The sequence below is a fragment of the Streptomyces sp. AC627_RSS907 genome (assembly GCF_019049165.1).
In genome coordinates, this window is sequence record NZ_JAGMUE010000084.1 from 1 (window position 1) to 91,082 (window position 91,082).

Below are 91,082 nucleotides of genomic sequence, written 5' to 3' on the forward strand. Positions count from 1 at the left end.
GCCCCGAAGTCCGCGCACGACGCGGCCGGCCTCCGCAAGAACCACCGCCCCCCGGCGGAGACGGACAGCCATCGACGCGACACGCCCCCACCGGGGCGCACCCACCCCCGACCGGAAGACCACACGACGCCGCCACGCGACCCGCCCCCACCCCGGCGGACGGCCACCGACACGAGCCGGGCAAGCCGCACGATGGTGCGGGTGGGGACACGAACGGCCGAAAGGGAAGCCGGGCGCACAACCATCACGAACCATCGGCCGTCGTACAGGCCATGCTGCGCGCGTTCCTCCGGACCCCCAGGGCCACGGCCCGTTTCCGGACGTCCCGGTTCGTCCAAGACGACGACGTGCTCCTCGACGCCCCCGACGACCGCCTCGCCCCCGCCCTGGTCGCGGCGGCCCGCGGCGACCACGGTCCCGCCGCCGACCTGCTCGCCCGCACCCGCCAGAACGCCGAGTGGGAGCACCGCGACCGCTACGCGACCCGGCTCGCCGCCTTCGCGCGCTCGCGTGCCGAGTGGCTGGAGGACTGGCGTGCCACCGCCCCGGGCGACCCCGACGGCCTTCTGGTGGCCTTGCGGCTGACCGTGGACCGCCACTGGGACTCCCCCGCCCGCGCCGAACTCCTCCGCCAGGTGAGCCCCTCGGTCGCGGCCGCCGCCGAGTCGGCCGGTCCCGACCCCGTACCGTGGCGCACCGCGCTGGACACCGCGCGCGGTGCCCGCGCCCCGCACGCCGAGTTCGCGCGGCTGTGGGCACAGGCGGTCCGCCGTTCCCCGCACCACTACGGCTGCCATGTCGCCGCCCTGGAGTACCTGGCGGCGGCCTCACCCGGCGCCCACCGCGAGTGCCTGGACTTCGCCGAGAGGGCCGCGCAGGACGCCCCCGAGGACGCGCTCGTACGGGCGCTGCCGGTACGGGCGGCGTTCGCGTGCCTGACCGCTCACGGCGGGGGCGGAGCGGCCGGCGCGTACCGGGCGCGGCTGGACGGCGCGGCCGACCGCGCCATCGCCCTGTCGGCCGCCCTCCCCGCGGCCGACCCGTGGCCGGCGGCGCTGCGCAACGTGCTGGCGTACGTCCTGGTGCGCCTGGGGCGCCTTCAGGACGCGGCGGAACAGCTGCGCCTGACCGGCCCGTACGTCACCTCCTTTCCCTGGGACCGGGACGCGGACGACCCGCTCGGCCGCTTCCTCGAGGTGCGTGCGGACGTGCGCGCGAGGGTGCTCTCCGGGCCCGGGGCGACAGGTTCGGGTCATCCAGGAAGTGGGCACGTCGGTCGCGTCCGCTCCGACGACCATTAGGCTTCTGCGTCGTGACCACCGTCCGGCTCCCCCTCTTCCCCCTGAACTCGGTGCTGTTCCCGGGGCTGGTGCTCCCGCTCAGCATCTTCGAGGAGCGCTATCGCGCCATGATGCGCGAGTTGCTGAAGACCTCCGAGGACGAACCGCGCCGGTTCGCCGTCGTGGCGATCCGCGACGGCTACGAGGTGGCCCCGAGCGCACCCGGCATGCCCGACCCGACGGCAGCGCTGGAGCGAGGGCCCGCGGCCGGGTTCGGGCCCGATCCGCTCAAGGCGTTCCACAAGGTGGGCTGCGTCGCGGACGCGGCGACCGTCCGCGAGCGGGCCGACGGCACCTTCGAGGTGCTGGCGACCGGCACGACCCGGGTGCGGTTGCTGTCGGTCGACGCCTCGGGCCCCTTCCTGACGGCCGAACTGGAGCCCCTGGCCGAGGACCCCGGCGACGAGGCGGGGGCGCTGGCCGAAGGTGTGCTGCGGTCCTTCCGTCAGTACCAGAAGCGGCTGGCGGGAGCCCGCGAGCGGTCACTGGCGACGGGCGCCGACCTGCCGGACGAACCGGGCGTGGTCTCCTACCTGGTCGCCGCCGCGATGATGCTGGACACGCCGACGAAGCAACGCCTGCTCCAGGCCCCGGACACGGCCTCCCGTCTCCGGGACGAGCTGAAACTCCTTCGCTCCGAGACGGCCATCATCCGTACGCTGCCGTCGTTGCCGGCGGCGGAACTGACGCGCGGCCCGATGAGTCTCAACTGAGCAGCCCCAACTCACGAATCTCGTTCACCGATTCCCTCTCATGAGCACCGGCTCATGCGTCACAACCGAGGTACTGGCCGGGATGGCGAAGAAGTCGAAGAAGCAGCAGCAGTCGGGCGGCACCCCCGCGACCGTCGCCCTCACGGCGGCCGGAGTGACGTACACGGTCCACGCCTACGACCACGACCCCGCCCACCCGTCCTACGGGGAGGAGGCGGCCGAGGCGATGGGCGTCTCCCCGGAGCGGGTCTTCAAGACGCTGGTGGCAGACGTCGACGGAGCGCTGACGGTCGCGGTCGTCCCGGTGGCGGGCCAGTTGGACCTGAAGGCGCTGGCCGCCGCGGTGGGCGGCAAGCGGGCGGCGATGGCCGACCCGGCCCTGGCCGAGCGCACCACGGGCTACGTACGGGGCGGCATCTCCCCGCTCGGCCAGCGCAAGCGGCTCCGGACGGTCCTGGACGCGTCGGCCTCCGGTCACTCCACGATCTGCGTCTCGGCGGGCCGCCGCGGGCTGGAGGTCGAGCTCTCCCCCGACGACCTGGCCAGGCTCACGGACGCGGTCCTCGCTCCTGTCGGCCGGGCCTGACGTCACCCGTCCCCGGCGCGGAGGCGGAAGGGCTACGCGGGCTTCTCCCCCTGGGGCGCCTGCGACTGCTGCTGCCCGGACACGGGCCACGGGTCCGGGTCCCGGGGCCCGAACAGCCCCGTCAGGCCGAGGTGGACCGCCAGCGCCGTGAACGGCCACGCCAGCAACGCGCCCTTCGCCCCCAGCTCGAGCGGCGCGGGGAACGTCACCCCCTTGCCCACCTCCTTCGCGTGGGCGAGCACGTCCTGGGTCGGCCCCAGCCACACCCCGACCCGCCAGGCCAGCAGCGACCCGAGCAGCCCTCCGACGCCCAGCGCCACCACCAGCGGCACTCCCCCGCGCCGGCGCAGCAGGAAGACGGCCAGTGCGCTGAGCGCCCCGAGCGCCAGGGCGAGCAGCGTGAAGGTGCCGTCGACGCCGATCGCCTGCTCGCCCTCGGAGTCCTTGAGGTAGACCACCCAGTTGTCGCCGGCCCTGTCCCCGACCAGGGGGACGCTCGGCGCCAGCCGCCACCACAGCAGGCCCAGCAGCACACCGGAGAGCGCCATCGCCACCACGGTGACGGCGGCCTGACGCACTTCGGTCAACATTCCGGGGCCGTCCTGTTCGCCGTGGTGGTCGTGCGTGGCGCCGTAGGCGGTGCCCACCGCGTGCGCACCGACGGGCGGCGGCACCGGGCCGCCCTGGTACGACGAGTGTCCGTTCGGCGGTGGTGGTGGAGTCAGGGGTGCGGTCACACCGCCATCGTGCCAAACCCGCCTGTGCGGCGCGTCACCGGACGGCGGCCCGGCGGTACGCCCAGGTGGCGACGGCCAGCGAGATCACGCCGACCACGCCGCACACCGCGAGGTCGCCGAGGACGAAGGCCCAGTGGGGCCGCGGCTCGAACGTGCGCGCGAAGGCTTCCACGCCGTACGTCGAGGGCAGCAGGTCGCGGGCCAGGCGGATCACCTCCGGCATCCGCTCGGCCGGCAGCACGCCCAGCAGGAGCGCCGCCGACATGCCCAGCTGGCCGAGGAGCGTGGCGAACTCCGGCCGGGGCGCCAGCAGGCCGAGCGCCGCGCCCAGCCCGGCGAGCGCGGCGCCCGCCAGCGGGATCACGGCGGCCAGCACCCACAGGTGCGTCATCGGCAGCCCGAACAGCACGCACCCGAACACCGCCGTCACCAGGGTCCCCGGCACCGTGAAGGACGCGTACGCGCCCGCCGCGCCCAGCACCACCGCGGCCGGCGGCACCGGCAGCGTCGCGTAGTGGTCGAGCCCGCCGCTCGCGCGCAGCTGCCCGAAGTACTGGGCGAGGAGGTTCAGCGCGACGAAGGCCACCACGAGCACCGCCGACCCGGCGACCACGGCCTGCGCCTCGCCGCCGCCGTCCACGACGCCGCGCATCAGGATCATGATGCCGATCGACTGGAAGGTGGCCACGAACAGCAGCGGTATGCGCGCGACCCGCGCCCGGGAGAGCTGCGCCCGGTAGACGGCCGCCAGGGAAGGCCACAGCCGCGCCCTGGGCCCGAGCTCGGCCGCGCCGGCGGCGCCCTGCTCCTCGCCGGCCAGGTCTCCGCCCGGCACGACATCGGCGGGTACGACACTCACGTCGCGCTGCTCCCCTTCGCTAGGGTCGTTCGAAGCGGTCGCCCTGACGGGTACGGATGCGGCGGCCGGCGTGCTCGCCGTTCGGATGGTCAAGCCCTCACCAGCCCCTGCCGCGCGGCGCCGCCCAGCGCCAGGTACACGTCCTCCAGGCTGGGCGTGGCCAGGGTGAAGTCGTCCAGGGCGGCGAAGGCGGCGCCGCCGGTGACGGTGGCGACGACGGCGCGGGCCTCCTCGGGGGCGAGCCGCAGCGTCCAGCGGCGTCCCGACTCGGCGGCACGGTCGCGCAGCGCGGCGACCTCGGGGACGTTCAGCGGTGCCGTCTCCCGCCACACCAGGTCGACGCGGACCTCCCCCGCGACCTTCTCCTTGAGCCCGGAGGGCGTGTCGCAGGCGATCACGCGCCCCCGGTCCAGCACGGCGACCCGGTCCAGCACCGCCTCGGCCTCGATGACGTTGTGGGTGACCAGCAGCACGGTCGTGCCGCGCTCGGCGCGCCGCCGGTCGACGGCGGCCCACACCGCGCGCCGCGCCACCGGGTCCATGCCGGTGGTCGGCTCGTCCAGGACGAGCAGCGGGCGTTCGCCCACCAGTGCGGCGGCGAAACAGGCCAGGCGGCGCTGGCCGCCGGAGAGCTTCTTGATCGGGCGTGAGGCGATCGCGGCCAGGCCCAGCTCGTCGACGACGGCGTCCCGCTCGGCGCGCGCCCGCCGCGCCTCCAGGCCGCGCAGCCGTCCGGTGGTCTCGGCGGCGAGCGACACGGTCAGCTCGTCGAGGGCGCTGGACTCCTGGCCGAGGTAGGCGAGGATCCGCGCGGCGCGCTCCGGGTGGCGCACGATGTCGTGCCCGAGGATCTCCACGCTGCCGCGGTCGGGCCGCATCAGCCCGGTGAGCTGCCGTACGAGGGTGGACTTGCCGGCGCCGTTCGGTCCGAGCAGGCCGAAGATCTCACCGCGGCGGATGTCCAGGGTCACGTCGTCGGTGGCCCGCACCTCGGGGGTCGCGGGAGCGCCCCGCCGGCCGCGTACCGCGGGATAGGTCTTGGTCAGTGCGCGCACCGCGCACACGGCATCGCCACCGGGTCGAGGTGCCTGTGCCGCGCGCGTACTCACAAGGGACGAGACTACGGGGTCCGTCTCCCCGGTCCGCCCTCGGGTCCGCCCATAAGTGTCTATTCGGCCGGGGGACTCACTCCGCCGCGGGGGTGCGCTCGGTCGCCGTCCGGGCGTCGATCTCCCGCCAGAACCCGGCCCGGATCGCGTACCGGTCGTGCTCGTCGATCTGGTCGTCCTTGTGGGCCAGCAGTCCGAAGCGAGCGGCGTAGCGCAGCAGCTCCCCGTCGACGCGGTGCGGGATGCGGGGGTACATCCCGGAGAGCTTCTGCAGGTGGCCGTGGTCGCCGAGGCGTTCCAGCCAGCGACGGGCGAAGACCTGCCCGACCTCGTACGGGTCGCCGCCGACCGTGGTGATGTCCTCCTCGCGGTCGGCCCAGCGCTGTTCGGCCGTGGTGAGCTGGGCCAGCGTCGGCAGTGAGGCGGCCTCGGACGGCTCGGCGGCGGGCCGGTCGACCCAGCCCTTGTCGGAGGACCAGCGCAGGGTCGCGGTCGTGGGCTGCGGGGCGGCGGGGTGGGCGCCGGGGGCGCGCAGCGAGGCGAGGTCCTTGGGGGTGGGGACGCCCTTGGCGGGCGGTACGCGCTCCTCGGTGCCGTTGCGGGCGGCGGCGGCCGTCGTGGGGTGCTCCGGCTCCTCGGCACGCCGCTCCGTGGCCGTGGCGAGGGAGGACTCGGGCAGCGGCGCGGAGAGGATCGCGGCGATCTCGGGGCGGGGCACGGGCGGGGGCGCGCAGATCCCGCCGAGTTCCTTGGCGCGTACGGCCTTGGTGATCCACGCACGGTCCAGGACGCGCCGCTCGTCGGCCTCGGCGACCAGGTCCTCGGACTGGTTGTAGTCGCCGTCGGCGGCCTGCACGGCCCACAGGTGGACGGCGACGCCGTGCTCCTTGGCGGCCATCATGCCCGGCAGCAGGTCGCCGTCCCCGGTCACCAGGACGACGTCGGAGCAGGCGCGGTTGCGGGCCAGTTCGGTCAGCTCGGCGTGCATGGCGGCGTCCACGCCCTTCTGGGCCCAGCGGCCGTCACTGCGCGTGAGCGCGCCCAGCCGGACGGTGACCCGGGGCATCACGCGCAGCCGCCGGTGTTCGGGCTGCGGGACGCGGTCGGGGGCGCCGTCGAACCAGTAGATGCGCAGCAGGGGCTGCTGCGTGTCGGACTCGGCGCGGTCACGCAGGCCCTGGATGAGAGCGGCGTGATCGACGGTGATGCGCGAGCGCGAGGGCTCACCGGCGAGGAGACTGGCGGCGGCCCCCAGCAGATACCCGGCGTCCACCAGGACGATGCAGCGGTCCACGCGATCCACCCTCTTTCCGGGAGGTTTGCTTCGGGCTTCCTTCGAGTCTGCCCGACCACGCGGAGGTTAACGGCTCGAACTCGATCTTCGGCGTGGCGTTTCCTCGCCCCCCGCTCGCGTCCCGAGCCCCGATCACCCGTGTCACGCACGGTAATTACCCGATATGCGTTCTTTATCGGCTTATGTGAATCTGGTTCCGGCCCTGGCCCCTAGATCCCCCTCAGGAGGTAGATCACCATGGCCAAGAACAAGAGCAACCGTGATCGTAAGCAGCCCCGGACCGAACGCGCCCAGCAGACGGGCGAGTCGCCCGTGATGAGCCGCGAGGAGCAGCACGCCCCCCAGATGACGCCCGGCGACATCGCCTCCCGCAAGCGGCAGAAGCGCTTCGGCCACAACTGACGTCCGCGCGACGGGCCGTCGCGGTCCCGCGGCCACGAGGGGCGCACCCGGTACCGGGTGCGCCCCTGGCTCGTTCCGCGCTCGCCCCTCGCTCGCTTCGCGCTGATTCAGCCTTGTTCCGCCCGCTCAGCCCGCCAGGCAGGACGGCCCGAGCAGCACCTTCAGGTCTCCGAAGAGAGCGGGGTCCGGCTTCACCCGGTGCCGGTCCAGGCGCAGCACCGTCGTCTTCGTCGGGCCCTGGAGCTTGATCCGCACCTCGCTGTCGCCCCTGTGGTGCGTGAGGATCTCGCCGAGGCGGCTGACCATCGGCGGAGTGACCCGCGTGGCCGGGATGGTGAGGACCACGGGCGCGTTGGTGCCCGCGTTGGACAGGTCCGGGATCATCAGCTCCATGGCGACCAGCCGGGGCACGTCCTCCCGCTTGTCGAGGCGCCCCTTGACGAACACCACGGCGTCCTCGACGAGTTGGGTGGAGACCAGCTGGTACGTCGCCGGGAAGAACATGCACTCGATGGAACCGGCCAGGTCCTCGACGGTGGCGATGGCCCAGGCGTTGCCCTGCTTGGTCATCTTGCGCTGGAGGCCGGAGATGATGCCGCCGATGGTGACGACCGCGCCGTCGCCGAAGTCACCGCCGGTGAGCTGGGAGATGCCCGCGTCGGCCTTGTCGGACAGCACGTGCTCCAGGCCGAAGAGCGGGTGGTCGGAGACGTAGAGACCGAGCATCTCCCGCTCCTGAGCGAGCAGATAGGTCTTGTCCCACTCGTCCTCGCCGAAGACGACGTCGAGTCCGAACCCCGGCTCGTCGCTCTGCTCGTCGCCCATGCCGCCGAAGAGGTCGAACTGGCCCTCGGCCTCCTTGCGCTTGACCGCCACCACGTTGTCGATCATCGGCTCGTACTGCGCGGTGAGGCCCTTGCGGGTGTGCCCCAGCTCGTCGAAGGCGCCGGCCTTGATCAGCGACTCCGTCGTCCGCTTGTTGCAGACGACCGCCTCCACCTTGTCCAGGTAGTCGGGGAAGGAGACGTACTTCCCCTTGGCCTTGCGGCACCTGATGATCGACTCGACGACGTTGGTGCCCACGTTGCGGACGGCGGAGAGGCCGAAGAGGATCACGTCGTCGCCCTGCGCGGCGAAGTTCGCCATGGACTCGTTGACGTTGGGCGGCAGGACCTTGATGCCCATGCGGCGGCACTCGTTGAGATAGACCGCCGACTTGTCCTTGTCGTCCTTGACCGAGGTGAGCAGCGCGGCCATGTACTCGGCGGGGTGGTTCGCCTTGAGGTACGCGGTCCAGTACGAGACCAGGCCGTACGCGGCCGAGTGCGCCTTGTTGAAGGCGTAGCCGGCGAAGGGGACCAGCACGTCCCACAGCGCCTGGATGGCCTCGTCGCTGTAGCCGTTCTTCCGGGCGCCGGCCTGGAAGATGACGAAGTTCTTCTCCAGTTCCTCGGGCTTCTTCTTGCCCATCACGCGGCGGAGGATGTCGGCCTCGCCGAGCGAGTAGCCCGCGATGATCTGGGCCGCCTTCTGCACCTGCTCCTGGTAGACGATCAGGCCGTAGGTGACGGACAGGACCTCCTCGAGAGGCTCCTCCAGCTCCTTGTGGATCGGCGTGATCTCCTGGAGGCCGTTCTTGCGCAGCGCGTAGTTGGTGTGCGAGTCCATGCCCATCGGGCCGGGACGGTAGAGCGCGGAGACGGCGGAGATGTCCTCGAAGTTGTCGGGCTTCATCAGCCGCAGCAGCGAGCGCATGGGGCCGCCGTCGAACTGGAAGACGCCGAGCGTGTCGCCGCGCTGGAGCAGTTCGAAGGTCGTGGGGTCGTCCAGCGGCAGCGACAGCAGGTCGATGTCGATGCCCTTGTTGGACTTCACCATCTTGACGGCGTCGTCCATGATCGTCAGGTTGCGCAGGCCGAGGAAGTCCATCTTCAGCAGGCCGAGCGACTCGCAGCTCGGGTAGTCCCACTGCGTGATGGTCACGCCGTCGGTGTGCCGGACCCAGACGGGCACGTGCTCGGTGATGGTCTCGCTGGACATGATGACGCCGGCGGCGTGCACGCCCATCTGCCGCACCAGGCCCTCGACGCCCTTGGCGGTGTCGATGACCTTCTTCACGTCCGGCTCGTTCTCGTACATCGAGCGGATCTCGCCGGCCTCGCTGTAGCGGGGGTGGGTCGGGTCCGTGATGCCGTTGAGGTCGATGCCCTTGCCGAGGACGTCGGCGGGCATGGCCTTGGTGAGCCGGTCGCCCATCGCGTACGGGTAGCCCAGTACACGGGCGGAGTCCTTGATGGCGTTCTTCGCCTTGATCTTGCCGTACGTGCCGATCATGGCGACCTTGTCGGCGCCGTACTTCTCCGTCACGTACCTGATCACCTCGACGCGCCGACGCTCGTCGAAGTCGATGTCGACGTCGGGCATGGAGACGCGCTCGGGGTTGAGGAAGCGCTCGAAGATCAGACCGTGCGGGATGGGGTCGAGGTCGGTGATGCCCATGGCGTACGCCACGATCGAACCGGCCGCGGAACCCCGGCCGGGGCCGACCGCGATGCCCTGGTTCTTGGCCCACATGATGAAGTCGGCGACCACGAGGAAGTAACCCGGGAACCCCATCTGGATGATGACGTCCATCTCGTACTCGGCCTGCTTCTGGCGGTCCTCGGGGACGCCGCCGGGGAAGCGGCGCTCCATGCCGCGGCGGACCTCCTCCTGGAACCAGGTGACCTCGGTGTAGCCCGCGGGGATGTCGAACTTCGGCATGAGGTCGCGCTTCTCGAACATGCCGGTGGTGTCGATCATCTCGGCGATCAGGCGCGTGTTGGCGCAGCCCTCCTGCCAGGCGTCGGAGGAGTCGATGGCGTACATCTCGTCCGTCGACTTCAGGTAGTAGCCGGTGCCGTCGAAGCGGAAGCGGTCCGGGTCGGAGAGGTTCTTGCCGGTCTGGATGCACAGCAGGGCGTCGTGGGCGGTCGCCTCGTGCGCGTAGGTGTAGTGCGAGTCGTTGGTGACCAGCGGCGGGATGCCGAGCTTCTTCCCGATCTCCAGCAGACCGTCGCGGACCCGGTGCTCGATCTCGATGCCGTGGTCCATCAGCTCCAGGAAGTACCGGTCCTTGCCGAAGATGTCCTGGTAGTCGGCGGCGGCCTGGAGGGCCTCGTCGAAGTGGCCGAGGCGCAGGCGGGTCTGCACCTCGCCGGAGGGGCAGCCGGTGGAGGCGACGATGCCCTCGGACCACTGGGAGATGGTCTCCTTGTCCATCCGGGGCCACTTCTGCAGCCAGCCCTCGGCGTACGCGTCGGAGGAGAGCCGGAAGAGGTTGTGCAGGCCCGTCCGGTTGGTCGCCCACATCGTCTTGTGGGTGTAGCCGCCGGAACCGGAGACGTCGTCCCGCTTCTGGTGCGGCTGCCCCCACTGGATCTTGCGCTTGTTGCGGCGCGACTCGGGGGCGACATACGCCTCGATGCCGATGATCGGGGTGACTCCGGCCTTCTGCGCGGAGTGGAAGAAGTCGTAGGCCCCGTGCAGGTTGCCGTGGTCGGACATGGCGATGTGTGTCATGCCCATCTCATTGCAGGCGTTGAACATGTCCTTCAGCCGCGCGGCACCGTCCAGCAGCGAGTACTGGGTGTGGACGTGCAGGTGCGTGAACGGCGGCTTGGTCACGTTCGGCCTCCAAATCAGGGCTTCGGCGCGAAGCGCCTCGTTGAGGGGTGGTGGTCGGGCGACGGGAGGGCTGGGCGAAGGACTGCGGACAGTCCGGGGGTCAGCGTCGAAGTCTATGCCTCACGACTGACACTCCGGGGCGCTGCGCGCGTACCGTCGGGGGCGGGCCCGCGTGTCGGGCGGGCCCCCGGGGGCGGGCACTCCCGCACCTCTTCGCACGTTCCGCCGAGTGGAGGATCCGCTCCACTCGTCACGCACCACCCGCACCAGGAGGCACCAGGCATGTCGGCAGCGCAGCTCAACGGGGAGCACCGCGGCGAGGAGATCCTCGCCGTCTTCGACACCGCCTTCGGCCAACTGCTGGCCGCCGATCCGGCGGCGTTCCGCGTGAAGTTCCGGAAGATGGCGGCCTCGGCCTTCGCCTTCTACCGCGGCACGGCATGCCTCTTTTACCACGATTTGACCGAGGACCCGGAGTTCGGGTCGGCACCCCGCGGCCCGTACCTGGACGAGCGGACCTCCCGGGTGTGGATCCACGGCGATCTGCACGCGGAGAACTTCGGCACGTACATGGACTCCACCGGCCGGCTGATCTTCAATGTCAATGACTTCGACGAGGCCTACGTCGGCCCCTTCACCTGGGACCTCAAGCGCTTCGCCGCCTCCGTGGCGCTGATCGGGTACGCGAAGGCGCTCAGCGACGAGCAGATCACCGAGCTGGTGCGGGTGTACGCGAGCGCGTACCGTGAGCGGATCCACGCCCTGGCCACCGGCGCCAAGAGCGACGAGGTGCCGCCGTTCACGCTGGACACCGCGGAGGGGCCGCTGCTGGGCGCGCTGCGCGTCGCCCGCTCCCTGACCCGCTTCGGGCTGCTCGACTCGATGACGGAGATCCGCGACTTCGAGCGCCGCTTCGCCTCCGGCGGCGGCTCCGTCGAGCTGGACGCGGCCACGCGCTACAAGGTGCTCGCCGCCTTCGACGGCTACCTGGAGACGCTCCCCGAGTCGTCCCTGGCCCGCCCGGACTCCTACCGCGTGAAGGACGTCGTCGGCCGCCGCGGCATCGGCATCGGCTCCGCCGGCCTGCCCTCGTACAACATCCTCCTGGAGGGCAACAGCGACGCCCTGGAGAACGACGTCGTGATCTACATCAAGCAGGCCCAGACCCCGGCGGTCTCCCGGCACGTCACCGACCAGGCGATCAGCGACTACTTCCAGCACGAGGGACACCGCACGGTGATCTCCCAGCGCGCCCTCCAGGCGCACGCCGACCCCTGGCTGGGCTGGACCGAGCTGGACGGCTCCGGCCAGCTCGTGGCGGAGGTGTCGCCGTACGCCGTGGACCTCGACTGGGGCGACATCGACGATCCGGAGGAGATCGCCGAGGTCGTCGCCGACCTGGGCCGGGCCACGGCGACGATGCACGCGGCGGCGGACGACCAGTCCGGCGAGTCCCTGGTGCCGTTCTCCACCGAGCGGGCCATCGACGCGGCGATCGCGGCCGACGAGGAGGGTTTCGCGCCCCTGCTGGTCGACTTCGCCCACCGGTACGGCGCACGCGCGCGTGCGGATCACCAGACCTTCGTCGACCTCTTCCGCAACGGCCGGATTCCCGGTCTGTAACGGTCGTCTCTCTCACAGGAACCCTTTAGGGGTCTCTTACCGGGACCCGTGACACACTCTTGTCTCGCTATGGACATATCCGGAACCCCGCTCAGAGCCGTACGCGCGGCGCTGTTCACGGCACTCGTCGTGACGCTCAGCACCGCGTCGCACGTGCTGCTGTCCGGGGTTCCGCTGCCGCTGCGCACGGTGGGCGCGGTGGCCGCCGCCGTGTTCCTGATCGCGTACGCCCTGGCCGGGCGGCGCGAGCGCGGCTTCGGGCGGATCGCCGCCCTGCTGATCCCGCTGGAGCTGGCCGCCGACACGGTCTTCACCACCGGTCAGCACCTCTGCTACGGCAGGACGGGCGGCCCGGTCGGGGGCCCGCTGCGCGCCGTCGGCTTCGACGTGCTGTGCGGCGACGGGACCGGCGTGCACGCCGGCGTGGCGGCCCCGCTGACCCGGGTGACCGGCGCCGAGACCGACCGGCTGGCGGCCGTGCTCGCCGACGCCGACCCGGCGACCGCGTGGCTGCTGCTCGGCGCGCACGTCGGCGTCGGACTGCTGGCGGCGGCCTGGCTGCGGCGCGGCGAGCGCGCGCTGGCCCAGCTGCTGAGCGCGGTGGCCGCGACCACCTTCCGTCCGCTGCTGATCGCCGTCGCGGCCGTGGCCGTACGCCGGGACCCCGCGGCCGGCCGCCCGGCGCCCCCGGTGCGCCGCTCCGCCGGCGCCCGCGAGCTGATCCTCACGCACTGCCTGGGGCGGCGCGGACCGCCGTGCTCGGTCGCCTTCGTGTGACCCGTCAGCGAGCACAGCAGTCCCCCACACGTTTTCCGCACACTCCCGTGTGCGCGTCCCCGGAGAGATCATCACCATGAGCAAGCGGAACAGCCAGGCGGCGAAGACGGCGGCCCGTGAGCGTCTGCGCCAGGAGCGCGAGCGCCAGGCCAAGCGCGACAAGGCCAAGCGGCAGGTCATCGTGGCCTGCTCCATCGTCGGTGTGCTGGCGATAGCCGGCGGCATCAGCTACGCCGTCGTGCAGAGCAACAAGCCCTCGGGCTGGGACAAGGCCGCCGAGGCGAAGGTGGTGGCCCCCGCCAACACCTCCGGCAAGAACGGCACCACGGTCCTTCTCGGCGAGTCCAAGACCGACAACGTCGTCCACCTCTACGAGGACCCGCGCTGCCCGGGCTGCGCCGCCTTCGAGCAGAGCATCGGCGAGGCCGTCAACAAGGGCATGAAGGACGGTCAGTACAAGCTCTCCTTCACCATCGGCACCTTCCTCGACGGCAACCTGAGCGGCGAGGGTTCGAAGAACGCGCTGAGCGCGCTCGGCGCCGCGCTGAACGTCGGCCCCGACGCGTTCCTCGACTACAAGACCGCGCTGTTCTCCGCCGAGTACCACCCCGAGGAGTCGACCGACGAGTTCGCCAAGGACGACTACCTGATCAAGGTGGCCGACACGGTCGACGCCCTGAAGAACAACAAGAAGTTCCAGGACGCCGTGAAGAAGGGCACCTACGACGCCTGGGCGATGAAGATGAGCAAGTCCTTCGACGACGCCGACGGCGTCCAGTCGACCCCGACCATCAAGATCAACGACAAGGTGATCGAGACCCCGAGCACGGCCGCCGAGTGGCAGAAGGCACTCAAGGACGCGGGCGTCACCAAGTGACCGACGCCTGAGCGCCGTCCGCGCGCTCCCGCTTCGGCGGTGACGCCGCGCGGAAGCCCGGCGAACGAGCGGGCGAACTTTCGACGGTTCGCCCGCTCCCGCGCATACCGATCAGTAACCTGATCGGCCGTGACCATTCGACACAGATCATCCGAGAGCACACCCGCGTCTTCGGCCGAGCGTGCCGGCGCCCGTGCGCCCAGCCGCCGTACGGTCGTCCGGGCCGCGGCGGCCGGTGCCGTCCTGGCCGCCCCGCTCGCCGCGGCGCTGCCCGCCGGTGCCGCCGGCGTCGCCCCCGCCTTCCTGCACGGCGTCGCCTCCGGCGACCCGCTGCCCGACGGTGTCCTGCTGTGGACGCGGGTGACCCCGACGCCCGAGGCGATACCGGGCTCGGGGATCGGACCGGACACCGAGGTGCGCTGGGTCGTCGCGACGGACAAGGCGTTCACGGACGTCGTCGCCGAGGGATCCCTCACCGCGACCGCCGCCTCCGACCACACCGTCAAGGCCGACGTCCGGGGCCTGGCACCCGCCACGGACTACTGGTTCCGCTTCTCCGCGGGCCCCACCGACTCCCCCGCCGCCCGCACCCGCACCGCCCCCGCGGCCGGCGCGGCCGTCGCCGGACTGCGCTTCGGCGTGGTGTCCTGCGCCAACTGGGAGGCCGGGCACTTCTCGTCGTACCGCCATCTCGCGGCCCGGGGCGACCTGGACGCCTGGCTGCATCTGGGCGACTACATCTACGAGTACGGCACCGGCGAGTACGGCACCCGCGGCACCGTCGTCCGCCCGCACGCGCCCGCCCACGAGATCGTCACCCTCGCCGACTACCGAGTCCGGCACGCCCGTTACAAGACCGACCCCGACCTGCAGGCACTGCACGCGGCGGCGCCCGTCGTGGCGATCTGGGACGACCACGAGATCGCCAACGACACCTGGTCGGGCGGTGCCGAGAACCACACCGAGGGCGCGGAGGGCACCTGGTCCGCCCGGCAGGCCGCCGCCAAGCAGGCCTACTTCGAGTGGATGCCGGTACGTCCGGCGGTCACCGGCAGCACCTACCGCCGACTGCGCTTCGGCAAGCTGGCCGACCTGTCGCTGCTGGACCTGCGCTCCTTCCGCTCGCAGCAGGCGGCGCTCGGCGACGGTGAGGTCGACGACCCGGACCGCAGTCTCACCGGCCGCGCCCAACTCGACTGGCTGAAGGCCCAGCTCGCGTCCTCCGACACCACGTGGCGGCTGGTCGGCAACCCGGTGATGATCTCGCCGTTCGCGATCGGCTCGCTCTCCGCCGAGTTGCTCAAGCCGCTCGCCGAGCTGCTGGGCCTGCCGAAGGAGGGCCTCGCCCTCAACACCGACCAGTGGGACGGGTACACGGACGACCGCCGCGAGCTGCTGGCGCACCTGCGCGCGCACGCCGTCCGCAACACGGTGTTCCTCACCGGCGACATCCACATGGCGTGGGCCAACGACGTGCCGTTCAACGCCGGTACGTACCCGCTGTCCGCCTCGGCCGCCACGGAGTTCGTCGTGACCTCGGTGACCTCCGACAACCTCGACGACATCGTGAAGGTCCCCGAGGGCACGGTCTCCGCGGTCGCGGCGCCGGTCATCCGGGCCGCGAACCGGCACGTCCACTGGGTCGACACCGACCGGCACGGCTACGGCGTGCTGGACATCACCGCGGACCGGGCGCAGATGGACTACTACGTCGTCTCCGACCGCACGGATCCGGACGCCACGTCGAAGTGGGCCCGCTCGTACCGCACGCGCAGCGGCACGCAGCGCATCGAGCGCGCCTACGCCCCGGTCTGACCTCCGGGGCGATCCCCGGTCCCGGGCGCGCCCTCCTCCTGGAGCGAGTCGAGGAAGCCGAGCGCCACCCGCCACGTGGCCTCGGCTGCCTCCTCGTCGTAGTCGGGCAGCCCGGGGTCGGTGTAGAGGTGGCCGGCCCCGGCGTATCTGTGCACCTCGACGTCGGCGCCGACCCGGCCCATCTGGAGGTACCAGGCGCTGAGCCAGTCGTCCGTCTCGAAGGGGTCCGGCTCGGCGACGTGCAGCTGGACCGGCAGGTCGTCGACCGAGGCGTTGGGCGCGATGTCCGAGGTGCCGTGCAGGAGGAGCAGTCCGCGTGCCCGGTGGTCACCGAGGGCGAGGGTCTGGGCGATGGAGGCGCCGAGCGAGAACCCGGCGTAGACCAGGCCGCGCTCGGAGTAGGGGGCGGCGGCCAGCACGGCCCGCTTCAGCAGCTCCTCCCGGCCGATGCCGTCCTGGTGGGCCATGCCCTCCTCGACCGTGTCGAAGGTCCGGCCCTCGTAGAGGTCCGGGGTCCACACCTGGTGCCCGGCGTCGCGCAGCCGGTCGGCGGCCTGCCGCACCGCGGGCCTCGGGCCGAGGGTCGAGTGAAAGAGCACGATGTTCATGAGGCCATGGTGCCAGCCGGGTCCGACATCGCGGTGCGCGGCGGCCCCCGAGGGGCGGGACGGAAGTCACAGGTTCACGCCCGGCCGGGGCGGTTACGTTCGTGGGCATGGAGACCATACTCCGCCCGCTGATCGTGGTCGGTGGTTCCGTCCTGCTGACCCTGGTCATCGGATGGGCCACCGACCTGCTGCTGCGCAAGGCCGACGGACGGCACCCCGAGACACCTCTGTGGGGGCTGCTGCGCCGCGCCCGCATCCCCTACCAGGCCATGCTGTGCGCGGCGCTGCTGCGAGGGTCGTACGTCGAGGCGGGGGTGTTCCCGGAGCACCGGTCGTCGGTCGGCCGGCTGCTGACGCTCGTGCTGATCGGCTCGGTGGCCTGGCTGGTGGTCCGGATCGCCGCGGCGGTCGTCGAGACGTCGTACTCCCGCTACGCCCACACCCACGCCCAGCGCGACCCGGCCCGGGTGCGTCGGGTGCGCACCCAGGTGTCACTGATCATGCGGGTGGTCTCGGCGGTCGTCGGCGTGGTCGCCGTGTCGGCGATGCTGCTGACGTTCCCGGCGATGCGCGCGGCGGGTGCCTCGCTGCTGGCCTCGGCCGGTGTGCTCGGCATCGTGGCCGGCATCGCCGCCCAGTCCACGCTCAGCAACATGTTCGCCGGGTTCCAGATCGCCTTCGGCGACATGGTGCGCATGGGCGACACGGTCGTGGTGGACGGGGAGTGGGGCACCGTCGAGGAGATCACGCTGACCTTCCTGACCGTGCGTACCTGGGACGAGCGCCGGATCACCATGCCGGTGTCGTACTTCACGTCCAAGCCGTTCGAGAACTGGTCGCGCGGCACTCCGCAGATGACCGGGATCGTGTACTGGCACCTCGACCACACGGCACCGCTGGACCTGATGCGGGAGCGGCTGCGCGACATCCTGCGCGAGTGCCCGGCCTGGGACGGCCGCGACTACAACCTGACCGTCACGGACACCACCCAGAACACCATGCAGGTGCGGGCCCTGGTGACGGCGAAGGACGCGGACGACATCTGGACGGTACGGGTCACGGTCCGAGAGGGGATGATCCGCTGGCTCGTCGACGAGCACCCCTACGCGCTGCCCCGCGTCAACACCGCGGACGCGTCCCTGCGCCCGTCCGCCGACGGCCTCCACCACCCCCGCCGTTCCCCCGACGACGGCCCCCGCCGCTTCCCGGAGCAGCCCACGAAGAGCCTGTGACCGCCGGGGCGGGTCTGCGCGGGATCACCCGGGGGCGGTAGCTCCCGGGGCGGTAGCTCCCGGGGGGCGGAACGCACCGTGACCGCCGTGCGCCGGCCGGCCCGGCGCACGGCGGTCACGGGGGCTGACCGGTCCGGTGTCACCGCAGGCTGCGCACGTCCAGCTGGCGCAGCACCCGGTCCACGATCTCCGGGTCGGCCCCGGGTTCGCTGCGTGCCGCCAGCACCTCGTGCCGGGCGGCGCTCAGCATCTCGCCCTGGATCCGGCGGATCCGCTTCAGCCGCCGGGCCCGCTGCTCCTGCGCCTCGCGCCGCTCCTCGTCACCGATGTCGGGGCTGATCCGCATCCCGATGTCATAGGCGCGGTGCAGCATCTGCTCGGACAGCTCCTCCGGCAGCTCCTCGACCGCCTCGATCTCCTTCAGCCGCTGCTTCGCGGCCTTCGCCGCCCGAACGGCCAGCGTCTTCTCGTAGTCCTTCTCCCGCTCGGTGTCCGCCCGCACCCCCAGCCGGCCCACCAGCCACGGCAGCGTCAGCCCTTGCAGCAGCAGCGTGACCATGATCACCCCGAACGCGATGAAGATGATCTCCTCCCGCTTGGGGAAGGCCGAGCCGCTGTCCGTCTCCAGCGGAATCGCGAGGGCCAGCGCGACCGAGGCGACCCCGCGCATCCCCGCCCACCACATGACGACGGTCTCCCGCCAGCTCGTCGGGATGTCCTCGTCGTGGTCCCGGTCCCGCAGGGTGTGCAGGCGCTGGGTCAGCCAGGTGGCCGGCAGCAGCCACACCAGCCGTACGAGGATCACCACGCCGGAGATCGCCGCGGCCCATCCGAGCAGTTCGGTCCACCGCCCGGAGGCCGTGTGGATCGCGTTGTGCAGCTCCAGGCCGATCAGCCCGAACGCCACACCGGTGACGAGCGTGTCGACGACGTCCCAGACGGTGTGCCCGGCGAGCCTGGTCATCACGTCGTCGGCGCCGACCGCGTACTCGGCGAGGAACATCGCGGTGGTGAGCACGGCGAGCACCCCGGAGCCGTGCAGCTCCTCGGCCAGGACGTACGCCACGTAGGGCACCAGCAGCGTCAGCCCGATCTGCAGGGTCACGTCCCCCAGCACGTCCAGCAGCTTGTTGGCGCCCCAGCCGAGCGCGAGGCCCACGGCGACGGCGACGACGGCGGACAGCACCAGGTCGAGCCCGGCCTTCCAGGGCGAGAAGGTTCCGCCGACGGCCGCCGCGATGGCCACGTGGTAGAGGACGATGGCCGTGACGTCGTTGAACAGCCCCTCGCCCTCCAGGATGGACACCAGGCGGCGCGGCAGTCCCAGCTGCCCGGCGACGGCGGTCGCCGCGACCGGGTCGGGCGGCGCCACCAGCGCGCCCAGCGCGAAGGCGGCGGCGATCGGCAGCCCCGGCACGATCGCGTGGGCCACCGTGGCGACGCACGTCATGGTGACGAAGACCAGCGCGACGGCCAGCAGGAAGATCGGCCGCTTGTTGGCCGCGAACTGCCGCCAGGACGTCCGCCGTACGGCCGCGTAGAGCAGCGGCGGCAGCAGCGCGGGCAGGATGAGCTCGGGCGGGATGTCGACGTTGGGCACGAAGTCGAGCAGGGCGAGCACGATGCCGAGGAGCGTCATCAGCACCGGCGCCGGCAGCCCGAGCCGGTCACCGACCGGGACGCTCAGCAGGGCCCCGAGCAACAGCATGAACAACAGGGCCAACTGATCCACGGTCACCGCTCCGGTCGGGTCTCGGCGTACACACGGCGGACCTCAAGCCTGCCACGACACCGGCCCCACCAGCGGGTTCGGCACCTCCGGTTACAAGGCGCGCCGCATCGCGCGGTGGGGTATCCCGGCGTCGGGGAACTCCGGTCCGTACGCCGCGTACCCCAGTCGCGCGTAGAAACCCAGGGCGTGGGTCTGCGCGTGCAGGTCCACCCCCGTGAGTCCACGCGCGCGTGCCGCCTCCTCCAGGGCCCGCACCAGCGCGGCACCGACGCCCAGTCCGCGGGCGTCCCGGGTGACGGCGAGCCGGCCGAGGGAACCGACGGCCGGGTCGCCGTCGCCGTTCCTCGCCGCGGCGGCCTCACCGAGCAGCAGCCGGCCGGTGCCCAGGGCCACGCCGTCCTCCCTCACCGCGAGGACGTGCACGGCATCGGCGTCGTACGCGTCGTACTCGATGTCCTCGGGGACCTGCTGCTCGCGGACGAAGACGTCCTTGCGCACGGCGAAGCACGCCTCCCGGTCGGCGGGGCCGTCGGCGAGGCGGACCCGGTAGGCCGGGACGGGGCGCGCGGTGCTCACCCGTAGGTCTCCTCGCGGACCAGGTCGAGGGCCTGCTGGAGGTCCTCGGGGTAGTCGCTGGCGTACTCGGCCCACTGTCCGTCGCCGGGGTGCTCGAAGCCGAGGCGCACGGCGTGCAGCCACTGGCGGGTGAGGCGCAGCCGCTTGGCGAGGGTCGGGTCGGCGCCGTAGGTCAAGTCGCCGACGCAGGGGTGGCGGTGGGCGGCCATGTGGACGCGGATCTGGTGGGTGCGGCCGGTCTCCAGCTTCACGTCGAGCAGGGAGGCGGCGCGGAACGCCTCGATGAGGTCGTAGTGGGTCACGGAGGGCTTGCCCTCGGCGGTGACGGCCCACTTGTAGTCGTGCTGCGGGTGGCGGCCGATGGGGGCGTCGATGGTGCCGCTGGTCGGGTCGGGGTGGCCCTGGACGAGCGTGTGGTAGCGCTTGTCGACCGTGCGCTCCTTGAACTGGCGCTTGAGGGAGGTGTACGCGCGCTCCGACTTGGCCACCACCATCAGACCGGACGTGCCCACGTCGAGGCGGTGGACGATGCCCTGCCGCTCGGCGGCGCCGGACGTCGAGATGCGGTACCCGGCGGCGGCCAGCCCGCCGATGACCGTCGGTCCGCTCCAGCCGGGCGAGGGGTGGGCCGCCACGCCGACCGGCTTGACGATCACGACCACGTCCTCGTCGTCGTGCACGATCTCCATTCCCTCGACCGGCTCGGCCACCACCTGCACCGGCGCGGGCGCCTGCGGCATCTCGACCTCGAGCCAGGCGCCGCCGTGGACCCGCTCGGACTTGCCGACCACCGATCCGTCGACCTGCACCTTGCCCGCCGCGGCGAGCTCCGCGGCCTTGGTACGGGAAAAGCCGAACATGCGGGAGATGGCGGCGTCGACGCGCTCGCCCTCCAGGCCGTCCGGCACGGGCAGGGTACGGATCTCGGGAATCGTGCTCACCCGTCGAGTATGCCGGACGGGCCGGACAGTCCCGAACGCGCGCCCGGCCCTCGCCCGGCCCTCGCTCAGTCCTTGTGGACGGTCCCGTCCGGGTCCAGGCCCCGGAAGGAGAGGATCACGATCAGGATGCCGCCGCAGACGATCGCCGAGTCGGCGAGGTTGAAGACGGCGAAGTGCTTGGGCGCGATGAAGTCGACGACCGCGCCCTCGAAGACACCGGGCGACCGGAAGATCCGGTCGGTGAGGTTGCCGAGGGCGCCGCCGAGCAGCAGGCCGAGCGCGATCGCCCAGGGCAGGCTGTAGAGCTTGCGCGCGAGCCGGGAGATCACCACGATCACGGCCGCCGCGATCACCGTGAAGATCACGGTGAAGGCCTCACCGATGCCGAACGCCGCGCCCGCGTTGCGGATCGCCGCGAACCTGAGCCAGTCCCCGATGATCTCCACGGGCTCGTGGTGCTCCAGCTTGGCGACCACGATCATCTTGCTGACCAGGTCGAGGAGGTACGCGAACACGGCGACCGCGAACAGCACGGCGACGCGCCGCCTGCCCCGGGGACGCTCCGGGGCCTGCTCCTGCTCGGCGTCGGGCCGCTCCTGCCCGTCCCCCGCCGCGTCCGGGGTGTCCGGCGTACCGATGATGCGCTCCGCCTCTGCCACGTGAGTCCCTCGACCTAGGTACCTGACTGAGGACGAGGGTACGGCACGCCCTGCGTCCCGTACGTGCTCAGGAGGCGTACGGAGGCGGTGGGGCGGCGGATCAGTACCGGCGCTCCTGCTTCTGCTTGCACTCGACGCACAGGGTGGCCCTCGGGAAGGCCTGCATGCGCGCCTTGCCGATGGGGTTGCCGCAGTTCTCGCACAGACCGTAGGTGCCCGCGTCCAGGCGTTCCAGGGCGCGCTCGGTCTGGGTGAGCATCTCGCGCGCGTTGGCGGCCAGCGCCAGCTCGTGCTCGCGCGTGATGTTCTTGCTGCCGGTGTCCGCCTCGTCGTCGCCCGCGCCGTCCCCGGAGTCGCGCATCATGCCCTGCAGCGACCGCTCGGAGGAGTCGATCTCGGTGCGCAGCCGGTCGGCCTCGGACTGCAACCCGCCGCGCGCCTCCTCCACCTCTTGCGGGGTCCAGGGTTCCTCGCCGGGGCGTACCGCGAGGTCGCCGGGCTCAGCGGCGGCGCCGCGCGCCTTGGGGACGGCGGACTTGGCCGCCGTGGCCGTGCCAGGGGTCTTCTTCGCAACCACCGTCGTGGCTCCCGTCTGCTCCGCGGCCTCGGCCGCGCCCGCCTTCTTCGCCGTGCTCTTCTTCGCCGTGCTCTTCTTCGCCGCGGCCTTCTTCGCCGCGGTCTTCTTGGCCGCGGCCTTCTTCGCGGCGCTCTTCTTCGCCGCGGTCTTCTTCCCGGCCGGCGCACTCCCGGCGGCCGGCGCACTCTCGGCGGCCGTCTCCCCGACGGCCGCCCTCTTCCCTGCCGCCGTCTTCCCGCCGGGCCCTTCTGCCCCGCCGCCGGGGCCGCGTGCCGCGGCCGACGCGGGGACCGCACCGCCGGAGGCGCCGGCATCCGTGGATCTGCCGGACGCCGCCTGCTGTACGGCGGTCTTCTTCGCCACCATGGCCGCGGCCCCTTCACATTTTGTGATCTTGCGCGCGAATCGTGCTGGGACGATAAATCGACTCGAGTCCCGCGGCAACGGGGCACGCCGCCCGATCCGCCCGCCCACCGTGCGCCGCGCGGCGAGCATGCATGCGTTGTGCCCAGCTCCCCGCCGGGTAATCCGCCGGGCCGCGGCCCGGCCGGGCCGCCCGGGAGCCGCACGCCCGACGGCGGCATTCGGGTCACACCCGGCCGTACGGAGGCCGCGCGCGGGGCGTACGGGCGCCGCGCTCCACCCGGCGTGAAAAACCGGGTCGGCCGCTGTCCGCGCGGCGCCGTACACTGGGCGGAGCGAAAAGCGTGGATGGGGACGAGTAGCGGCGTACGCAGCCCAGAGCGACCCGGGGACGGTGTGAGCCCGGGGGTGAGCGCGACGTGAAGATCACCCCGGAGCCGCCGGAAGAAAGCCGTGACGTGACAGCCGCGGCGAGTAGAACCGGCTCGCGGCCCCAATGAGGGGGCTCACCGGTGCACAGGGCGCACCGGGGGGTCAAGGAGGGTGGTACCGCGGGAGCGCGCCGCACACAGCGGCGTAGGTGGCCATGACGGCCCGGCTCTCGTCCCTCCGACGGAAGGCAGCACGTCCGCCGGAGGAAGCTCGTTGAATACGCAGCCGCAGTACCGCCAGGTGCCCGCCCAGGTCGACCTGCCCGCGCTCGAACACGCGGTGCTCGACTTCTGGCGCGAGCAGAAGATCTTCGCCAAGAGCCTCGAGCAGTCCGAGGGCCGCCCCGAGTGGGTGTTCTACGAGGGCCCGCCCACCGCCAACGGCATGCCGGGTGCCCACCACATCGAAGCGCGCGTCTTCAAGGACGTCTTCCCCCGCTTCCGCACCATGCGCGGCTACCACGTGGGCCGCAAGGCCGGCTGGGACTGCCACGGCCTCCCGGTGGAGCTCGCGGTGGAGAAGGAGCTCGGCTTCTCCGGCAAGCAGGACATCGAGGCGTACGGCATCGCCGAGTTCAACGCCAAGTGCCGTGAGTCGGTGACCCGCCACACCGACGCCTTCGAAGAGCTCACGACCCGCATGGGCTACTGGGCCGACCTCCAGAACCCGTACCGCACGATGGACCCCGAGTACATCGAGTCCGTCTGGTGGTCGCTCAAGGAGATCTTCAACAAGGGCCTGCTGGTCCAGGACCACCGCGTCGCCCCCTGGTGCCCCCGTTGCGGCACCGGCCTGTCCGACCACGAGCTGGCGCAGGGCTACGAGACGGTAGTCGACCCCTCCGTCTACGTCCGCTTCCCGCTGACCTCGGGCCCGCTGGCCGGCGAGGCGGCCCTCGTGGTGTGGACGACCACGCCCTGGACCCTGGTCTCCAACACCGCGGTCGCCGCGCACCCCGAGGTCACCTACGTGGTCGCCACGAACGGCGAGGAGAAGCTCGTCGTCGCCGAGCCGCTGGTCACCAAGGCCCTCGGCGAGGGCTGGGAGACCACCGGGCAGTCCTTCACCGGCGCCGAGATGGAGCGCTGGACGTACCAGCGGCCCTTCGAGCTCGTGGAGTTCCCGGAACCGGCGCACTACGTGGTGAACGCCGAGTACGTCACCACGGAGGACGGCACCGGTCTGGTCCACCAGTCCCCCGCCTTCGGTGAGGACGACCTCAAGGTCTGCCGCTCCTACGGCCTGCCCGTGGTCAACCCGGTCCGCCCGGACGGCACCTTCGAGGCGGACGTCCCGCTGGTCGGCGGCGTCTTCTTCAAGAAGGCCGACGAGAAGCTGACGGAGGACCTGGACACCCGGGGCCTGCTGTTCAAGCACATCCCGTACGAGCACAGCTACCCGCACTGCTGGCGCTGCCACACCGCGCTGCTGTACTACGCGCAGCCGTCCTGGTACATCCGGACCACCGCCGTCAAGGACCGTCTCCTCGAGGAGAACGAGAAGACCAACTGGTTCCCGGACTCGGTCAAGCACGGCCGGTACGGCGACTGGCTGGACAACAACATCGACTGGGCGCTGTCCCGGAACCGCTACTGGGGCACCCCGCTGCCGATCTGGCGCTGCGAGGAGGACCACCTCACGGTCGTCGGCTCCCGCGCGGAGCTGACCGAGCTGACCGGCACCGACCAGTCCGGCCTGGACCCGCACCGCCCGTACATCGACGAGGTCACCTTCGCCTGCCGCCACGACGGCTGCGGCAAGGCGGCCACGCGCGTGCCGGAGGTCATCGACGCCTGGTACGACTCGGGTTCGATGCCGTTCGCGCAGTGGGGCTACCCGTACAAGAACAAGGAACTCTTCGAGTCCCGCTACCCGGCCCAGTTCATCTCCGAGGCCATCGACCAGACCCGCGGCTGGTTCTACACGCTGATGGCCGTCGGCACCCTGGTCTTCGACAAGTCGAGTTACGAGAACGTCGTCTGCCTCGGTCACATCCTCGCCGAGGACGGCCGCAAGATGTCCAAGCACCTGGGCAACATCCTGCAGCCGATCCCGCTGATGGACCAGCACGGCGCCGACGCGGTCCGCTGGTTCATGGCGGCCGGCGGCTCCCCGTGGGCGGCCCGCCGCGTCGGCCACGGCACCATCCAGGAGGTCGTCCGCAAGACGCTCCTCACCTACTGGAACACGGTCGCCTTCCAGGCCCTGTACGCCCGCACCACCAGCTGGGCGCCCAGCGAGGCCGACCCGGCGCCGGCCGACCGCCCGGTCCTGGACCGCTGGCTGCTGTCCGAGCTGCACGCCCTGACCGACCAGGTCACCCAGGCGCTGGACGCCTACGACACCCAGCGCGCGGGCAAGCTGCTGTCCACCTTCGTCGACGACCTGTCGAACTGGTACGTACGCCGCTCCCGTCGCCGCTTCTGGCAGGGCGACAAGGCGGCCCTGCGCACGCTGCACGAGGTCGTCGAGACGGTCACCAAGCTCATGGCCCCGCTGACCCCGTTCATCACCGAGCGGGTCTGGCAGGACCTGGTCGTGCCGGTCACGCCGGGCGCCCCGGAGTCGGTGCACCTGTCCTCCTGGCCGGAGGCCGACCTGTCGGCGATCGACCCGGAGCTGTCGAAGCAGATGCTCCTGGTCCGCCGCCTGGTCGAACTGGGTCGCGCCACGCGCGCCGAGTCGGGTGTCAAGACCCGCCAGCCGCTCAAGCGCGCGCTGATCGCGGTGGCCGGCTTCGACGCGCTCTCCCCCGAGCTGCACACGCAGATCACGGAGGAGCTGAACGTCGAGTCCCTGGCGTCGCTGAGCGAGGTCGGCGGCTCCCTGGTCGACACGACCGCGAAGGCCAACTTCCGGGCGCTGGGCAAGCGGTTCGGCAAGCGGGTCCAGGACGTCGCGAAGGCCGTCGCGGGCGCGGACGCCGCCGCGCTCTCCCTGGCACTGCGGGAGGGCACGGCCTCGGTGGAGGTGGACGGTGAGACGATCACCCTCGCTCCCGACGAGGTGATCATCACGGAGACGCCGCGCGAGGGCTGGTCGGTCGCCTCCGACTCGGGCGCGACGGTGGCGCTGGACCTGGAGATCACGGAGGAGCTCCGCCTCGCGGGCCTCGCCCGGGACGCGATCCGTCTGATCCAGGAGGCCCGCAAGAACAGCGGCTTGGACGTCGCCGACCGCATCGCCCTGCGCTGGACGGCCACGGACCCGGCGACCGTCGCCGCCCTGACCGGCCACTCCGCCCTGATCGCCGACGAGGTCCTGGCCACGGACTTCGCCCAGGGCGAGGCGGACGACACGTACGGGGAGCCGTTCACCGACGAGGGCCTGTCCCTGACGTTCCGCCTGCGCAAGCAGTAACCGAACAGCACTCGGCCCGGCACTCTCCTCCGAGGGTGCCGGGCCGAGTGCTGTCGCCGCACCCTGCGCCGTGGCGGGGCGCGCGCCGGGGAGGGGGTGTCACTCACCGGCCCCGGCCGATCAGGCGCGGGTGTCGCTCACCGGCACCTGCCGGGCCCCGGCCGTTCAGGCGCCGGGCGAGACACCACGGCCCGCGTCCACGCGCGCACGGCACGAGGGCGGGCCCCGGGTCAGAAACCCGGGGCCCGCCCTGAACGCTGCCGACGGCTACGTCGTACTACCGTTCGTCACCCGTCAGTTGTCGTCCTCGTCGATCAGGAACCCTCGCATCGGCGAAGGCACCTGCCCCATCGGGGACGGGCCCTGCGGCCGCACCGGCGCCATCGGCTGGGTCATCGCCGGCGACATCTGCTGCTGGCCACCGTAGGACGGACCGGACTGACCCGGACCGCTGCCCATCGACTGATTGCCGCCGTACGACGGCGCGCTCGCGCCGGCCGGTGCCATGGAAGGCGCCGGGGACGGCGGCAGGGAGGCCGTCGCGGGCGTCCGCGGCGGGGCGAGCGAGTCGTCCGCCTGGGTCTCCAGCTGACGCAGCTGCGACTCCAGGTACGACTTCAGCCGCGTGCGGTACTCCCGCTCGAAGCCGCGCAGGTCCTCGACCTTGCGCTCCAGCGTGGCGCGAGCGGACTCCAGGGAGCCCATCGCGACGCGGTGCTTCTCCTGCGCGTCCCGCTCCAGGGCGTCCGCCTTGGCACGGGCGTCCCGCTCCAGACCCTCGGCACGCGAGCGCGCCTCGCCGACGATCTTGTTGGCCTCGGAACGGGCCTCGGCGATCGCCTGGTCGGCGGTCTGCTGGGCCAGCGACAGGACGCGGGCGGCACTGTCGCCACCGGGGCCGCCCTGACCGGGCATGCCGGGGCCACCAGGGCCGCCGGGCCCCTGCGGGCCGCCCATCGGGCCGGGACCCATCTGGCCCTGCATCGGGCCAGGGCCGCCCTGGCCCATCGGCCCCGGACCCTGGCCCATCGGGCCGGGACCCTGCGGGCCACCCTGTCCGCCGGGGCCGGCGGGCAGCTGCGGAGCACCGCTGGGCAGCTGGGGCGGACCACCCATGGGTCCACCCATCTGCTGCTGCGGCGGGCCCGATATGCCGGCGGGCACCGGAGCGCCGGGACCTCGCATGCCCTGCTGCGGCATACCCCCCTGCTGCGGCATGCCTCCCTGCTGGGGCGGGTGCTGCTGCTGATGCTGCTGCTGGTCCTGGGGCGGTTCCGGGGGCTTGCGCATGTTCTGCTGGTTCTGCGCAGCCGCGCGCGTCGCCGCCGCCAGTTTGGCGCGCAGGTCCTCGTTCTCGCGGAGCAGTCGGGTCAGTTCGGCTTCGACCTCGTCGAGGAAGGCATCGACCTCGTCCTCGTCATAGCCTTCTCGGAGGCGGACGGTCGTGAACTGCTTGTTCCGCACGTCCTCAGGGGTCAACGGCATCTCTTCACCTCAACGTTGTCGTCGGCATTCGGCAAGCCCGTATCTCTCTCATCGCTCACAGCCGGCTCACGATCGAGATCAGGATGTAGACGATGATCATCAGTACGAAGAAGGACAGGTCGAGCGCCACGCCCCCGAGACGCAGCGGCGGGATGAACCGCCGCAAAAGCTTCAGCGGTGGATCGGTGACAGTGTAGGTGGCCTCCAGAACGACCACCATCGCCTTGCCGGGTTGCCACGAGCGGGCGAACTGGAAGACGTAGTCCATGACCAACCGGAAGATGAGCACGATGAGGAAGCACATCAGCGCGATGTAGACGACATCCAGGACCACGCTCATGACCTGTGCTTCCCTCTCCCCTGAACCATCTCTCGGACCCGTTCTCGGGTCCGTGCTCTTGCTCTTGCCGGTGGTGCGTCTCAGCTCTGGTTGAAGAACCCGCCCTCTGCGATGCGGGCCTTGTCCTCCGCCGTGACATCGACGTTAGCAGGAGACAGCAGGAACACCTTCTGTGTCACCCGCTCGATACTGCCGTGAAGACCAAACACCAAACCTGCCGCAAAGTCGACAAGTCGCTTCGCATCTGTGTCATCCATCTCAGTGAGATTCATGATCACAGGCGTGCCCTCACGGAAGTGTTCCCCGATGGTACGGGCCTCGTTGTAGGTCCGGGGGTGAAGTGTGGTGATCCGGTAGGGCTCTCGTTCGGACACGACCTTGGGCATGATGACCGGTGCGCTCTTTTCCAGGCTTGCGCGTTCTTGTGTGATGGACGCCACGGGCGCGATGCGCGCCGGACGGCTCGATTCCGCCGCGAGCGAAGCGGAACGGGGCACCGGCTCGCGCTGTGCGGGCGGTTGTACGACTCGTACCTCTTCGTCCCTTTGGGGCTGATGCGAACCGTGGGACTGGTGCACCGGTTCGTGCCGCCGGTGGTCCCGCTCGGGCTCCGGATCCAGTTCGGGTTCGAAGTCGTCGTCGGGGTCGAACCCCCGGCCGTCGTACCCATCGTCCTCCACGAGGCCGAGGTAGACCGCCATCTTGCGCATCGCGCCGGCCATGCTCTGAGTCCTCCGCTCTGTGGTGGATCGGCTGACTGCCAAGTACCCGCGATCCACGAGGTCGTTGCGTCCGCCTTTCGGCGGTAATGACCATATTTTCTGCTGTGGTCCGACTTCTTGGCGACGTTACCCGAGCCTGGGGCGGACTCCGAGTACCGCAGTGCCGACGCGTACATGTGTCGCTCCGGCGGCCACGGCCTGCTCGAGGTCCGCACTCATCCCTGCGGAGACCATGTTCGCAGCCGGATGGGTTCGGCGCATGCGGGTCGACAAATCCATGACCCGCTCGAAGGCAGCCTGTTGACGTCCGGCGTACTCGCCGGTGAGCGGGGCGACGGTCATCAGTCCGTCGAGCCGCAGTCCCTCCGCCCCGGCGACGAGGTCGGCCAACTCTTCGATTCCCTCGGGCGGGACGCCACCGCGCCCACCCGCCTCCCGCCGCCGCCCGTCCAAGGAGCTTCCCTCTCCCCCTGATGCACGCCCGCTCTCCCCCGCGTCGAGCGCGACCTGGAGGAGGCAGCCCACCTCGCGCCCGGCCCGCACGGCCTCCTTCGACAGGGCCGTGACGAGCCTGGCCCGGTCGACGGACTGCACGACATCCGCGTAACCGACCACGGAACGCACTTTGTTGGTTTGCAACTGACCGACGAAATGCCACGAAAGCGGCAGATCCGAGCAGGCGGCGGCCTTGGGGGCCGCGTCCTGGTCGCGGTTCTCGGCGACATGCCGCACGCCGAGTTCGGAGAGAATGCGCACATCGTCCGCCGGGTAGGTCTTGGTGACCACGATGAGGGTCACCTCCTCGCGGTGGCGGCCCGCGGCCGCACAGGCGGCTGCGATGCGCTCCTCCACTTTCGCCAGATTCGCGGCGAGTTCCTGCTTACGGTCCGTCATGTCCCATCAGTCCAGCCAGACATAGCCCGCGAGCCGCCCGGTGGTGCGGTCGCGTCGGTACGAGAAGTGGTCCTTCGACTCCCGGGTGCACACCGGCGATTGCGCCCGGTCGCACACCCCGAGGCGCTCGAGCTGCGCGTGCACGCCGGCGCTCACGTCGACCGCCGGTGTGCCCCAGCTCGTCTCGGCGTACGCCGCCGGCTCGGTGCGGGCGACTTCGGCGCGCATCTCCTCCGGCACCTCATAACACCGGCCGCACACGGCGGGTCCCGTGCGGGCGACGATCCGGGAGGGATCCGCGCCGAGTCCGGCCATGGCCCGTACGGCGGCGGGGACGACCCCGGCGACCAGGCCGGGCCGGCCCGCGTGGGCCGCGGCGGCGACGCCGGCGACGGGGTCGGCCAGCAGGACGGGCACACAGTCGGCGGTGAGGACGGCGAGGGCGAGACCGCGTTCGGCGGTGACGACGGCGTCGACCCGCGGAACCGGCCGGTCCCCCCAGGGGCCGTCGACCACGGCGACGTCGGCGCCGTGCACCTGGTTCATCCAGGCCACCCGGGCCGGGTCCACGCCCAGCGACGTGGCCGCCAGTTCCCGGTTGACCGTGACGGCACCGGGGTCGTCACCGACCGCGCCCCCGAGATTGAGCTCCTCGTACGGAACGGCGCTCACTCCGCCCCACCGGTCGGTGAAGCCGAAGTGCGCGCCGCTCACGGTGTCGCGCTGTCCTATCACTTCAGGAAGTCCGGCACGTCCAGTTCCTCGGCCGCGCTGTCCGAGTAGGTCCGCGACGGCGGGATCGGCGGCGCGGAGACCGGGGGCAGGTCGCTCACCGGCTCCGGCGCGGGGGCCGGCTCCGGGTCCTCCTTCGGCTTGACGCTGCCGAGCGAGCCGAAGGACGGGCGGCTCTCGGTCTGCCGGGGCGGGGCGGGCTCCTCGCGCTTGGCCGAGGAGGAGCCGAGGACGTTGTCCCGCTTGGACGGGGGCTGGCCCCCGTCGAAGCCGGCCGCGATCACGGTGACCCGCACCTCGTCACCGAGGGCGTCGTCGATGACCGCGCCGAAGATGATGTTGGCCTCGGGGTGGGCGGCCTCGCTGACCAGCTGGGCGGCCTCGTTGATCTCGAACAGGCCGAGGTCGGAGCCGCCGGAGATGGACAGCAGCACGCCCCGGGCGCCGTCGATGGAGGCCTCCAGCAACGGCGAGGAGATCGCCATCTCGGCCGCGGCCACCGCGCGGTCGTCGCCGCGGGCCGAGCCGATGCCCATGAGGGCGGAACCGGCCTCGGACATGACCGACTTGACGTCGGCGAAGTCGAGGTTGATCAGGCCGGGGGTGGTGATGAGGTCGGTGATGCCCTGGACGCCGGAGAGCAGGACCTGGTCCGCCGACTTGAAGGCGTCCAGGACGGAGACCTGGCGGTCCGAGATGGACAGCAGCCGGTCGTTGGGGATGACGATGAGGGTGTCGACCTCTTCGCGGAGCTCGGCGATGCCGTCCTCGGCCTGGTTGGCGCGGCGCCGTCCCTCGAAGGTGAACGGGCGGGTGACCACGCCGATGGTGAGGGCGCCCAGTGAGCGGGCGATGTTGGCCACGACGGGCGCGCCGCCGGTGCCGGTGCCGCCGCCTTCACCGGCTGTCACGAAGACCATGTCGGCCCCCTTGAGGACCTCCTCGATCTCCTCGCGGTGGTCCTCGGCGGCCTTGCGGCCGACGGCCGGGTTGGCTCCGGCGCCGAGTCCGCGGGTGAGTTCGCGGCCGACGTCCAGCTTGACGTCGGCGTCGCTCATCAACAGAGCTTGCGCGTCGGTGTTGATGGCGATGAACTCGACGCCCTTGAGACCGACCTCGATCATCCGGTTGATGGCATTGACACCACCGCCGCCGACACCGATGACTTTGATGACTGCGAGGTAGTTCTGCGGTGCTGCCACGTCGAAGGCCTCTCGCCTCGAGTTACGTGTCGTCGAGCCGCCGGAGCACTGCTGCCCCGCGACCCGCCGACTGATGCCGAATGGGACGGTCCGTAGCGCCGACCCGAACCCTAACGCTGAAGTTTAGGGTTACCAGTGTGTCTGTTCCTTGGAGTCTTCTGAACAGGACACTAAGTCGACACGTGGCGCGCGTTCAACGAACACGCCGAACCTCCCGTTTTTCTTTTCACCCTATGTGATCAGCCGTAGCGCTGCCCAACCAGGGTGCTGGCCTGCGCGTATACCCGTCAACTCCCTGATGACGCCGGTGCGGTGGGAACACTCACGTCGAAGTGCCGCGCATCGGGCGTCGCTTTCATCAGCCCGGTGAGCGCGCGGGCTTTCCGCACCCCTTCCTCACCGCTCCCCCACGCCACGGTCCGGCCGCCGCCCAACTCCAGCGAGATGTCGTCGTAGGAACGGGCCTTGACGACCCGGGTCTCCCGGGCGACCGCGTCCGGGAGGCGGCCGGCCACCCGTACCGCCTCCCGCACCAGGCGGTCCTCCCCGAAGCGGCGCAGACTCGCCGCGGCCGAACCGGAACGGGTGGGCTCCAATTCCAGCTCGGGCACGCCTTTCGGAGCCCGGGAAACCGTGGCGAAACGGACGCCTTCATCGTCCACTTCCACGAACTTTCGGCCCTTTTGCACAAGCAGAACCGGCGTACGTTCCGTCAGTTTCAGTCCGATTCCATCCGGCCAGGAACGCTCCACGGTCACCTCGTCGATGCGGGGCAATTCCCGGCGGAGCCGCGCCTCGATCGCCCCGGTGTCGACGGACACCAGCGGGTCCCCGACGGGCACGTCGGCGGCCTCGCGGACCTGTGCGGGCGTCAGGACGCGGGTCCCCGAGACCGACACCCGGTCCACGCGCGTCCAGTTCGCACCGTAGAGCAGCCAGAGGGTTCCGCCCGCGACGAGCACGAGAGCGACCGCAAGGATGATGATCGTACGAAGTCTGGGCGGGCCGAACCGCCGCGCACGGGGCGGGCCGGACGACTCCTGCTGGCGTTCACCGCGCTCGGCGGTGGTCGGTCCGGCCACGCTCCCTGCCTCCCGTCATACGTGACTAGCGGCGCGCACGGGCGGCGATCGCCTCGTACACCATGCCGACGAGCAGGTCGTCGGCGTCCCGGCGGCCGAACTCGGCGGCGGCGCGGGACATCTCGTACAGCCGGTGCGGATCGGCGAGCACGGGCAGGACGTTGTTCTGCACCCACTCGGGCGTCAGGTCCGCGTCGTCGACCAGCAGTCCGCCGCCGGCCTTGACCACCGGCTGGGCGTTGAGCCGCTGTTCGCCGTTGCCGATGGGCAGCGGGACGTAGGCGGCGGGAAGCCCGACGGCGGAGAGCTCGGCGACGGTCATCGCGCCCGCGCGGCAGAGCATCATGTCGGCCGCGGCGTACGCGAGGTCCATCCGGTCCAGGTAACTTACCGGGATGTACGGGGGCATCCCCGGCATATGGTGAACCCGGGGCAGTTCGTTCTTGGGGCCGACCGCGTGCAGGATCTGGATGCCGGCCTGCTGCAGCCACGGCGCGACCTGCTGGACCACCTCGTTGAGCCGGCGGGCGCCCTGCGAGCCGCCGGAGACCAGCAGCGTCGGCAGGTTGGGGTCGAGCCCGAACATCGCGCGGGCCTCGGGACGCGCGGCGGCCCGGTCGAGCGTGGCCACGGCGCGGCGCAGCGGGATGCCGATGTAGCGGGAGTTGCGCAGCTTGCTGTCGGGGGTGGAGACGGCGACCTGCGCCGCGTACCGGGAGCCGATCTTGTTGGCCAGACCGGGGCGGGCGTTGGCCTCGTGCACGACGATGGGCACGCCGAGCCGCTTCGCCGCGAGGTACCCGGGCAGGGCGACGTACCCGCCGAAGCCGACCACGGCGTCCGCCTTGGTGCGTTCCAGGATCTGCTCGGTCGCCTTGATGGTGCCGCGCAGCCGGCCCGGGACGGTGATCAGCTCGGGGGTGGGCTTGCGCGGCAGCGGCACGGCCGGGATCAGCGCCAGTTCGTACCCGCGCTCGGGTACGAGGCGGGTCTCGAGGCCGCGTTCCGTGCCCAGGGCCGTGATCCCCACGGTCGGATCCTGCCTGCGCAGGGCGTCCGCGAGGGCGAGCGCGGGCTCGATGTGGCCCGCGGTTCCTCCGCCGGCGAGTACGACATGCACCGAAATTCACCGCTCTCCGGACGAGCGCGCCGCCGAGGCACGCCGTCGCATCGTGTTCCAACTCCGTGGGCTCCGCTTGGACCCGGTGCCCCCGGTTCCCCGCTTTCTACCAAAGCGAGGTTGCCGCAGCGCAAGCGCCGCCCGCGCACCGGGCTCGTCACGCGCGAAGGCGATCAGCAGACCGATGGCGAACATGGTCGGCAGCAGTGCGGACCCCCCGTAGGAGAACAGCGGGAGGGGGACGCCGGCGATCGGGAGCAGTCCGAGGACCGCGCCCATGTTGATCACGGCCTGGGCCGTGATCCAGGTGGTCACGCCTCCCGCGGCATACCTCACGAAGGGGTCCTCCGTGCGTCCGGCCACGCGGATACCCGCATAGCCTAGAGCCGCGAAGAGGGCGAGCACCGACAGTGTCCCCGCAAGGCCCAGTTCCTCACCGGTGACGGCGAAGATGAAGTCGGTGTGCGCCTCGGGGAGTTGGCCCCATTTCTCCACGCCGGCACCGAGCCCGGAACCGAACAGTCCGCCCGAGGCGAGGGCGTAGATGCCGTGCACGGCCTGCCAGCAGGAGTCGCCGGGGCCCGGGTCGGTGGCGCCGATGCAGTTGAGCCGGGCCATGCGGTTCTCGCTGGTCTTGATGAGGACGAAGCCGAGCAGCGCGGCGATCGAGAGCACGCCCGCGAACAGCCGGGTGGGGGCGCCCGCCAGCCACAGCAGTCCGAACAGGATCGCCGTCAGGATGATCGCGGTACCCATGTCGCCGCCGAGCATGATCAGCCCGAGCAGCATGAAGGCCGCCGGCACCAGGGGCACCAGCATGTGCTTCCACTGCGCCAGCAGCTTCTTGTCCTGCTTGCGGGCGAGCAGGTCCGCGCCCCACAGCACCAGGGCGAGCTTGCCGAACTCGCTGGGCTGGATCTGGAAGGAGCCGCCCAGGGCGATCCAGTTCTGGTTGCCGTTGACCGCCACTCCTATCCCCGGCACCTGCACGAGGATCATCAGGAAGACGGCGCCGGCGAGGATCGGGTAGGCCAGCGCGCGGTGCAGTTTCACCGGCATCTTCATGGCGGCCACCAGCAGACCGCCGCCGATCAGGGCGGCCAGGGCCTGTTTGCGGAAGAAGTACGACCCCGGCAGGGACAGCTGGAGCGCGGTGATCTGGGAGGCCGAGTAGACCATCACCAGGCCGAGCACGGTGATCAGCAGACTGCCGCCGAAGATCAGGTAGTACGCCGTCAGCGGCCGGTCCCAGGCGCGGCGCAGGCGCAGGTACAGGCCGAGCACGGGGTTGTCGTGCGGCGGCTTCGAGGCGGCGGGTCGCCCGACGGCCCGCTGAGCGGGCGGACGCCCGGTGCGGCTTCCAGGACTACCGGGCATCGCGGCCTCCGCTGTACGTCGGCATGGACCGTCCCACGCGTCCCTCCCGAAGTCGCCCGGCGCAGGAGGTGGCCGGGTCAGGCGCCGAGTTCGCGAACGGCCTGCGCGAACGCGTCACCGCGCTGGTTGTAGTTGGTGAACATGTCCATGGAGGCGCAGGCCGGGGCCAGCAGCACCGTGTCCCCGGGCCGGGCGAGCCGACGCGCCTCCTGGACGGCCTGGAGCATCGCCCCAGTGTCGGTCCGGTCCAGGTCGACGACGGGTACTTCCGGGGCGTGTCGCGCCAGGGCTTCGCGGATCAGGGCGCGGTCGGCGCCGATCAGCACCGCCCCGCGCAGGCGCTTCGCCGCTCCCGCGACCAGCTCGTCGAAGGTGGCGCCCTTCGCCAGCCCGCCCGCGATCCACACGATCGACTCGTAGGCCGCCAACGACGCCTCGGTGGCGTGGGTGTTGGTCGCCTTGGAGTCGTCCACGTACGCCACACCGTCCACGTCGGCGACGTGCGCGATGCGGTGGGCGTCCGGGGTGAAGGCCCGCAGCCCGTCCCGTACGGCGGCGGCGGAGACGCCGAAGGCACGGGCGAGGGCCGCCGCGGCAAGGGCGTTGGCGATGTTGTGCGGGGCCGGCGGGTCGACGTCGGACACCTCGGCGAGCTCCTGGGCGTTCTTCTGCCGGTTCTCCACGAAGGCGCGGTCGACCAGGATGCCTTCCACGACGCCGAGTTGGGAGGGGCCGGGGGTGCCCAGGGTGAAGCCGATGGCCCGGCAGCCCTCCTCCACGTCGGCCGCGCGGACCAGGTCCTCGGTCGACGGCTTGGCGGTGGCGTCGGCGTTGTAGACGCAGGCCACGCGATTGCCCTCGTAGATACGGCCCTTGTCGGCCGCGTAGGCCTCCATGGAGCCGTGCCAGTCGAGGTGGTCGGGGGCGAGGTTGAGCACGGCGGCCGAGTGGGCGCGCAGGGAGGGCGCCCAGTGGAGCTGGTAGCTGGACAGCTCCACGGCCAGGACGTCGTACTCCTCCTCGCCGGTGACCGTGTCCAGCAGCGAGACGCCGATGTTGCCGACGGCGGCGGTGCGCAGGCCCGCCGCCCTCAGGATCGACGCCAGCATCTGGACGGTGGTGGTCTTGCCGTTGGTGCCGGTGACCGCCAGCCAGGGCGCGGAGTCGGGCCGGCGCAGGCGCCAGGCCAGTTCGACGTCGCCCCAGACGGGGACACCGGCCTCGCGGGCCGCCGTGAACAGCGGCTTGTCCGGCTTCCAGCCGGGCGCGGTGACGATCAGCTCGGTGCCCTCGGGCAGGGTCGCCCCGTCGCCGAGGCGCACGGTGACGCCGAGCGCCTCCAGGTCCGCCGCCTGCGCCCGCGCGCGCTCGTCGTCGCCGTCGTTGACGACGGTCACGCGCGCGCCGAGGCCGTGCAGGACCTTGGCCGCCGGGACGCCGGAGACGCCGAGTCCGGCGACGGTGACGTGCTTGCCCTGGAAGTCGAAAGGCACCGAGGAGGAAGTCACTTGTCCGCTGCCCATCCCGCGTAGAAGAGGCCCAGTCCGACGATCACACAGATGCCCTGGATGATCCAGAAACGGACCACGACAAGGACCTCGGACCAGCCTTTGAGTTCGAAGTGGTGCTGGAGTGGCGCCATCCTGAAGACCCGCTTGCCGGTGAGGCGGAAGGATCCGACCTGGATGACCACGGACATGGTGATCAGGACGAACAGGCCGCCGAGGATGGCCATCAGCAGTTCGGTGCGCGAGCAGATCGCCAGACCCGCGAGCACACCGCCGAGCGCGAGCGAACCGGTGTCGCCCATGAAGATCTTGGCCGGCGAGGTGTTCCACCACAGGAAGCCGAGGCAGGCGCCCATCAGTGCGGAGGCCACCACCGCGAGGTCGAGGGGGTCCCTCACCTCGTAGCAGGCGCCCGGGTTGGTCAGGGTCTGCGCGTTGGCGCAGGACTCCTGGAACTGCCAGACGCCGATGAAGGTGTAGGCGCCGAAGACCAGGACGGAGGCGCCGGTGGCGAGGCCGTCCAGACCGTCGGTGAGGTTCACGCCGTTCGACATGGCGAGGATCATGAACAGCGCCCAGACCACGAACAGCACCGGGCCGATCGTCCAGCCGAAGTCGGTGATGAACGACAGCTTCGTGGACGCCGGGGTGTTGCCGCGGTTGTCCGCGAACTGCAGCGCCAGGACCGCGAAGGCGATGCCGACGATGAGCTGGCCGGCCATCTTCGCCTTGGCCCGCAGGCCCAGCGAACGACGCTTGACGATCTTGATGTAGTCGTCGAGGAAGCCGACCAGGCCCATGCCGACCATCAGGCCCAGCACCAGCAGGCCCGAGAAGGTCGGCCCCGCGTCGGCCTCCTCGTCCAGGTATCCGGTGATCATCTTGGCCAGGAAGTAGGCGATGACCGTCGCCAGGATGAAGGCGATACCGCCCATGGTCGGCGTACCGCGCTTGCTGGCGTGCTCGCGCGGGCCGTCGTCGCGGATGTACTGGCCGTATCCCTTGCGGGCCAGCAGCTTGATCAGCAGCGGGGTGCCGACCAGCGTCAGGAAGAGGCCGATGACTCCCGCGAACAGGATCTGCTTCATCATCGGGCGGCAACCTCACCCTCGGCGCCGGTCTCGAGCAGCGCCGCGGCGACACTCTCCAGACCCACCGAACGGGACGCCTTCACGAGTACGACGTCCCCCGGGCGCAACTCGCTGCGCAACAGGTCGACCGCCGCCTGTGCGTCGGACACGTGCACCGACTCCTCACCCCACGAACCCTCGTTGTATGCGCCCAGTTGCAGCCAGGAGGCTTCCCTGCCCCCGACCGCGACGAGCTTGCTGACGTTGAGCCGGACGGCGAGCCGTCCGACCGCGTCGTGCTCGGCGAGCGCCTCGTCCCCGAGCTCGGCCATCTTGCCGAGCACCGCCCACGTACGGCCCCCTTTCGCCCGTGAGGCTTCGCCCATGGCCGCCAGCGCGCGCAGCGCGGCCTTCATGGACTCGGGGTTCGCGTTGTAGGCGTCGTTGACGACCGTCACGCCGTCCGGGCGCTCGGTGACCTCCATCCGCCAGCGGGAGAGGGAGCCCGCCTCGGAGAGCGCGGTGGCGATCTCGTCTGCGGACATGCCCAACTCGTGGGCGACGGCGGCCGCGGCGAGCGCGTTCGACACGTGATGCTCACCGTACAGGCGCATGGTCACATCACTTGCACCGGAGGGTGTGTGAAGGCTGAAGGAAGGCTGTCCGCTGTCCGTGAGTCGCACGTTCTCGGCGCGAACGTCCGCTTCGTCGGACTCTCCGAAAAGGACCACCTTCGCCTTCGTACGGGAGGCCATGGCCCGTACGAGGGGGTCGTCCGCGTTGAGGATCGCGGTGCCGCCCTCCTCGGCCGACGGCAGCGCCTCGACGAGTTCGCCCTTGGCCTGGGCGATCTGCTCCCGGCCGCCGAACTCGCCGATGTGCGCGGAGCCCACGTTGAGGACGAGGCCGACCTTCGGCGGGGTCAGCCCCGCGAGGTACCGGATGTGGCCGATGCCGCGGGCGCCCATCTCCAGGACGAGGAACCTCGTCTCCTCGGTGGCGGTGAGCGCGGTGAGCGGCAGCCCGATCTCGTTGTTGAGGGAGCCGGGCGTGAACACCGTGGGCGCCTTGCGGCGCAGCACCTGGGCGATCAGGTCCTTGGTGCTGGTCTTGCCGGCGGACCCGGTGAGGGCCACGAGGGTGGCGCCGAGGCGCCGTACGACGTGCCGGGCGAGGGCGCCGAGGGCTGCCTGGACGTCGTCCACGACGATCGCGGGCACGCCGACGGGGCGGGAGCCGAGCACGGCCGCGGCACCCGCCTCGACGACCGCCGCGGCGAAGTCGTGGCCGTCCACCCGCTCGCCCACGAAGGCGACGAAGAGGCAGCCGGGCCCCGCTTCGCGGGAGTCCCGGACGACCGGTCCGGTTACCTGCGCGGACGCGTCCGGTATGTCGTGCATCCGCCCGCCGACGACTTCTGCGATCTCGGCGAGAGAGAGGGCGATCACAAGTTCATCCCCTGGATCATTCGGGATCTCATCCCTGGGTCTTCTGGATGGCTTCGCGCAGCACCTGGCGGTCGTCGAAGGGACGGACGACGCCGGCGATGTCCTGGCCCTGCTCGTGGCCCTTGCCCGCCACCAGCACGGTGTCGCCGGGCTCGGCCCGGGCGACGGCGGCGGCGATCGCGGCGGCCCGGTCCTCGAAGACCTGCACCTCGCCGCGCTCGTGCGCGGGCACGGACGCCGCGCCCTGGAGCATGGTGGCGAGGATCGCGAGGGGGTCCTCGGAGCGGGGGTTGTCGGAGGTCAGTACGGCGGTGTCGGCGAACCGGGCCACGGCGGCGCCCATCGGCTCCCGCTTGGTGGTGTCCCGGTCGCCACCGCACCCGAGCACGGCGTGCAGCCTGCCCTCGGTCACCTTGCGCAGGGCGCGCAGGACCGACTCGACGGCGTCGGTCTTGTGGGCGTAGTCGACGACGGCGAGGTAGGGCTGGCCCTCGTCCACGCGCTCCAGGCGGCCCGGCACACCGGGGACGGCCGCGACACCGTCGGCGGCGGCCTGCGGGTCGAGTCCGGCGGCGGCCAGGGAGACGATGGCGGCGAGGGTGTTCGCCACGTTGAACGGTCCGGCCAGCGGCGACCTGGCGGCGATCCGCTCGCCCTTCGGCCCGAGCACGGTGAACGTCGAGTCCAGCGGGCCGACCTCGACCGCTTCGGCACGCCAGTCGGCGTCCGGGTGGCCCTCGGCGGAGTAGGTGACGACCGGGACGGTGGCCTCGTTCGCGAGGCGGCGCCCGTACTCGTCGTCGACGTTGACCACGCCCAGTCTGCTGCGCTTCGGCGTGAAGAGCTGGGCCTTCGCCTGGAAGTAGTCCTCCATGCCGGAGTGGAACTCCATGTGCTCCGGGCTGAGATTGGTGAACACCGCGACGTCGAAGACGCAGGCGTCGACCCGGCCGAGCACCAGGGCGTGGCTGGAGACCTCCATGGCGACGGCCTCGGTGCCGCGCTCGCGCATCACCGCGAACAGGGCCTGGAGGTCGGTGGCCTCGGGCGTGGTGCGCTCCGACTTGATGCGCTCGTCGCCGATGCGCATCTCGACCGTGCCGATGAGTCCGGTGGACTTCGCCGTGCGCAGGCCGCCCTCGACGAGGTAGGCGGTGGTGGTCTTGCCGGAGGTGCCGGTGATGCCGATCTGGAGCAGGTCACGGCCGGGGTGGCCGTAGATCGTGGCCGCGAGCTCACCCATCCGAGCGCGCGGGTCGTCGACGACGAGCGCCGGCAGGCCGGTGGCGGCGGCGCGCTCCGCGCCGGCCGGGTCGGTCAGCACGGCGGTGGCGCCGAGACCGGCGGCCTGGGTGACGAAGTCGGCGCCGTGGGCGCGGGCCCCGGGGAGGGCGGCGTACAGGTCACCGGGGCGGACGGCGCGCGAGTCATGGGTGATGCCCGTGACCGTGGCGGAGCTGTCCGGGGCGGTGGCACCCAGCTGATCGGCGAGTTCCGCGAGGGGGGTGGCGGAGATCCGCACCGGCCTGGGCGGTCCCGGATATGTCACGGGGTGGCCCTTCTGGGTGGTTTGGGACTGATCAGGGTGTCGCACGGCGGTGAGCGTACCGGGCGTACCCGCTTCCGGGCCAAAGGAGGTCCCGCGCGCAGCGCGGTCCGGCGGGGGTGGCGGGGGCCGGCGGGCGGCCGAGGCCGGCGGACCGCTCTGGTTCCCGGGGTCGGGGGTGATCGTTGTCACGGGTGGTTCCTGGTGGCTCGGTACTGATGCGGTGCCGGCCCGGTACGGGCTCGGCGGGGTCAGGGTCTGAAGGTGACCGGGAGTCTCGCGGGGGCGGCCCCGGTCGGCGGGACCTGGAGGGTCTTGAGGGCGAATTCCATGACCTGCTTGTAGATGGGACCGCAGATCTGGCCGCCGAAGTAGCTGCCCGCGGTGGCGTTCTGGATGGCGCAGTAGACGGTGACGCGAGGCTTGTCGGCGGGCGCGAACCCGGCGAACGACGACGTGTAGCCGTGGTACTTGCCGGTGGCCGGATCCACCCGGTTGGCCGTGCCCGTCTTGCCCGCCACGCGATAGCCGGGGATCCGGGCCTTGGTGCCGGTGCCCTCCTCGTCGTCGACGACGGACTCCAGCATCTGCGAAAGGGTCTTCGCGGTCTTCTCGCTGATCACACGGGTCTTCTTGGGCTCGGGAGCCGGGGTGAAACGCCCGTCGTCCCCCTTGGTGCCGCGCACGAGCGTGGGTTCGACACGGACGCCGCCGTTGGCGATGGTCGAGTACACCGAGGCCGCCTGGAGCGCGTTCACGGAGACGCCCTGGCCGAAAGGAATGGTGTACTGCTGCGAGGTGGACCACTGGTCGGGCGGCGCGAGGATGCCCTTGGTCTCGCCGGGGAAGCCGAGGCCGCTGTAGCCGCCGAGGCCGAACTTGCGCAGGTAGGAGTAGAGGACCTGGTTGGCCTCCTGCTGCGTCCGGCCCAGCTGGCCGGTGGCCAGGATGGTGCCGATGTTGCTGGACTTGGCGAGCACGCCGTTGAGCGTGAGGTACCAGGTGGGGTGGTCGACGTCGTCCTTGAAGAGCCGGTCGCCGCGGTGCAGCCGGTTGGGGACGGTGACGTGCGTCCCCGGAGTGGCGGCGTTCTCCTCCAGCACGGCGGCCATCGACATGACCTTGGCGGTGGAGCCGGGCTCGAAGGCGTCCTGGAGGGCGGCGTTGCCCAGCGCCTTCGGGTCGGCGTGGGCGAGGTCGCCCGGGTCGAAGCCGGGCGAGTTGGCCATGGCGAGGATCTCGCCGGTGGCCGTGTCCTGGACGATGACGTAGCCGCCGTCGGCCTTGGACTTCTCCACCTGCTCGCTGATGGCGTCCTGCGCGGCCCACTGGATGTCGCGGTCGATGGTGAGTTCGACGTCGCTGCCGGGCACGGCGGGCGTCTCGGTGGCGCCGGCGGTGGGCACCTGACGGCCGCCGGACTGCGCGTAGCGGATCTTGCCGTCCTCGCCGGCCAGCGTCTCGTCCAGCTTCCGTTCGAGGCCGCCGCCGCCCTTGCCGTCGGCGCCGACCCAGCCGAGGATGCCGGCGGCGAGGTCGCCGCCCGGGTACACGCGCTTGCTGCTGGGGTCGGCGAAGACTCCCGCGAGGACGTTGACCGCGGACTTGTCCGTCTCCGTCTTCTTGGTGAGCGCGGTCTTCAGGTCCTTGATCTGGTTCCAGACCTGCGGGGTCTGCCGGCGGGCGAGGCGGACGTAGCGCAGCTTGCTGTTCTTCGGGCGGAGCCGGTCGACCAGCTCCTCCTGGTCCTCGCCGAGGATCGGCGCGAGGAGCGCCGCCGCCTGCTCGGGCCCGTCGCCGACCTTCAGCTGCTCCCGGGTGAACATCGTGGGGTCGGCCGTGATGTCGTAGGCGTCCACGGTGGACGCGAGGGCCACGCCGTTGCGGTCGGTGATCCCGCCGCGCTCGGCGGGCAGCGTGTGGACGACGTAGCGGTTCTGCTCCGCCTTGGCGGCGTACGTGTCCGCGTCGACGGCCTGGACCTGGAGGAGCCGTACGACGAAGGCGGAGAGCACCAGGGTCAGCGCCAGGCCGATCATGCGCAGCCGCGGGCGGGGGCTGCCCAGCCGGATGGGGTTCGCGGCCGGCCGGGACGGGCGCGGTCGGCGGGCGGGCCGGGGGCCGGGCTGTGGCTGCCGCCGCCCGCCGGGGCGGACGGGCCTCGCGGGTCCGGGTACGCGGCGGCGCGGCGGTTCCCTGTCGGACACTTCCGTCACCTGCCGGGGGTCGGGGTCGGCACTGTGGGCGTGGAGCCGGGCGGCCAGGCGCCGGGGGACCTGGCGGGAAGAGCGCTGTCGGCCGAGGCGGTCAGCGCCTCGGGGGCGAGGACCAGCGGGGCCGCCGCGGCGGTCGCCGGGCCGGGCGAGCCCTTGACGGTGCCGTCCGGCGAGAGGAAGGCGGGATCACCGCCGGGCACCATACCCAGCTCCTGGGCGCGGCGCTGGAGGGCCCGTGGGGCGGAGTAGGCGTCGATGTCCCGCTGGAGGGCCTGTTCCTCGTCGGTGAGCTCCTTCGTCTCCCGCCTCAGGTCGTCCAGCTGGAACGAGCCCTCGCTCAGGGCGGAGTTCAGCACCAGGAGCCCGATGAGGCCGCCGCCGAGGAGGACCACCACGAGGAGCACGAAAGGGGCCCGGGCCGCCTGTCCGCCGCCCGGCGGGAGAAGCTGGGCGAGCCGGGCCGCCCTGCCCTTCAGCTCGGGTTTCCTACGCACGCGCCCTCCCCTCGGCCCGGGTGGACCGTCCGCACCCGCGCCTGCCCGGTCTCATTGGCCTCACCCGATGGACTCCCTGATGCGCTGGGCCCCGCGCAGCCGTGCCGGGGCCGCCCGCCGGTTCTCGGCGATCTCCTCCTCGGTGGGAAGTTCGGCACCGCGGGTGAGCAGCTTGAGCCGGGGCGCGTAACGCTCGGGGACCACCGGCAGTCCGGGCGGCGCGGTGTTGGCCGCGCCCGCCGCGAACACCTGCTTGACCAGCCGGTCCTCCAGGGAGTGGTACGACAGCACGGCGATCCGTCCGCCCACGTCGAGGGCCTCGACGGCGGCCGGGATCGCCCGCTCCAGGACGGACAGCTCCCCGTTGACCTCGATGCGCAGGGCCTGGAACGTGCGCTTGGCCGGATTGCCGCCGGTGCGCTTGGCGGCCTGCGGCAGCGCGGCCCGGATCAGCTCCACGAGCCGGGCGCTGTTGGTGAACGGCTCCTTCTCGCGCTCCCGCACGATCGCGGACACGATCCGCTTGGCCTGCTTCTCCTCGCCGTACGCCCGCAGGATGCGGACGAGTTCGCCCGGCGGGTAGGTGTTGAGGACCTCGGCGGCGCTCATGCCGGTCGTCTGGTCCATGCGCATGTCGAGCGGGGCGTCCTGGGCGTAGGCGAAGCCGCGGTCCGCCTCGTCGAGCTGCATGGAGGAGACACCGAGGTCGAACAGCACGCCCTGGACGCGCGGGACGCCGAGCCGGTCGAGCACGTCGGGCAGCTCGTCGTAGACGGCGTGCACCAGGGTGGCGCGCTCCCCGTACGGGGCGAGCCGCTCGCCGGACAGGCGCAGGGCCTCCTTGTCCCGGTCGAGGGCGACGAGCCGGGCCTCGGGGAAGCGTTCGAGCAGCGCCTCGCTGTGCCCGCCGAGTCCCAGCGTGCAGTCGACCACCACGGCCCCCGGCTCCTGGAGCGCGGGCGCCAGCAGGTCCAGACACCGCTGGAGCATCACCGGGACGTGTCGACTCTGGCTCAAGTGAGGCGGCCTCTCAGGTCCGGCACGGCGTCCCGCACCGCCGGGTCCCCTCCCGCTCGCTCGTGAAGGGGAGGCCTGCCGGCGCCAAAAGCGTCGGCCGGCCGGGAGCGGGAGGAGGCCGAGCCGTACGTACGCGCCGCGCACGTGGGGAGATCTGGCGGGACGTCGTCCAGTTCTCCGGGGAATTCAGTCCAGCAGGGAGACCCTCGCCTCCCGCTTCGCGTCACTTTAGTCCACCGTGTCGCCCGGTCAATCAACCGGCCTGCGCGTCGCGGGCCCCGGCGCCCGCGAACCGGTGCCGCGCGGCTTTTCACCCGTACGGACGCGCTCGCACGGCCCTGTGGGGTGGCTCACACCACGCCTTGATGACGTTCTTTGTCCCGCTTCACAGCGGGCCACGGCCGGGGACGGCCAGTAACGTCATGGCTATGACGACTTCCGCATCGGTTCCCGCCGGCTCCGAATCCGCCATAGTCGAAGACCCCACCGTCACCGACCGACTCGTCGAGGCGAACGCGCGCTACGCCGCCGCGTTCACCGATCCCGGGATGGACGCCCGCCCCGTCCAGCGCGTCGCCGTCGTGGCCTGCATGGACGCGCGACTCGACCTGCACGCCGCGCTCGGCCTCGAGCTCGGCGACTGCCACACCATCCGCAACGCGGGCGGCGTCGTCACCGACGACGTGATCCGCTCCCTCACCATCAGCCAGCGGGCGCTCGGCACCCGCAGCGTGGTCCTCATCCACCACACCGGTTGCGGCATGGAGTCCCTCACCGAGGAGTTCCGGCACGACCTGGAGCTGGAGGTCGGCCAGCGTCCGGCCTGGGCGGTCGAGTCCTTCCGGGACGTCGACCAGGACGTGCGGCAGTCGATCGCGCGGGTGCGCACCTCGCCGTTCCTGCTGCACACCGAGGACGTGCGCGGTTTCGTCTTCGACGTGAGGACGGGCCTGCTGCGCGAGGTCGCCCCCGCCTGAACCCGTCCGACCCCGCCGGCCGTCCCGGCGGAGGGGCCGGCGCGCACCGCCGCGCAAACACCGCAAAAGCCGTAATCCCTGCCATGTCGCGGCCAGTTGTCCACAGGCGAGTGACACGAATCGGTAACGGCAGCAAGAATGCGGGAGGGGATGTCGTGCGGAGCTTCTTCCGCACGGTGTCCGTGATTCGGGACGGGCCGTCCACGGTGGGGGCCCGCCCGGCAAGTTGGGGTAACCCCCGCTTCCGAGGAAGCGCGGGGAAAGGCCGAGGAGGGCCGGGTGACGACCTATGACGATCGAGCGAGCCTCACAGACCTGACCGCGGTGGTCGAGCGCGTGCGCGGTTCGGTGGAGGACGTGATCGAGGGCAAGCCCGAGGTCGTACGGCTCTCCCTGACCGTCCTGCTCGCCGAGGGACACCTGCTGATCGAGGACGTCCCGGGAGTCGGCAAGACCATGCTGGCCAAGGCGCTGGCGCGGTCCATCGACTGTTCCGTGCGCCGGATCCAGTTCACGCCGGACCTGCTGCCCTCGGACATCACGGGTGTGTCCATCTGGGACCAGCAGCGCCGGGACTTCGAGTTCAAGCCCGGCGCGATCTTCGCGCAGGTGGTGATCGGCGACGAGATCAACCGCGCCTCGCCGAAGACCCAGTCCGCGCTGCTGGAGTCCATGGAGGAGCGCCAGGTCACCATCGACGGCCAGACCTACGAGCTGCCCAGCCCCTTCATGGTGGTGGCGACGCAGAACCCGGTCGAGATGGAGGGCACCTACCCGCTGCCGGAGGCCCAGCGCGACCGCTTCATGGCCCGGGTCTCCATCGGCTACCCCAGCCCGGACGCCGAGCTGCGGATGCTGGACGTGCACGGCGGGGTGAACCCGCTGGACGACCTGCAGCCGGTGGCGCACGCGCACGAGATCCTCAAGCTGATCGAGGCGGTCCGGGGCGTGCACGTCGCGGAGCCGGTCCGGCGGTACGCCGTGGACCTGGTCGCCGCCACGCGCACCCACCCGGACCTCAGACTCGGCGCCTCACCGCGCGCCACGCTCCATCTGCTGCGCGCCGCGAAGGCGTCCGCCGCCCTCAGCGGCCGGGACTACGCGCTGCCGGACGACGTGCAGGCCCTCGCGGTCGCCGTCCTGGCCCACCGCCTGCTGCCCACCGCCCAGGCCCAGCTCAACCGCCGCTCCGCCGAGCAGGTCGTCCAGGAGATCCTGCAGCGCACCCCGGTGCCCGCGGCGCCCCAGCAGCAGACGGGCTTCGGCATGGGCCGCGGCACGTCGGCGTACGACCAGCAACCGCCGCGGAGGCTGTGATGGACACCGGGGGGACGGACCGGCCGGAGGGCGACCGGGGCGAGACCGGAGGCATCCGCACCGCCCTGACCGGTCTGACCACCCGCGGGCGCTCCTTCCTGGCCGCAGGCGTCGCGGCCGCGGTGTGCGCGTACGTCCTCGGGCAGAGCGACCTGCTGCGCGTCGGGCTGCTGCTGGTCGTGCTGCCCCTGGTGTGCGCGACCGTGCTCTACCGCACGCGCTACCGGGTCGCGGGCAGCCGCAGGCTCTCCCCCGGGCGCGTCCCCGCGGGCAGCGAGGCCCGGGTCCACCTGCGCATCGACAACGTCTCGCGGCTGCCCACCGGTCTGCTGATGCTCCAGGACCGGGTGCCCTACGTGCTCGGACCGCGCCCCCGCTTCGTGCTCGACCGGGTGGAGCCGGGCGGCCTGCGCGAGGTGTCCTACCGGGTCCGGTCGGACCTGCGCGGTCGCTATCCGCTGGGCCCGCTCCAGCTGCGCCTGTCCGACCCGTTCGGGCTGTGCGAGCTGACCCGGTCCTTCTCGACGTACGACACCCTGACCGTGATCCCGCGCGTGGAGGCGCTGCCGCCGGTGCGGCTGAGCGGGGAGGCGAAGGGGTACGGCGAGGGCCGGCAGCGCTCGCTCGCGCTGGCCGGCGACGACGACGTCATCCCGCGCGGGTACCGGTACGGCGACGACCTGCGCCGTGTGCACTGGCGCTCCACCGCCCGCCACGGCGAGCTGATGGTGCGCCGTGAGGAGCAGCCGCAGCGCGCCCGCTGCACGGTACTCCTGGACACCCGGGGCCCGGCCTTCGAGGGCGCGGGCCCCGACTCGGCGTTCGAGTGGGCGGTGTCGGGCGCGGCGTCCGTGCTGGTGCACATGCTGGAGCGGGGCTTCTCCGTCCGGCTGCTCACGGACACCGGCGACTCGGTGCCCGGCGAGGGGGCCGACGGCTTCGCGGGCGCGAGCCAGGGCACGGCCGACGCGGCCGGGCTGATGATGGACACCCTCGCGGTGATCGACCACTCCGACGGTACGAGCCTGTCCCGGGCGTACGACGTGCTGCGCGGCGGGAACGAGGGGCTGCTGGTGGCGTTCTTCGGCGACCTGGACGAGGAGCAGGCGGCGGTGGCCGCCAAGATGCGGCACCGCAGCGGCGGCGCCGTCGCCTTCGTGCTGGACGGTGAGAGCTGGGCACGGGAACCGGCCGGCGTGTCCGGGGCGTCGGGCGGGGGCGAGGATCGGCTGCGGACGCTGCGCGAGGCGGGCTGGACCGCCGTGCGGGTTCCGCCCGGAGCCGGCCTGGAGGAGCTGTGGCGACTGGCGGACCGCGAGCGCACCGGCCTGACACCGGCGAGCGGCGGGGAGGGCCCCCGATGAACGGCCGCCGACCGGCGGGCCCGACGCCGCACGCCCGGCCCCCCGCACCCCGGCAGCACCACCCCCGCGACGGCGAACGGCCGGAGGGACACGCGATGAGCCGACCGGCGCGACCGACACCGCACCCCCGGCCCCCCGCACCCCGGCAGCACCGGCACCACCGGCCACAGACCCACCACGCACACACCGCCCCCTCGACGACGAACGGCCGGAGGGACACGCGATGAGCGGACGGGTGCGAATGGCGTTGTGCGCGTGGGCGGCCACACTCGCGGCGGCGTGCTCCCTGCTGCCCCTGGTCGATCCGGCCACCTGGATCCTGCAGGCCGCGTTCCTGCTGGCGGTCCAGTCCGGGGTGGGCGCGGCGGCCCGCCGGGTGCCGCTCGCCCGGCCGCTGACCGTCGCCGCGCAGGCCGTGGTCGGGCTGTTGCTGCTGACCCTGGTCTTCACCCGGCAGCAGGCACTCGGCGGGCTGATCCCCGGTCCGCAGGCCTTCCAGCACTTCGCCGAGCTGCTCCGGCAGGGCGGCGACGACATCGCGCGGTACGCGATCCCCGCGCCGCTGGAGTCCGACGGCATCCGGCTGATGCTGGTCGGCGGTGTGCTGGTGATCGGGCTGCTGGTGGACACCCTCGCGGTGACCTTCCGCAGCGCCGCCCCGGCCGGGCTCCCGCTGCTCGCGCTGTACTCGGTGGCCGCGGGACTGTCCGAGGGCGGAGCCGACTGGCTGTGGTTCCTGGTCGCCGCGGCCGGCTATCTGACGCTCCTCCTGGCCGAGGGGCGTGACCGGCTCTCGCAGTGGGGCCGGGTCTTCGGCGGCGTGCCGCGTACCCCGGGCGGGAACCAGGGCGGCGCGGTCGCTCCGGTCCGTACCGGCCGGCGCATCGGCGCGTTCGCGCTGGGGGTCGCCCTGGTGGTGCCGCTGGCCCTGCCCGCGATGGACGGCGGGCTGCTGGACGGCGCCAAGACGGGCGTCGGCTCCGGTGACGGGGGCGGCGGCACGATCTCCGCGGTGAACCCGCTGGTGTCCCTGCGCGACAGCCTCAACGTCGACGAGGACCGCCAGGTCCTGTCCGTCAGGACCGACACGGGCGACCTCTCCGACCTGTACCTGCGCATCGTGTCCCTGGACGACTTCGACGGCACCACCTGGAAGCCGTCCAAGCGGCGGATCACCGCCGTGCCGGAGGGCACGCTTCCCACACCGACCGGTCTCGGCCCCGACATCAAGCGCACGGAGATCCGGACCTCCATCTCGGCCGCGGACTGGTACGCCCAGGACTGGCTGCCGATGCCGTACCCGCCCAGCGGCGTGCGGGTCCCGGGGAACTGGCGCTACGAACCCGTCGGCATGACCCTGGTCGGCGACCACGGCCAGAACACGCGCGGGCTGACGTACCAGGTGCGGAGCCTGCACGTGCAGCCGACCGGCGACCAGCTCGCCGCGGCACCGCAGCCGGCGGCGGCCTTGACGCGGGAGTACACCGAACTGCCGGACTCGCTGCCCGAGGTCGTCTCCCGGACCGCGCGGGAGGTCACCGCCGGCGCGGCGAACCCCTACGAGCAGGCGGTCAGGCTCCAGGAGTACTTCGCGATCACCGGCGGTTTCGAGTACGACACCCAGGTCGACGTCGGCAGCGGCTCGGACGGGATCGCCCGCTTCCTCAAGGACAAACAGGGCTTCTGCGTCCACTTCTCCTTCGCGATGGCCGCGATGGCCCGTTCCCTGGACATACCGGCCAGGGTCGCGGTGGGCTTCGCGCCGGGTTCCCCGCAGGCGGACGGCTCGGTGGCGGTGGGACTGCGGGACGCGCACGCCTGGCCCGAGGTGTACTTCGAAGGCGTGGGCTGGACCCGCTTCGAGCCGACGCCGACGCGTGGCTCGACCCCGTCGTACACCCTGTCGGACACGCCGGGCAGTACGGTGCCGGACCCCGCCCTGCCGTCCCGGAACGCACAGCCGGAGCCGTCGGCGGCCCCCTCGACGAGCGAGAGCTGCACGGCCCAGGACAAGAAGCTGGACGCCTGCGGGACCGAGTCGGCCGCCGCCGTACCGGTCACCGGTGGCGACGGGCCGACGTGGTACACGGCACTGGCCTGGGCCCTGGGCGGGCTCGCCCTGCTGCTGATACCGCTCGCGCCGATGCTGTGGCGGCTGCGCACCCGTGCGGTGCGGCTGGGAGCGCACGGCCGCACCGAGGCGGACGCGGTGCCGCACACGCTGGCGGTCTGGCAGGAGCTGACGGACACGGCGTGGGACTTCGGGATCCCGCCGGAGGAGTCACGGACTCCGCGCAGGTCGGCGGCCCGGATCGTCCGGCTCGGGCGTCTCGACCCGACGGCCGCGGCGGCGGTGCACCGGGTGGCGGACGCCGTGGAGCAGGTTCTCTACGCACCCCGGCCCCGGCCGACGGCGGGGCTCACGGAGGACGTCCACCGGGCGAGCGCCGGTCTGCGTGCCACGGCCGGCCGCGGTGCGCGGCTGCGTGCGCTGTTCGCCCCGCGTTCCAGCGTACGGGCGGCCTGGGCGGTGTCGGCCCGGTGGGCGGCGCTGAAGCGGCGGGCGGCGGCTGTCCGGCCGACACTGCGGAAGGCGTCGGGGCAGCAGGGCTGAGTCCGGCCCGGTGGCCGGCCGGCCACCGGGCTCCGAGTGGGGGCGGCGGGCCGCCTCGTCCTCGTCCCGCCGACGGCCCCCCTCTCATGGGGGCCGTCCCACGGGGCAGCGTCCGCCGGATCACGTCCCTGGCCCGGTTTGGTCCCCGCCCCGGTCTCCCGGACACGGACGGCATACATGCGGGGTGGCACACGTGAGGGGTGACCACCGATTCGGTGGTCACCCCTCACGCAGATGTCCTGGTGGGCGGTTGCCCAGGGCTGCTACCCGCCCTGCTGCTCGTCCCGGCGCCGCTGCCAGCGCTCGTCGATGCGGTCCATCATGGAGCGGCGCTGATGGCGCCCTTGCCCGCGAGCCTGCGGTCCGGCACCGGCTCCCGGCACGGGTTGCTCACCCGGTTTGGGCGCCTTACGCCATCCGGTCACGGCGAGGACCGCACAGCCCAGCATGACGAGGAAACCCACCACACTGAGCCAGACCTGCTGGGCGACCATACCGGCCATGAGGAGCGCAATACCTGCGAGGAAGCCCGCGACCGCCTGGTAGACCCGTCGCCGGGTGTACGTACGCAGCCCGCTTCCCTCGAGCGCTGTCGCGAACTTGGGATCTTCGGCGTACAGCGCTCGCTCCATTTGCTCGAGCATGCGCTGCTCGTGCTCCGAGAGCGGCACGGAGTCCTCCTCATCGTGCAGTCGCCGGGGCGACCCGGGGGGGTCCCTTCAGGATAGGCAGGGAATCGCCCCCGTGAAACCCGCCCCTCTACGCCAATTGGCCAACCGGTTTCCGTCATGGCCGCGCCGGCTCGCTGAAGTTCCCATTCCCCAGCGGCCGACCCGTCATGCCGGGCGGTCTCCCTCGATCATACGGCGACTGGCCCCCGTTCGGGTGGCCTGTGGCGTACTCCATCTGCAGTCCCGCACCTGATCAGCGCCGTACCCCACCGGGTGACTCAGACCTCGTGGGTCCCCCGCGTCTCACCGAGCACGTGAAGCTGCGTGGCCACGGCGTGAAAAGCCGGGCGTTCGGCCGCCGCGGCCTCCAGCTCCAGGAGGGCGTCCATGGCGCCGGGCTCGGTGTCCACCAGGACACCCGGGACGAGGTCGGCGAAGATCCGTACACCGTGCACGGCACCGACCTGGAGTCCCGCGGCCTCGACCAGCGCGGTGAGCTGCTCGGCGGTGAACCGGCGCGGCACGGGGTCGCCGGTGCCCCAGCGGCCGTCGGGGTCGTCGAGGGCCTGCCGCGCCTCCCCGAAGTGGCCGGCGAGGGCGCGCGCGAGCACGGCACCGCCCAGTCCGGCGGCGAGCAGGCTGAGGACGCCCTCGGCGCGCAGGGCGGCCACCACGTTGCGGACGCCCTCCGCCGGGTCGTCCACGTACTCCAGGACGCCGTGGCAGAGCACCGCGTCGTAGCCGCCGCGCTCGACCACGTCGAAGAGGCCGCGGGCGTCGCCCTGCACACCTCGTACGCGGTCGGCGACGTCGGCCTCGGCGGCGCGGCGCTCCAGGGCGAACAGGGCGTTGGGGCTCGGGTCGACGACGGTGACGCGGTGGCCGAGGCGGGCCACGGGCACCGCGAAGTTGCCGCTGCCGCCCCCGGTGTCCAGGACGTCCAGCACCTGGCGGCCCGTGGCCTTGACCCGGCGGTCGAGGGCGTCCTGGAGGACGTCCCAGACCACTGCGGTACGAAGGGCGGCGCGGGACCGGGAGGGATCGGGGCGCAGCGACGTCGTCCGGGAGCGGTGGGGGGAGACGGGCGGGCGCATCGGGTCCGACACGGCAGTTGACTCCTCGGCGCGGCACCGCCTCGGGCACGGGCGGAGCGAACGGGCTGCCGCCCCGGCCCGGGTGCGGGAAGGGGCAGGCTTCAGGCGCCTCCCACCCTATTGCCTCCGGTGCGGTCAGCGGGCACCCCGTGCCACCGCCCCGGCGGCGCCCGGCGGGGCGCGTGCGCGACGTACTCGGCCCGCGTCCGGAAGGTCACGGCCCGTGAGCCCACCGCCCGGCGGCGTCGGAACGGTCCGTGCCGCGGCGGCCCGCGTCGGGGCGGTCCGTGCCGCGGCGATCCGGGGCGGGGCGGTCGGTGTCGTGGTGGTCCGCGTCGGGGCGGGGCTGGGGCAGCACCGGCTGGAGGACCAGCATCCGCTCCACGATGCGCAGGAACATCGCCACGTCGCGTATCAGGTCGTCGGCGTCCCGGCTGCCCGCCGCGCCCTGGATACCCGCCTCGGCCCGGGCCCGACGCCGGGCGCCGGAGGCGAAGAGCGCGCTCCAGTCGGAGAGCTCGGGCGCGATCTCCGGGAGCACGTCCCAGGCGCTGCGGATGCGGGCCCGGGCCCGGGGGGTGGTCTCGGGCCGGCCGCGTGCGGCGAGCACCGCGGCGGCGGTGCGCAGGGCCGCGAGGTGGGCCGTCGCGTACCGCTCGTTCGGCGATTGCAGAGCGGTGGCCTCCTCCAGCCCGGCCCGGGCCTGGGCGAGCAGGTCGAGGGCGGCGGGCGGGGCGGTCGTCCGGCGGAGCACGGGGTGCACGTCGCTCGCCGGGCCGGTCAGTGAGGGGGCAGGGCCGGATGCGCTACGCCGCCGGGCGGCGGCTGCGGACGAGTGGGCCATGACGAACCTCCTGTCGTCTCCGTGACGGCACGCCCGGTGACGAGGTGCCGTATGTGCCCATCGTGAGGTATGCCACTGACAATCCGTTCTGACCTGGACTTTCACCTCGATCGAGCGTTCGGGCCGCGGTCAGGCGCCGGTTCCCGCCCACGCCGCTCGCGGTGGCCCCACCCGGGGCCTCGCGGTGTCGGGCCCGGCCGGGGTTCCTGTGACAATCGTGACCATGGAAAGCAGCAGCGCCACCTCCCAGGGCAGCGGCCGCCGCGAGGCCACCCGGCAGAAGCTCTACGAGGCGGCCGTCACCCTCATCGCCGAGCAGGGCTTCTCCGCCACCACCGTGGACGAGATCGCCGAACGCGCCGGGGTCGCGAAGGGCACGGTCTACTACAACTTCGCCAGCAAGTCCGTCCTCTTCGAGGAGCTGCTGCGCCATGGTGTCGGCCTCCTCACCGCCTCGCTGCGCCAGGCGGCGGAGCGGACCGCGCGGGAGGGCCGCGGCCGGGTGGACGCCCTGGACGCGATGATCCGCGCGGGTCTCGTGTTCATCGACCGCTACCCGGCCTTCACCCAGCTGTACGTGGCGGAGCTGTGGCGCACCAACCGGGCCTGGCAGTCCACGCTGCTGGTGGTCCGGCAGGAGGCCGTCGCGGTGGTGGAGGGCGTGCTGCGCGAAGGCGTGGCGAGCGGTGAGTTCAGCGAGGAGATCGACGTACCGCTGACCGCCGCCGCCCTGGTCGGCATGGTCCTGGTGGCCGCGCTGGACTGGAAGTCGTTCCAGCCGGAGCGCTCCCTCGACGACGTCCACGCGGCGCTGTCCAGGCTGCTCCAGGGGCGCGTGAGCGGCCGCGTCTGAGCGGCCGGCCGCACACGGAGAGCGCCGGTCCGCCGGTGGCCGCGTCCCCCGCGGGCCACCGGCGGACCGGCGCCTCCTCGTGCTCCCCCGTACATCCCCCGTACGTCCCCCGTCGGAACCCCCGTTCGGTCGTCCCCCTGGGCTCCCCCGTGCCTCGCTCCCACCGACCGCGGCCGGCGGAAGGAGCGGATCGCGGGCCCGGCTCCGTTCCGGCGCCCCGTGCCGCCGGTCCGGAGCCGTGCCCCTCTCCGTGCCTCCACCCTCTCGTTCCCGCGGGTCGGGCCCCATCCGTGCGCGTACTCATCTACCGGGCTAGGTACGGATACTCAGTCCTGCGCACCGCGGCTCACAGCGGCGCGCGGCCGACCGGTCACGCGCGCGTCCGCCGGGGTACTCAGCGCGGCGCGGCACCGGCCGTACCCGCGGGTGCGCGGCCCGGCACCCCCGGACCGGTTGCCGGTGGCGGCGGATAAAGTCCCTGGCATGGCACGGATTGCGGTGATCGGCGCCGGGATGGGCGCGATGGCGGCCGCCGCCCGGCTGGCCGTCGCGGGCCACCGGGTGGCGGTGTACGAGCGGACTCGGACGTACGGCGGTGCCCTGCGCCGCTTCGAGCGGGACGGCTTCTCCTTCGACACCGGACCGGGGCTGCTGCCGCTGCCCGCCGTCTGGCGCGATCTGTTCGTGAAGACGGGCAAGGAGCCGTTGGAGTCCTGCGTCGAGCTGGTGCAGGTCGACCCGTCGTCACGGCACGTGTTCGCGGACGGCACGGAGGTCTCCCTGCCGAACGCCTCGCGGGCGGGCGTCGTCGCCTCCCTGGACGCGGCGCTCGGCTCGGCCGCCGGGCAGCGCTGGGGCGACTTCCTGGTGCGGGCCCGGGAGACCTGGGACCGGACGCGCCGCCCGCTCCTCGAGGAGCCGCTGTGGCCGAACTGGCGGATGCTGGCCGAGCGCGAGCCCTATCCGGCCGTGCCGCACAAGCGGCTGCTGCGCACCCGCCGGGCCGGCACGCTCGCCGAGATCGGTGCCTGGGAGCTGCGGGACCCCCGCCTCGCCGCGCTCCTGGAGAGCCACGCGCTCGCGTACGGCCTGGATCCGAGGACCGCCCCGGCGAACGCCGCCGTGCTGCCGTACATGGAGTACGCCTTCGGTATGTGGTACGTGCGGGGCGGTGGTCTGCGGGAGCTGGCACGGGCGGTGTACGAACGGTGCCTGGCCCGCCGGGTCGAGTTCCACTTCGACACCGAGGTCACCGGGATCGTGGAGAAGGACGGCCGGGTGGCGGGCGTGGAGCTGTCCGAGGGCTCCGTGGCGGAGGCCGAGTTCGTGGTCGCCGGGGTGGCTCCGGGCGTGCTGGACCGCCTCTGCGGCGGACCGGCGGTGCGGGGTGACGGTGAGGTACCGGCGCAGCGCGGCGCGGCGAGCCGGGTGACGGTGCTGCTGGCGCTGCGGGGCGGCCGTCCCGAGGGAGCCGCGCACCGTACGGTGGTGCACACGCCGGACCGCGAGGCCGAGTTGGAGGCGCTGTTCGGTTCGGCGCCCGGTCCGGCGGCGCGTCCGACCGTCACGGTTCTGCGGCCCGACGACCCGGCACTGGTCCCGGACGCCGCTCACGAGGCGGTCACGCTCACCGCGATGGTGCCCGCGGGCGGCGGGACGGACGCGGGCGACCGTGCCGAGCGCCTCGTCGACGCCGCCGAGCGGGCGGTACCCGGCCTGCGCGACCGTCTCCTGTGGCACGAGGTGCGCACCCCGGCCCACGTCGCGGCGGACACCGGTGCGGCGGACGGTGCCGTCCCGGTGCCGGCGCTGGCGGGAGCCGGCGGACGGCTGCTGCACCCGGCGAACGGGACGCGCACGGGCGGCCTGTTCACGGTCGGCGGCTGGTCGCACCCCGGCGGGGGTCTCCCGCACGCGGGGATGTCGGGCGCGCTGGTCGCCGGACTCATCGTGGAGGGACCGGAGTTCCGCGGCTCCCAGTGAGCGGCCGGGGCCCGTCACCGGGCCCCGCGGGCGTCAGAAGCGGTACTGCTCGTCGTAGCCCTGGCTGTGCGGCCGGCCGTCGCCCTGGTGCGGGTACGCCTGCTCGGGCGGGAGTTCGCCGCCGTACGGGTCGTCGGCGCTGCGCTGTTGCGGCACCCACACCCCGCCGGGCGGGGTCTCAGCGGGGTAGCCGCCGGGCGCGTGCTGGTCCTGCGCGTAGCCCTGCGGTCCGTGCTGCTGCCCGCCGGTCGGGTCGTAGCCCCCGGTGTCGTACGACGCGCCGCCGTAGGTGTGGGTGCCGATGTACGGGTCGGAGTAGGCGGCGTACTGCTGCTGGGCGGCGGTGTCGTAGCCGTACCCCTGCTGGCCGTAGCCCTGGTGATCGTAGGCGTAGGACTCCCCGGTGGCCTGCGCGGGCACGGCCGGTGGCTGCTGGTCCCGGCCGAAGCCGGTGTCGGCGTACACGCCGTACGATCCGGTCTCGTCCGGCACGGGCTGCGGTTCGTAGACGGCGGTGGTCTCCACGGCCGTGACGTCGGCGGGCCGGGCGGGCGTGAACACGTCGTCGCGGTCGTCGTGGCCGTAGCCGTCGTGGTCGTGGGACAGGCCGTCCTGCCCCGGTACGTCGCCGTGCGCGCGGTGGTCCTGAGCGTCGCGGGCGTCGTGACCACCGTGGCCGCCGTCGGCCACGTCGAGGCCCGAGACCTCCAACGTCGGTTGCCGCCGGCGCCGTTCGGGGCGGCTGCGCCTGACGGCGAGGCCCGCCGGGGCGTTGACCGCCCAGCCGGCCTCGAAGCCGCGGCGGAACGACAGCGTGACGTAGGTCTGCCCGACCGCGAAGGCGGCGGCGCCCAGCCCGATGACGAGCACGTTCGACATCAGCACACCGGCCACGACTCCGGCGAAGCCGCCGAAGGCGAGCAGCCGCCAGCGCAGCCGCGCCTTGTACTGCAGCAGCACCTCGCCGAGCAGCCACAGTGCGACCACGCCGAACGCGATGTAGAGGACCGCCCAGCCCATGTACGCCCCTATCCCAGTGGCCGCTACGCAGTGTGTCGTAAGTATGTGCGGCCGGTCTAGGCCCGCGGTGGGTGGTGCAGGCCCAGGTTCTCGTAGATTTCCAGGGTCGCCGTGGAGTTGTTGAGCGTGATGAAGTGCAGGCCGGGAACACCCTCGGCCAGCAGCCGCGCGCAGAACTCCGTGGCGAACTCGATGCCAATGGAGCGTACAGCCGCCGGATCGTCCTTGGCTGCGAGGATCCGCTCTTTCAGCCCGGCCGGGAACGAGGCGTTGCTGAGTTTTGGCAACCTTTCCAGCATCTTCACGCTGGTCACCGGCATGACCTCGGGAATGACCGGGGTCTCGCAGCCGGCCGCCGCGACCCTGTCGCGCAGGCGCAGGTACGACTCGGGCTGGAAGAACATCTGCGTGATCGCGTAGTCGGCACCGGCCCGGCACTTGTCGACGAAGTGGGCCACGTCCGTGTCCCAGTCGGCGGAGCGCGGGTGCATTTCGGGGAAGGCCGCGACGCCGACGCAGAAGTCGCCCGACTCCTTGATGAGCCGGACCAGTTCGGCGGCGTAGGTCAGGCCCTGCGGGTGCGGGACCCACTCGGCCGTCGGGTCGCCGGGCGGGTCGCCGCGCACGGCCAGCATGTTGCGGATGCCGGCGTCGGCGTACTGGCCGATGATGTTGCGCAGCTCCGCGACGGAGTGGTCGACGGCGGTGAGGTGGGCGACGGGCGTCAGCGTCGTGTCGGCGACGATCTGCTGGGTCTCCCTGACCGTGCCCGCGCGGGTGGAACCGCCCGCGCCGTAGGTCACGGAGACGAAGTCCGGGGCGACCGCCTCCACCCGCCTCAGCGCGCTCCACAGGTTCTTCTCACCCTTGGGCGTCTTCGGCGCCGAGAACTCGAACGAGTACGTCGTCTTGCCTGCGGCGAGGATGTCACGCACGGTGCGTGCGCGATCAGTCCTGGTCGATGCGGTTCCGAGGGCCATACGGGCAGGTTAGCCAGGGGGCGGCGGTCACCCAACCGGATGCGGGGTATCTGTCCGCATTGTCGGGTTGTTGTCCACCCCTTGGACACATGCCGCGGGCACGCGCCCACGGCCGCGCCTACGCCTGCCGCAGCCGCTTCGCGAACTCGGCGGCCGCCGCGCCCGGGTCGTCCGCCGCCGTGATCGCGCGGACGACGACGACGCGCCGGGCGCCCGCGGCCAGCACCTCGTCGAGGTTGCCGAGGTCGATGCCGCCGATGGCGAACCAGGGGCGGTCGGTGCCCAGGGACGCCGTGTACCGGACCAGGCCGAGGCCCGGCGCGTGGCGGCCCGGCTTGGTGGGGGTGGGCCAGCACGGCCCCGTGCAGAAGTAGTCCACGCCCTCCTGGGCGGCGGCAGCGGCGGCCTCGGACTCGGCGTGCGTGGAGCGGCCGACGAGGACGTCGTCGCCGAGGACGGCCCGGGCCGCGGGCACCGGGAGGTCACCCTGCCCCAGGTGCAGTACGTCGGCGCGGGCGGCGTGGGCGACGTCCGCGCGGTCGTTGACCGCGAGGAGCTTGCCGTGGCGGGCGCAGGCGTCGGCGAAGACCTCCAGGTGCTCCAGCTCCTCGGCCGCCTCCATGCCCTTGTCACGCAGCTGCACGATGTCGACGCCGCCGGCCAGCACGGCGTCCAGGAACTCGGGCAGGTCGCCCTGGGCACGGCGGGCGTCCGTGCACAGGTAGAGCAGGGCGTCGGCGAGCCGGCTGCGAGCGGTCGAGGCGGTGACGGGCATGCGGGTGTCCCCCCGGGGTCGGTTTCGTGGCCCCGCGGTGGGTCCACGCGGCCTTGGTTCGTGCTGCGGACGGCCCGCGGCCCCGGCGCACAGGCTGCGGACGGCCCGCGGCCCCCGGCGCACGGGCTGCGGGCGGCCCGCGGCCCGGTGCCGGGCGACGGCCGTTCGCGGCCGTGACCCACGGACACCGGACCGCCCCGGACCGCCCCGGACCGTACGCCGGGCGGGGTGTCAGGTCAGACGGCGAGCGCCTGGGCGCGGCGCTTCACCTCCGTGCCGCGGTTCTCGCTCAGCGCCTGCGCGGGCGTACCCGGCAGGCTCTCGTCGGGAGTGAAGAGCCACTCCAGCATTTCCTCGTTCGTGAAGCCGTCGTCCCGCAGCAGCGTCAGGGTTCCGACCAGGCCCTTGACGACCTTGTCCTCGTCGATGAAGGCCGCGGGGATGTGCAGCGCGCGGTTCTCACCGCGCCGTACGGCGATGAGCTGGCCTTCCTTGATCAGCTGGCGTACGCGGGTCACCTCGACACCGAGCATCTCGGCGATGTCGGGGACGGTGAGCCAGGCAGGCACGAGAGCATCGATCTTTGCGTCAATCTCGGTCACGTTCCCAGCCTGCCATCTGGCACTGACAGTCGGAAACCGGACCCGTCCGACCCGGGCCGCGGACCGGGCGGACGGACTACGCCGTCGCCGCCTTCAGCGGCCTCGCCGGGTCGGCCACCAGCCGCGGGTCCATCGTCGTGCCCGCCTGGATCAGGCGTCTGCCCTGCGCCAGGTCGCGTGGACGGCCCACCGCCAGCAGAGCGACCAGCCGGTCCTCGCGCAGCCAGCAGACCGTCCACGCGGGGCCCTCGGGGTCACCGCGCCACACGGTGGCGTCGGCGGCCGTGTGGTGACCGGCGTACTGGACGAAGCGGCCGAACTGCTCGGACCAGAAGTACGGCACCGGGTCGTAGACCGCCGGGGCCTCCCCCGCGGCGGCGCCGATGATGTTGGCGGCGACCGTGCGCGGGCCCTGCAGGGCGTTGTCCCAGTGGTGCACCAGCAGCCGCTCGCCGTAGCGGCCGGAGGGGAAGGACGCGCAGTCGCCGACCGCGTAGACGTCCGGCGCGGAGGTGCGCAGGCGGTCGTCGGCCAGGACGTCGCCGTGCGTGCCGAGGCCGACGCCGGAGCCGGCGAGCCAGGCGGTGGCGGGCCGGGCACCGATGCCGACGACGACCGCGCCGGCGGGCAGCCGCGAGCCGTCGTGGAGGACGACGTGACCGGCCTCCCCGGCGTCGCCGGGCTCGACGCGCTCCACGCGCGCGTGCGTGCGCAGGACGGCGCCCGCGTCGGCGTACCAGGCGGCCATGGGCGCGGCGACCTCGGCGGGCAGCGCGCCGGCCAGCGGCCGGCCGGCGGCCTCCACGACGGTCACGGCGCAGCCCGCCTCGCGCGCGGCGGTCGCGAACTCGGCGCCGATCCAGCCGGCGCCGACGACCACGATGTCGTGCTGCCGGGCGAGCACCGGGCGCAGCCGTTCGGCGTCGTCCAGGGTGCGCAGCAGGTGCACGCCGGGCACGCCCTCGGCGCCGGGCAGCCGGATCGGCACCGCGCCGGTCGCGAGGACGAGGGCGTCGTACGGCACGGGGCCGGCGGAGGTGTCGAGGAGGTGTGCGCCGGGGCGCACGCCCAGGGCCTCGCAGCCGAGCCGCAGCGTGATGCCGAGCGCCTCGAAGTCGACGTCGAAGGCGGAGCCCTCGGCCGTGCCGAGCAGGACGGCCTTGGACAGCGGGGGGCGGTCGTACGGCTGGTGCGGCTCCGCGCCGATCAGTGTCACGGCGCCGGTGAAGCCCTGCTCCCGCAGGGCGACCGCGGTCTGCACCCCCGCCATGCCCGCGCCCACGACGACCACGCGGCGCTCCGCGTCCGCGTCCGCTTCCCGTTCCTGTCCCCGTGCCCGCGTCTGCTCGCTCACCCGATCACCATAGACACCTGGCGGTTCACCGGTCAGTGCGCGGGCGCGGTGAGCTGCTCCACCACGCTCGTCCCACTGCCCCGCTGCGACTCCCACTCCCACGACTCCTCCAGGCGCACCCGTCCGTCCGGCAGCTCGACGACGGTCGACACGCAGTGTCCCGACGAGGTGCTGCCGTCGGTCTTGAGCTGTACGTACCGGAAATCGAGCCGGTCGCCCTCCCGGGTGCCCACCAGACGGCCGCGGACGACGTCGCCGCCCTCGTACTCGGCCCACACGGCGCCGTCCCGCTCGTGGTAGAGGAACCGGGTGCGGGTACCGACCTGGCCGGGCGCCTGGTCGGCGACGGGGGCGAGGACGAGACCGTCCAGTGAACGCGCCACGGGTGGAGGCTCCCTTACAAGTGGGCTGCTCTGCGGGCTAGGGTGGCCACCGTAAAGCACTCGCGGGAGCCCGGACGCACCGGGCTGAGAGGGAGGCTGGCGGCCTCCGACCGTACGAACCTGATCCGGGTCATGCCGGCGAAGGGAGGGGCTGGACGCCCATGTCGTCACCTCGCACACCGCGTGCCGCGGACGTCCTCGTCGTCGGGGGCGGCGTCATCGGTCTGGTCACGGCCTGGCGGACCGCGCAGCGCGGGCCGGTCACGGCCGTCGTGGACCCCGAGCCGGGCGGCGGGGCCGCCCAGGTGGCCGCCGGGATGCTGGCCGCCGTCACGGAACTGCACTACGGCGAGGAGACCCTGCTCGCGCTGAACCTCGCGTCGGCCCGTCGCTACCCGGAGTTCGCGGCGGAGCTCACCGACCTCACGGGTCACGACCTCGGCTACCGCCGGTGCGGCACGCTCGCCGTCGCCCTGGACGCCGACGACCGCGCCCACCTGCGGGAACTGCACGCGCTCCAGCAGCGCTCGGGACTGGAGTCCGAGTGGCTGTCGGGGCGCGAGTGCCGACGCCTGGAGCCGATGCTCGCACCGGGCGTGCGCGGGGGGCTCCGGGTGGACGGCGACCACCAGATCGACCCCCGGCTCCTCGCCCGCGCCCTCGTGGCCGCCTGCGAGCGCGCCGGTGTGGTCTTCCACCGGACGCGGGCCGAGCGGCTCACCGTCGCCGGGGACCGGGCCACCGGGGTGGTCACCGCCGACGGCAGCGTGCTCGAGGCCGGGCAGGTGGTGCTGGCCGCGGGCAGTCTGAGCGGACGGCTCGCGGGCGTCCCGGACGACGTGCTGCCGCCGGTGCGGCCCGTGAAGGGGCAGGTGCTGCGGCTGACGATGGAGCGGACGCACGGACCGCTGCTGAACCGGACCGTGCGCGCCGTGGTGCGCGGCAACCACGTCTACCTGGTGCCCCGGGAGAGCGGCGAACTCGTCGTCGGTGCCACCAGCGAGGAGCTGGGCTGGGACACGACGGTGACCGCGGGAGGCGTCTACGAGCTGCTGCGCGACGCCCACGAGCTGGTTCCCGGCATCACGGAGCTGCCCCTGGCGGAGACGCGGGCGGGCCTGCGCCCCGGCTCCCCGGACAACGCCCCGCTGCTCGGCCCCTCCGGGCTGGAGGGGCTGCTGCTGGCCACCGGGCACCACCGCAACGGCGTCCTGCTCACCCCGGTCACCGGCGACGTCATGGCGCACGCCCTGACGACGGGCGAGCTCCCGGCCGAGGCCCGTCCCTTCACCCCGCGGCGCTTCAGCGCCGCCCCCGCACTCTCGGAGCAGTCCGCATGAACGTCACCGTCAACGGCGAGCCGCGCGAGGTGGCTCCCGGTACGGCCCTCGACGCCCTGGTGGGCACGCTCACCGCGGCGCCGTCCGGAGTGGCCGCCGCCCTGAACGAAACCGTCGTCCCGCGCGCGCAGTGGCCCGCCACCGCGCTGGCCGACGGCGACCGTGTCGAGGTCCTCACCGCCGTCCAAGGAGGCTGACCATGGCCGACGACCCCTTCCTGCTCGGCTCCACGTCGTACGCGTCCCGCCTGATCATGGGTACGGGCGGGGCGCCCAGCCTCGATGTGCTGGAGCGTGCCCTCGTGGCCTCCGGGACGGAGCTGACGACCGTCGCGATGCGGCGTGTGAACGCCTCGGTGCACGGGTCCGTGCTGTCGGTGCTGGACCGGCTCGGCATCCGGGTGCTGCCGAACACGGCCGGCTGCTTCACCGCCGGGGAGGCCGTGCTCACCGCCCGCCTCGCCCGCGAGGCCCTCGGCACCGACCTGGTCAAGCTGGAGGTCATCGCCGACGAGCGCACGCTGCTGCCGGACCCGGTCGAGTTGCTGGACGCGGCGGAGACGCTGGTCGACGACGGGTTCACGGTGCTGCCGTACACGAACGACGACCCGGTCCTCGCGCGGAAGCTGGAGGACGTCGGGTGTGCGGCGATCATGCCGCTCGGCTCGCCGATCGGGTCCGGGCTCGGGATCCGCAACCCGCACAACTTCCAGCTGATCGTGGAGCAGGCGCGCGTGCCGGTGATCCTGGACGCGGGTGCCGGCACGGCGTCGGACGTGGCGCTGGCGATGGAGCTGGGGTGTGCGGGCGTGATGCTCGCCTCGGCGGTGACACGGGCGCAGGAACCGGTGCTCATGGCGGAGGCGATGCGGTACGCCGTGGAGGCGGGGCGGCTGGCGCGACGGGCGGGGCGAATTCCGCGGCGGCACTTCGCGCAGGCGTCGTCTCCCGCGGAGGGCTTGGCGGTACTGGACCCGGAGCGGCCCGCTTTTCAGTGACTCCGTGCTGTCCTGGGCTTTGTCTCCCACCCGCGCACCACTCGTTTCCGGTCGGGCGGGAGGGGGGCCTCGCCCGTGGGGTTCCTCGCCGTCGGCGGCCGACCGTTCGTGGGAAGCGTCACAGGTCCGCTGCAGGACCGGTGCGGTTTCCGGCTGTGACGTCGGATGTCCGTGGCGGCTCGTAGACTCGCCTGCGTGGACACGACCCTTCAGGACCCTCTCGTCGGGCAGCTGCTCGACGGCCGGTACCGCGTCGAGGCGCGGATCGCGGTCGGCGGCATGGCCACGGTCTACCGGGCCGTGGACACCCGCCTGGACCGCGTGCTCGCGCTGAAGGTGATGCACCCGGCGCTCGCCACCGACGCCACCTTCGTCGAGCGGTTCATCCGCGAGGCGAAGTCGGTGGCCCGGCTCGACCACCCCAACGTCGTGCAGGTCTTCGACCAGGGGGCCGAGGGGGCGTACGTCTACCTGGCGATGGAGTACATCGCCGGCTGCACCCTGCGCGACGTCCTCCGCGAGCGCGGGGCGCTCCAGCCGCGGGCCGCGCTGGACATCCTGGAGCCGGTGCTGGCCGCGCTCGGCGCCGCGCACCGGGCCGGGTTCGTGCACCGGGACATGAAGCCGGAGAACGTCCTGATAGGGGACGACGGCCGGGTCAAGGTGGCCGACTTCGGGCTGGTCCGGGCCGTGGACACGGTCACCAGCACCACCGGGGCCGTCCTCGGCACCGTCTCCTACCTGGCGCCCGAGCAGATCGAGCACGGCACGGCCGACCCGCGGGTCGACGTCTACGCGTGCGGGGTCGTGCTGTACGAGATGCTGACCGGCGGCAAGCCGCACGAGGGGGACTCCCCCGCCCAGGTGCTCTACAAGCACCTCCACGAGGACGTGCCGCCGCCGTCGGCGGCCGTGCCGGGGATGCCGTACGAGCTGGACGAGCTGGTCGCCTCGGCGACCGCGCGCACACCGGAGGTCCGTCCGCACGACGCCGTGGCACTGCTCGCGCAGGCCCGCCGGACGCGCGGGGCGCTGAGCGCCGACCAGTTGGACGCGATGCCGCCGCAGGCACTCACCGCGGAGCACGACAACGCCGAGGACCGCACCAGTGTGATCCCGCGCGCGCTGACCCTGCCCCGGCCCCTGCCCGTCGGCGAGGACGAGGACGGTGTCCCGGCCGACGGGGTCCAGCACACCAGCCGGCTGGGGGCTCCCCCGCCGGCCCCGCCCCGGCGCCTGCGGCCGGAGCTGCGGCGCCGTCCGCTGGCGATCGTCGTGGCCGTGCTGCTGGTGCTCGGCGTCGGCACGGGCGTCTGGTACATCAATTCCGGCCAGTTCACCAAGGTGCCGCCCCTGCTGTCCCGGACCGAGGCGCAGGCCCGCGACCGGCTGGAGGACGCCGGACTGGACGTCGGCACGGTGCGCCACGCCCACAGCGAGACCGTGGAGCGTGGCAAGGTCATCAGCTCCGACCCCGGGGTGGGCACGCGTATCCGCAAGCACGACTCCGTGTCGTTCACGGTCTCCGACGGCCCCGCGACCGTCAAGCTGCCGGACGTGCGCGGCTACAGGCTGGACCGGGCGCGGACCGTGCTGAAGGACGAGGGACTGGAGCCGGGCATGGTGACCCGGGCGTTCAGCGACGAGGTGCCCCGGGGTTTCGTGATCTCGACGAAGCCCCGGACGGGCACCACGGTGCGCGCGGGCTCGGCGGTCGCCCTGGTCGTCAGCAAGGGCAGCCCGGTGGACGTCCCGGACGTCACGGGCGACGACCTGGCCGACGCGAGGGCCGAGCTGACGGAGGCCGGCCTGAAGGTGGAGGTCGCCACCGGGCAGGTGAACTCCGAGTACGACCGGGGTGAGGTCGCCCGGCAGACGCCCGCCCCCGGCAGCCGGGCCGCCGAGGGCGACACGGTGACGCTCACGGTGTCCAAGGGCCCCGAGATGATCGAGGTCCCGGACGTGGTCGGCGACAGCGTGGACGACGCCGTGCGGAAGCTGGAGGACGCCGGTTTCCAGGTGGACGAGGACCGCGGTCTGCTCGGGCTGTTCGGCGACACCGTGAAGGACCAGTCCGTGGACGGCGGGGACACGGCCCCCAAGGGGTCCACCGTCAAGATAACCATCCGGTGATCCGGACGGGGCGATCACCGGGTGCCCCGGACGAGACGACCACCGGGTGACCCGGACCGGACGACACCGGGGTGACCAGGGACACGGTCCGGACGGGTGAGGGCCCATGACACCCTGAACGGGTGAACAGTCAGCAGTCCGCCCCCTCCCGCACCGCCGTACCCGCGCCCGTCCCCCCGATCAGCCGCAACCCTGTCGGCGGCCACGTCCCCGTGGCCGGCGGCCTGCACTCCGTCGGCCTCTCCTACGCCCGTGAGCTGAAGGCGGAGGCCGTGCAGGTCTTCGTCGCCAACCCGCGCGGCTGGGCCACGCCGGCCGGCAGCCCGAAGCAGGACGAGGCGTTCCGGGAGGCCTGCGCGGCCGGGTCCGTCCCCGCCTACGTGCACGCCCCCTACCTGATCAACTTCGGCTCCCACACCGAGGCGACGGTGGAGCGGTCGGTGGACTCGCTGCGGCACTCGCTGCGGCGCGGGCGGGAGATCGGGGCGCTCGGCGTGGTCGTGCACACCGGCAGCGCGACCGGCGGACGCGACCGGTCGGTGGCGCTGAAGCAGGTACGGGAGTTCATGCTGCCGCTGCTGGACGAGCTCACCCATGACGACGACCCGTACCTGCTGCTGGAGTCGACCGCCGGCCAGGGCGCCTCCCTGTGCTCCCGGACCTGGGACTTCGGCCCGTACTTCGAGGCGCTGGACGCCCACCCGAAGCTGGGCGTGTGCCTGGACACCTGCCACGTCTTCGCGGCGGGGCACGACCTGACGGGGCCGTCCGGGATGCACCGGACGCTGGACCTGCTGGTGGACACGGTCGGTGAGGGCCGGCTGAAGCTGATCCACGCCAACGACTCCAAGGACGTGGCCGGCGCGCACAAGGACCGGCACGAGAACATCGGCGCCGGTCACATCGGTGAGGACCCGTTCCGGGCACTGATGACCCACCCGGCGACCGAGGGCGTGCCGCTGGTCATCGAGACGCCGGGTGGCAAGGAGGGGCACGCGGCGGACGTGGAGCGGCTGAAGAGACTGCGCGACGAGAGCCTGCGCGACGGCTGACCGCCGCGGGCCGCGCGGCGGGAGCGTCAGAGCTCGGGGCCGTCCCCGGGCTCCTCCTGGTAGGAGTAGCGCTGCTCCCGCCACGGGTCGCCGATGTTGTGGTAGCCGCGCTCCTCCCAGAAGCCGCGGCGGTCGGCGGTCATGTACTCGATGCCGCGGACCCACTTCGGGCCCTTCCAGGCATACAGGTGCGGTACGACCAGCCGGAGCGGGAAGCCGTGCTCGGCGGTGAGCAGCTCGCCGTCCTTGTGGGTGGCGAAGAGGGTGCGCTCGGCGGCGAAGTCGGACAGCCGGAGGTTGGAGCTGAACCCGTACTCCGCCCACACCATCACATGGGTGACGGCGGGCGCGGGCGGCGCGAGGTCCAGGATCGCGGCGGCCGGGACGCCGCCCCACTCGGATCCGAGCATGCTGAACTTGGTGACGCAGTGCAGGTCGGCGACGACCGTGGTGTACGGCAGAGCGGTGAACTCGTCGTGGGTCCAGCCGTGCTTCTCACCGTCGGCGGTGGCGCCGAAGACGCGGAACTCCCACCGCTCCGGGCGGAACTTGGGGACCGGCCCATAGTGCGTGACCGGCCAGCCGCGCTGGAGTCGCTGCCCCGGCGGGAGCTCGAAGGACGACGCTCCTTGCGAACCGCCTTCTCCCGATTCGTGTCCCACCGGCTGACCCATGCCTCCATCCTGACAGACCCGGACCGATGCCCATGACCGGGATCGCGCACAGCGGGGGGAACGGCGACAAACAGGGGCAATATCGACTGAGTCTGTACTTACTTACTAAGTCAAGACTTACTGGACGATCATCGATGCCGGTGCAATCATGCGGCGCAACACGCCAGTTCCCGTTCGAAGGAGCTTCACGCGATGCAGGGCGACCCCGAGGTCATCGAATTCCTCAACGAACAGCTCACCGCCGAGCTCACGGCGATCAACCAGTACTTCCTGCACGCGAAGCTGCAGGACCACAAGGGCTGGACCAAGCTCGCGAAGTACACGCGCGCGGAGTCCTTCGACGAGATGCGCCACGCCGAGGTGCTCACCGACCGCATCCTGCTCCTGGACGGCCTGCCCAACTACCAGCGGCTCTTCCACGTGCGGGTCGGGCAGAGCGTGACCGAGATGTTCCAGGCGGACCGGGAGATCGAGGTCGAGGCGATCGACCGGCTGCGCCGGGGCATCGAGGTGATGCGGGCCAAGCACGACATCACGTCGGCCAACGTCTTCGAGGCGATCCTCGCCGACGAGGAGCACCACATCGACTACCTGGACACCCAGCTGGAGCTGATCGAGAAGCTGGGCGAGTCGCTCTACCTGTCGACGGTCATCGAGCAGAGCCAGCCGGACTCCTCGGGGCCGGGCTCCCTGTAGGGCCCGCGGCGCGACCTAGGCGGCTTCGGGAAGCTCCGAGAGGACCGGTGCGCCCTGGTCGGCGAGCTGCCGGCGGGGGCAGGCGCCGCGGCCGAGCAGCGCCTGGATGCGCCGTACGCAGCCGCCGCAGTCGGTGCCGGCCTTGCAGGCGGACGCGATCTGCCGAGGCGTGCAGGCGCCGGCTTCCGCGTGGTTCCTCACCTGTTCCTCGGTGACACCGAAGCAGCTGCAGACGAACACGCGGTTCACCTCCCGGGCGGAGTACAGGGTCGTGCCGTACCGACGACCGGAGGGCCCGACTGGTCGGTGAGGCAAACCTAACCTTACCCATCGCGCCAGGCCGGTAAAAGCGGTGGGGGCGCGGATCGTGTGTGACCCGCGCCCCATTCCGTGTGCTGTCGCCCCGGGTGGGGCTAACCGTCACCGGTCCGTCACTGGTCCCGGTACATCTCCGCCACCAGGAACGCCAGGTCGAGCGACTGGCTGCGGTTGAGCCGCGGGTCGCAGGCCGTCTCGTAGCGCTGGTGCAGGTCGTCGACGAAGATCTCGTCGCCGCCGCCCACGCACTCGGTGACGTCGTCACCGGTCAGCTCCACGTGGATGCCGCCGGGGTGGGTGCCGAGCGACTTGTGGACCTCGAAGAAGCCCTTGACCTCGTCGAGCACGTCGTCGAAGCGGCGGGTCTTGTGACCGGAGGCCGCCTCGTACGTGTTGCCGTGCATCGGGTCGGTGATCCAGGCGACGGTGGCACCGGAGGCGGTGACCTTCTCGACCAGCTCGGGGAGCTTGTCGCGGATCTTGTCCGCGCCCATGCGGACGATGAAGGTCAGCCGGCCCGGCTCGCGCTCCGGGTCCAGGCGCTCGATGTACTGAAGCGCCTCCTCGGCCGTGGTCGACGGGCCGAGCTTGATGCCGATCGGGTTGCGGATCCGCGAGGCGAACTCGATGTGCGCGTGGTCCAGCTGCCGGGTGCGCTCACCGATCCACACCATGTGCGCGGAGACGTCGTACAGCTGCCCGGTGCGCGAGTCGACGCGGGTGAGCGCCGACTCGTAGTCGAGCAGCAGCGCCTCGTGCGAGGAGAAGAACTCGACGGTCTTGAACTCCTCCGGGTCGGTGCCGCAGGCCCGCATGAAGTTCAGCGCGTTGTCGATCTCCCGGGCGAGCTGCTCGTAGCGCTGACCGGACGGGGAGGACTTCACGAAGTCCTGGTTCCAGGCGTGCACCTGGCGCAGGTCGGCGTAGCCGCCGGTGGTGAAGGCGCGCACCAGGTTCAGCGTGGAGGCCGAGGCGTGGTACATGCGCTTGAGCCGCTCGGGGTCCGGGATCCGCGCCTCTTCGGTGAAGGCGAAGCCGTTGACGGAGTCGCCGCGGTAGGTCGGCAGGGTCACGCCGTCGCGGGTCTCGGTCGGCTTGGAGCGCGGCTTGGAGTACTGGCCGGCGATCCGGCCCACCTTCACCACGGGCACGGAGGCGGCGTACGTGAGGACGGCGCCCATCTGGAGCAGCGTCTTGAGCTTGTTGCGGATGTGGTCCGCGGACACCGCGTCGAAGGCCTCGGCGCAGTCGCCGCCCTGGAGGAGGAACGCCTCTCCCTTGGCGACGGCCGCCATCCGGGCGCGCAGCTGGTCGCACTCGCCCGCGAAGACGAGGGGCGGATACGACTCGAGGTCCGCGATCACTGCGCGCAGAGCCTCGGTGTCGGGGTACTCGGGCTGCTGCGCCGCGGGCAGGTCTCGCCAGGTGTTGCCAGCGCTCGGGCTGGTCTTAGCGTTCACGGTCACCCCTCCACACTACGGGGTCCCGTCACGCGGTTTTCGCGCGGCTCGACAGGTGAGACACCCCCGGCGCCGCCCCCGGGTCCGAGGTTGGTAACCTCACGCGCCTTTGATGTTTGAACACAGACAACTCACACAGAGACCGAGCGCCGAGAGCGCGAACCAGGGGTGGGACTTTGAGCGCTGATCACCGCAGAGACCGCAAGAAGAAGAGACTGCTCATCTACGGTGTGGCCTCGGTCGTGGCCGCCGCCGCCACGGCCGGCACGCTGGCCGTGGCCTCGCCCGGCCTCATCGGCGGCGCGGACGGCACCACGGTGGCCGGCGCACCCGGCGCCCGGCTGCAGACGGAGTTCGAGCAGGCCGCCGAGGAGTTCGACGTCCCGCAGAGCGTGCTGATGGCGGTCTCGTACCGGCAGACACGCTGGGAGGACCACGACGGGCTGCCGAGCACCACCGGCGCGTACAACGTCATGGGGCTCACGGACGTCGACCCCGCCGGCCTGGAGCACGGCAGGGGCGGCGCCGACGAGCGTGAGCACCAGCTCGAGCACATGAACCGCAGTGGCGACCCGGCCGTCGAGAAGCACTTCGACGCCGAGAAGGCGCTGAAGAGCCTCCGTGAGGAGCCCGTCGACACCAGCGACCCGCGGCTGCACACCCTCGACGAGGCGGCCCGCCTCATCGACGCGTCCGCCGAGAAGGTGCGCACCGACGCCGGGGAGAGCATACGGGCGGGGGCCGCGCTGCTCGCCAAGTACCAGAAGGACGCCACCGGCTCGCTGTCCGAGGACCCCGGCGCGTGGTACCCGGCCGTGGCCCGCGCGAGCCAGGCCACGGACCGCAAGGGCGCCGAGCTCTTCGCGAAGCGCGTGTACGAGTCGATCAGGACCGGTGAGCGGCGCGTCACCGCGGACGGCCAGTCGCTCACGCTGCCGGCCGACCCGGCGGTGAAGCCGGACAGGAAGGCGGAGCTGGAGCTCGCCGCGGCCTCCGCGGCCCCGGCCCCCGACTGCCCGTCCGGTCTGAACTGCGACTTCCGGCCCGCGGCCTACAAGCAGAACGGCGGCCCGGACGACTGGGGCAACTACGGCGTCGCCAGTCGCCCCGCGGCCGGTCACGAGATCGACTCGATCCTGCTGCACGACACCGAGGGCAGCTACAGCAGCGCGCTGGGCGTCTTCCAGAGCTCCGCGTCGTACGCCAGCGCCCACTACCTGATCCGCGCCTCCGACGGTCTGGTCACCCAGATGGTCGAGAACAAGAACGAGGCCTGGCACGCCGGCAACAAGACCCTCAACATGCACTCGATCGGCATCGAGCACGAGGGATACGCGATCAAGGACGGCAGCTGGTACACCGAGCCGCAGTACGAGTCCTCGGCCGCGCTGGTCAAGTACCTGGCCGGCAAGTACGACATCCCGCTGGACCGTGAGCACATCATCGGCCACGACGAGGTCCCCGGCGTCCTCGACGACAAGGTCAAGTCCCAGCACTGGGACCCGGGCCCGTTCTGGGACTGGAACCACTACATGAAGCTGCTGGGCGCCCCGACGGGCGCCGAGGGCGCGGGCGGCCCGTACAAGGCCGGTCAGGTGATCCGCGTCGTGCCGCCGTTCACCACGGCGAACCAGCCGAAGATCACCAACGCCGGCTCCGCGGTCGCCAAGCAGCCGGCGAACTTCACCTACCTGTACTCCTCGCCGTCCACCAGCTCGGCGACCCTCACCGACCCGTACCTCGGCACCCAGACCTGGACCGAGGGCTGGAACTGGGGCAACAAGGTCCTGGCCGGCGGCGAGTACGTCGTCGCCGAGGCGCGCACGGACTGGACCGCCATCTGGTACGGCGGCAAGAAGGCCTGGTTCCACAACCCGGGCGGCCAGTTCGCCACCCCCGTCGGCACGCCTGCCGTGATCACGCCCAAGGCGGGTGCCACCTCGGTCCCGGTGTACGGGCGCACCTACCCCGACGACGCCGCGTACGCGGGCACCGGAGTGCCGGTCCAGAGCAGGAACAACGAGTCGCTGACCAAGTACGGCGTCCTGTCCGGGCAGAAGTACGCGCTGGCGGGCGAGGCCACGAAGGGCTCGTACTACAACAGCGGCACCTTCGACGGCTCCGGCGCGGGCAGCCGCGCGGTGGTCGTGGGCAGCAACACCTTCTACCCGATCCGCTTCAACCACCGGCTGGCCTGGGTCCGCACCTCGGACGTCCAGGTGGTCAACGGCACCACGCCCGACCCGGGCACCGACCGCTACGACATCCTCGGCCGGGACGCGTCGGGTGTGCTGTGGCAGTACCAGGGCACCGGCAGCGCCTCCGCCCCGTTCTTCAGCCGCTTCCGCGTCGGCAGCGGCTGGAACGGCTACAACGTGGTGACGACCCTGACGGCACTGCGCGCGAACGGCACCGGTGACATGGTGGCCCGCGACACGAGCGGCGTGCTCTGGTACTACCCGGGCAGCGGCAACATCTCCGCTCCGTTCAAGACCCGCGTCAAGGTCGGCGCCGGCTGGTCCGTGTACGACACCATCACCGGCGCCCGGGACCTCACGGGCGACGGCAGGGCGGACCTCATCGCCCGCGACAAGAGCGGCGTGCTCTGGCTCTACCAGGGCACCGGCACCCCCTCCGTCCCCTTCCAGGCCCGCACCAGGATCGGCGCCGGCTGGAGCGCCTACAACGCCCTGACCGACACCGGCGACCTCACGGGCGACGGCAGGGCGGACCTCATCGCCCGCGACACGAGCGGTGTGCTCTGGTTCTACCGGGGCACCGGCAAGGCCACGGCGCCGTTCGAGGGCCGTACCCGGGTCGGCGGCGGCTGGTCCGTCTACACCGTGCTCACCGGCCCGAGCGACCTGAACCGGGACGGTGTGCCGGACCTGATCGCCCGCGACAAGGACGGCGTGCTCTGGTTCTACCAGGGCACCGGCAACGCCTCCACGCCCTTCGGGGCCCGCGCCCGGGTGGGCAGCGGCTGGAACATGTTCAACATGATCATCTGACGCGCCCGCCGGCCGCCCGACGTGTCGCACCGCCCGTGGCGCCGCGGCCGTCCCGCACTCCGGGACGTGCTGCGGTGCCGCGGACGGATGCGCTAGGGTCGGCGGCATGTTCGCGCACTCGATCCAGAACTGGTGGTGGACCGCTCATCCGGCGGCCCACTGACTGCGCGTGACGCAAGACTCCGCGAAGGCCGCCCGAGGGGCGGCCTTCGGTGTTTCGCGACCAGGGGCCGTCCCTCTCACCCGAGAGACCGAGAAGGACACGGACCCATGCCACAGTTCGACCTGCGCGCCCTGACGGCCGACCCCCGCCCGTTCGCCCTGCTCCGCCGCCGCACCCCGGGCCTCTCCACCGGGGACGCGGACACCGTGGAGCTGCTGCTCGGCCCGGTGACGGAACACGACCGGCTCGCCGACCTGCCCGACGAGGGGCTGGCGCTCGTCCCCTTCCGGCAGATCCGCGAGCGCGGCTTCGACGTGCGCGACGACGGCACGCCGCTGCTGGTGCTGACCCCCGAGGAGCGGTTCGACATCCCGCTCGCCGAGGCCCTGGAGCAGCTCCCCGCCCATGAGGTCCGCGTCGAGGGCGGAGGCTTCGACGTCGACGACGAGGAGTACGCGCGGATCGTCGGGCGCGTGCTGCGCGAGGAGATCGGGCGCGGCGAGGGCGCCAACTTCGTGATCCGCAGGACGTACGAGGGCCGGATCCCGGGTTTCGGGCGGGCCGACGCGCTGGGGCTGTTCCGGCGGCTGCTGGAGGGCGAGCGGGGCGCGTACTGGACGTTCGTCGTGCACACCGGGGACCGGACGCTGGTCGGCGCCAGCCCCGAGGTGCACGTGCGGATGTCCGGCGGAAGGGGCGACCGCGCAGCGCTCCCGGTCGAGGGCGGTGGTGGGAGACGGGCGGGCGGCACGGTCGTCATGAACCCGATCAGCGGGACGTACCGCTATCCGGCCGAGGGGCCGACGCCCGAGCACCTGCTCCGCTTCCTCGCCGACGGCAAGGAGGTCGAGGAGCTGTCGATGGTGGTCGACGAGGAACTCAAGATGATGTGCACCGTCGGCGACATGGGCGGCGTGGTCGTCGGGCCGCGGCTGAAGGAGATGGCGCACCTCGCGCACACCGAGTACGAGCTGCGCGGCCGTTCCTCGCTGGACGTGCGGGAGGTGCTGAGGGAGACCATGTTCGCGGCGACGGTCACCGGCTCACCGGTGCAGAACGCCTGCCGGGTCATCGAGCGGCACGAGGCCGGGGGGCGCGGCTACTACGCGGGAGCGCTGGCGCTGCTCGGGCGGGACGCGGGCGGCGCCCAGACCCTCGACTCGCCCATCCTCATCCGTACCGCCGACATCGACGCGGACGGCAGGCTGCGGGTGCCGGTCGGCGCCACGCTGGTGCGGGGCTCGGACCCGGCGGGCGAGGTCGCCGAGACCCACGCCAAGGCGGCCGGGGTGCTGGCCGCGCTGGGCGTCCGTCCGTCCCGGCCGCGTGCGGAGACGACGCGGCCGCGCCTGGCCGACGACCCCCGGGTGCGGGCGGCGCTGGACGGGCGCCGCGCCTCGCTGGCGCCGTTCTGGCTGCGGATGCAGGAGCCGTCGGACGTGCTGGAGGGGCACGCCCTGGTCGTCGACGGCGAGGACACCTTCACGGCGATGCTGGCGCACGTCCTGCGTTCGTCGGGGCTGGCGGTGAGCGTGCGCCGGTACGACGAGCCGGGGCTGCGCGGGACGGTGCTGGGGCACGAGGGGCCGGTGGTGCTGGGCCCCGGCCCCGGCGACCCCGGCGACCCGGCCGACCCCAAGATGCGCTTCCTGCGCGCCCTGGCCGCCGACGTGATCCGGGAGCACCGGCACGGCGTCCTCGGCGTCTGCCTGGGGCACGAGCTGATCGCGGCGGAGCTGGGGCTGGACATCGTCCGCAAGGAGGTGCCGTACCAGGGGGCGCAGACGGAGATCGACCTGTTCGGGCGGCGTGAGACCGTCGGCTTCTACAACAGCTTCACCGCGCGGTGCGACGACGAGGCGGCCCGTGAGCTGGCCGCGCACGGCATCGAGGTGAGCCGTGCCGCGAACGGTGAGGTGCACGCGCTGCGCGGCCCCCGCATCGCCGGGGTGCAGTTCCACCCCGAGTCGGTGCTGACGCTGAACGGCGCGGCGATCGTGCGGGAACTGGCCGGTCAGCTCCGCGGCACCAGCACGTTCTCCGAGCGGCGGCCCTCCCGGTAGTCGAGGACGTTGCGCACCGTGGCGTCGACGATCTGGCCGACGGCGTCCTCGGTGAAGTACGCCTGGTGGGAGGTCACCAGGACGTTCGGGAAGGTGACGAGGCGGGCCAGGGTGTCGTCCTCGACGGCCTCCAGGGACCGGTCGAGGAAGAACAGGCCCGCCTCCGCCTCGTACACGTCCAGGCCCACGCCCGTGAACCGGCCCGCGCGCAGCTCTCCGACCAGCGCGGTGGTGTCGATCAGGCCGCCGCGGCTGGAGTTGACCAGGATCGCGTCGTCCCGCATCGACTTCAGCGCGGTCGCGTCGATCAGGTGCCGGGTCTCGGGCAACAGCGGGACGTGCAGGGTGATCAGGTCGGAGGCGGCGAGCAGCTCGTCCTTGGTCACGTAGCGCATGCCGAGTTCCATGCAGGCGGGGTTCTCGGCGACGTCCCAGCCGAGCAGCCGCATGCCGAAGCCGTGGGCGATCCGGGCGAAGGCCTCGCCGATCTTGCCGGTGCCGAGGACACCGGCGGTGCGGCCGTGCATGTCCCGGCCCATCAGGCCCTGGAGGCGGAAGTCGAAGTCGCGGGTGCGGTTGGCGGCCCGCACGATCCGTCGGTCGACGGCCAGGGCGAGGGCCCAGGCGAACTCGGCGACGGAGTGGGGGGAGTAGTACGACACCCGGGCGACGGTCATGCCCAGTCGCCCGGCGGTGTCGAGGTCGATGTTGTTGAAGCCGGTGGAACGCTGGGCCACCATCCGGGTGCCACCGGCCGCGAGGATCTCCAGGACGGGTGCGCCGAGGTCGGCGTTGACGGACGTGGAGACGATCTCGTGACCGGCCGCGATGGGCGCGGTGTCCTCGTTGAGGAAGACGTCCAGGCAGCGGATCTCGTCGTGGCCGTGGAAGGCCTGCTCGATCAGGGGCTTCTCGTCGGCCTGGACACCGAAGGCCAGGATTTCCATGACCGCTCCCGTTCTGCTGGGCTCCGGGCCGAATATACGGCGCCGCGCCCGGAGCCGCCGGTCAGCCGGCGGGCGGTGGCTCCCGGTCGTCTGCTGCTCCCGCCCGTCTGCTGCCCCCGCTCGTCACCTGCTCCTACTCGTCGTCGAGTCCGCGTTCTATCGCGTACCGCACGAGTTCCACGCGGTTGTGCAGCTGGAGCTTGCCCAGGGTGTTCTGGACGTGGTTCTGCACGGTGCGGTGGGAGATGACGAGGCGTTCGGCGATCTGCTTGTAGCTCAGGCCCTTGGCGACCAGGCGCAGCACCTCGGTCTCGCGGTCGGTGAGCCGCGGCGCCCCGGGCTCGCCGGTGTCCGCGGCGGGGGCCGGTTCGGAGGCCAGGCGGCGGTACTCGCCGAGGACCAGCCCGGCCAGGCCGGGGGTGAAGACGGGGTCGCCGACGGCCGTGCGGCGCACCGCGTCCTGCAGTTCCTCGGTGGACGCCGACTTCAGCAGGTATCCGGTCGCGCCGGACTTCACCGCCTCCAGCACGTCGGCGTGCTCCCCGCTCGCGGAGAGCACGAGGACGCGCAGCTTCGGGTCGGCGCCGACGACCTCCTTGCAGACCTGGACACCGGGCTTGCCGGGCAGGTTGAGGTCGAGCACGAGGACGTCGGGCGCGACGGCCCGGGCGCGGCGCACCGCCTGGTCGCCGTCCCCGGCGGTGGCGACCACGTCGAAGCCGGACTCGGCCAGGTCCCGGGCGACGGCGTCCCGCCACATCGGGTGGTCGTCGACCACCATGACCTTGATCGGGTGCTGTCGTTCACTCATGGTCCGCTGTCCTCCCCGGTGCGGCGGCGCCGCCGGCTTCCTTCGGTGCCCTCAGTTCGACCTCGGTGCCCTGCCCCGGCACGGAGATCAGCTCCGCCGTGCCGCCGAGGTCACGCAGCCGGCCCCGGATCGACAGGGCCACCCCGAGCCGCCCCTCGCCCTCGGCCTCGGCGAGCCGCCCCTCGGGGATGCCGGGCCCTTCGTCCCGAACGGTGACGATCACCTCGTCCGGCTCGTCCTCGACCAGGATCCACGCGCGCGCGTCCTCGCCCACGTGCCTGCGGACGTTGTCCAGGGCGGCCCCCACGGCGGCCGCCAGCTCCCGTGCCGCGGCCGGGGCGAGCAGGACCGGCGCGCCCGGCTCGGCGAGGTTCACGAGCGATCCGGCGTACGGGGCGAGCAGGGCGCGCAGGTCGACGGGACCGTCCGGACCGTCCGCCTCCGGCTCCTCCACCGCCCGTACGAGCGCGCCCTCGGCGGCGTCCTCCGAGACACGGGACACGGGCACCAGACCGCCGGAGACCAGGGTGCGCAGCGCCACCTCCTGCTCACCGGCCATCCGGCCCAGCTCGGCGGCCTCGCCGCCGATGACGGCGCCGCGCCGCTGCACCATCGCCAGCACCTGGAGCACGCTGTCGTGGATGTCGCGGGCGAGCCGCTCCCGCTCCCTGGTCGCCGCCTCGATCTCCAGGGCGCGGGCGAGGGTGCGCTCGGAGGCGCGGGCGACCTCGACGACGTAGCCGATGGCGATGGAGGCGACCCAGACGAGGACGACGTTGTGGACGGTGTCGCGGGCCGGGGTGCCGCGTTCGACCAGGTTGGCGACGGCGACGAGGGTGGAGGCGACGGCCGCCCAGCGCCAGCCGCCCTTGACGGCGAAGGCCAGGACGGAGCCGGCGGTCCATATCGACGGCAGGGTCGGGCCGCCGTTCACGACCCGCTCGTGGGCGTCGGCGAACGGGGTGAGCAGGATGCCGGTGAGCGCGATGGTGAGGTCGGCGGTGAGGAACCGCTTGGTGCAGTGCGCCGCGCCCGCGACCTTGGGGAGGGTGGCCAGGGTCCAGACGAAGAGGACGGCGTAGTAGGCGACGGCCAGCCAGGGGCGGGTGAAGCCGGAGTACGCGGTGGCGAAGAAGCCGATCGCGTACAGCATGGTGAGCACGCGGTAGCCGGCGAGCGCGCGCCACAGCGGCTGCTCGACCGACATCCTCATGACTCTCTCGCGCCTGGCCATGTCCCCCGTCCCCGGCCCGTACGTCCTGCCCGTGTCCGCCCCTAGCGGTCGCCGGCCGCCTCCTGCTCGGCCGCCGCCTTCTCCTTGGCCGACTGTTCCTTCTCCGCCTGCGCGAGCGCGGCCTTCGCCGCCTTGCCCGCCTCCTTCTCGGCCTTCGCCTCCTCCGCGAGCTGCCGCTTCATGGCGGTCGCGTACATGTCGACGTACTCCTGGCCGGAGAGCTTCATGATCTCGTACATGACCTCGTCGGTCACCGCGCGGAGCACGAAGCGGTCGTGCTCCATGCCCTGGTAGCGGGTGAAGTCCAGCGGCCTGCCGATGCGGATGCCGGGCCGCATCAGCTTCGGCATCACCTTGCCGGGCGGCTGGATCTTCTCGGTGTCGATCATGGCGACCGGGATGACGGGCGCGCCGGTGGCGAGCGCCACGCGCGCGAGGCCGCCGGGCTTGCCCCGGTAGAGCCGGCCGTCCGGGGACCGGGTGCCCTCGGGGTAGATGCCGAACAGCTCGCCGCGCTCCAGGACCTCTATGCCGCTCTTGATGGCGGCCTCCCCCGCGCCCCGCACCCCCGAGCGGTCCACCGGGAGCTGGCCGACGCCCTTGAAGAACGCGGCGGTGAGCCGGCCCTTGACCCCGGGTGTGTTGAAGTACTCGGCCTTCGCGATGAAGGTGACCTTGCGGTCGAGGACCGCGGGCAGGAAGAACGAGTCGGAGAACGACAGGTGGTTGCTCGCCAGAATGGCGGGGCCCTCGGCCGGTATGTGCTCCAGGCCCTCCACCCAGGGCCGGAAGGCGAGCTTCAGCGAACCCCCGACGGTGACCTTCATCGCGCCGTACAACAACCGAGTGCCTCCTGTGTCTGTGGGTCAGACCTTATCCCGGAGCACCGTCAATGGCCCCGACGGCCCTGGTCGGTGCCAGTGCGGTCGCGTACGGTGAAGTACCCGCAAGTACCGCACCCCCGTGCCGGCTGTGCCGGCCCCCTGACGACAGGAGACCGAGACGTGCCGGTCCTGCCCGGAGCCGAGCCGTTCCGCCACGAGGGCGGGGAGGTCGGCGTCCTCCTCTGTCACGGCTTCACCGGTTCCCCGCAGTCGCTGCGCCCCTGGGCGCGGTACCTCGCCGCGCGCGGTCTGACCGTGGCGCTGCCGCTGCTGCCCGGGCACGGCACCCGCTGGCAGGACATGCAGGTCACCGGCTGGCAGGACTGGTACGCGGAGGTGGACCGCGAGCTGCGCGCCCTGCGGGACCGTTGCGCGCGCGTCTTCGTGGCGGGCCTGTCCATGGGCGGCGCGCTGGCGCTGCGGCTCGCGGCCAGGCACGGGGAGGCGGTCTCGGGCGTCATGGTCGTCAACCCGGCGAACCGCATGCACGGCGTGGCCCAGCACGCCCTCCCGGTCCTGCGTCACCTCGTGCCCGCGACGAAGGGCATCGCCAGCGACATAGCCGAACCGCTCGCCACGGAGCTCGGGTACGACCGGGTGCCGCTGCACGCGGCCCATTCGCTGCGCGCCTTCTTCCGTCTCGCCGACGGCGATCTGCCGCAGGTCACGCAACCGCTGTTGCTGCTGCGCAGCCCCCAGGACCATGTGGTGCCGCCGGCCGACTCGGCCCGTATCCTCGGCCGGGTGTCGTCCACGGACGTGACGGAGATCCTCCTGGAACACAGCTACCACGTGGCGACGTTGGACCATGACGCGGACCGGATCTTCGCGGAGAGCGTCGCGTTCATCGGCCGGCTCGCGCCCGGTTCCGTCACGGAGCCGGAGCCCGGTCTCGGCAAGGAAGGGACGGCCGCAGGTGGCTGAGCACGACTCCGACCGCGAGGACCGCGAGGAGCGGGAGCACCGCGAGGGCCGGGAGCGCGGGGAGGACCGCGGGCCCGAGCAGAGCGTGCCCTTCGACGAGGACGCTGCCTGGGCCGCGATCGTCGCCGGGTACGGGGACGAGCCGCCGGACCCGCCGGGTGCGAAGCCGTTCAAGTCGGTGGAGGACCTGGCGCTCCTGGAGCCGGAGACGAACGACGAGAAGCCCGAGGCGGACCGGCCGGCCTCGGCCCGCCCGCTGGGCAGCTCCGTGGCGTTCGCTCCCGGTGTCGGCCCGCGCGACCACACCCTGGCCGAACCGGCGGACGACGATCTCGACGAGGACGACGAGGGCCATTTCGTACCGCCCGAGCCGCCCCCGCTGCCCGAGTCGGACACCACCGCGAAGTTCGCCTGGCTGGGCGTGCTCGGCGGCCCCGTGCTGCTCCTGCTGGCCGTGGTGCTCGGCTGGGAGATGACCTGGTGGCTGACGACCGCGAGCATCGGCGGTTTCCTCGGCGGTTTCGCCACGCTGGTCATGCGGATGCGGACGGGTGACGAGGACGACGACGATCCGGGACGGGGCGCGGTGGTCTAGAGCGGGCGGGACGGCCGGGACCACCGGGCCGGGCCGCCGCACCCGGACCACCGGGACGAGCCGGACAGACCGCCGGAACCGGCGGGCGGGCCGCCGGGTGGTCCACCGGGCGGACCAGGCGCGACGGACCGCGGCGGGGCGCTGACGCGGACCAGGCGCGACGGACCGCGGCGGGGCGCTGACGCGGACCAGGCGCGACGGACCGCGGCGGGGCGCTGACGCGGACCGCACCGGGCAGCCCACGACAGGCCGCCGGAACGGGCCGGGCGCGACGGGGCGCTGACGCGGACCCACGGGACAGGCCGCGGGCCGCCGGAACAGGCCGGGCGGGGCGGACGCGGCCGGCCGGTGGCTGTGGCTCGCGTTCAGGATGCCGACGGCGGTACGCGGAGGGCGGTCAGGACCGGGAGGTGGTCCGTGGCCGCCCTCAGGTCGTCCTCGGCCACCCCCGGGAGCCCCGCCGGCACCCCGCAGCCCAGCACCTCGACGCCCTCCGTGACGAAGACCGCGTCGATGCGCCGGTCCGGGACGGCGGCGGGAAAGGTGTACTCGCCGCCCCAGGGCGCCGCGGTCCAGCAGTCCCGCAGCCCGTCGCCGAGCCGCCGGAAGGTGCGGCCGCCGGGGCGCTCGTTCAGGTCGCCGCCCACCACCGCGTGCTCCACGCCGAGGCCGGCGAGCCGGTCGAGGAGCAGGCCCGCCTGCTCGTACCGCTCGTCGCTCTCCAGCGAGAGGTGACAGCTCACGACACCGAGGCGGGCCCCGCCGACCCGCACCACGGCGGTGGCGAGTCCCCGGCGGTGCCTGCCGGGGGTGAGCGGGAGCAGAACGTCCTCGGTGCGCTCCACGGTGGCCCGCAGCGAGCACAGCAGCGCGGGACCGGCGGCCGTGCCGCCGCCGGAGAGGAGGACCAGCCCGGAGGCGGCGGCGAGCCGGGTGAGCTTCTTGCGCCAGCGGAAGAAGCGGGGGGCCTCCTGGAGGAGGACGAGGTCGGGGGCGCAGGCGGCGATGACCCGGGCGAGGGCGTCGGTGTCGTCGCGCATCGAGCGGATGTTGTAGTCGAGGACCCGGATGACGGCGGAACCGTCGGCTTCGGTACGGGAGTTGGGAAGCGGAGGGAGGGACGACGTTGCCATGCGGATCAAGATACGACGAGGCCCGCCGTCCCCGGACGGGGCCCGACGGGCACTGTCGTACGAGAGGGCCGTACGGCCGTCACATGATCGGGTCGGGCTCCCGGGCCAGGTCGGCCGCGCCCACCAGGCCGGCCTTGTTGCCGAGCTGGGCGGCGATCACGTCGGCGACCGGACGCCAGTTGCCGCCGACCAGCCACCGCTTGTACGACTTGCGGATCGGGTCGAGGACCAGGTCGCCCTCGTCGGAGAGTCCACCGCCGACGATGAAGGCGGACGGGTCGAAGAGCGAGGCCAGGTCGGCGAGGCCGGCGCCGGCCCAGCGGGCCAGCTCCCGGTAGGAGTCGACGGCGACCGGGCAGCCCTGGCGGGCGGCCACGGAGATGTGCTTGCCCTCGATGCCGTCGGGGGTGCCGTCGCCGAGCGCGAGCAGCACCTCGGCGCGCTCGGGGGTGGCGTTGGCGCGCTGCTTGGCGTAGCGGACGAGGGCGCGGCCGGAGGCGTACTGCTCCCAGCAGCCCTGCGAGCCGCAGCCGCACAGCAGACCGTCCGGCACCATGCGGATGTGGCCGAACTCGGCGGCCACGCCGAAGTGGCCGCGGCGCAGCTTGTTGCCGATGATGATGCCGCCGCCGAGGCCGGTGCCGAGGGTGATGCAGATGACGTTGCGGTGGCCCTTGCCCGCGCCGAACTTGTACTCGCCCCAGGCCGCGGCGTTGGCGTCGTTCTCCACGACGACCGGCAGCCCCGTGCGGGCCTCGACCTTCTCCTTGAGCGGCTCGTTGCGCCAGTCGATGTTCGGCGCGAAGTAGACCTCGGAGCGCTGCCGGTTGACGTAACCGGCGGCGCCGATGCCCACACCGACGATCTCGTGCCCCGCGCGTGCGCCCTCCACCGCCGAGGCGATGGCGTCCACGATCGCCTCGGGCGTGGTGGGGGTCGGCACCTTGAAGGTCGAGAGGATGTTGCCTTCCTCGTCGACCACGCCGGCCGCGATCTTCGTGCCGCCGATGTCGACGCCGATGGTGAGTCCCATGAATCCCTCAGTTCGGTCGAGCCCCGCTAAGGGCAACCGTACCCGAGACGGGGCTCAGTCCAGGTCGATGCGTTGGCCGGGGCCGGTGCCCTCGCCGCCTTCGTCGCGACCGTCGTCGCCGCGTTCGTCCAGGTCACGGGGGTCCCGTGGGTCCTTCGGGGCGGTGTCCCCGGTGGTCCAGCGGCGCTCCTGGTTCTGGACGGCGGAGCGGTAGGCGGCGAGGAGTTCGCCGCCGGCTGCGGCGAGGTGGTCGAAAACGTCGGGGTTGCGCTCGATGACCGGTTCGACGGCGGCCTTCGCCTGCTGGACGACCTGTCGCACCACCTGCTGGGCGGCCGGTCCGGCGACCTGGCCGAGCAGCGGTGCCTGGAGGCCGGAGAGCTTGTCGGCGACGGTGTCGACGAGCCGGCGCAGCTCCTCGGCGGCCGAGCCGGGGGGCGGCCCCTGCTCGGCACGGCGGCGGGCCTTCTCGGCGGCCAGGTCCTCGGCGCAGGCCGTCGCCCAGGCGTCGGCGTCGGTGGCCCGCACCTCGTCGGCCGGCCCGGCCGACCCGACCGCGTCGGCCTCGTCGCGCCGTGCGGCCTCGGACGGGGGGAGCTCTTCGCTCATGACGGACTCCTGACTACGGTTCGTCCTTACGACGTTACCCGAACGTCCACGACGCGTTCAGCGGCTCTGCGGCCACAGCCCGGGGTCCGGCGCGAAACGCACGGCGAGCGTGTCCTCCCGCAGGGCGGCCCCGTCGACGGTGCAGCGGCGCAGCGCGGACGGCAGCGGGACGATCCGGCGGAACGGTCCGGCGGTGACGACCAGTTCGTCGCCCCGGCGGACCAGGTCGAGTTCCTCGCGTATGGCGCCGGGCAGCGGGATGTGCCAGACGAGCACGCCGTCCTCGGCCAGCCGGTCGGTGACGGGCCACTCGACCGGGCGGGCGTCCTGGTTGACGCGCGGGGCGTCGAGCGCGGCGAGGTCGTCCGCTCCGCGCGGGTCGCGTCCGAGGTGGGCGACGGTGCGGACGTCGTGGGCGCCCCGCCACTCCTCCAGTGTCTTGCGCTGCTGGGCGAGGGGACCGGCGAGCCAGCTGTCCGCGGGGACGTCCTCGGGCAGGACGCGGTTGGCGACCAGCAGGTCGGCGCGCAGTCCGCGCAGGGCGAGGCCGAGGGTGGCGGCGCGGACGGCGTCGGCGCCGGCCGGGCCGGGCTCGGCGACCAGCCGTACGGCGGTGTTCCGGTCGGCGAGGACGGCCTCGGTGGCGGCGAGCTCCAGGTCCCAGCGGGCGGCCGCCTCGTACAGCGCCTCGGCGGGCATGGGGACGCCGGCGAGCCGGCCGAGGACGGGGCGCAGGGCGCGGGCCGCCTGCCGCTCGGGCGGGAGCAGGCGGCGCAGGTAGCGGCGGAGTTCCTCGGGCAGGGCGAGCAGTGCGAGGGCGCGGGGCGTCGGCGGGAGGTCGACGACGAGGAGTTCGTGGAGCTCACCGTCCTCGGCGAGGGCGGCGTCGCGCAGGGCGCGCAGCAGGGCGAGCTCGTCGGCGCCGGGCAGCGGCGTGAGCTCCTCGGGCACGAGGCGGGCGGCACCGAGGAGGTCGAGCGCGGAGGCCGCGCGCTCCTGGAGGGCGGCGAGGCCGTCCCGGAAACCCTGCGCGGGGTCGGGCCGCCAGGCGGTGAGGTCCGCTTCGACGCGCACCGGCACCGGGCCGGTGGGCACCCCGAGCGCGGCTCCGAGGGTGTCCTCGCGGTCGACGCCGAGGAGGAGGGTGCGGGTGCCCTGCCGGGCGGCGGCGAGCGCGGTGGCGGCGGCGACGGTGGTACGGCCGCTGCCGCCGGGACCCATGATCAGGATGGTGCGCATGAGGCTGAACGGTACCGTCGCGGACGGCCGGTGACCGCCTCCGCTCGGTCGCGCACCGCCCCCGGCCGGGACGCGGGGGCTACTTCGCGGCCGACTCCACCCGCTTCTTCAGCCCCGCCAGCGCCCGGTCGATGATGACCTTCTCGGCCTTGCGCTTGATCATGCCGAGCATCGGGATCTTGACGTCGACGGTGAGCCGGTAGGTGACCTCCGTGCCCGTGCCCGCCGGCCTGAGCAGGTAGGAGCCGTCGAGGGAGCGCAGCATCTGGGACTTCACCAGTGTCCAGGAGACCTCGTGCTCCCCGGTCCAGGTGTACCCCAGGGTCTGGTCGTCCTTGATCGCGCCGGCGTCCATGACGAGGCGGACCTGCTCGGCACGTCCCTGCGCGTCGGTCGCGAGGACCTCCGCCTCCTTCACCTCGCCGGTCCAGTCCGGGTAGCGGGCGAAGTCGGCGATCACCGCCATGACGTCGGCGGGTGCCGCCTCGATCGTGATACTCGAGCTGGTGTGTTCCGCCATCGCCGTGGCTCCTCCGGATGCGGGCCGGTACTGAGGTCGACGCACGCCGTCGTGCGTGTGTGTGCCGCGTGAAGGCTATCGCGCACGGACGGCACGGAGGTCACCCCCTGCCCGCGCACGTCCGGCCACGCGGACGCCGCCCCGGCTCACCACTCCAGCGCCCACGGTTTCCCCGTCGTCGCGAAGTGGCCGACGTTCACGCACTCGGTCCCCCCTATGCGCATCCGCCGGACCAGCGGCTGGTGCACGTGCCCGAACAGGGCGTAGCGCGGCCGGGTCCGCCGGATCGCCTCCAGCAGCGCGCGGCTGCCCCGCTCGAAGCGCCGCGCGACCGTGTCGTAGACCAGTTCCGGCACCTCGGGCGGGATGTGCGTGCACAGGACGTCCACCTCGCCGACGGCCTCGATCTTGGCGGCGTACTCCTCGTCACTGATCTCGTACGGCGTGCGCATCGGGGTCCGCAGGCCGCCGCCGACGAAGCCGAAGACCCGGCCGCCGATCTCCACCCGCTCCCCGTCGAGCACGGTCGTGCCGGGCCCGGCGAACTCCGGCCACAGGTCCGGCATGTCGACGTTGCCGTAGGTGGCGTACGTCGGTGTGGGGAACGCGGCGAACATCTCGGCGTACTGTCCCCGCACCGCCCGTTCGATCAGCGCCGCCCGGTCCACGCCGACTCCCGCCCACAGCCGGGCCCCGAGTTCCCTCGCCTCGGTGTAGCGGCGGGCGGTGCGCAGTTCGACGATGCGGTCGGCGTTCTCGACGCCGAAGAGGTCGGGGAAGATGCCGCGCGAGTGGTCGGCGTAGTCCAGGAAGAGGACCAGGTCCCCCAGGCAGACCAGGGCGTCGGCGCCGTCGCCGGCCCTGGCCAGGTCTCGGGCGTTGCCATGGACGTCGCTGACCACGTGGACGCGCGTCCTCTTGTTGCCGCCGGGCGGTGTGGGTGCCATGACGATCAAGGGTAGGCAGCGCGCGCCTCCTGTGAACAGTGGGCGGCCGGACCTGCGGTTACTGGCTGGTCGGTTGATGCGTCGACTACTGTGCGCGAAGGAAACCCCAACCGTGTGACGCAGCGAACATCTCGCGGGGACCCCCTGTCGGAGAGGCCATACCGGCGGGTAACGTCCGGGCAGTCCACTCGTGCTCAGGTCTCACCATGTGAATCGGCGTGTGTGCAGCAGGTGATGTCCCGAGCACTTGCCCGAGCCTTGGACCGCACCGTCGCATCACACAATGTCGTGGCGCCGGCGCCCTATGAGGAGCAGCAGTCTTGCGCGAGTTCAGCCTTCCGGCTTTGTACGAGGTCCCCGCGGACGGAAACCTGACCGACATCGTCCGCAGAAACGCCGCGCAGCACCCGGACGTCGCCGTGATCTCCCGCAAGGTGGACGGCGCCTGGCAGGACGTGACCGCCCGCTCCTTCCTCGCCGAGGTGCACGTCGCCGCCAAGGGCCTCATCGCCTCCGGTGTCCAGCCGGGCGACCGGGTCGGCCTGATGTCCCGTACGCGCTACGAGTGGACCCTGCTGGACTTCGCGATCTGGAGCGCGGGCGCGGTCACCGTGCCGGTGTACGAGACCAGCTCGCCCGAGCAGGTGCGGTGGATCCTCAGCGACTCGGGTGCCACGGCGTGCGTCGTGGAGTCGGCCGGGCACGCCGCCGCCGTCGAGTCGGTGCGCGAGCAGCTGCCCGCCCTCAAGCACGTCTGGCAGATCGACGCGGGGGGCGTCGAGGAGCTGGGGCGGCTGGGCCAGGACGTCACGGACGGGACCGTCGAGGAGCGCGGCTCGATCGCGAAGGCCGACGACCCCGCGACCATCGTCTACACCTCCGGCACCACCGGCCGCCCCAAGGGGTGTGTGCTCACCCACCGCAGCTTCTTCGCCGAGTGCGGCAACGTCGTCGAGCGGCTGCGCCCGCTGTTCCGCACCGGCGAGTGCTCCGTCCTCCTGTTCCTGCCCCTCGCGCACGTCTTCGGGCGGCTGGTCCAGGTCGCGCCGATGATGGCGCCGATCAGGCTGGGCTGCGTCCCCGACATCAAGAACCTCACCGACGAACTGGCCTCGTTCCGGCCGACGCTGATCCTCGGTGTGCCGCGCGTCTTCGAGAAGGTCTACAACTCGGCGCGCGCCAAGGCGCAGGCCGACGGCAAGGGCAGGATCTTCGACAGGGCCGCCGACACCGCGATCGCGTACAGCAAGGCCCTGGACACCCCGTCGGGCCCGTCGCTCGGTCTCAGGATCAAGCACAAGATCTTCGACAAGCTCGTCTACAGCAAGCTCCGCGCGGTCCTCGGCGGGCGCGGCGAGCACGCCATCTCCGGCGGTGCCCCGCTCGGCGAGCGGCTCGGCCACTTCTTCCGCGGCATCGGCTTCACGGTCCTGGAGGGCTACGGCCTGACCGAGTCCTGTGCGGCGACCGCCTTCAACCCCTGGGACCGGCAGAAGATCGGCACGGTCGGCCAGCCGCTGCCCGGCTCCGTGGTGCGCATCGCGGACGACGGGGAGGTGCTGCTGCACGGCGAGCACCTGTTCAAGGAGTACTGGAACAACCCCGGCGCCACCGCCGAGGCGCTGGCCGACGGCTGGTTCCACACCGGTGACATCGGCACCCTCGACGAGGACGGCTACCTCCGGATCACCGGCCGCAAGAAGGAGATCATCGTCACCGCCGGCGGCAAGAACGTCGCCCCGGCCGTGATCGAGGACCGCATCCGCGCGCACGCGCTGGTCGCGGAGTGCATGGTGGTCGGCGACGGGCGGCCGTTCGTCGGCGCGCTGGTCACCATCGACGAGGAGTTCCTCGGCCGCTGGTGCGCCGAGCACGGCAAGCCGGCCGGTTCGACGGCGGCGTCGCTGCGGGAGGACCCGGATCTGCTCGCCGCGGTCCAGTCGGCGATCGACGACGGCAACTCCGCGGTGTCCAAGGCGGAGTCGGTGCGGAAGTTCCGGGTGCTGTCCGCCCAGTTCACGGAGGAGTCGGGGCACCTGACGCCGTCGTTGAAGCTGAAGCGGAGTGTCGTGGCGAAGGACTACGCGGACGAGATCGAGGCGATCTACGCGAAGTAGTCGGGCGGGGGGACCTCCTGGGATCTCCTGGAACCTCCTGGGGTGCCCCCTTGCCGCCGTTGGCGGGAGCGGGTTTCGTCGTGGCCTGTCGCGCGGTTCCCCGCGCCCCTGGGGGCGTGCGGTTCCCCCCGCCCGAAGGCGTTCCGCATCACGACCCCAAGAAGCCCCGTGTCACAGCAGGGCCTTCAGGTGCTCCGCCAGCAGGTCCCAGCGCCACTTCTCCTCGACCCAGGCCCGGCCGCGCTCGCCCATGCGGCGGCGCAGTTCCGGGTCGCCGAGGAGGGTCACGATGCGGTCGGCGGACTCCTCCTCCGAGGTGCCGCGCACCACCCAGCCGGTCTCGCCGTCGAGTACGGCGTCGGGGGCGCCGCCGGAGTCGCCGGCGACCACGGGCAGCCCGGTCGCGGAGGCCTCCAGGTAGACGATGCCGAGCCCCTCCACGTCGAGCCCGCCCCGGCGGGTCCGGCACGGCATCGCGAACACGTCCCCGGCGCCGTAGTGCGCGGGCAGCTCGGACCAGGGCACGGCGCCGGTGAAGTGGACGGAGGCGGCGACGCCGGTGTCGTGGGCGAGGCGGCGCAGGTCCTTCTCGTAGGGGCCGCCGCCGACGATCAGCAGGACGGCGTCCGGCTCGGCGGCCAGGATGCGCGGCATCGCGCGGATCAGCGTGTCCTGGCCCTTGCGCGGCACCAGCCGCGAGACGCACACCACCACCGGCCGCTCGCTCAGCCCGAGCCGGGCCCGCACCTCGTCGCCGCCGCTGCCCGGGTGGAAGGTCTTCTCGTCGACGCCGGGCGGCAGCTGCCGCATCCGCGCGACGGCCCGCGGGGTGAGCGCGCCCGCTATGCGCGAGCGCGTGTACTCCCCGAGGTAGGTGATCGTGTCCGTGGACTCCCCGATCCGGCGCAGCAGGTGACGGGCCGCGGGCAGCTGGGCCCACCCGGCCTCGTGGCCGTGGGTGGTGGCGACGATCCGCTCGGCGCCCGCCTTCCTGAGCGCCGGGGCCATCAGTCCGAGGGGCGCCGCCGCCCCGAACCACACCGCCGTGCACCCGTGCTCGCGCAGCAGCCCGACGGCCCGCCGGGTCGCGCCCGGCGTCGGCAGCAGCATCGTCGTGCGGTCCCGTACGACGGTGAAGGGCTGCTCGGCGTCGAAGGCGGCGGTGGCCCGGGCGCCCTCCTGGCCGCGCTTCCAGGTGGAGGCGTAGACGACCAGCCGGCCGGGGTCCAGGCGCAGCGCCATGTTGTGCAGGAAGGCCTGGATGCCGCCCGGGCGGGGCGGGAAGTCGTTCGTCACGATCAGGGTCTTGCGCATCGCCGCCGACCCTACCGAACCGGCCGCCCGGGGCGGGGCCCGGCCGTGTCTGTGGCACGCGCACGGGCCGCGGGGTCATCATGGCCGCACCGGCACGGCAGGCGCGGACGGGCAGGGAGCACGTGGAGACGACGGACGCGGGGCGGCCTGCGGCGCGGCTGCTGACTGCCTGGGGCGCCACGCGGCTGGTGCTGCTGCTGTTCGTGCTGAAGGTGCTGGTCTTCCCGGGGCCGGACGTCACCAGCGACGTGTCCGTCATCTACCGGGACTGGTACGAGGTCCTGCGCACCGGAGCGTTTCCGTCGGCCGACGTCACCTGGCAGTATCCGCCCGCCGCGGCCTTCGCGATCCTCTCCCCGGCGCTGCTGCCCTTCCTGTCGTACCCGACGGCCTTCTTCCTCCTGGCCTGCGCCGCGGACCTGGCCGTCCTCGCCCTGCTCGGGCGCGCGGGACGGGGTGCCGGGCGCTCGCCGCGCGGGGCGTGGGTGTGGGTGGCCGGTGTGCCGCTGCTCGGTCCGACGGTGTACGCCCGCTACGACGTGATGGTCACGGCCGTCGCGGTGGCCGCGCTGCTCGCCGCCGGCCGGCACCCCCGTGCGGCGGGGGCGCTGGCGGCCCTAGGAGCGCTGTTGAAGGTGTGGCCCGCGCTGGTGCTCGTCGGGGTGCGCGGGCGCGCGACGTGGGCCGCCGCCGCGCTGAGCGGTGCTGGGCTGGCCGCGCTGATCGCCGTGACCATGCCCGGGGCGTTCGCGTTCCTGACGGCCCAGCGCGACCGGGGCACCGAGGTGGAGTCGCTGGGCGCGCTGGTCTTCCACGTCGCCCGGCACTTCGGCTGGGACGGCGAGGTGCTGCTCCACTACGGCTCCGTGGAGTTCCTCGGCCCGTACGTCGACGCGGTGAGCAGGGTGGCCCTCGCCCTCACCTGCCTGGCCTTCGGGTGGCTGCTGCTGTGGCGGAGGGCGGCCTCGCGCTTCGCGGCGCACACGGCGGCGGACGCGGCCTTCGTGGCGGTGCTGGTGTTCACGGTCACGAGCCGGGTGATCAGCCCGCAGTACATGGTGTGGCTGCTCGGGCTCGGGGCGGTCTGCCGGTGCTTCCGGGCGAGCGGCATGCGGGTGCCGGTGGCCCTGGTGCTGGCGGCGAGCCTGGTGACGGTCCTGGAGTTCCCGGTCTGGTTCGGCCACGTCGTCGCCGGCGACGCGCTCGGCGTCGCGCTCCTGTTCGTCCGCAACGGCCTGCTGGTGGCCGCGGCGCTCCTCGCGGCCCGCGCCCTGTGGCGGGACACGGTGCCGCGCGGCACCCCCGCACCCGCGCCCCCCTCCCACTCCGCCCCCACCAACGAGACCCCGACCTCGTCCTGACCCCGTGTCCTTCCGGACCCCGTGCCCTTCCGGACCCCGTGCCTTCCCCCCGTGCCCTTCCGGACCCCGTGCCCTTCCGGACCCCGACGCGGCACCCGCGCGCCCGGCGTCCGCACCGCGCCCGGCGTCCCGGAGTCCCCCACGC

At 72.5% G+C, this 91,082-nt stretch carries 79 protein-coding genes and 1 riboswitch; of the genes, 29 read left to right on the plus strand and 50 right to left on the minus strand.

Annotated elements, in window-relative coordinates; all coding sequences use genetic code 11:
• Positions 1–272: 272 nt before the first annotated feature.
• From KUM32_RS19040 to ybaK, 3 genes are all read left to right on the plus strand, one after another.
• Positions 273–1,301: a hypothetical protein gene (locus KUM32_RS19040; RefSeq protein ID WP_217143123.1), complete on the plus strand. Its 1,029-nt coding sequence runs from the start codon at positions 273–275 to the stop codon at positions 1,299–1,301.
• Between the two features lie 11 nt (positions 1,302–1,312).
• The gene (locus KUM32_RS19045) at positions 1,313–2,053 is read left to right on the plus strand and encodes an LON peptidase substrate-binding domain-containing protein (RefSeq protein WP_217143124.1); all 741 of its coding nucleotides are present in this window, start codon (positions 1,313–1,315) and stop codon (positions 2,051–2,053) included.
• Between the two features lie 82 nt (positions 2,054–2,135).
• Entirely contained in the window at positions 2,136–2,639 is a 504-nt protein-coding gene (ybaK, locus tag KUM32_RS19050; RefSeq protein WP_217143192.1) for a Cys-tRNA(Pro) deacylase, read from the plus strand.
• 32 nt (positions 2,640–2,671) lie between these two features.
• Here ybaK and KUM32_RS19055 read toward each other — a convergent pair whose 3' ends face one another.
• From KUM32_RS19055 to KUM32_RS19070, 4 genes are all read right to left on the minus strand, one after another.
• Positions 2,672–3,376, minus strand: coding sequence for an AAA family ATPase (locus KUM32_RS19055; RefSeq protein ID WP_217143125.1), 705 nt, complete (start codon positions 3,374–3,376; stop codon positions 2,672–2,674).
• 34 nt (positions 3,377–3,410) lie between these two features.
• Positions 3,411–4,235: an ABC transporter permease gene (locus KUM32_RS19060; protein WP_217143126.1), complete on the minus strand. Its 825-nt coding sequence runs from the start codon at positions 4,233–4,235 to the stop codon at positions 3,411–3,413.
• An 89-nt stretch (positions 4,236–4,324) separates the two neighbouring features.
• The gene (locus tag KUM32_RS19065; protein WP_217143193.1) at positions 4,325–5,299 is read right to left on the minus strand and encodes an ABC transporter ATP-binding protein; all 975 of its coding nucleotides are present in this window, start codon (positions 5,297–5,299) and stop codon (positions 4,325–4,327) included.
• 121 nt (positions 5,300–5,420) lie between these two features.
• Complete coding sequence (locus tag KUM32_RS19070; RefSeq protein ID WP_217143127.1) at positions 5,421–6,638, minus strand: NYN domain-containing protein; 1,218 nt, start codon at positions 6,636–6,638, stop codon at positions 5,421–5,423.
• Positions 6,639–6,875: 237 nt separating this feature from the next.
• Between KUM32_RS19070 and KUM32_RS19075 the strand changes: the two genes are divergently transcribed.
• A complete protein-coding gene (locus tag KUM32_RS19075) occupies positions 6,876–7,040 on the plus strand; it encodes a hypothetical protein (RefSeq protein WP_217143128.1) in 165 nt (54 codons plus the stop codon).
• 126 nt (positions 7,041–7,166) lie between these two features.
• Here KUM32_RS19075 and dnaE read toward each other — a convergent pair whose 3' ends face one another.
• Complete coding sequence (gene dnaE / locus KUM32_RS19080; RefSeq protein WP_217143129.1) at positions 7,167–10,706, minus strand: DNA polymerase III subunit alpha; 3,540 nt, start codon at positions 10,704–10,706, stop codon at positions 7,167–7,169.
• A gap of 282 nt (positions 10,707–10,988) precedes the next feature.
• Here dnaE and KUM32_RS19085 point away from each other — a divergent pair, with 282 nt between their 5' ends.
• The 4 genes from KUM32_RS19085 (at position 10,989) to KUM32_RS19100 (ending at position 15,798) form a co-directional block, all read left to right on the plus strand.
• The gene (locus KUM32_RS19085) at positions 10,989–12,329 is read left to right on the plus strand and encodes a DUF2252 domain-containing protein (protein ID WP_217143130.1); all 1,341 of its coding nucleotides are present in this window, start codon (positions 10,989–10,991) and stop codon (positions 12,327–12,329) included.
• Between the two features lie 69 nt (positions 12,330–12,398).
• Positions 12,399–13,106, plus strand: coding sequence for a hypothetical protein (locus tag KUM32_RS19090; protein ID WP_217143131.1), 708 nt, complete (start codon positions 12,399–12,401; stop codon positions 13,104–13,106).
• A gap of 76 nt (positions 13,107–13,182) precedes the next feature.
• A complete protein-coding gene (locus tag KUM32_RS19095; protein WP_217143132.1) occupies positions 13,183–13,983 on the plus strand; it encodes a DsbA family protein in 801 nt (266 codons plus the stop codon).
• Positions 13,984–14,112: 129 nt separating this feature from the next.
• The gene (locus tag KUM32_RS19100; protein WP_217143133.1) at positions 14,113–15,798 is read left to right on the plus strand and encodes an alkaline phosphatase; all 1,686 of its coding nucleotides are present in this window, start codon (positions 14,113–14,115) and stop codon (positions 15,796–15,798) included.
• Here KUM32_RS19100 and KUM32_RS19105 read toward each other — a convergent pair.
• The gene (locus KUM32_RS19105) at positions 15,783–16,406 is read right to left on the minus strand and encodes a dienelactone hydrolase family protein (protein WP_217143134.1); all 624 of its coding nucleotides are present in this window, start codon (positions 16,404–16,406) and stop codon (positions 15,783–15,785) included. The two genes, KUM32_RS19100 and KUM32_RS19105, sit on opposite strands and share 16 nt — an antisense overlap.
• A 107-nt stretch (positions 16,407–16,513) precedes the next feature.
• On the opposite strand from KUM32_RS19105, the gene KUM32_RS19110 reads away from it, so the two are divergent.
• Positions 16,514–17,638, plus strand: a complete 1,125-nt coding sequence (locus KUM32_RS19110) for a mechanosensitive ion channel family protein (RefSeq protein WP_217143135.1) — start codon at positions 16,514–16,516, stop codon at positions 17,636–17,638.
• Positions 17,639–17,777: 139 nt separating this feature from the next.
• Here the strand turns inward: KUM32_RS19110 and KUM32_RS19115 are convergent, their stop codons facing one another.
• The 5 genes from KUM32_RS19115 to KUM32_RS19135 all read right to left on the minus strand — a co-directional run bounded on the left by KUM32_RS19115 (position 17,778) and on the right by KUM32_RS19135 (position 22,489).
• Entirely contained in the window at positions 17,778–19,370 is a 1,593-nt protein-coding gene (locus tag KUM32_RS19115) for a Na+/H+ antiporter (protein WP_217143136.1), read from the minus strand.
• Between the two features lie 90 nt (positions 19,371–19,460).
• A complete protein-coding gene (locus KUM32_RS19120) occupies positions 19,461–19,946 on the minus strand; it encodes a GNAT family N-acetyltransferase (RefSeq protein WP_217143137.1) in 486 nt (161 codons plus the stop codon).
• On the minus strand, positions 19,943–20,887 hold the full coding sequence (locus KUM32_RS19125) for an RluA family pseudouridine synthase (RefSeq protein WP_217143138.1): 945 nt from the start codon (positions 20,885–20,887) through the stop codon (positions 19,943–19,945). The genes KUM32_RS19120 and KUM32_RS19125 overlap by 4 nt, the downstream gene beginning before the upstream one ends.
• 65 nt (positions 20,888–20,952) lie before the next feature.
• Positions 20,953–21,546 carry a signal peptidase II gene (gene lspA, locus KUM32_RS19130; protein ID WP_217143139.1) on the minus strand — a complete coding sequence of 198 codons (594 nt, stop codon included), beginning with the start codon at positions 21,544–21,546 and terminating at the stop codon, positions 20,953–20,955.
• 100 nt (positions 21,547–21,646) lie between these two features.
• Positions 21,647–22,489, minus strand: coding sequence for a TraR/DksA family transcriptional regulator (locus tag KUM32_RS19135; RefSeq protein ID WP_217143140.1), 843 nt, complete (start codon positions 22,487–22,489; stop codon positions 21,647–21,649).
• Positions 22,490–23,131: 642 nt separating this feature from the next.
• Between KUM32_RS19135 and ileS the strand changes: the two genes are divergently transcribed.
• The gene (gene ileS / locus KUM32_RS19140; RefSeq protein WP_217143141.1) at positions 23,132–26,278 is read left to right on the plus strand and encodes an isoleucine--tRNA ligase; all 3,147 of its coding nucleotides are present in this window, start codon (positions 23,132–23,134) and stop codon (positions 26,276–26,278) included.
• 294 nt (positions 26,279–26,572) lie between these two features.
• Here ileS and divIVA read toward each other — a convergent pair whose 3' ends face one another.
• The 16 genes from divIVA to rsmH form a co-directional block, all read right to left on the minus strand.
• On the minus strand, positions 26,573–27,763 hold the full coding sequence (gene divIVA, locus KUM32_RS19145; RefSeq protein ID WP_217143142.1) for an apical growth/hyphal branching protein DivIVA: 1,191 nt from the start codon (positions 27,761–27,763) through the stop codon (positions 26,573–26,575).
• A gap of 55 nt (positions 27,764–27,818) precedes the next feature.
• Positions 27,819–28,103, minus strand: coding sequence for a YggT family protein (locus KUM32_RS19150; protein ID WP_007448661.1), 285 nt, complete (start codon positions 28,101–28,103; stop codon positions 27,819–27,821).
• Between the two features lie 80 nt (positions 28,104–28,183).
• A complete protein-coding gene (locus tag KUM32_RS19155; protein WP_217143143.1) occupies positions 28,184–28,825 on the minus strand; it encodes a cell division protein SepF in 642 nt (213 codons plus the stop codon).
• Positions 28,826–28,951: 126 nt separating this feature from the next.
• On the minus strand, positions 28,952–29,719 hold the full coding sequence (locus KUM32_RS19160) for a YggS family pyridoxal phosphate enzyme (RefSeq protein ID WP_217143144.1): 768 nt from the start codon (positions 29,717–29,719) through the stop codon (positions 28,952–28,954).
• Between the two features lie 6 nt (positions 29,720–29,725).
• Complete coding sequence (gene pgeF / locus KUM32_RS19165) at positions 29,726–30,454, minus strand: peptidoglycan editing factor PgeF (RefSeq protein ID WP_217143145.1); 729 nt, start codon at positions 30,452–30,454, stop codon at positions 29,726–29,728.
• Positions 30,451–31,653 (minus strand): cell division protein FtsZ, encoded by a 1,203-nt coding sequence (gene ftsZ / locus KUM32_RS19170; RefSeq protein ID WP_217143146.1) that lies wholly within the window; start codon positions 31,651–31,653, stop codon positions 30,451–30,453. The genes pgeF and ftsZ overlap by 4 nt, the downstream gene beginning before the upstream one ends.
• Before the next feature lie 287 nt (positions 31,654–31,940).
• Positions 31,941–32,735, minus strand: a complete 795-nt coding sequence (gene ftsQ, locus KUM32_RS19175) for a cell division protein FtsQ (RefSeq protein WP_217143147.1) — start codon at positions 32,733–32,735, stop codon at positions 31,941–31,943.
• Positions 32,736–32,760: 25 nt separating this feature from the next.
• The gene (murG, locus tag KUM32_RS19180) at positions 32,761–33,855 is read right to left on the minus strand and encodes an undecaprenyldiphospho-muramoylpentapeptide beta-N-acetylglucosaminyltransferase (RefSeq protein ID WP_217143148.1); all 1,095 of its coding nucleotides are present in this window, start codon (positions 33,853–33,855) and stop codon (positions 32,761–32,763) included.
• Positions 33,856–33,861: 6 nt separating this feature from the next.
• Positions 33,862–35,232, minus strand: a complete 1,371-nt coding sequence (gene ftsW / locus KUM32_RS19185) for a putative lipid II flippase FtsW (protein ID WP_217143149.1) — start codon at positions 35,230–35,232, stop codon at positions 33,862–33,864.
• Between the two features lie 77 nt (positions 35,233–35,309).
• Entirely contained in the window at positions 35,310–36,725 is a 1,416-nt protein-coding gene (murD, locus tag KUM32_RS19190) for a UDP-N-acetylmuramoyl-L-alanine--D-glutamate ligase (RefSeq protein WP_217143195.1), read from the minus strand.
• An 11-nt stretch (positions 36,726–36,736) separates the two neighbouring features.
• Complete coding sequence (mraY, locus tag KUM32_RS19195; RefSeq protein ID WP_217143194.1) at positions 36,737–37,828, minus strand: phospho-N-acetylmuramoyl-pentapeptide-transferase; 1,092 nt, start codon at positions 37,826–37,828, stop codon at positions 36,737–36,739.
• Positions 37,828–39,258 (minus strand): UDP-N-acetylmuramoyl-tripeptide--D-alanyl-D-alanine ligase, encoded by a 1,431-nt coding sequence (gene murF, locus KUM32_RS19200; RefSeq protein WP_217143150.1) that lies wholly within the window; start codon positions 39,256–39,258, stop codon positions 37,828–37,830. The genes mraY and murF overlap by 1 nt, the downstream gene beginning before the upstream one ends.
• A 28-nt stretch (positions 39,259–39,286) precedes the next feature.
• Complete coding sequence (locus KUM32_RS19205) at positions 39,287–40,807, minus strand: UDP-N-acetylmuramoyl-L-alanyl-D-glutamate--2,6-diaminopimelate ligase (protein ID WP_217143151.1); 1,521 nt, start codon at positions 40,805–40,807, stop codon at positions 39,287–39,289.
• 248 nt (positions 40,808–41,055) lie between these two features.
• A complete protein-coding gene (locus KUM32_RS19210; protein ID WP_217143152.1) occupies positions 41,056–43,020 on the minus strand; it encodes a penicillin-binding protein 2 in 1,965 nt (654 codons plus the stop codon).
• Positions 43,017–43,514 carry a septum formation initiator family protein gene (locus tag KUM32_RS19215; protein ID WP_217143153.1) on the minus strand — a complete coding sequence of 166 codons (498 nt, stop codon included), beginning with the start codon at positions 43,512–43,514 and terminating at the stop codon, positions 43,017–43,019. The genes KUM32_RS19210 and KUM32_RS19215 overlap by 4 nt, the downstream gene beginning before the upstream one ends.
• Before the next feature lie 60 nt (positions 43,515–43,574).
• Positions 43,575–44,531 (minus strand): 16S rRNA (cytosine(1402)-N(4))-methyltransferase RsmH, encoded by a 957-nt coding sequence (gene rsmH / locus KUM32_RS19220; RefSeq protein WP_217143154.1) that lies wholly within the window; start codon positions 44,529–44,531, stop codon positions 43,575–43,577.
• A 422-nt stretch (positions 44,532–44,953) separates the two neighbouring features.
• Here rsmH and KUM32_RS19225 point away from each other — a divergent pair, with 422 nt between their 5' ends.
• The 4 genes from KUM32_RS19225 to KUM32_RS19240 all read left to right on the plus strand — a co-directional run bounded on the left by KUM32_RS19225 (position 44,954) and on the right by KUM32_RS19240 (position 50,803).
• Positions 44,954–45,508, plus strand: a complete 555-nt coding sequence (locus KUM32_RS19225) for a carbonic anhydrase (protein ID WP_254405806.1) — start codon at positions 44,954–44,956, stop codon at positions 45,506–45,508.
• A 279-nt stretch (positions 45,509–45,787) separates the two neighbouring features.
• The gene (locus KUM32_RS19230) at positions 45,788–46,825 is read left to right on the plus strand and encodes a MoxR family ATPase (RefSeq protein WP_217143156.1); all 1,038 of its coding nucleotides are present in this window, start codon (positions 45,788–45,790) and stop codon (positions 46,823–46,825) included.
• Positions 46,825–48,189 (plus strand): DUF58 domain-containing protein, encoded by a 1,365-nt coding sequence (locus tag KUM32_RS19235; RefSeq protein WP_217143157.1) that lies wholly within the window; start codon positions 46,825–46,827, stop codon positions 48,187–48,189. The genes KUM32_RS19230 and KUM32_RS19235 overlap by 1 nt, the downstream gene beginning before the upstream one ends.
• Positions 48,190–48,412: 223 nt before the next feature.
• Positions 48,413–50,803: a DUF3488 and transglutaminase-like domain-containing protein gene (locus tag KUM32_RS19240; protein ID WP_217143158.1), complete on the plus strand. Its 2,391-nt coding sequence runs from the start codon at positions 48,413–48,415 to the stop codon at positions 50,801–50,803.
• Between the two features lie 263 nt (positions 50,804–51,066).
• On the opposite strand, the gene KUM32_RS19245 is transcribed toward KUM32_RS19240, so the two are convergent.
• From KUM32_RS19245 to KUM32_RS19255, 3 genes are all read right to left on the minus strand, one after another.
• Entirely contained in the window at positions 51,067–51,474 is a 408-nt protein-coding gene (locus tag KUM32_RS19245) for a DUF3040 domain-containing protein (protein ID WP_217143159.1), read from the minus strand.
• Positions 51,475–51,752: 278 nt separating this feature from the next.
• Positions 51,753–52,580, minus strand: a complete 828-nt coding sequence (locus KUM32_RS19250; RefSeq protein ID WP_217143160.1) for a methyltransferase — start codon at positions 52,578–52,580, stop codon at positions 51,753–51,755.
• 202 nt (positions 52,581–52,782) lie between these two features.
• The gene (locus KUM32_RS19255; protein ID WP_217143161.1) at positions 52,783–53,412 is read right to left on the minus strand and encodes an SAV_6107 family HEPN domain-containing protein; all 630 of its coding nucleotides are present in this window, start codon (positions 53,410–53,412) and stop codon (positions 52,783–52,785) included.
• A 223-nt stretch (positions 53,413–53,635) separates the two neighbouring features.
• Between KUM32_RS19255 and KUM32_RS19260 the strand changes: the two genes are divergently transcribed.
• Both KUM32_RS19260 and KUM32_RS19265 read left to right on the plus strand, forming a co-directional pair.
• Positions 53,636–54,265 carry a TetR/AcrR family transcriptional regulator gene (locus tag KUM32_RS19260; protein WP_217143162.1) on the plus strand — a complete coding sequence of 210 codons (630 nt, stop codon included), beginning with the start codon at positions 53,636–53,638 and terminating at the stop codon, positions 54,263–54,265.
• A 483-nt stretch (positions 54,266–54,748) separates the two neighbouring features.
• On the plus strand, positions 54,749–56,248 hold the full coding sequence (locus KUM32_RS19265) for an NAD(P)/FAD-dependent oxidoreductase (RefSeq protein WP_217143163.1): 1,500 nt from the start codon (positions 54,749–54,751) through the stop codon (positions 56,246–56,248).
• A gap of 33 nt (positions 56,249–56,281) precedes the next feature.
• Here KUM32_RS19265 and KUM32_RS19270 read toward each other — a convergent pair whose 3' ends face one another.
• From KUM32_RS19270 to KUM32_RS19295, 6 genes are all read right to left on the minus strand, one after another.
• On the minus strand, positions 56,282–57,268 hold the full coding sequence (locus tag KUM32_RS19270; protein ID WP_217143164.1) for a hypothetical protein: 987 nt from the start codon (positions 57,266–57,268) through the stop codon (positions 56,282–56,284).
• Positions 57,269–57,324: 56 nt separating this feature from the next.
• Entirely contained in the window at positions 57,325–58,248 is a 924-nt protein-coding gene (gene metF, locus KUM32_RS19275) for a methylenetetrahydrofolate reductase [NAD(P)H] (protein ID WP_217143165.1), read from the minus strand.
• A gap of 118 nt (positions 58,249–58,366) precedes the next feature.
• Complete coding sequence (gene thiE, locus KUM32_RS19280) at positions 58,367–59,023, minus strand: thiamine phosphate synthase (RefSeq protein WP_217143166.1); 657 nt, start codon at positions 59,021–59,023, stop codon at positions 58,367–58,369.
• Between the two features lie 236 nt (positions 59,024–59,259).
• Entirely contained in the window at positions 59,260–59,625 is a 366-nt protein-coding gene (locus tag KUM32_RS19285) for an Rv2175c family DNA-binding protein (RefSeq protein ID WP_217143167.1), read from the minus strand.
• A gap of 76 nt (positions 59,626–59,701) precedes the next feature.
• A complete protein-coding gene (locus KUM32_RS19290) occupies positions 59,702–60,979 on the minus strand; it encodes an NAD(P)/FAD-dependent oxidoreductase (RefSeq protein ID WP_374227532.1) in 1,278 nt (425 codons plus the stop codon).
• Between the two features lie 32 nt (positions 60,980–61,011).
• Complete coding sequence (locus KUM32_RS19295) at positions 61,012–61,362, minus strand: hypothetical protein (RefSeq protein ID WP_217143168.1); 351 nt, start codon at positions 61,360–61,362, stop codon at positions 61,012–61,014.
• A 52-nt stretch (positions 61,363–61,414) separates the two neighbouring features.
• A riboswitch (TPP riboswitch) is annotated at positions 61,415–61,526 on the plus strand.
• Between KUM32_RS19295 and thiO the strand changes: the two genes are divergently transcribed.
• The 5 genes from thiO to KUM32_RS19320 all read left to right on the plus strand — a co-directional run bounded on the left by thiO (position 61,524) and on the right by KUM32_RS19320 (position 66,884).
• The gene (gene thiO / locus KUM32_RS19300; RefSeq protein ID WP_217143169.1) at positions 61,524–62,702 is read left to right on the plus strand and encodes a glycine oxidase ThiO; all 1,179 of its coding nucleotides are present in this window, start codon (positions 61,524–61,526) and stop codon (positions 62,700–62,702) included. (Overlaps the previous riboswitch by 3 nt.)
• Complete coding sequence (thiS, locus tag KUM32_RS19305; protein WP_217143170.1) at positions 62,699–62,899, plus strand: sulfur carrier protein ThiS; 201 nt, start codon at positions 62,699–62,701, stop codon at positions 62,897–62,899. Before thiO ends, thiS begins: the two co-directional genes overlap by 4 nt.
• A gap of 2 nt (positions 62,900–62,901) precedes the next feature.
• A complete protein-coding gene (locus KUM32_RS19310; protein WP_217143171.1) occupies positions 62,902–63,699 on the plus strand; it encodes a thiazole synthase in 798 nt (265 codons plus the stop codon).
• 195 nt (positions 63,700–63,894) lie between these two features.
• Positions 63,895–65,832, plus strand: a complete 1,938-nt coding sequence (gene pknB / locus KUM32_RS19315; protein ID WP_217143172.1) for a Stk1 family PASTA domain-containing Ser/Thr kinase — start codon at positions 63,895–63,897, stop codon at positions 65,830–65,832.
• Between the two features lie 122 nt (positions 65,833–65,954).
• Positions 65,955–66,884 (plus strand): deoxyribonuclease IV, encoded by a 930-nt coding sequence (locus tag KUM32_RS19320; protein WP_374227533.1) that lies wholly within the window; start codon positions 65,955–65,957, stop codon positions 66,882–66,884.
• Positions 66,885–66,910: 26 nt separating this feature from the next.
• Here KUM32_RS19320 and KUM32_RS19325 read toward each other — a convergent pair whose 3' ends face one another.
• Positions 66,911–67,558, minus strand: coding sequence for a sulfite oxidase-like oxidoreductase (locus tag KUM32_RS19325; protein WP_217143173.1), 648 nt, complete (start codon positions 67,556–67,558; stop codon positions 66,911–66,913).
• 192 nt (positions 67,559–67,750) lie between these two features.
• On the opposite strand from KUM32_RS19325, the gene bfr reads away from it, so the two are divergent.
• Positions 67,751–68,254: a bacterioferritin gene (gene bfr / locus KUM32_RS19330; RefSeq protein WP_217143174.1), complete on the plus strand. Its 504-nt coding sequence runs from the start codon at positions 67,751–67,753 to the stop codon at positions 68,252–68,254.
• A 15-nt stretch (positions 68,255–68,269) separates the two neighbouring features.
• On the opposite strand, the gene KUM32_RS19335 is transcribed toward bfr, so the two are convergent.
• Positions 68,270–68,503, minus strand: coding sequence for a bacterioferritin-associated ferredoxin (locus KUM32_RS19335; protein WP_217143175.1), 234 nt, complete (start codon positions 68,501–68,503; stop codon positions 68,270–68,272).
• Positions 68,504–68,685: 182 nt separating this feature from the next.
• Entirely contained in the window at positions 68,686–70,038 is a 1,353-nt protein-coding gene (locus tag KUM32_RS19340) for a class II 3-deoxy-7-phosphoheptulonate synthase (protein WP_217143176.1), read from the minus strand.
• Between the two features lie 170 nt (positions 70,039–70,208).
• On the opposite strand from KUM32_RS19340, the gene KUM32_RS19345 reads away from it, so the two are divergent.
• From KUM32_RS19345 to KUM32_RS19355, 3 genes are all read left to right on the plus strand, one after another.
• Positions 70,209–73,043, plus strand: a complete 2,835-nt coding sequence (locus KUM32_RS19345) for an N-acetylmuramoyl-L-alanine amidase (RefSeq protein ID WP_217143177.1) — start codon at positions 70,209–70,211, stop codon at positions 73,041–73,043.
• A gap of 106 nt (positions 73,044–73,149) precedes the next feature.
• Complete coding sequence (locus KUM32_RS45330) at positions 73,150–73,206, plus strand: trp operon leader peptide (protein ID WP_076973970.1); 57 nt, start codon at positions 73,150–73,152, stop codon at positions 73,204–73,206.
• A 107-nt stretch (positions 73,207–73,313) separates the two neighbouring features.
• Entirely contained in the window at positions 73,314–75,269 is a 1,956-nt protein-coding gene (locus KUM32_RS19355; RefSeq protein WP_217143178.1) for an anthranilate synthase family protein, read from the plus strand.
• Here KUM32_RS19355 and KUM32_RS19360 read toward each other — a convergent pair.
• From KUM32_RS19360 to KUM32_RS19375, 4 genes are all read right to left on the minus strand, one after another.
• Entirely contained in the window at positions 75,221–76,216 is a 996-nt protein-coding gene (locus tag KUM32_RS19360; RefSeq protein WP_217143179.1) for a 2-hydroxyacid dehydrogenase, read from the minus strand. The genes KUM32_RS19355 and KUM32_RS19360 overlap by 49 nt on opposite strands.
• Before the next feature lie 133 nt (positions 76,217–76,349).
• Entirely contained in the window at positions 76,350–77,027 is a 678-nt protein-coding gene (locus KUM32_RS19365) for a response regulator transcription factor (protein ID WP_217143180.1), read from the minus strand.
• Positions 77,020–78,261, minus strand: a complete 1,242-nt coding sequence (gene macS, locus KUM32_RS19370) for a MacS family sensor histidine kinase (protein WP_217143181.1) — start codon at positions 78,259–78,261, stop codon at positions 77,020–77,022. The genes KUM32_RS19365 and macS overlap by 8 nt, the downstream gene beginning before the upstream one ends.
• 41 nt (positions 78,262–78,302) lie before the next feature.
• Positions 78,303–79,088 (minus strand): 1-acyl-sn-glycerol-3-phosphate acyltransferase, encoded by a 786-nt coding sequence (locus KUM32_RS19375; RefSeq protein ID WP_217143198.1) that lies wholly within the window; start codon positions 79,086–79,088, stop codon positions 78,303–78,305.
• Between the two features lie 177 nt (positions 79,089–79,265).
• Between KUM32_RS19375 and KUM32_RS19380 the strand changes: the two genes are divergently transcribed.
• Together KUM32_RS19380 and KUM32_RS19385 are read left to right on the plus strand one after the other, a co-directional pair.
• Positions 79,266–80,069 (plus strand): carboxylesterase, encoded by an 804-nt coding sequence (locus tag KUM32_RS19380; protein WP_217143182.1) that lies wholly within the window; start codon positions 79,266–79,268, stop codon positions 80,067–80,069.
• A complete protein-coding gene (locus KUM32_RS19385) occupies positions 80,062–80,664 on the plus strand; it encodes a hypothetical protein (RefSeq protein ID WP_217143183.1) in 603 nt (200 codons plus the stop codon). Before KUM32_RS19380 ends, KUM32_RS19385 begins: the two co-directional genes overlap by 8 nt.
• 365 nt (positions 80,665–81,029) lie before the next feature.
• On the opposite strand, the gene KUM32_RS19390 is transcribed toward KUM32_RS19385, so the two are convergent.
• The 6 genes from KUM32_RS19390 to KUM32_RS19415 form a co-directional block, all read right to left on the minus strand.
• Complete coding sequence (locus tag KUM32_RS19390) at positions 81,030–81,797, minus strand: endonuclease/exonuclease/phosphatase family protein (protein ID WP_217143184.1); 768 nt, start codon at positions 81,795–81,797, stop codon at positions 81,030–81,032.
• 79 nt (positions 81,798–81,876) lie between these two features.
• Positions 81,877–82,830 (minus strand): ROK family glucokinase, encoded by a 954-nt coding sequence (locus KUM32_RS19395; protein WP_217143185.1) that lies wholly within the window; start codon positions 82,828–82,830, stop codon positions 81,877–81,879.
• A gap of 54 nt (positions 82,831–82,884) precedes the next feature.
• Positions 82,885–83,439, minus strand: coding sequence for a DUF5304 domain-containing protein (locus tag KUM32_RS19400; RefSeq protein ID WP_217143186.1), 555 nt, complete (start codon positions 83,437–83,439; stop codon positions 82,885–82,887).
• A gap of 57 nt (positions 83,440–83,496) precedes the next feature.
• Positions 83,497–84,678: an ArsA family ATPase gene (locus tag KUM32_RS19405; RefSeq protein ID WP_217143187.1), complete on the minus strand. Its 1,182-nt coding sequence runs from the start codon at positions 84,676–84,678 to the stop codon at positions 83,497–83,499.
• A gap of 79 nt (positions 84,679–84,757) precedes the next feature.
• A complete protein-coding gene (locus tag KUM32_RS19410) occupies positions 84,758–85,198 on the minus strand; it encodes an SRPBCC family protein (RefSeq protein WP_217143188.1) in 441 nt (146 codons plus the stop codon).
• A gap of 146 nt (positions 85,199–85,344) precedes the next feature.
• The gene (locus KUM32_RS19415) at positions 85,345–86,100 is read right to left on the minus strand and encodes a metallophosphoesterase (protein ID WP_217143199.1); all 756 of its coding nucleotides are present in this window, start codon (positions 86,098–86,100) and stop codon (positions 85,345–85,347) included.
• A gap of 365 nt (positions 86,101–86,465) precedes the next feature.
• Here KUM32_RS19415 and KUM32_RS19420 point away from each other — a divergent pair, with 365 nt between their 5' ends.
• Positions 86,466–88,262 carry a long-chain fatty acid--CoA ligase gene (locus tag KUM32_RS19420; protein ID WP_217143189.1) on the plus strand — a complete coding sequence of 599 codons (1,797 nt, stop codon included), beginning with the start codon at positions 86,466–86,468 and terminating at the stop codon, positions 88,260–88,262.
• A gap of 171 nt (positions 88,263–88,433) precedes the next feature.
• On the opposite strand, the gene KUM32_RS19425 is transcribed toward KUM32_RS19420, so the two are convergent.
• On the minus strand, positions 88,434–89,576 hold the full coding sequence (locus KUM32_RS19425; protein WP_217143190.1) for a glycosyltransferase family 4 protein: 1,143 nt from the start codon (positions 89,574–89,576) through the stop codon (positions 88,434–88,436).
• A 122-nt stretch (positions 89,577–89,698) separates the two neighbouring features.
• Here KUM32_RS19425 and KUM32_RS19430 point away from each other — a divergent pair, with 122 nt between their 5' ends.
• Positions 89,699–90,937 carry a glycosyltransferase 87 family protein gene (locus KUM32_RS19430; protein ID WP_308408680.1) on the plus strand — a complete coding sequence of 413 codons (1,239 nt, stop codon included), beginning with the start codon at positions 89,699–89,701 and terminating at the stop codon, positions 90,935–90,937.
• Positions 90,938–91,082: the final 145 nt, after the last annotated feature.

Bases quoted from the DNA above. Each gene is read 5' to 3' on its own strand.
- KUM32_RS19225 (WP_254405806.1), top strand. From the start codon at position 44,954: ATGGCTATGACGACTTCCGCATCGGTTCCCGCCGGCTCCGAATCCGCC.
- KUM32_RS19425 (WP_217143190.1), bottom strand. From the start codon at position 89,576: ATGCGCAAGACCCTGATCGTGACGAACGACTTCCCGCCCCGCCCGGGC.
- KUM32_RS19365 (WP_217143180.1), bottom strand. From the start codon at position 77,027: ATGAGTGAACGACAGCACCCGATCAAGGTCATGGTGGTCGACGACCAC.
- KUM32_RS19110 (WP_217143135.1), top strand. From the start codon at position 16,514: ATGGAGACCATACTCCGCCCGCTGATCGTGGTCGGTGGTTCCGTCCTG.
- KUM32_RS19075 (WP_217143128.1), top strand. From the start codon at position 6,876: ATGGCCAAGAACAAGAGCAACCGTGATCGTAAGCAGCCCCGGACCGAA.
- thiS (WP_217143170.1), top strand. From the start codon at position 62,699: ATGAACGTCACCGTCAACGGCGAGCCGCGCGAGGTGGCTCCCGGTACG.
- ftsW (WP_217143149.1), bottom strand. From the start codon at position 35,232: ATGCCCGGTAGTCCTGGAAGCCGCACCGGGCGTCCGCCCGCTCAGCGG.
- KUM32_RS19395 (WP_217143185.1), bottom strand. From the start codon at position 82,830: ATGGGACTCACCATCGGCGTCGACATCGGCGGCACGAAGATCGCGGCC.
- KUM32_RS19260 (WP_217143162.1), top strand. From the start codon at position 53,636: ATGGAAAGCAGCAGCGCCACCTCCCAGGGCAGCGGCCGCCGCGAGGCC.
- thiE (WP_217143166.1), bottom strand. From the start codon at position 59,023: ATGCCCGTCACCGCCTCGACCGCTCGCAGCCGGCTCGCCGACGCCCTG.
- KUM32_RS19235 (WP_217143157.1), top strand. From the start codon at position 46,825: ATGGACACCGGGGGGACGGACCGGCCGGAGGGCGACCGGGGCGAGACC.
- KUM32_RS19095 (WP_217143132.1), top strand. From the start codon at position 13,183: ATGAGCAAGCGGAACAGCCAGGCGGCGAAGACGGCGGCCCGTGAGCGT.
- metF (WP_217143165.1), bottom strand. From the start codon at position 58,248: ATGGCCCTCGGAACCGCATCGACCAGGACTGATCGCGCACGCACCGTG.
- KUM32_RS19085 (WP_217143130.1), top strand. From the start codon at position 10,989: ATGTCGGCAGCGCAGCTCAACGGGGAGCACCGCGGCGAGGAGATCCTC.
- KUM32_RS19090 (WP_217143131.1), top strand. From the start codon at position 12,399: ATGGACATATCCGGAACCCCGCTCAGAGCCGTACGCGCGGCGCTGTTC.
- ybaK (WP_217143192.1), top strand. From the start codon at position 2,136: ATGGCGAAGAAGTCGAAGAAGCAGCAGCAGTCGGGCGGCACCCCCGCG.
- macS (WP_217143181.1), bottom strand. From the start codon at position 78,261: ATGGCCAGGCGCGAGAGAGTCATGAGGATGTCGGTCGAGCAGCCGCTG.
- KUM32_RS19400 (WP_217143186.1), bottom strand. From the start codon at position 83,439: ATGAGCGAAGAGCTCCCCCCGTCCGAGGCCGCACGGCGCGACGAGGCC.
- KUM32_RS19040 (WP_217143123.1), top strand. From the start codon at position 273: ATGCTGCGCGCGTTCCTCCGGACCCCCAGGGCCACGGCCCGTTTCCGG.
- KUM32_RS19155 (WP_217143143.1), bottom strand. From the start codon at position 28,825: ATGGCCGGCGCGATGCGCAAGATGGCGGTCTACCTCGGCCTCGTGGAG.
- KUM32_RS19360 (WP_217143179.1), bottom strand. From the start codon at position 76,216: ATGGAAATCCTGGCCTTCGGTGTCCAGGCCGACGAGAAGCCCCTGATC.
- KUM32_RS19150 (WP_007448661.1), bottom strand. From the start codon at position 28,103: ATGAGCGTGGTCCTGGATGTCGTCTACATCGCGCTGATGTGCTTCCTC.
- KUM32_RS19405 (WP_217143187.1), bottom strand. From the start codon at position 84,678: ATGCGCACCATCCTGATCATGGGTCCCGGCGGCAGCGGCCGTACCACC.
- KUM32_RS19265 (WP_217143163.1), top strand. From the start codon at position 54,749: ATGGCACGGATTGCGGTGATCGGCGCCGGGATGGGCGCGATGGCGGCC.
- KUM32_RS19240 (WP_217143158.1), top strand. From the start codon at position 48,413: ATGAGCGGACGGGTGCGAATGGCGTTGTGCGCGTGGGCGGCCACACTC.
- KUM32_RS19390 (WP_217143184.1), bottom strand. From the start codon at position 81,797: ATGGCAACGTCGTCCCTCCCTCCGCTTCCCAACTCCCGTACCGAAGCC.
- bfr (WP_217143174.1), top strand. From the start codon at position 67,751: ATGCAGGGCGACCCCGAGGTCATCGAATTCCTCAACGAACAGCTCACC.
- thiO (WP_217143169.1), top strand. From the start codon at position 61,524: ATGTCGTCACCTCGCACACCGCGTGCCGCGGACGTCCTCGTCGTCGGG.
- KUM32_RS19255 (WP_217143161.1), bottom strand. From the start codon at position 53,412: ATGGCCCACTCGTCCGCAGCCGCCGCCCGGCGGCGTAGCGCATCCGGC.
- KUM32_RS19160 (WP_217143144.1), bottom strand. From the start codon at position 29,719: ATGACGGACCGTAAGCAGGAACTCGCCGCGAATCTGGCGAAAGTGGAG.
- KUM32_RS19410 (WP_217143188.1), bottom strand. From the start codon at position 85,198: ATGGCGGAACACACCAGCTCGAGTATCACGATCGAGGCGGCACCCGCC.
- KUM32_RS19135 (WP_217143140.1), bottom strand. From the start codon at position 22,489: ATGGTGGCGAAGAAGACCGCCGTACAGCAGGCGGCGTCCGGCAGATCC.
- KUM32_RS19355 (WP_217143178.1), top strand. From the start codon at position 73,314: ATGCCACAGTTCGACCTGCGCGCCCTGACGGCCGACCCCCGCCCGTTC.
- KUM32_RS19325 (WP_217143173.1), bottom strand. From the start codon at position 67,558: ATGGGTCAGCCGGTGGGACACGAATCGGGAGAAGGCGGTTCGCAAGGA.
- KUM32_RS19310 (WP_217143171.1), top strand. From the start codon at position 62,902: ATGGCCGACGACCCCTTCCTGCTCGGCTCCACGTCGTACGCGTCCCGC.
- KUM32_RS19375 (WP_217143198.1), bottom strand. From the start codon at position 79,088: ATGAAGGTCACCGTCGGGGGTTCGCTGAAGCTCGCCTTCCGGCCCTGG.
- KUM32_RS19270 (WP_217143164.1), bottom strand. From the start codon at position 57,268: ATGGGCTGGGCGGTCCTCTACATCGCGTTCGGCGTGGTCGCACTGTGG.
- mraY (WP_217143194.1), bottom strand. From the start codon at position 37,828: ATGAAGCAGATCCTGTTCGCGGGAGTCATCGGCCTCTTCCTGACGCTG.
- KUM32_RS19105 (WP_217143134.1), bottom strand. From the start codon at position 16,406: ATGAACATCGTGCTCTTTCACTCGACCCTCGGCCCGAGGCCCGCGGTG.
- divIVA (WP_217143142.1), bottom strand. From the start codon at position 27,763: ATGCCGTTGACCCCTGAGGACGTGCGGAACAAGCAGTTCACGACCGTC.